The sequence below is a fragment of the Pseudomonas sp. GM18 genome (genome assembly GCF_000282195.1).
Classification (GTDB): Bacteria; Pseudomonadota; Gammaproteobacteria; order Pseudomonadales; family Pseudomonadaceae; genus Aquipseudomonas.
In genome coordinates this window covers 1-112,338 of the sequence record NZ_AKJT01000028.1, presented here as the reverse complement: position 1 = coordinate 112,338, position 112,338 = coordinate 1, and the positions used below count along the sequence as shown (strand labels likewise).

Below are 112,338 nucleotides of genomic sequence, written 5' to 3'. Positions count from 1 at the left end.
AGCGGTCTGCAGCGTGATCGCCTGATGCTGCGCGGCATGGGCGGTGAGGCACCGCGTGCCGCCAACGACAGTGCTGAAGGTCGTGCCTTGAACCGTCGCGTCGAGCTGTTGTTGACGCCGCAAAACACCATGGCCGCATTGCTGAGCAAGTACAATATGCCGGCTCCGGCACCGGTAACCAAAGTCGTCGCGCAAGACGTCAAGCCAGTGGCCAAGCCTGTGACCACGGAACCGGCTGCGAAAAAAACGGCTGCCTCGTCGAAGAAAAAGGCACCGGCCAAGAAGGTGGCAGCCAAGGCTCCAGCCAAAAAGGCACCCGCGAAAAAGACCGCGCCAGCCAAAGCCGCTGTCGATTCGAAGAGCGCCACCGCCACCGATGCCACAAAGAAGTGATTCGTTAACCAAAAGGAATGCGCCATGACCCGGCCCTTGGCAGATATGCGTCGCGACTACACCCGAGATGGCCTGACCGAGGCGCAAGCCCCGGCCGAGCCGTTTGCGCTGTTTCATCAGTGGTTCGCCGATGCGGTGAAAACCGAGCAGGTGCCGGTGGAGGCGAATGCCATGACGCTGGCCACCGTCGACCAGGACGGTCGGCCGCATTGCCGCATTCTGCTGCTCAAGGGCCTGGACGAGCAGGGCTTTACGTTCTTCACCAACTACGAGAGCGACAAGGGTCAGCAATTGGCAGCCAATCCATTTGCGGCCATGACGTTCTTCTGGCCGGCCCTGGAGCGCCAGGTGCGCATCGAGGGGCGGGTGGTGAAGGTCACGCCTGAAGAGTCCGACGCCTACTATCAGGTTCGTCCTCTGGGCAGTCGTCTCGGTGCCTGGGCGTCGCCCCAGAGCCGGGTGATCGCCGATCGCGCCGAACTGGAAGCGCTGCTCAAGGACACCGAGCAGCGTTTCAGCGACACTCAGCCTCACTGTCCTGAACACTGGGGCGGTTATCGCTTGCTACCGGAGCGCATCGAATTCTGGCAGGGCCGTCCGAGCCGTCTGCACGATCGCCTCAACTACCGATTGCAGGGCGCCGACTGGGTTCGTGAACGCTTGGCGCCGTAAACGGTCTACCGATTGGAATAGCCCGCCGCAGCGGCCTCAAGCCACTGCGGCAGGTCCCGACGCTTGATCTTCTGCGCTTGAGCGTTCGCCAGTTGCTGGAGCATGAAGGCTCTTTTTTGTTCGTCTTTACCCGCCAGTGACAACGCCAGATCGCGGTCCATCCAGCGTTTGATCCGCACGTACAACCACCAATGGAAGTACAAACCGGCGGCGGTCGTGACGACAATGATGAAGTAATCCATGATAATCCTTGGGTCAGCGGCGCAGATTTCGTAATGTGACGCTACTGTGTGGTGAGTTCGAAAAGTGCCTGTACCAGGCCTGAATGAAACCAATTTTATCCGGGCGATGCCGTGACAGGCGTCAAGCTGCGGAGTTTAATGGATACCTGTCCTATGGAGTTTGATGCTATGCGTAAGTCTGTTTTGCTGGTTGCTTCCTTTTCCACGATGGCGATGTTGCTCTCCGGTTGCCAATCGAGCCTGACCGGTGACTCCTACTCCCGTGACGAAGCGCGTCGCGTGCAGACGATTCGCATGGGCACCATCGAAGCCCTGCGTCCGGTGAAAATCGAAGGCACCAAAACGCCTATTGGCGGCCTCGCGGGTGCAGCCGTGGGTGGCGTGGGCGGTAGCGCCGTCGGCGGCGGTCGCGGCAGCATCGTTGCAGCGGTCATCGGCGCTGTAGCGGGTGGCCTGGTGGGCTCGGCTGCCGAAGAAGGCCTGACCCGTACTCAAGGCGTTGAAATCACCGTGCGCGAAGACGATGGCAGCATGCGCGCCTACGTGCAGGAAGTTCAGCCAAACGAAGTGTTCCGCGTGGGTGAGCGTGTGCGGATTTCCACTGTGGGTGGGACCAGTCGCGTTTCGCACTAAGCGGGAACGAAAGGTAAAAGAAAACCCCGATCAGGTGACTGGTCGGGGTTTTTTGTGTCTGCTGTTTTCAGTTATGTCTGATCGTTCCCACGCTCCGCGTGGGAATGCATCTCGTGACGCTCCGCGTCACCAGTGCGCAGGACTCAAGCCTGGCGTCGCCAGCGGAACGCAGAGCGTCCCCGGCGGCATTCCCACGCGGAGCGTGGGGACGATCAAATGCGGCTGTATCTAGACGTTGCAGCTGAGTTGAAAGAGATATGCAGGGTCATAAATTTTCTTCCCCAGTATTCCTTCCAGGGCATCGAGCTGTTCGTTCGTGAGGTTATATCCCTCCCATCCTTGTTGTTCTGCCGTCCATCCCATTATTACTTTTATCTCCTGGTCGTATCCGCTCGGTAACTCTTCTTCGAATACGAGGAGCTCGGTTTCTTTGTCGAAGACCTCTATGACATAAATCATGGTTCCACATTCCTAGTGTTGTCCGCGGGTTTGGTTTGTTCGCCAGTAGCAGGATCATATTCACCGAGATGACGACCACGCTTGTTGTACATCTCGACAGTTCCATGCTGCGAGTCCCATTCAAAAATTATCCCTTTTGGGGTTTTCCATCGTCTTCTAAGGCCCCCGCCGCCTTTAACTGAAGTCTTACGGTTTGCTTTCGTCGCATCAGGAAAAGCGGTAAGCCCGTTTGGCGCCGGATGATATTTGTGGTCCGCAACACTCACCACAATATAAACCGGCAACACCCCCGAATCCGCCGGAAACACAAGAATGAAATCCTTGTACTCAGGCGGATAAACTGGATTGACGATGATGCTGTCAGCTGCCTTCGTCGGCGGGTAAACCCAGATGTGCGGCGCTTGTGGCGCAGATTCCAAAGCGGGGATGCCGAGAATTTCTGAACCGTCCTCGGCTGGTGTCCATATCAGCTCAACGCCGTCCCCAAGGTCAGCCATTTGCTGACCGCCGCGCAAGGTGAACTGCACGACATCAACCATTTCCCAGTCACGGTTTTTGCCGGTGTAGAAGCCGTATCCCTTGAGGCTGCCGTCAGCCTGTTGCTCGACTCTGAGGCGTACGCGGGTGCGGGCCTGTTTAAGGGAACGCAGTTGTTCTTCGGTGTAAAGCGAGCTGTCACCAAGGCTCGACGGTATGACCAGGGCCACCAGGCCTGCCAAGGTTGCCGCAGCGGTGCTGACGGCGACGGCGGGTAATGCGGCGAACGCTGAGCCACCTAGGGCGAAGCTGCCAAAACCCGCCGGAATGGCCGTGCCGCTGATTTTCTTAAGGGGTACAACACCGGCTTCATCGGCCTCACGAGCGCCGAGTAGAACCAGTTCGCCGTAATCCTTCAGGCTGTCGGTGGGCACCATCCCTGAGGGATTCGTGTAGTCGATGATTGCATCAGGCAGTTTGCAGGACTTGGCGAACACGCATCCCGCGCGGACAACGTCGTCCTTTTTCGTCGGGACCAGAACGCTGTCTTCGAAGGCCTGCTGCCGCGTGAGCATGGCGTCGTAGGCGTTTTGTCTGGCATCACGCTCGGCCAATTCGGTGGCCGTCATGAATCGGTGAGTGACGTGATGCCCGTCACCTGACGGTGGGTTTTGCACCCGGGGGATGTCCTTGTGGCCAGCCACTGATTGTCCTTTCGCTCGTCCATCGGCAACCCCTGATAAAGGGGTTGCACGACGTTAACGAACGCGACTAATCGTGGCTGTAGGACGAATCCTGAAGATTACAGGGATTGTTCTCTGGGTTTCAGGGCCGGCAGCGCAGCGCTCTTGCGACTTGCCGCCGCCGTCACTGCATAACCGATCAATGCCGCCAGGATCGAGCCGGTCAAAATCCCCATGCGGTCCATCCCGGCGTACTCACTGGCGCCGGGCACGAAGGCCAGGGAACCGACAAACAAACTCATGGTGAAACCGATACCGCAGAGGATCGCCACCCCCATGATCTGGCCCCAGTTGGCGCCTTGGGGCAGGGCGGCGATGCCGATTTTTACCGCCAGCCAGGTCAGGCCGAAAACACCGACGGTCTTGCCCAGCAGCAGGCCCACAGCAATGCCCATCGGCACGTCGTGGGTAAAGCTTTCGACGGTCACGCCGCTCAGGGACAGGCCGGCGTTGGCGAAGGCAAACAGCGGCAGGATGCCGTAGGCCACCCACGGATGCAGGGCATGTTCCAGGGTCAGCAACGGCGAAGGCTCTGCGTTTTTCGTGCGCAGTGGAATGCAGAAGGCCAGGGTCACACCTGCCAGCGTCGCATGCACGCCACTCTTGAGTACGCAGACCCAAAGGATCAGCCCGATGATCATGTACGGCCCGAGCTTGACCACACCGAGTCGGTTCATCCCGATCAAGGCCGCGATGCAGGCTGCGGCCAATGCCAGGGACAAGGTCGACAGCGCGCCGGAATAGAAGATCGCAATGATGATGATTGCGCCCAGGTCATCGATGATCGCCAGGGTCATCAGGAACAGTTTCAGCGACACCGGCACGCGTTTACCCAGCAGGGCCAGTACGCCGAGGGCGAAGGCAATGTCGGTGGCCGTCGGGATGGCCCAGCCACTCAGTGCGGTCGGGTTGTCACGGTTCAAAAACCAGTAGATCAGCGCTGGCACCACCATGCCGCCAATCGCCGCCGCGCCGGGCAGGACGATTTGCGAGGGTTTCGACAGTTGGCCGTCGAGGACTTCGCGCTTCACTTCCAGGCCGATCAACAGGAAGAACAGGGCCATCAGACCGTCGTTGATCCACAGCAGCAGCGGCTTGGCGATCTTCAGCGCGCCGATCTGCGCCACCACGGGGGTGTCCAGCAGACCGCTATAGAGCCACGACAACGATGAGTTGTTGATGACCAAGGCGAGGACAGCCGCGGCGATCAATAACAGACCGCTGGCAGCTTCCAACTGAAAGAAACGCGTGAACGTGCTACGCAGAGGCAAGGTCGCTCTCCATCGATGAATTCAAAAGGTGACACACCCTAACCCGTACCGTTAGTTGTTAAAACAAAAGTTATATTCTTTTTTGTTATATGTCGTTACAACGTGGACGGTCAGCAAAGGCCTGAGCCTAGCAGTTGCCGGACGTATTGGACCTCAGCTGTATCTGTGCGTGATGTAGGTTTTTTCCTAAGCTTGTGGGCTGAGCCTTGCGACAAGGCCGACTCTTGCCCGATTCAACGAGAAAACCACCATGAGCGACAACCGACAGTGGTCCCGCGAAGCCATCCGGATCATCGAAGCCGACTTCCAGCGTAGCGCCGACACCCACCTGATCCCTTTGCCGCTGCCGGGGTTGCCGGGCATCGAGTTGTACTTCAAGGATGAATCGAGCCATCCCACCGGCAGCCTGAAACATCGGTTGGCCCGTTCGTTGTTCCTCTATGCGCTGTGTAACGGCTGGCTCAAACCCGGTGCGCCGGTGATTGAAGCATCCAGCGGTTCGACGGCGATTTCCGAGGCGTACTTCGCCAGTATGCTGGGTTTGCCGTTCATTGCCGTGATGCCCGCGAGCACGTCCAAGGAAAAGATCGCGCAAATCGCTTTCTACGGTGGCAAGAGCCATCTGGTGGAGGATCCGACGCAGATTTACGCTGAGTCCGAACGCCTGGCTCATGAACACGACGGGCATTTCATCGACCAGTTCACCTACGCTGAGCGCGCCACCGACTGGCGGGCGAACAACAACATCGCCGAATCGATCTTCCATCAGATGCGCTTCGAGCAGCACCCGGAACCGAGCTGGCTGATTTCCAGCCCTGGCACCGGCGGCACCACCGCGACACTGGGCCGTTACGTGCGCTATCGCCAGCATTGCACCCGCGTGCTGTGTGCCGATGCCGAGCGTTCGGTGTTTTTCGATTACTACAAGACCGGCGACGCCAGTCTGCGCCTCGATCACGGTTCACGGATTGAAGGCATTGGACGGCCGCGAGTGGAAGCTTCGTTCCTGCCCAAGGTCATCGATGCAATGGTCAAGGTGCCGGACGCGTTGTCGCTGGCGGCCATGCATTATCTGGCGCAACGTTTGGGGCGACGGGTTGGCGGATCGAGCGGGACCAACCTGATCGGCGCCTTGATGGCGGCCCAGCAGATGGTGGCGGCGGGGGAATCGGGGTCGATCGTGGCGATTCTGTGCGATGGCGGCGAGCGCTATGCCGATACCTATTATGATCAGGCCTGGCTCAAGGCCCAGGGGTATGAGTTGAGTGGTTTGATGGATGCCGTGGCGGCCAGCGTCGAACGCGGCGAGCCGCTGCCAGCGACGGTGTTGCGCGCCAATATCTGACCCGATGATCGTTCCCACGCTCTGCGTGGGAATGCCTCACCGGACGCTCTGCGTCCGCTTTTGGGACGCGGAGCGTCCCTGGCTGCATTCCCACGCGGAGCGTGGGAACGATCATGTCAGGCCTCCAGGCCTAGGATGTCTCGGGCCACCGCTTCGGCGATGCGGATCCCGTCGACGCCCGCCGACAGAATCCCGCCCGCATAACCCGCGCCTTCACCGGCCGGGAACAAGCCCTTCACGTTCAGGCTCTGCATCGACTCGTTACGGGTAATCCGCAGCGGCGAGGAGGTGCGAGTCTCGATCCCGGTCAACACGGCGTCGTGCAGCGAGTAGCCACGAATCTGCTTCTCGAACGCCGGCAAGGCTTCGCGAATCGCTTCAATGGCGAACGCCGGCAGGGCCAGGGCCAAATCACCCAAGGCAACGCCCGGTTTGTAGGACGGCTCGACGCTGCCCAATTCGGTGGACGGCTTGCCGGCAATGAAGTCGCCGACCAGTTGCGCCGGTGCTTCGTAGTTGCTGCCGCCCAGCACAAAGGCGTGGGATTCAAGGCGTTCCTGCAACTCGATGCCGGCCAGCGGGCCGCCCGGATAATCGACTTCCGGGGTGATGCCGACGACGATCCCGGAGTTGGCGTTGCGTTCGTTACGTGAGTACTGGCTCATGCCGTTGGTGACCACGCGGTTCGGCTCGGAAGTCGCCGCTACTACGGTGCCACCCGGGCACATGCAGAAGCTGTAGACCGAACGACCGTTTTTGGCGTGGTGCACCAGTTTGTAGTCGGCAGCGCCGAGTTTCGGGTGGCCGGCGTATTTGCCCAGGCGCGCGCGGTCGATCAGCGACTGCGGGTGCTCGATGCGGAAACCCACCGAGAACGGCTTGGCTTCCATGTACACGCCACGGCCGTGAAGCATGCGGAAGGTGTCCCGGGCGCTGTGGCCGAGGGCCAGAATCACGTGCTTCGAATGGATCTGTTCGCCGCCATGGAGTTCGACGCCCACCAGTTGGCCGCCGTCGATCAGCACATCGGTAACCCGCTGCTGGAAGCGCACTTCGCCGCCCAGAGCGCGAATCTGCTCACGCATGTTTTCCACCACACCGGTCAGACGGAACGTCCCGATGTGCGGCTTGCTGACGTAGAGGATTTCTTCCGGCGCGCCGGCCTTGACGAACTCGTGCAGCACCTTGCGACCGAGGAATTTCGGGTCTTTGATCTGACTGTAGAGTTTGCCGTCGGAGAACGTCCCCGCGCCACCTTCACCGAACTGCACGTTGGATTCGGGGTTGAGCACACTTTTACGCCACAGGCCCCAGGTGTCCTTGGTGCGCTGGCGTACTTCGGTGCCGCGTTCGAGGATGATCGGCTTGAAGCCCATCTGCGCCAGCACCAGGCCGGCGAAGATCCCGCACGGGCCGAAGCCGACCACGATCGGACGCTGGCTCAGGTCCGCCGGCGCCTGGCCGACCACTTTGTAGCTGACATCCGGTGCCACGTTGACGTTACGGTCATCGGCGAATGTGCGCAGCACCGCCGCCTCATCGCGAACGTTGAGGTCGATGGTGTAGATGAAGCACAGTTCGGAGGACTTTTTGCGCGCATCGTAGCTGCGCTTGAACAAGGTGAAATCGAGCAGGTCATCACTGGCGATGCCCAGGCGCTGCACGATGGCAGGGCGCAGGTCTTCTTCGGGATGGTCGATTGGCAGCTTGAGTTCGGTGATTCGTAACATGACGGGATCCGGTTCGCGGGGCGCACAACTGCGCCAGGGCGTTTGAAGCCCGCGATTATAAGCCTCAAAGGATGATTCCAGTGAGGCTAAAACGATCAGTCGTTACGCGATCCGCCGAAATACCCGCAGCCGCGTTGCACTTGGCCGTCGATACGCAACTCCGCGCTCATGTGCTGCACGCTGCCGGTGCTGCTGTCGACACAACGTTGCGGCGCGACCCAGAGCTCGATGCGCTGATTATTGGCTTCGGTGCTGAGGTTGAAGCGGCCATCGCCCAGTTGTTCTTCAACGTACGGCAGGGCCAGGGGCGGCTGACCGGCGCGGTCGATGATCATGCCTTTGCCGCTGACCTTGACGTTCCACTCTGGGCCATGGCCGGCGGCGCGCAGGATCAGCTGTTTGAAATTGGGATCGTCGCACGCCGTGCCTGAGCGCTCGACGCGGTACAACTGCGCAAGATCGAGCTGGCTGTCTGCACCACCGGCAACGATCCGGCCGCGCACATCGGCAAACAGCTTGCCCTGATCATCGGCCAGGGTCGCGGCCTCTTGCAGGATGCTGGTGCCACCGGTGTCATTGACCACAAAACTGCGCTGCTCATTACATGGCTGGAACAGCAGCTTGCCGTCGGCCGCCGTCAATTGGCCCTGCATGCGGGTCTGGCCTACATGAGAGGCGCTTTGCCGCGGGCCGTCGAGCAACTGGCAAGCGGCGAACAGCGGAAGCAGGGCAACAAGTACCAGGGAACGGGCAACACGCATCTTTGAGTCTCCAGACAAGTGTCGCCACGTTACTCAGCCTGACCGTTCATCACAACCCTGCAATGTTCTCGGCAGCCTCTACGGGGGGCGGTTAGCCGACGCGGTAGGTCTGGCCGGTCTGCAGGCCTTCCACGCTTTTGGCGTAGGCCAGCGCCACGTCGGCGGCGGGAACCGGTTTGAAACCACGGAAGTACGGCGCATAGCTGCCCATGGCTTCGACCAGCACGTTCGGGCTGACCGAGTTGATGCGCAGGCCGCGTGGCAGTTCGATCGCCGCTGCACGGACAAAGGCGTCGAGGGCGCCGTTGACCAGGGACGCGGAGCTGCCGGTACGAATCGGATCGTGGCTGAGGATGCCGGTGGTGAAGGTGAATGACGCACCGTCATTGGCGAATTCCCGGCCGATCAGCAGCAGGTTGACCTGGCCCATCAGTTTGTCGCGCAAGCCGAGTTCGAAATCTTGTGCGGTCATGGTGGCCAGCGGCACGAAGTTGACACTGCCGGCGGCGCAGATCAACGCATCGAAGTTGCCGGTCTGTTCGAACAGTTTGCGGATTGAGGCGCTGTCACTGATGTCGACCTGGAAATCACCGCTTTTACGGCCGATACGAATGATTTTGTGGCGTTGGGACAGTTCATGGTCAATGGCCGAACCGACAGTGCCGGAGGCGCCAATCAAAAGAATTTTCATCGTGCTGTTCCTTAAACGGGTTGGATTTAAATTTAAGTCTAGTGTGGTTTTTTTTATTAATAAGCGTGCTAATGGGCAACCTTTGATTTTAAAAAGGAAACAATCCATGAGCGAAATGGATGATCTGGCGGCGTTCGCGGTATTGATCGAGGCGGGCAGTTTCACCTTGGCCGCCCAGCAACTGGGTTGCAGCAAAGGGCAACTCTCCAAGCGCATCAGCCTGCTGGAAACGCGCTTTGGCGTGGTGTTGCTGCAACGCACCACTCGCCGCTTGAGCCTGACGGCAGCGGGTGCGGCGCTGTTGCCGCAAGCACAGGCGCTGGTGGTGCAAGTGGAACGTGCGCGTCAGGCCTTGGCGCGGCTGAAAGACGAGATGGCCGGCCCGGTGCGGATGACGGTGCCGGTTTCATTGGGGGAAACGTTCTTTGATGGCGCACTGCTGGAGTTTTCCCGGCAGTATCCCGAGGTACAGATCGAGCTGGAACTCGACAACCACTACCGCGACTTGTCCCGGGACGGTTTCGACCTGGCGATCCGCTCGGAAGTGGCCAACGACGAACGCCTGGTCGCCCGACCGCTGCTGGCCTGGCACGAGATGACCTGCGCCAGCCCTGCGTATCTTGAGCGATTCGGGGAGCCGCTGACGCCTCAGGCCTTGGCCGAACACCGCTGCCTGCTCAACAGCCATTACAGCGGTCGCGAAGAATGGCTCTATCACCAACAGCACGAGTTAACGCGGGTGCGAGTGTCGGGTCCGTTCGCCAGCAACCATTACAACCTCTTGAAGAAAGCTGCACTGACCGGTGCGGGCATTGCGCGTTTGCCGTCCTATCTGTTGCAAGAGGAATTGGCTGATGGACGTTTACGCTGGCTCCTGCGTGATTATCAAACCCGCAGCATGCCGATGTATTTGGTGCATCCGTATCAGGGCGGTTTGCCTAAGCGTACTCAAGTACTGGCGGATTATTTGATCGGTTGGTTCAAGCGCAGTGGCGAGGCGTTGGATCGTCTTCAACGATAACGTCTCACCACACAATCTTTATGGGAGTTCTGAGGTCGGTATCAGCGGGCGTAACGCCGGGCAATCAGGCGATCGATCGACAACTTGCCAGGTCCAGTTGCCATCAAGTACAGCAACACCGCTGCCCAGGTGCCGTGGGTTGGATACGCATCGGGGTACACGAACAGTTGAATGGTCAGGGTCATGCCCAGCAGCGCCAGGGACGAAAAGCGCGTGGCGAAGCCGATCAGGATCAGTATCGGAAAGAAATGCTCGGCGAAGGCCGCCAGATGCGCCGCCAGTTCCGGGGAGAGCAACGGCAGGTGATATTCGCTCTGGAATAACGGAATGGTCGAGTCAGCCAGCCTTGGCACGCCGAGTTCAAAGGTGCCGTCGATCAAGTCGATGGCCAGGCCTTCCACCTTGGTCTGCCCGGACTTCCAGAACACCGCGGCAATGGAAAAACGCGCGATAAAGGCGATCAGGCTGTGGGGAATTTTTTCCAGCAGCGCGATGGCGCGGGCGATGGGGTTGTGGGTGTTCATGGCGATACCTGGTTGTGGTGTAAATGGGTGATGGCGTTGTGGCTGATCAGCAGGGCCAGGGTTTGGCTGAGGTCGAAGGCCGGTACGCTTTCCAATGCTTGGCTCAGGGGCTGGCCGAGTCGCAGGTTCCGAATGAACGTGCTGGCGCCATGGTCGATGGCGAAAACCTCAACCTCCAGTCCATTGCGCAACACCAGCGCGTTTTGCCCGTGGTCGAGGTCGATTCCGACCAGCGTCGCGTCCTGTTGATGCGCCGCCCAGATTGCGACCACAGCGAAGGCTGAAGTCAGAAGATTCAAGGAGGGGTGAAGCCCGACAGTCAGTTCGCTCAGCGCCTGTGGGTCCGACAGCACGGCGGCGATCTGCTCATGGCCCAAAGGCTGCGCATCAGCGGCGTGATAGGCCTGAACGCGCAAGCGCTCCAGCCGCGCCACGTCGGCCAGATAAGGCACGCTGGCTGCCGGTTCAAAACTGTCGATGAACTCGGCGAAGTCCTTGCCATAGTCGTTGATGAGAGGGCTTTGCGGCGGGCAACTCTGCACATACAGCCGCGCCATCGCCCGGAAAAACTCATCACCGACCAACTGCACAATCACCGGATAACTGTCGGCCAAGGCGTCGATCAGCGAGCTCTGCACATTGTTGCGATACACCGCAAAACGGCTGGCCGGATCGGCGCCGTTGGTACTGAACACACCCTCGGGGCAGGGCCGTTGCGGATCGAGCAGGGCGGCGGCAAAAGCGGCTTGAGTGCTCATGGCCGGCTCCCGGCGCGGTGCAGCAACTCATCGGCATGACGGGCTTCGGCGTGCAACACGTTGAAGGCCGGTAACCGGTTGTCGCGTTCGATCAACGTGGCGATCGGGCCGACCCGCTCCAGCACCCGCGAGTACAGCGCCCACACCGCGTTATCGACGGGCGCACCGTGATCGTCGATCAGCAGACGATCACCGAGGCTGTCGGTGTCTTCGGCAAACCCCGCCAGATGAATCTCTCCCACCGCGTGCAGCGGCAGGGCGTCGATGTAGGCCAGCGGATCTTTTTGGTGATTGATGCAGGAAACGTAGACGTTGTTGACGTCCAGCAGCAGGCCGCAGCCGGTGCGGTGAATGACTTCACTGATGAAGTCGGCTTCATCGATTGTCGAGTGCCGGAACGCCAGGTATGTCGCCGGGTTTTCCAGCAACATCGGGCGTTTGAGGGTGTTCTGCACCTGATCGATGTGCTCGCAGACGCGGTTCAGCGTCGGTGCATCGTAGGCCAGGGGCAGCAGGTCGTTGAGAAACACCGGGCCATGGCTGGACCAGGCCAGGTGTTCGGAAAAGGAGTGGGGTTGATAGCGCTCGATCAGCGCGGCCAGCCTTTGCAGGTGCTGACCATCGAGCGGACCTTCGGCACCGATGGACAGGCCAACGCCGTGCAGCGACAGTGGATACTGCTCGCGGATCAACCCCAGAAAATGATGAAACGGGCCGCCGGCCACCATGTAGTTTTCGGCGTGGACTTCGAAGAAACCGATGTCCGGCTGTGCACCGAGCACTTCACGAAAGTGCTCGGTCTTGAGCCCCAGCCCGGAGCGGGGCGGGAGCCCGGAGAATGAATGGTTCATGGTCGACACTCAGGCTGGGGGGCTGATTACGACTTGGCTTTGTAGGCTTCCATCTGGCCGAAACCGGTGGGTGATGTTTTGCTCATTGTGGTGGCGCAGGTGCCTTCAGGTACCAGTTTGAAAGCATTCGGCTGGTAGTCGATTTTTGCCGTGCCGGCGCAGGTGGTGCCAGCGCCTGCAGCGCAATCGTTATGACCTTTCATGGCCACGCCGAAGCATTTTTCCATGTTGGCGTCAGCGGCGTGGGCAGTGGAGACCGCGGCGATACTCAGGGCAGAACCAAGGGCCAGAACCAGGGCGGTGGCGGACAGGGTGCGGGTGGTAGCAGTCATGATGTTTCTCCGAAATTGAGCTTGGTATGGCAAGCGTTTGTGCTTGCTTACCGCTCTAGAGAAACGACAGGGCGAGGCGTTACAGCCCCAACGAAAAAAACTCAAAAAAATACGTGAACCCCTGTAGGAGCTGCCGAAGGCTGCGATCTTTTGACTTTGATTTTTTCTGAATCACTGGAGATCAAGATCAAAAGATCGCAGCCTTCGGCAGCTCCTACAGGGATCTTCATTGTTGTGGGGATGGTGCCAGGCACAAAAAACGGCCCGAAGGCCGTTTTTTGATTACCGCAAAGGCTTAACCACCGAGGTACGCTTCGCGCACTTTCGGGTCGGTCAGCAGTGCTTCACCGGTCCCGCTCATCACCACCCGGCCGTTTTCCAGCACGTAGGCACGGTCAGCAATTTTCAGGGCCTGGTTAGCGTTCTGCTCCACCAGGAACACCGTCACACCGTCCTTACGCAGTTGTTCGATGATGTCGAAGATCTGCTGGATGATGATCGGTGCCAGGCCCAGCGATGGCTCGTCGAGCAGCAACAGCTTGGGCTTGCTCATCAGCGCGCGACCGATGGCGAGCATTTGCTGTTCGCCGCCGGACATGGTGCCGCCGCGTTGGGCAAAGCGTTCTTTCAGGCGTGGGAAAAGTCCCAGAACCTTGTCCATCTGTTCCTGATAGTCGCCCTTGTCGGTGAAGAACCCGCCCATGGCGAGGTTTTCTTCCACGGTCAGACGGGCAAACACCCGACGGCCTTCCGGAACCACGGCGATGCTTTTACGCATGATGTGCGACGAGTCCTGGCCGACGAGCTCTTCGCCCATGTAGCGGATGCTGCCGCTGTGGGCTTGCGGCGAACCGCAGAGGGTCATCAGCAGGGTCGACTTGCCGGCACCGTTGGCGCCGATCAGGGTCACGATCTCGCCCTGGCGGACTTCGACGTTGACGCTGTGCAGCGCCTGGATCTTGCCGTAGAAGGTGGAAACGTTTTCGAACTGCAGCATTTACGCTTCCCCCAGGTAGGCTTTGATCACTTCAGGATTGTCGCGGATCTGATCCGGCGTGCCGTTGGCCAGCGGTGTGCCCTGGTTGATCACGAAGATATGGTCGGAAATGCTCATGACCAGTTTCATGTCGTGTTCGATCAACAGCACCGTCACATTATGCTCTTCACGCAGGGTGCCGATCAGCGCCTTGAGGTCGTCGGTTTCCCGCGGGTTGAGGCCGGCGGCCGGTTCGTCGAGCATGAGGATGCTTGGACGGGTCATCATGCAGCGGGCGATTTCCAGGCGGCGCTGCTGACCATAGGCCAGGGTGCCGGCCGGACGGTTGGCGAACTCCTTGAGGTTGACCTTTTCCAGCCAGAACTCGGCGTATTCCATGGCCTCGCGTTCGCTGCGGCGAAACGCCGGGGTCTTGAACAGGCCTGCCAGGAAGTTGGTGTTCAGGTGGCGGTGCTGGGCGATCAGCAGGTTTTCCACGGCGGTCATGTCTTTGAACAGCCGCACGTTCTGGAAGGTCCGCACCACGCCTTTGCCGGCGATCTTGTGGCCGGGCAGGCCTTCGATCGCTTCACCGTTGAGCTGGATAGTGCCCGCGGTGGGTTTGTAGAACCCGGTCAGGCAGTTGAACACGGTGGTCTTGCCGGCGCCGTTGGGGCCGATCATCGATACCACTTGTTTCTCTTTGACGCTCAAGGCTACGCCATTGACCGCCAACAGGCCGCCGAAGCGCATGCTCAGGCCGTTTACATTCAGGATCTCACGGCTCATTTGCGCAGCTCCATGTGAGGGCGTTGCATCGGCAGCAGACCTTGAGGACGCCAGATCATCATCAGCACCATCAAGGCGCCAAACATCAACATGCGGTATTCGCTGAAGTCACGCATCAGTTCGGGCAACAGGATCATCACGACAGCCGCGAGAACCACGCCCAACTGCGAGCCCATGCCGCCCAACACCACAATGGCGAGGATGGTGGCCGACTCGATGAAGGTGAACGACTCCGGCGTGACCAGCCCTTGACGCGCGGCGAAGAAGCTACCGGCGAAACCGGCGAAGCAGGCACCCAGGGTAAAGGCCGACAGCTTGATTACGGTCGGGTTCAGGCCCAGGGCACGGCAGGCGATTTCGTCTTCGCGCAAGGCTTCCCAGGCACGGCCGATCGGCATGCGCAGCAGGCGGTTGATCACGAACAGCGCGAACAGTGCCAGCAACAGCGCCACCAGGTAGAGGAAAACCACCTTGCTGACCGGGTTGTACGTCAGGCCGAAGAACTCGTGGAAGGTCTGCATGCCTTCGGCGGCCGTTCTTTCGAAGGTCAGGCCGAACAGCGACGGTTTGGGAATGTTGCTGATGCCGTTCGGTCCACCGGTGAGGCCCGTCAGGTTGCGCAGGAACAGACGGATGATCTCACCGAAGCCCAGGGTCACGATCGCCAGATAGTCACCGCGCAGACGCAGCACCGGGAAGCCCAGCAGGAAGCCGAACGTCGCCGACATCAAACCGGCGATCGGCAGGCAGATCCAGAAGCTCAGGCCGTAGTAATGCGACAGCAGCGCATAGCTGTAGGCGCCCACGGCGTAGAAGCCGACGTAACCGAGGTCGAGCAGGCCGGCCAGACCGACCACGATGTTCAGGCCCAGGCCGAGCAGCACGTAGATCAGGATCAGCGTGGCGATGTCCACTGCACCGCGTGAACCGAAGAACGGCCACACCAGTGCCACGACGATCATCGCCATGATGATCCAGCGCTGGGTGGTCGGCAGGGTCAGGAAGTGGCTCGCGCTGGCCGGGATCAGTTTGCCCTTGGGCACGGAGCGCATGGCCGCCGAGTATTCGCGGTCGAACAGCACACGCAGGAACATCAGCACCGAGCAGGTGGCGATGATGATCAGCGTGGAGGTGCTGGCGCCTTCCACTTCGAGGTTGATCCCGGCGATGGACAGTTTCAGGCCGAGTACCGGATAGGCCACGGCCCATACCAGCAGGGCGCTGAACAGCGCCTGTTTGAGATTCCTAGTCATACTTTCTCAACCTCCGGACGACCCAGCAGGCCGGTTGGCCGGAATAACAGCACCAGGACCAGAAGGCCGAAAGCCACCACGTCCTTGTACTGGTCACCGAATATATCGGCGCCGAATGCTTCGGCTACCCCCAGCACCAGACCACCGAGCATGGCGCCCGGAATGCTGCCGATGCCACCCAGCACCGCCGCGGTAAAGGCTTTGAGGCCTACCAGGAATCCGGCGTTGGGGTTGATCACGCCGTACTGCATGCTCAGCAGTACAGCCGCCACGGCCGCCAGGGCGGCACCGATGACGAAGGTCAGGGCGATGATGTTGTTGGTGTTGATGCCCAGCAGGTTGGCCATCTTGATGTCTTCGGCACAGGCCCGACAGGCGCGTCCCAGACGTGAACGCGAGATGAACTGGGTGAGGCAGAGCATCACGACCAGGGTCACCACGAACACCAGGATCTGCATGTAGGAAATCAGCACTTCCTCTGCACCGCCCGGACCGAAGCTGAAGCTGCCCGGAATCAGGTTGGGGATCGATTTGTCCTTGGAGTCCTGCGAGAGCAGTACGCTGTTTTGCAGGAATATCGACATGCCGATGGCCGAGATCAGCGGGATCAGACGGTTACTGCCGCGCAGAGGGCGGTAGGCGATCCGTTCGATACTGTAGCCGTAGGCACTGGTAACAACGATGGTCGCCAGGAATGCAGCGGTCATCAATAGCGGCAGAGAATGGATACCCAGCATGGCCAGTCCGGCAAGGACGATGAAGGCCACGTAGGAACCGATCATGTAGACCTCGCCATGGGCGAAGTTAATCATTCCAATAATGCCGTAAACCATTGTGTAGCCAATGGCTATAAGGGCATAGGTGCTGCCAATGGTCATCCCATTAACCAGCTGTTGGAAGAAGTGATAGATCTCAGGCATTACAGCGCTCCTAAAAACCTGATACGCATTTCACTGGTGGAGTCATGTTCCGGCCCGGGCTGTGTGGTCTGTGGCCACCTTCGCACGAGCGTTTGCCAGCGAACCGCTGGTGACGGTTTTAAGATTTTCAGGTAAGCCAGCTCCCGGATCGCGGGACTCTGACTCATTAATCTCGTAAAACAAAGCCCACTGCTCGCGCAGTGGGCTTTATTAATCATGGAGCCAGCTTACTGAGGGGAAACTTCGGTCTTTGGTTTACCGAAGTGCCACTGATAGACCACGAATTTGAAGTCTTTCAGGTCGCCCTTGCTGTCGAACGACAGATCACCGGTCGGGGTCTTGAAGGTGCCTTTGTGAATGGCTTCAGCCACCTTGGCGGTGTCTTCGCTCTTGGCGGCCTTGATACCTTCGGCGATCACTTCGACAGCCGAGTAGGCCGGGAACACGAACGGACCGCTTGGGTCCTGCTTCTTGTCGGCAAAGGCTTGTACCAGTGCTTTGTTGGCTGGGTCCTGGTCGAAGGATTTCGGCAGGGTGACCAACAGGCCTTCGGAAGCATTCTGGGCAATTTGCGAGATGGAGTCGTTGCCGACGCCTTCAGGCCCCATGAACTTGGCTTTCAGGCCTTTTTCCTGGGACTGGCGCAGGATCAGGCCCAGTTCCGGGTGGTAGCCGCCGTAGTAGACGAAGTCGACGTTGGCTTGCTTGAGCTTCTGGATGATCGAGGAGAAGTCCTTGTCACCGGCGTTGAGGCCTTCGAACACGGCAACCTTGACGCCTTTCTTCTCAAGGGTCTGTTTCACGGCGGTGGCGATGCCTTCACCGTATTGCTGTTTGTCGTGCAGCACGGCAACGATCTTCGGTTTCACGTGATCGGCGATGTAGTTGCCGGCAGCAGGACCCTGGGCGCTGTCCAGGCCGATGGTGCGGAACACCAGCTTGTAACCACGGGTGGTGATGTCCGGGTTGGTGGCGGCCGGGGTGATCATGATCACGCCTTCGTCTTCGTAGATGTCCGAAGCTGGCTGGGTGGAGCTGGAGCACAGGTGGCCGACAACGAATTTCACACCATCGTTGACCACTTTGTTGGCGACGGCCACGGCTTGTTTAGGGTCGCACGCGTCGTCGTATTCCTTGGCTTCGAGCATCTTGCCGTCGACGCCGCCTTTCGCGTTGATCTGCTCGATGGCCATCTTGGCGCCGATGAACTGCATGTCGCCGTATTGAGTGACCGGGCCGGTTTTAGGGCCGGCGATGCCGATCTTGATGGTGTCGGCGGCGAACGAATGGCTGGCAACCCCGGCCAGAACCATAGCGGCAAACAGTTTTGAAATCTGCTTAGTAGCCTTAGTCATAGTGCTCCACTCTTACTGTTGTAGTTTTTATAGTCCTGGCGGCCGTAGCAGCAGAACCGGGTCAGATATCGTCGATATCCTCCGGAAAATGCCCCCGGCAACTGTACCGGTACAGTGTAGAGCGCCGATTGTTGGCCTGGGAAGCTGGCGCCAGGGGGCAAAACCTGAGGGTGTCGCTTTGTTGAAAGAAAAAGACAGAATCGCGGCAGGATGTTAGCTGGCTAATACTTGAAGCGACAGCATTCCCTGGCTTTCCCGGGTTTTTCAATCGGTGACGCAATTGCATCCGGGTTTTTCTGGCGCAACACCGACGTTATCATTCACATCGATTTCTTTTGCGGACAGCAACCCATGACTCAAGAACCTAGCACCCTCTATGCCAAGCTGCTTGGTGAAACCGCATCTATTACCTGGAAAGAGTTGGAGCCGTTCTTCGCCAGGGGTGCCCTATTGTGGGTCGACCCAGGCCTGGATTTGATCGCTGCGGCGGAAGCGGTAGCGACCGATGAAGGCGAGAAAGTCGCTGCCTGGCTGGCCGCCGACAAGGTCGCCAAGCTGTCTGAAACGCGGGCGCTGGATATTTTTGAGCGTGATCCGGAGCTGTGGGCCGTGGTTGTTTCGCCCTGGATTATGATCCAGGAAAGGGCGAAGGCTTGAAGGCTTGCACCGATTTGGTGCTTGGCTTTGTCGGGCAAAAGTGTGTAGCCGAGTAGCGTGATGGCACGTTGCCGTGGAGAAAGGCCACAGAAAGGCCGGTATAACGGTGACGTAAACGTAACGGGAACAGTTTATTGAGCAGCCGATGGGCTGCTTAATTGTGATCGTTCCCACGCGGAGCGTGGGAACGATCATCACAGAAGGCCCGACTCAATAAGCCGTCTTACCCGTATGGTTATTCAAAGAAATAACCTTGGTCTTGCCAATCCGGTGACGGTAGATCTCGCGCAGGTACTTGATCGCCTTCTTCACGCAGTCCCGCGACAAACGAATGTCATTGATCGAGACGAACTTGTCCTTGTCGTTGATCAGCTCGCGGTACTTCTTCTCGTACATCGGTTTGATCGCGTACCAGTTGGTGTCGAGGATCTTCGCCGGGTTTTCGAATTCGTTGAGCAGGTCGTCGATCCGGTCTTCGTCGAAGTCTTCATGGATGATGAAGTCCAGGATCGAGTTATCCAGCGTTTCGTCGAAGCGATACGGATTTTTTGCGAAGCAACGCTTGATGAACGCCACGATCAGCGTCAGGAAGTCGTCCGACAGGCACGGGCTCTTGGCGATCAGGGTGGTCAGCGACAGGTTGGCCGAGGCGCCGATTACCAGTGCATAACGCTTGAGCGTGGTGTTGGGGAACAGGCTGTTGAGGTGGGTCTTCAACCGGTTCAGGTCCATGTAGGACAGCTTGTAGTCTTTGGGCAAGGAGACGATCGACACCACCGACGAGCAATTCTTGAAGAAGTGCAGGTCGTGCAATGCGGCCGCGTCATAGCCCGAATTCTTGTACTGCTCAAGCGAGGCGCGGTAGCGCTTGGACTCGATCGGCAACAGGCTGATGCCTTCGATCGCCTGGGTGACTTTGTTGAAGTGCGGCAGGTCGATGGAGCGGAAGAACAGATCGTCGATGTTCAGGCGCTGTGGCTCTTTGTCGAACACCTTGAACTTGTCGCTGCTCGGCGGCGGGGTTTCCGGCACCACGGACTCGGCGTAGGCAATGGCCACCGGGCCGGCCAGGCTCATGAACAGGTCGTTGGCGTCCAGGCGAATGGTTTCGCCGATGTCGATGCCAGCGCGACGGAAATAGTTCTGGTCATAGTCGGTGGTGACCGCCTGCGCCGTCAGAATGTTGAAGATCTGCTGTGAGATGTACTGGTTGGCGTGCTTTTCCATCGCGTTGACGTCGATGTTCTGGATGTTGCCGTCATCGCTTTCTTCGGCATAACGCATGATGTCGTTGGAGATCAGCATCATCGCGTTCCATGGGCGGATACGGCCCATGACGCTGGCTTCGCTGCTGTCTTCGTTGGCGAAGTTGTAGGAGAAGTCCCACTCTTCCGACAGATATTTGCACAGCAGGCGACCGGCGTTGATGTGCAGCGCTTCGGACATTTCACTGCGGTGATCGGAAATGTTCGGCAGTACGCAGATGCCGCTGGTGAAGATCGGCTCGAAGACGAAGGAATGGCCGCTCTTGCCGTCGTGTTCGTCCATTGGCTTTGTGTCGAACGTCTTGTTCATGTACGAGTGCTGCTGGGCCAGGCCGAATTCCGAGGCCATGCCCGAACCGGTACCGCCGCCGGCACTGAAGATCGAGAAGTACAGGCGCGACTGGTTGGCCTTGATCCCGCAGCTGTCGATCAGGTACGAGTGAATCATCTTCCAGTCGGGGCTGGAGAAGCGCTGGGTGTCCTTGTTCAGGATGATCTTGGCCAGGTACTGACCGAGGATCGGCGCGTTACCGGCGCCACCGGCGTGGACTTCCGACAAGTCCATGATTTTCATTTTGCTGTAGTCGCGCAAAAAGCCGCTTTTTTCGCCCTTGCGCGAGAAACGGATGCGACCTGCGATGTCCTTGTCCAGGTCGCCGAGCATCACCAGCGGCTCCACCAGGAATACCGGTTTGGTGGCCTTGTTCGGCCCCAGGCGCAGGTTGTTGCGAATCCACTGCGCCGGGCTGTAGCCCTTTTCGGCGTAGCGTTTGTCCGGCGACAGACGGTCTTCGTTGTTGAATTCGTTGAGGTAGAACTTGCGGGCGTTGTACACCAGCTCCGCCACGTCCAGCGCGATGTTCGAACCGCAGCGGCCCAGGCCGATCAGGCACACCGAGGGGAATTCCTGGTCGTTGTGCTGTTCGTTGTCGCCCTCCAGATGAGGCGGGCGCGGGAACACCAGGTCGCGCAGGCCGTCGAGGTTGTCGAGGATGCGGTCGGTATTGGTTTCGGTGAAATATAGATATTGCTGAGTCGACAGCGGACGCGACGGGGTCAATGGCTTCGACGATGAGGGGCTGTTCGCCGCGGGGCTCAGGGTCAGGTCGGATACCGCGGTGGCCGGATTGTTTTTAGAAGTCATTGTGCGCCATATACCTGGACTGGTCGGCTCGGCGACAAGTGTCATCGAGTCATCACGGAATGGGATCTCGCGTCTTTTTTTAGCGCGAATGTGGCCCAAGCGTCAGGGCCTTGGCCTGAACATCGCTCGGGGGAATCCTTTCCTTAACCATGATGAATCGGCCAATATTCGATGATCTTTAATCAAAGGGAGGCTAAATGATGGCAACGTTGCCTGCGCTGGGGTTCGCCGGAATCGGCCTGATGGGTTTGCCGATGTGCCGACGCCTGTTGGCGGCCGGTTATCCGCTGACGGTGTGGAACCGCAACCCGGCCAAGTGTGCAGCGCTGGTCGAGGCCGGCGCACAGCAAGTGGCGACACCGGCCGAGCTGTGTCAGCACGCCGATGTGGTGATGCTGTGCCTGGCCGATACCGCCGTTGTACGTGAGGTGGTGTTTGGCGCGGCTGGCGTTGCCGAGGGGGCGAAAAGCGGCCAGTTGCTGGTGGATCTTTCCAGCCTGGAGCCCACCGCGACGCGGGAAATGGCCACAGCACTGATCAATAAAACCGGGATGGGGTGGCTCGATGCGCCGGTGTCCGGCGGGGTGGTCGGCGCCGAGGCCGGCAGCCTGGCGATCATGGTCGGTGGCGAGGCGGCAGACCTGGCGCGCGTGCGGTCGGTGTTGCTGACCCTTGGCCAGCGCGTGACCCACATGGGCGCGGTCGGCGCGGGGCAGGTGACCAAGGCCTGCAATCAGATGATCGTCGCCTGCAACGCCTTGGTCATTGCCGAAGTGGTGGCCCTGGCCGAGCGTTCCGGGGTCGATGCCCGCCTGATCGCCGAGGCGCTGGCCGGTGGTTTCGCCGATTCAAAACCGTTGCAGATTCTCGCGCCGCAAATGGCCGAAAGCCGTTTCGAACCCGTGAAATGGCACGTACGCACGCTGCTCAAGGATCTCGATACCGCCGTGAAGTTTTCCCGCGAACAGGGTTCGGCCACGCCGATCAGCGGATTGGCCGCACAACTGATGCGACTCCATGGGGGGCAGGGGTTCCTGGAAAAGGATCCGTCGACGTTAGTGCAGTTGTACCGTGAGCCAGACTCAACGGATTGACGGCATGCATGTGCTTACGCTGGTTGATTTCGGCCAGCACTGGTCGCAACTCAGTCAGCGGCACCGGACGGCTGAGCAGGTAGCCCTGGACGAAATCGCAGCCGTGGCGTTGGAGAAAGTCGTATTGCTCGATGGTCTCGACGCCTTCGGTGACGACCTGCAAATGCAGGGTGTGGGCCATGACGATAATGGCCTGGACGATTTCCATGTCCTGGGTGGCCTTGGGGATGTCCTGAATGAACGAGCGGTCGATCTTCAGCGTGTTTAACGGCAGGCGCCTGAGGTAGGCCAGGGATGAATAGCCGGTGCCGAAGTCGTCGATCGACAGCGAAACGCCAAGGGCGCGAATCTGCCGCAGCAACACCAGGGTATTGGAAATATTGCCCATCAATGCATTCTCGGTCACCTCCAGCTCCAGTCGCTGGGGCGTTACCCCGTAGACGCGCAGGGCGTGTTCGATTTCCTCGGCCAGTTCTTCTCGCGCCAGGTTCAGGGGCGAGCAATTCACTGCAATCCTGAGGTCTTCGCAATCGTGGCGGGACAGTTCGCCCAGGTCTTCGCAGGCCTTGCGCAATACCCAATTGTCCAGTTCGGCGATCAGGCCGTTGGCCTCGGCGATGGCGATGAACCGGTCCGGCGTCAGTAATCCGTGAACCGGGTGTTGCCAGCGGACCAGCGCTTCAAGTTTGGTGACTCTGCCGATTCTCAGGTCATAGATCGGTTGGTAATACAGCATCAACCCGGAGTCTTCGCGTAGGGCGTGACGCAGTTCTTCTTCGAGTTGCAGCTCCAGCGTGGCGCGGGCTTTCAGGTTTGAACTGAAAAAGTGCAACCCGTTACGACCGCTGCCCTTGGATTGATACAGCGCCAGGTCGGCGTGCTTCAGCAGTTCTTCGCAGGTTTTGCCGTCTTCCGGAAACAGGCTGATGCCGATGCTGGTGGTCATGACCATGCGCCGTCCGGACAACTCGATGGGGTCTTTCATTTTCAGCATGATGCGCTGGGCCATATGCCGCGCTTCTTCGCGGTCGTACAGGTTGATGAGGAGGCAGAATTCGTCGCCTCCGAAGCGCGCCACCACATCTTCGTGGCTGCGTACCGAGGCCTTGATGTGACTGGCCAGGACTTTGAGCAGTTCGTCGCCGGCGTCATGGCCAAGGCTGTCGTTGATCCGTTTGAAGTGGTCGATGTCGAGGAATATCACCGCGAGCATGCCGCCTTCGTTGGTTTTTTCGATGAGTTTTTCGGCGAAAAGCTGGTTGAAGCCCCGGCGGTTGAGCAGGTTGGTCAAGGGGTCGTAGTGCGCCACCTGTTGCAGCGACATGCGTGCTTGATCCAGTTGACCGAGCAGGGCGTTGACTCGCTGCAGGTCGGAATCCTTGTGTTGCAGCTTCTTGTCCGCCAGGGCGGCACTGATGCTGCTGCCGATGATCAGCAGCGCCATCACCGCCACCGTCAGCCCCAGTTGCAGATGATTGTTGTCGCCGGGCAGCGGTTGAAGGCTGTCATCGGGCAGCACCAGGTTGAGCGATGCCATGCCGGTGAAATGCATGCTGACAATGCCGGCCCCGAGCACCAGGCTGGCGGTGTATTTGAGCAGTAGATGATACGCACCGGTGTCATCGCGCAAGTGACTGGAAATCAACAGGGCAGCCAGGCTGGCACCGATGGCGATCACGACGGAGAGCACGAACAGGGCGGGTTGGTAATAGACCAGCGCATTCGATCGCAGTGCGGCCATGCCCACGTAGTGCATGGTCGCGATGCCCAGGCCGATCCACACTGCGGCCCGCAGGTATTGCCAGAAATTCAGTTGGGGGTGGCTGAGGGTGTACATGGCCAGCCACGAGGCGGTCAGGGCGAACAACAGCGAGATCAGGGTGGTGGGCAGGTGGTAATGGATTTCGATCGGCACCTGGAATGCCAGCATGCTGATGAAGTGCATGGACCAGATACCGCCCGCCAGACACCCGGCGCCGACCCAGCGCCAGAGTCGTTGAGAGGCGGATTTTTCCACATGACCCACCCGCTCGGTCATGTCCAGCGTGGCGAAACCGGCCGTGCAGGCGACCAGATAGGCCAGCAACACCAGAAACGGGTTATGGGTGCAATTGAGTATGACCTGCCCGCTTTCCGGCAGCCCGGTCATGAAATGCAAACCAAGCCACTCCATAGCATGTCCCGTCTGTGAGTCATCTTGGCCTGCGTCATGCGCGCTGGCGAATGCTGGCAGTATAGAGGGCTTATACGGAGCGCAAGGGGTGATGGCACATTGATGTCTAAATTTTTTTTAATTGGCTCAATGGCGGTCGGTGCGGCGCCTCAGGCGATCTGCTCAAAAGGCGTTTCGAATTCAGGTTGCAGGGCGGGCAGCCCGAACGCGGCCCGTGCCGCATCGCAATCCACGTTCGCCTCGCCATTGGCCCAAGAGGCGTCGAACTCCCGACAAGTGCTGGAGCGCTGATCGTAAATCGAGCACTGCACGGTACTGCCCACTTCACCCACCAGACCGACACAGCGAACAGGTTTGCAGTCTGTGCCCAGCATGGCCACCCGGCTGGGGCTGATGGACGCGACCAGTTCGTCAGGCACCGTCCCCCCGGCCGAGGTGCATTCACCCCAGAAAAAAGACACGCGAAAATGAGAACAGCAGGCACCGCAATTCAGACACGGACTGGCTTCGGACATGGGCAATGATCAAAGGAGGGATAGGGACGTGATGGGCAGACAAGGCCGCTATTCTAGGCTTCGCCATGGCGTTGGGAAGGGGGGCGCAGAGGTATTTTTCTGTCCTCCAACTGATGGTGAAAAAACTGACTCCCTGACAGCACTAATCCCACAAGTTATGCGTGGCGCCATGAGCTGATATCAACCTTGCGAATAATGACAGACAGCCCTGACGGGCCTGACTAGATTGGAGATTCCGGGGACAGTGAACGCCCCAACAACAATAAAAAGAGACGGACCCCATGCAGAGCTCGACCCAAGCGGCGAATGCCTGGCGCATTCTGTTCCTGTTGTTCCTGGCCAACCTCTTCAACTTCTTCGACCGCACCATTCCGGCGATCATCATCGAGCCGATCCGCATGGAATGGCACCTCAGCGACTTTCAGCTGGGGATCATCGGGACCGCATTCACCATCGTTTACGCCATTGCCGGCCTGCCTCTGGGGCGATTGGCCGATACTGGCTCGCGCAGCAAACTGATGGGCTGGGGCCTGGCGGTATGGAGTGGGCTGACCGCGATCAACGGGTTGGTGGGCAGTTTCTGGAGTTTCCTGATCGTACGCATGGGCATCGGCATCGGTGAAGCCAGTTACGCGCCGGCTGCCAATTCGCTGATCGGCGATTTGTTCCCGGCGCATCGTCGGGCCCGGGCCATGGGCATTTTCATGCTCGGCTTGCCGCTGGGCCTGCTGTTGGCGTTTTTCACCATTGGCGCGATGGTCAAGGCGTTCGACAGCTGGCGTGCACCATTCTTCATCGCGGCGGTGCCGGGGTTGATCCTGGCGGTCTTCATGTTCTTTATCAAAGAGCCGAAGCGTGGAGCGGCGGAAAGCGTGCAAGTGTCTCAGGAACGCGTGGACCGGCCGATCCGTCGAGTGCTGGCGGTGCCGACTTTCCTGTGGCTGGTGATGGCGGGGCTGTGCTTCAACTTCGCCACGTATGCCTGCAACTCGTTTCTGGTGCCGATGCTGCAGCGTTATTTCCTGATGCCGTTGCAGGACGCGGCGGTGGCGACCGGGGTGATCGTCGGGGTGACGGGGTTGTTCGGCCTGACACTCGGCGGCTGGATTGCCGACAAGATTCACCAGCGGGTGGCCAATGGGCGTCTGCTGTTCGCCGCATTCAGCCTGATCATTTCGACTTTGTGCACAGCTTGGGCGCTGCATGCCGGGCGGATCGAAATCGGGGTATTTGTCGCGGTGTTCAGCCTGGGGTGGTTGTTCGCCTACAACTTCTACACCTGCGTGTACACGGCGATTCAGGACGTGGTCGAGCCGCGCCTGCGGGCGACGGCGATGGCGTTGTTCTTTGCCGGGTTGTATCTGTTGGGCGGTGGTTTGGGGCCGGTAGTGGTGGGCGGTCTGTCCGATCACTTCGCCCATACCGCAATGCTCTCGGCGGGTGCCGAGCAAATGACCGAGGCGTTCAAGGCTGTCGGCCTGCATGACGCGATGTACCTGATCCCGGTGGCGTTGTTTTTCACCATGGTGTTTCTGTTTTTGGCGTCGCGGTGTTTTGTGCGGGATACCAAGCGGATGAAAGAAGGGTTGGTGGCAGTGGTTGAGCCTGGGATTGCAGCGGCGCCCGCGGTTTAAGATCTTGGCGGCGGTTGTTTCACCAAAGATCTTCAGAAAGCAAAAAGGCCCGCATCGCTGCGGGCCTTCTTTTTAGCGGTGGAGCAGAGGGATTAACCCGCCACCAACACCCGAATCGCTTCCAGTCGCAGCGCCGCTTTGTCGAGCATGGCCAGGCCTTGCTCGCGTTGCTTGCGCAGGGCAACCAGTTCGCTGTCGCGCACGGTCGGGTTGACCGCTTGCAAGGCGGTCAGGCGCGCCAGTTCTTCGTCTGTATCGGCCGCCAGGCGACGTTGTGCCTCGGCCACGCGCTCGGCGTGACGCGGGGTGATCTTCTCTTCGCCGGCGTTGATCCGTGGCGTCAGCTGGTCGCGCTGGGCCTGGATGAACTTGTTGGCGCTGGCGCGGGGCACGCTTTCCAGTTGATCGTTCAGGGTTTCGAACGACACCCGGGCCGACAGGTCATTGCCATTGGCGTCGAGCAGGCAGCGCAGGGCGGCCGGCGGCAGGTAACGGCCCAGTTGCAGCGAACGCGGGGCAACCACTTCGCTGACATAGAGCAGTTCCAGCAACACGGTGCCCGGTTTCAGCGCCTTGTTCTTGATCAGCGCCACGGCGGTGTTGCCCATCGAGCCGGACAGCACCAGGTCCATGCCACCCTGAACCATCGGGTGTTCCCAGGTGATGAACTGCATGTCTTCACGAGACAACGCCTGGTTGCGGTCGTAGGTGATGGTCACGCCTTCGTCGTCGCCCAGCGGGAAGCTGGCGTCGAGCATTTTTTCGCTGGGCTTGAGGATCAGCGCGTTTTCCGAATGGTCTTCGCTGTCGATGCCGAAGGCGTCGAACAGGGTTTCCATGTAGATCGGCAGGGCGAACTGATCGTCCTGTTCGAGGATCGCTTCGACCAGCGCATCGCCTTCGCCTGCACCGCCGGAGTTGAGTTCCAGCAAGCGGTCGCGACCGGTGTGCAGCTCGTCTTCCAGACGCTCACGCTCGGTGCGGGCCTCGTCGATCAGCGCTTGCCACTCGCCATCGTCGGCCTCTTCCAGCAGCGGCAGCAGGCGTGGGCCGAACTGATGCTGCAAGGCGTTGCCGGTCGGGCAGGTGTTGAGGAACGCGTTCAGCGCTTCGTGGTACCACTGGAACAGCCGCTCTTGCGGGCTGGTTTCCAGGTACGGCACGTGCAGTTCGATGACGTGCTTCTGGCCGATCCGGTCGAGACGACCGATACGCTGCTCCAGCAGATCCGGGTGCGACGGCAGGTCGAACAGCACCAGATGGTGCGAGAACTGGAAGTTACGACCTTCACTGCCGATTTCCGAGCAGATCAGCACCTGGGCGCCGAATTCTTCGTCGGCGAAGTAGGCGGCGGCGCGGTCACGCTCGAGGATGTTCATGCCTTCGTGGAAGACCGTGGCCGGAATGCCGGAACGCACGCGCAGGGCGTCTTCCAGGTCCATGGCGGTTTCGGCGTGGGCGCAGATCACCAGCACTTTGGTGCGCTTGAGCATTTTCAGGGTGTCGATCAGCCACTCGACGCGCGGGTCGAATTTCCACCAGCGTTCTTCTTCGTTGGCGTCCGGCTGGGACTGGAAGCTGACTTCCGGGTACAGCTCGATGTGATCGCCCAACGGCAGTTCGAGGTATTCGGCCGGGCACGGCAGCGGGTACGGGTGCAGCTTGCGCTCCGGGAAACCCTGCACGGCGGCACGGGTATTACGGAACAGCACGCGGCCAGTGCCGTGACGGTCCAGCAGTTCGCGGACCAGACGGGCGCTGGCTTCGGAATCGCCATCGTTGACTGCGCTCAGCAGGGCTTCGCCTTCATTACCGAGGAAGCCGTGAATGGTCTTGTGCGCTTCAGGCGACAGGCGCCCTTTGTCCAGCAGCTCCTGAACGGCTTCGGCCACCGGGCGATAGTTTTCGCTCTCGGCACGGAAGGCGTGCAGGTCATGGAAACGGTTCGGGTCAAGCAGGCGCAGACGGGCGAAGTGGCTGTCCTGGCCCAGTTGTTCCGGGGTTGCGGTCAGCAGCAATACGCCCGGGATCGTTTCAGCAAGCTGCTCCACCAGGGAGTACTCAGGGCTGACCTGATCTTCGTGCCACACCAGGTGGTGCGCTTCGTCGACCACCAACAAATCCCAGCCGGCGGCGAACAGCGCGTCCTGGGCTTTCTCGTCTTCCACCAGCCATTCGAGCGCCACCAGGGCGAGCTGGGTGTCTTCGAACGGGTTGGTCGCATCGCTTTCGATGAAGCGTTCTTCGTCGAACAGCGCAACTTGCAGGTTGAAGCGGCGGCGCATCTCCACCAGCCACTGGTGCTGGAGGTTTTCCGGCACCAGGATCAGCACGCGGTTGGCGCGGCCCGAGAGCAGTTGGCGATGGATAACCAGGCCGGCTTCGATGGTCTTGCCCAGGCCCACTTCGTCGGCCAGCAGAACCCGCGGTGCGATACGGTCGGCGACTTCACGGGCGATGTGCAACTGGTGCGCGATCGGTTGCGCCCGCACGCCGCCCAGGCCCCAGAGCGATGACTGCAACTGGCGGCTGGTGTGTTCCAGGGTGTGATAACGCAGGGAGAACCAGGCCAGCGGATCGATCTGGCCGGCGAACAGACGGTCGCTCGCCAGTCGGAACTGAATGAAGTTCGACAGTTGGGTTTCCGGCAGGGTGACCACTTCGTTCTGCCCGTTGAGGCCGTGGTAGACCAGCAGGCCGTCGACGTCGTCGACTTCCTGTACGGTCAGTTTCCAGCCTTCGAAGTGAGTAATCGAGTCACCCGGCGAAAACCGCACGCGGGTGAGGGGCGCATTCCGTAGCGCGTACTGGCGAGTGTCGCCAGTGGCCGGGTAGAGCACGGTCAACAAGCGGCCGTCCTGTGCCAGAACGGTGCCTAAACCCAGCTCGGCTTCGCTGTCACTGATCCAGCGTTGCCCCGGTTGATACTGCTGCGCCATGCTGCCTGACTCCCACCTTGAAAAAGCGGGCTATCTTAACGGAATGAGCCTTCAGGGCCAAAGGATTACTCAGTAGGAGCTACCGAAGGCTGCGATCTTTTCAGGACCTGAGATCAAAAGATCGCAGGCTGCGCCAACTCCTACGGTGCCAAGCGGGTCACAAGTTTTCGACCGATGGCTCAAGTCGCCATCCCCGCAGCCGACAGCCTGCTGACAGGAGACTAATAATATGCTGCCACCGATGCTCCCCTTGAGCGCCGTGCCGATCACTTCACAGCAGGATCCGATCCGCCAGCGCCCGGATATTCCGCCCGTGGTGCCGGTGCAGGAAGGCTCCAATGAAAGCACCATCGACCTACAGAAGCGCGACCCGGAAGAAGCGGGCCTGCAGCTGCGCGAGGAGCAGCGTCGGCAACAGGAACGGGATCGGCGCCGTCGTGAGGCCGATGAGGATCCTGAAGAGCATCTGGCGATCCCCGGTAATGAGCTCAACGCCGACAATACCGTGCCGGTGGTGCCGTTGATGGAGAACCAGCCACGTCAGGGGTTGTGGGTCGATATTGAGATCTGAAGTGTCGGAGACTGGTCAGCGCCCGCGCCAGACCGCATTATTGGCGCAATCCTGTCGCCTTTAGCCGGCAGCTGAATTCATTTCCAAGCGATGCACTGAACGCCATGAGCCAAGATGACAAGCTGATCGACCTCAACTCTGAACGTGCCAAGCGGGTTCATGACCTTAATGAAAAGCGTCTGAACGAAGTGCGCCAGGCATTTGAGCAGGCCATGCCGTTGGGTAAAGCGAAGAAAAAGCCGAAGAACAAACCGAAAAAGCGTTGAAACACCCTGCATCGGTTGATGCAGGTCAGTTATTTCCCTTCCTTTACGCCCAGTCTCGGGCGGCATTGATCCCGGTCAATTTTCTCTCCTGCCCGATTGGTTAACTTAGCCCCATCGCAACAGGGCATGTGCAGGAGGCCAGTCATGTTTTTCGATAACGTGGTGATCGCCGGAGTGCTGACAGTCGGCCTCATGGTTCTGTTTTTTGCAGGGTTTGGATTTTTTATCTGGAAGGATTCGCATAAGCGGAAAAAACCGTAGTTCTTTCTGGAGCAATGAGCACGCAAGGCATTTTGGGCGACTTCGGTCGCCCTTTTTTTTGTCCGATCGTTCCCACGCAGAGCGTGGGAACGATCTAACTACCGAAATGCGGGCAATAAAAAAGGCGCGAACCTCACGGAACGCGCCTTTTTCAGTAGCGATGTATCAGCTACCCAGTGCCTTGGAGGCCAGCCAGAACAGGCCGGCTGACAGGGCTACGGTGGCTGGCAGGGTCAGGATCCAGGCCAGCAGGATGGTTCTGACAGTACCGCCTTGCAGGCCGCTTTTGTTCGCGACCATGGTGCCGGCCACGCCTGACGACAGGACGTGAGTGGTGGAGACGGGCAGGCTGAAGATGTTGGCCATGCCGATCATGCTCGCCGTGGTGATCTGCGCCGACATGCCTTGGGCATAGGTCATGCCTTGCTTGCCGATTTTCTCGCCGATGGTCAGTACCACGCGTTTCCAGCCGACCATGGTACCCAGGCCGAGGGCCAGTGCGACCGCCAGAATCACCCAGAACGGGGCGTATTCGGTGGTGGTGGTCAGGTCCTTGCGCAATTTGTCCAGGTCAGCCTTTTCACGGGCAGCGAGGCCGGGCAGCTTGCTGACTTTCTTCGCCGTGTCGTCCAGGCAGAGCAGGTAACGACGCACTTCGATGCGGCTTTCCGCCGGCAGCGAGTGGTAGTCGGCTACACCCTTGAGGGTGTCGAGCAGGGCGGCGATGGTCGGTTCGGTCTGTTGCGGGTTGCAACGGAATTTCTCCGGCAGATCACCTTCCACGCTTTTGCCCAGGGCCAGGAAATCACCCAGCGTATCGGCATTGCGTTTGTAGAACTGACTCAGGTGCAGGGTTGCATCGCGCGTCCGTTCGATCTGGTAAGTAGTGCTGCCCAGGTCGAGTACGAACTGCGCCGGCACAATACCGATCAGCACCAGCATGATCAGACCGATACCTTTCTGGCCATCGTTCGAGCCGTGCACGAAGCTGACCGCCATCGCCGAAATCACCAGGACCAGGCGGTTCCAGAACGGCGGGTGTTTCTTGTCGTCGATCTTGCGGCGCTGCTCCGGAGTCTTGTGCATCTTGGACAGCGGACGCCACCATTTAAGGCCGATCAGCACCAGGGCCGCGATCAGGAAGCCGGCCATTGGCGAGAACACCAGGGACGCGCCGATGTCGATCGCTTTCTGCCAGTTGACGCCGTCGGCCAACGGAATGTCGTTGATCAGGGCGTTGGCCAGGCCGACACCGAGGATCGAACCGATCAGCGTATGGGAGCTGGAGGCCGGGATACCGAAGTACCAGGTGCCCAGGTTCCAGGTGATGGCGGCGGCGAGTAACGAGAACACCATGGCCAGCCCGTGACCGGTGTTTACATTGATCAACAGTTCTACCGGCAGCAGATGGACGATGGCATACGCCACTCCCACACCGCCCAGCAGCACGCCGAGGAAGTTGAACACACCGGAAAAGAACACCGCCAGATGAGGCGGCATGGCTTTGGTGTAGATAACAGTGGCCACCGCGTTTGCGGTGTCATGAAAGCCGTTGATGAACTCGAAGGCGAGGACAAAGGCCAGGGCGAGCAAGAGGCTCACAAGCACCCAAGCATCCAGTCCGCTGAATAAATCGATCATGAAGGTTTTCTGACCCGTTCGTAAGGGGGCGCGATTATGCCAGAAAAGACTGCTAATCGATGCACTTGCTGCTCATCGGTTACATTCTTCAATGAAATAGTGGACGGCAACCCGCTGAACCCCAGGGTTTTTCAGCGGTTTACAAGTCATTGAATTCGCTTGGAAAGGCAGCAGCCACAAGGGTTTCTCTCGTTGGGACGAGAGGATTGAACGCTTGTGTGAAATATCCGAGAAGACGGTCAGGCAAGAGCCGTTTGCCTGATCGAATGGATGAGGGAACCGCTGCCCGCTTGTAGCGGGCGCGAAAAGCATCATCGATACAACCCGCTTTTAACGGGTGCAGACGCAGGCTCTTGAAAGGATACAAGCCGAGGCGGTCATGGCTCTTCGGCTTTGAGTTCCTTTTCCATCTTCTGCAATTCCTGGGTGAAGGCCTGATCCTGAACGGTGGCGCGTTTACGCCAGGGTTTGCGTTCGGGTTCGGGCTGAGCGGCGTAGGTGGTGACTTCCCCGCCGTAAACTTCCTTGTAACGTTGTTCCTGGCGCTCAAGTTCCGCGCGCAGTTCGTCTTTCGTCACAGTGCTACCTGATTGAGTTGAGATTAATTCTGGTGAAACGCGCTGCATCGATCTATTGACCATGCTCGTCGAAAGGACAATGCCTGATACGACATCGTTCCCACGGCGCAATCAATACTTCAATGTTGCAGGCGGCCACGGCACCAGAGAAAAACAGCTGACGCAGCATCAGTCTCCTGTTTCAGCGAGCGCGTTGGCGGAACATATTAAATGAGCGTCAAGCGCTTGCTGCGGACAGCGGCGATGGATATCGCGCTGCCGGCGGGCGGAATCGGCACAAAAAAACCGGTCGCCTCTGACATGCATTATAGCGGTCGATCCGAAGAACACTATCTCTGGGCAGTTAAAAGTAGTTCCTCATGTGTGATTGTTTTGTTACTCGCAACTTGCCGGTAACTACGGTGGGCTGATGCCAGTTGCAGTGGTGACTTTCTGGCGCCATTAAGCCGGACAAATTATTACATCGTCCTCCTTTAAGCCAGTGACCGAAAATAACAACCGTGTTGTGTAGCGAGTGAAAGCAGGATGGCTGAATGTACGCACCAGGATTGCGATTATCGGCCTATGGTTCGATAATCGCCCAATCCTGGCAGCCGCTGGCTTGTGTGTCAGACCGGGGCCGCTTGTAATAGTCGCTGATCCGTGTGGGGAACAACCTGATATGAACGATCAAATGCGCAATTCCTTCGCTTCAGTGGCGCCGCCGATCGTCGCCTCGCCCGCCAAGCGAATCCAGGCCCTGACCGGTGACCCGGATTTCATGACCTCCCTGGCCCGTGGCCTGGCGGTGGTGCAAGCGTTCCAGGAGCGCAAGCGGCACCTGACCATTGCACAGATCAGCCACCGCACGGAAATTCCCCGCGCCGCTGTGCGACGTTGCCTGCATACCCTGATCAAGCTCGGCTACGCCACCACCGACGGACGCACCTATTCGCTGCTGCCCAAAGTACTGACCCTGGGCCATGCCTATCTGTCGTCGACGCCGCTGGCGGTGTCTGCCCAGCCGTACCTGGACCGCATGAGCGAGCAATTGCACGAGGCCTGCAACATGGCCACGCTGGAGGGCGATGACATTTTGTACATCGCGCGCTCGGCGACTACCCAACGGCTGATTTCCGTCGACCTCTCGGTGGGTGGGCGCTTGCCGGCCTATTGCACCTCCATGGGCCGGATTCTGCTCGCCGCACTGGACGACACGTCGCTGCGCGAGTACCTCGACCATGCAGACCTGCAAGCCAAGACCAGTCGCACCCTGCATACCCCCGAAGCCTTGCTCGAATGCCTGCAAGAGGTACGGCGACAAGGCTGGTGCATCGTCGATCAGGAACTGGAGCAGGGCCTGCGCTCGATTGCCGTTCCGGTGTACGACGCTTCCGGCCAAGTGGTAGCGGCGCTGAACGTCAGCACCCACGCCGGCCGGGTCAGCCGCAGCGAGCTGGAGCAACGTTTCCTGCCCGGTTTGTTGAGTGCCAGCCGCGACCTTAGCGCGCAGCTGTTCGCCTAAGCTGTTCGATAAACGCACAGAGTCGCGTTTATCGAATTGACGCTCTTTCCTTCGGATCATTAATGTCGCGGCAGCGTCATCCGGCGCTGCTGGCCCTCAGCGAGCTGCTGGACGACGACCCAATAATAATGAGAAGAGGCATCGTCATGCGCACGTTCCCCCACTGTCGCTGTTCCCACCGGTTTAACTGCCGAAACCGGATCGCCTGATCCCGACCTCCTTTCCTTGTGACAACGTCAGCTCCGGCTGGCATCTGTTCGACTGCGTTCTTTACGTGGAATAAAAATAATGAACCAGCCTCAGTCTGCTGTAGGAAACTGCCTCGACGTGCAGTCTTTTATCAACGCTCAACCCATTTCGCGCTACCAATGGCGGGTGGTGATCCTGTGTTTCCTGATCGTCTTCCTCGATGGCCTCGACACCGCGGCCATGGGTTTTATCGCACCGGCACTGTCCCAGGACTGGGGCATCGATCGCGCCAGCCTCGGCCCGGTGATGAGTGCGGCGTTGATCGGCATGGTCTTCGGCGCCTTGGGTTCCGGGCCGTTGGCTGACCGCTTCGGGCGAAAAGTCGTACTGGTGGGCGCGGTGCTGTTGTTCGGTGCTTTCAGCCTGGCGTCGGCTTACAGCACCAACGTCGATCAACTGCTGGTACTGCGTTTCCTCACAGGTCTGGGCCTGGGCGCCGGCATGCCGAACGCTACCACGCTGCTGTCTGAGTACACCCCGGAACGCAAGAAATCCCTGCTGGTGACCAGCATGTTCTGCGGCTTCAACCTTGGCATGGCCGGGGGCGGGTTCATCTCGGCCAAACTGATCCCGGCCTTCGGCTGGCACAGTCTGTTGATGATCGGCGGGATTCTGCCGCTGATCCTCGCCGTCGTATTGCTGTTGTGGTTGCCGGAATCGGCGCGCTATCTGGTGGTGCGCAATCGCGGCACCGACAAAGTGCGCAAGGCCCTGGCGCCGATCGACCCAGCGGTGGTGGCCCAGGCTTCGAGCTTCAGCGTGCCGGAACAGAAAACCGTGAAGGCGCGCAATGTGTTCGCGGTGATCTTCTCCGGCACTTACAGCACCGGCACGTTGTTGCTATGGCTGACGTACTTCATGGGGCTGGTGATTGTTTATCTGCTGACCAGTTGGTTGCCGACGCTGATGCGTGACAGCGGCGCAAGCATGGAACAGGCCGCATTCATTGGTGCGCTGTTCCAGCTTGGCGGGGTGTTGAGCGCAGTGGGCGTGGGTTGGGCGATGGACCGGTTCAATCCGCACAAGGTCATCGGCACTTTCTATCTGTTGGCCGGGGTGTTTGCCTACGCGGTAGGGCAGAGCCTGGGCAACATCGCCGTGCTGGCGACCCTGGTGCTGGTGGCCGGGATGTGTGTCAACGGCGCGCAATCGGCAATGCCGTCGCTGGCGGCGCGGTTTTATCCGACTCAAGGGCGGGCTACCGGTGTGTCGTGGATGCTCGGGATTGGCCGCTTCGGCGCGATCCTCGGGGCGTGGATGGGCGCAACGTTGCTGGGCCTGGGCTGGAACTTCGAGCAGGTGCTGACGGCGCTGGTGATTCCGGCCGCGTTGGCGACCACGGCGGTGGTGATCAAGGGCATGGTCAGCCATGCGGATGCGACCTGAGGGCGATTTCCGAGATTGATCGTTCCCACGCTCTGCGTGGGAACGCCTCAATGGACGCTCTGCGTCCGCTTTTGGGGCGCGGAGCGTCCCTGGCTGCATTCCCACGCAGAGCATGGGAACGATCTGAGAGAGAACGATAGCGAGGTAACAATCTGTTCGATAAACGAACACTCAGTCGATTATCGGATTGTTTGGGTTTTTCCAGAGGCTTAATCTTCAGTCATTCCGGCGCTGCGCATCGGCGCCTTTTTCCCACACTGTCGGTTAATAATAAACGGGAGCCTGCCCCATGGCTGAAATCCTTTCGCTGCATGACGCGGTGAAGCAGTTCGTCAACGACGGCGATACCGTCGCGCTCGAAGGCTTCACTCACCTGATTCCTACGGCGGCTGGTCACGAAATCATTCGCCAGGGCAAGAAAGACCTGACCCTGGTGCGGATGACGCCTGACTTGATCTACGACCAGTTGATCGGTGCCGGTTGTGCTCGCAAACTGATTTTCTCCTGGGGTGGCAACCCCGGCGTCGGTTCGCTGCACCGTCTGCGTGACGCAGTCGAGCGGCAGTGGCCGCATGCGCTGGAAATCGAAGAACACAGCCATGCCGACCTGGCCAATGCCTACGTTGCGGGCGCTTCGGGCTTACCGTTCGCGGTACTGCGTGCCTACGCCGGTTCCGACCTGCCGAAGGTTAACCCGCTGATTAAAACCGTCACCTGTCCATTTACCGGCGAAGTGCTGGCGGCGGTGCCGTCGGTACGTCCGGACATCACCGTGATTCACGCGCAGAAAGCCGACCGTCAAGGCAACGTGCTGCTCTGGGGCATTCTCGGCGTGCAGAAAGAAGCGGCACTGGCGGCCAAACGCTGCATCGTCACCGTCGAAGAGATCGTCGACGACCTCAATGCGCCGATGAACGCTTGCGTGTTGCCGACCTGGGCCTTGAGCGCAGTCTGCCACGTACCGGGTGGCGCGCATCCGTCCTACGCCCACGGTTACACCGAGCGCGACAACCGCTTCTACCAGGCCTGGGATCTGATTGCCCGCGACCGTGAAACCTTCACCGCCTGGATCAACGAGTACATCCACGGCTGCGCTGACTTTAGCGAGTTCCAGGCCAAACTGGCCGCTGCTTCGGAGGCCAAGTAATGACTTACACCACCAATGAAATGATGACCGTCGCCGCTGCCCGCCGTTTGAAGAATGGTTCGGTGTGCTTCGTTGGTATCGGCCTGCCGTCGAAAGCTGCCAACCTGGCGCGGCTGACGTCCTCGCCTGATGTAGTCCTGATCTACGAATCGGGTCCGATCGGTGCCAAGCCGAGCGTACTGCCGTTGTCGATTGGTGACGGTGAGCTGGCGGAAACCGCCGACACCGTCGTCCCGACCGGTGAGATTTTTCGCTACTGGCTGCAGGGCGGGCGCATCGACGTCGGTTTCCTCGGCGCCGCGCAAGTCGATCGCTTCGGCAACATCAACACCACGGTTGTCGGTGACTACCATCAACCGAAAGTTCGCCTGCCGGGTGCCGGTGGCGCGCCGGAGATCGCCGGTTCCGCCAAGAGCGTGCTGATCATCCTCAAGCAGTCGGCGCGTTCGTTCGTCGACAAGCTCGACTTCATTACCTCGGTCGGCCACGGTGAGGGCGGTGATTCGCGCAAACGTCTTGGCCTGCCGGGCGCCGGTCCCGTCGGCATTATTACCGACCTGTGCATCATGGAACCGGAAGCCGGCACCCATGAGTTCGTGGTCACCGCGCTGCACCCAGGCGTGACCCGCGAGCAAGTAGTCGCGGCCACCGGTTGGGCGATTCGTTTTGCCGACACGGTTGAAAACACCGCCGAGCCAACCGAGGTCGAGCTGACCGCACTGCGTGATCTGGAAGCCCGCACCGCCGCGGCCCACGGCCAAGCACCCGGAGAAGCCTGATGCGTGACGTTTATATCTGCGATGCGATTCGTACCCCCATCGGCCGTTTCGGCGGTGGCCTGTCAGCGGTCCGCGCCGATGACCTGGCCGCCGTGCCGATCAAGGCGCTGATGGCGCGCAACCCGTCGGTGGACTGGAACGCGGTGGACGAGGTGTTCCTCGGCTGCGCCAACCAGGCCGGCGAAGACAACCGCAACGTGGCGCGCATGGCGTTGCTGCTGGCGGGGCTGCCGGAAACCATTCCCGGCGTCACCCTCAATCGCCTCTGCGCTTCGGGCATGGATGCGATTGGCACTGCGTTCCGGGCCATTGCCAGTGGCGAGATGGAGCTGGCGATTGCCGGCGGCGTCGAATCGATGTCCCGCGCACCGTTCGTGATGGGCAAGGCCGATGCGGCGTTCTCGCGCAACATGAAGCTGGAAGACACCACCATCGGCTGGCGTTTCATCAACCCGTTGATGAAAGCCCAATACGGTGTCGATGCGATGCCGCAAACCGCCGACAATGTGGCCGACGATTACCAGGTTTCCCGCGAGGATCAAGACGCTTTCGCACTGCGCAGTCAGCAACGGACAGCCGCCGCACAAGCCGCAGGATTTTTTGCCGAAGAAATCGTCGAAGTGCGCATTGCCCACAAGAAGGGTGAAACAGTGGTCAGCCAGGACGAACATCCTCGCGTCGACACCACGCTCGAAACCTTGGCCAAACTCAAACCGGTCAACGGCCCCGACAAAACCGTCACCGCCGGCAATGCCTCCGGCGTGAACGACGGTGCTGCAGCGCTGATTCTGGCCTCGGCCGAAGCCGTAAAGAAACACGGCCTGACCGCCCGCGCCAAAGTGCTCGGCATGGCCAGCGCCGGTGTCGCGCCACGGGTGATGGGCATCGGCCCGGTGCCGGCGGTGCGCAAATTGACTGAGCGCCTGGGCGTGGCGGTCAGCGATTTCGACGTGATCGAACTCAACGAAGCCTTCGCCAGCCAGGGCCTGGCGGTGCTGCGTGAACTGGGACTGGCGGATGACGCGGCCCAGGTCAACCCGAACGGTGGCGCCATTGCCTTGGGCCATCCGTTGGGCATGAGCGGTGCGCGTTTGGTGCTGACCGCACTGCATCAACTGGAAAAGACGGGCGGCAAGAAAGGTCTGGCGACCATGTGTGTCGGTGTCGGCCAGGGCCTGGCCCTGGCGATCGAACGGGTCTGACACACGGCTGTGAATAAGCAGTGTCGACTAATAAGAATTGAGGAAAGCGCAATGACTGACAAACCAGGTTACCGTCGCCCGCAGGCGGGCACTCAGCCGGAATACCTGCACCCTCCTTATCAATCCACCAACCTTCGTTCGCCGTCCAGGCCGTTGGTGTTTTTGCCTCATTCGCTGTCGGAAATCACCGGCCCGACCATCGGCGCCGAGCGTATTCAGGAGCGGGACAACGACCTGACCGCCCAGCACTCGGGCGAGCCATTGGGTGAGCGGATCATCATCCACGGCCGTGTGCTGGATGAAGACGGTCTGCCGGTGCCGGGCATTCTGGTGGAGATCTGGCAGGCCAACGCCGCCGGTCGTTACAACCATGCCCGCGACCTGCACGACGCGCCGCTGGATCCGAACTTCACCGGCACCGGCCGCACCGTGACCGATGCCGATGGCTGGTACCAGTTCCAGACCGTCAAGCCGGGCGCCTATCCGTGGGGTAACCACCACAATGCCTGGCGTCCGGCGCACATCCATTTCTCCCTGTTTGGGCCGAGTATTCTGACGCGCCTGGTGACCCAGATGTATTTCCCGGGTGACCCGTTGCTGGCTTACGACCCGATCTACAACTGCGTGCCCGATACCAGCGCCAAAGAGCGTTTGATCGCCAGTTTCGATCTGGAAAAAACCATCCCTTCCTATGCCCTCGCTTATCGTTGGGACATCGTTTTGCGCGGCCGCGACGCCACGCCGATGGAGAAATAAGATGACGCTGAACGCGACCACATCCCACACCGTCGGACCGTACTATCACATCGGCCTGACCTGGCTGAACCGTGAAGACCTGACCGTTGAACAGACCCTCGGCGAGCGTGTAGCGATCACCGGGCAAGTCGTCGATGGCAATGGCGACTTCGTCAACGACGCCATGCTCGAAGTCTGGCAGGCCAACGCCGCCGGCAAGTACGATCACCCCGAAGACGATCAGGACAAACCCCTGGACCCGAACTTCGAAGGGTTTGGCCGGGTGCCCGTGGATGCGCAAGGGCGCTTTCGCTTTACCACGATCAAGCCGGGCACCGTGGAAGGCCTGAAGGGCACGACCCAGGCGCCGCACCTGGTGGTACTGGTGTTTGCTCGCGGGTTGGTGAAGCACTTGCTGACGCGGATTTATTTCGACGGCGAGCCGGCCAACGTGGCGGATCCGCTGCTCGAATGCGTGCCTGCCGAACGCCGCGGTACTTTGCTGGCGAAGAAGGATGCTGCGGGTGTTTACCAGTGGAATGTGATTCTGCAGGGGACGGATGCGGAGACGGTGTTCTTCGATTATTGAGTGACGAGGTCTCTGCTGGCCAGGGAGCTTTTTGTGGTGAGGGGTCTAGGGCTTGCTTCGCAAGCCAACGGGGCGGTGCGGCGATCCGACAAGCCCCCTCGCCACAGCTGTTGCCAAGTATGTCTAGACTCTCACCGTCCCCACAGAGTGAAAAAACAATGACAACTCTCACAACGCTCTACACCGGTGAAGAACGCAGCAAAAGAATCTTTGCGATTGTCGGCGCCTCGTCCGGCAACCTGGTCGAGTGGTTCGACTTCTATGTCTACGCCTTCTGTGCGATCTACTTTGCCCCCGCTTTTTTCCCGTCCGACAACCCCACGGTACAGCTGGTAAACACGGCGGGCGTGTTCGCTGCCGGGTTTCTGATGCGCCCCATTGGCGGCTGGATCTTCGGCCGGCTGGCGGACAAACACGGGCGCAAGAATTCGATGCTGATCTCGATTCTGATGATGTGCTTCGGTTCGTTGCTCATCGCCTGCCTGCCGACCTACAACAGTATCGGTGTCTGGGCGCCGATCCTGCTGCTGTTTGCGCGCTTGCTGCAGGGCTTGTCGGTGGGCGGCGAATACGGCACCACCGCGACCTACATGAGTGAAGTCGCCCTCAAGGGCCAGCGTGGGTTCTTCGCGTCGTTCCAGTACGTGACGCTGATTGGCGGACAGTTGCTGGCTGTGTCGCTGGTGGTGATCCTGCAGCAGTTCCTCAACGAGGATGAATTGCGTGCCTACGGCTGGCGGATTCCGTTCGTGGTCGGTGCGGCGGCGGCGTTGATTTCGTTGTTCCTGCGTCGTGCGCTCAAGGAAACCAGCAGTAAGGAAATGCGCGAAAACAAGGACGCCGGCAGCATCGGTGCGTTGTTCCGCGATCACAAGGCTGCCTTCATCACCGTGCTGGGTTACACCGCCGGCGGTTCGCTGATTTTCTACACCTTCACCACGTACATGCAGAAGTACCTGGTGAACACCGCGGGCATGCACGCCAAGACCGCCAGCTACATCATGACCGGCGCGCTGTTCCTTTATATGTGCATGCAGCCGTTCTTCGGCATGCTCGCCGACAAGATCGGCCGGCGCAATTCGATGCTCTGGTTCGGCGCCCTCGGCACGCTGTGCACCGTACCGATCCTGTTGAGCCTGAAAAGTGTCAGCAGTCCGTTCCTGGCCTTTGTGTTGATTACCGTGGCGCTGGCGATCGTCAGTTTCTACACCTCGATCAGCGGTCTGGTGAAAGCCGAAATGTTCCCGCCAGAGGTGCGCGCCTTGGGCGTCGGCCTGGCGTATGCGGTGGCCAATGCCATCTTCGGCGGTTCGGCGGAATATGTAGCGCTGAGCCTTAAAGCCGGGGGCATGGAAAACTCGTTCTACTGGTACGTGACGGCGATGATGGCGGTGGCGTTCCTGTTCAGCCTGCGTCTGCCGAAACAGCCGAAGTATTTGGAAAACGACCTTTGATCTTTACGCGAGGGCCTCACCGGCCCTCGCCTGCAAGGACTGTTTATGAATCAGCGACCGGGCAATCAATTGTTCGATGCCTACTTCACGGCACGCGACATGCGTGGGGTGTTCTGCGATCAGGGCCGGGTTCAGGCCATGCTGGATTTCGAAGCCGCACTGGCCCGGGCCGAGGCGCGGGTGGGCTTGATTCCGCAAGCGGCTGTCGTCTCTATCGAAGCGGCCTGTAAGGCCGAGCATTACGACTTTGCCGCCCTCGGCGAGGCGATTGCCACGGCGGGCAATTCGGCGATCCCGTTGGTCAAGGCGCTGGGCAAGCAGATCGCCAAAAGCGATGCCGAAGCCGAGCGCTACGTGCATCTGGGCGCGACCAGCCAGGACGTGATGGACACCGGCCTGGTGTTGCAATTGCGCCGCGCGCTGCAACTGATCGAAACTGATCTGGCGCAGCTGGGGGATACCCTCGCGACCCAGGCCAAGCGGTACGTTGCCACGCCGCTGGCCGGGCGCACCTGGTTGCAACACGCGACACCCGTCACCCTCGGTATGAAAATCGCCGGTTGGCTGGGCGCGGTGACCCGCAGCCGTCAGCGCCTGCTGGAACTCAAGCCGCGCCTGCTGGTGCTGCAATTCGGTGGCGCCTCCGGCACCCTCGCGGCGCTCGGCGATCAGGCGATGCCGATTGCTGAAGCCTTGGCCGCGGAACTGCAACTGACCTTACCGGAACAACCCTGGCATACCCAGCGCGATCGTCTGGTGGAGTTCGGCGCGGTGCTTGGCTTGATCGCCGGCAGCCTCGGCAAACTCGGCCGCGACATCAGCCTGTTGATGCAGACCGAAGCCGGCGAAGTGTTCGAACCGTCGGCGCCGGGCAAGGGCGGTTCCTCGACCATGCCGCACAAACGCAACCCGGTGGGCGCTGCGGTGTTGATTGGTACGGCGACGCGGGTGCCGGGTTTGCTTTCGACCTTGTTCAGCGCGATGCCCCAGGAACACGAGCGCAGCCTGGGCCTGTGGCATGCCGAATGGGAAACCCTGCCGGAGATCTGCTGTTTGGTGTCGGGCAGCCTGCAGCAAGCGCTGTTGGTGGCCGACGGACTGGAAGTGGACGCGACGCGCATGACCCGCAACCTCGACCTGACCCAGGGCCTGGTGCTCGCCGAAGCGGTGAGCATCGTCCTGGCGCAACGGGTCGGTCGCGACACCGCGCACCATCTGCTGGAGCAATGCTGCAAGCGCGCGGTGGCCGAGCAACGTCATCTGCGCGCGGTACTCGGCGACGAGCCGCAAGTGACCGCCGAACTGTCGGACACTGAACTCGATCACCTGCTGGACCCCGCCCATTACCTCGGTCAGGCCCATACCTGGGTCGAGCGAGCGGTGGCTGAATATTTTGCGTTGACTGCCTGAAGGAGACTGCTGTGGCATTCGTACAACTCGCCGAGGGCGAACTGCACTACCAAATTCAAGGGCCGCAACTCGATGGACCGGCGGATGCGCCGGTACTGGTGCTGTCCAACTCACTGGGCACCGACCTGCACATGTGGGATGCGCAGATCCCGGCGTTCACCGAGCATTTCCGGGTGCTGCGTTTTGACACCCGTGGTCACGGCCAGTCATTGGTAACGCCGGGGCCGTACAGCATCGAGCAACTGGGCCACGACGTGCTGGCGCTGCTGGATGCCTTGCACATCGAGCGCGCGCATTTCTGCGGTCTGTCCATGGGCGGGCTGATCGGCCAATGGCTGGGGATCAATGCCGGTCAGCGCTTGAACAAACTGATCGTGTGCAACACCGCGGCGAAAATCGGCGATCCATCGGTGTGGAACCCGCGTATCGAAACCGTGTTGCGCGACGGCGCGGCGGCGATGGTCGCCCTGCGCGATGCGTCGATTGCACGCTGGTTCACCCCGGATTTTTCCTCGGCCAATCCGGCAGCGGCGAAGCAGATTACCGACATGCTCGCGGCCACCTCGCCTGAAGGTTACGCGGCCAATTGCGCGGCGGTGCGCGATGCCGATTTCCGTGATCAGTTGTCCTCGATCAAGGCGCCGCTGCTGGTGATCGCCGGCACCGAAGACGCGGTCACACCGCCGTCCGGCGGGCATTTCATTCAGGAACATGTGCGTGGCGCCGAGTACGCCGAGTTCTACGCCGCGCACTTGTCCAACGTTCAGGCCGGCGCTGCATTCAGCGACCGGGTGCTGGCGTTTCTTTCAGGTCATTGAGGGATTTTTTGTGGACGAGAAACAACGTTACGACGAGGGCATGAAAGTCCGCCGCGCAGTGCTCGGTGACGCCCACGTCGACCGCAGCCTGAACGCGCTGACCGAGTTCAACTCGGAGTTCCAGGAGATGATCACCCGCCACGCCTGGGGCGACATCTGGACCCGCCCGGGCCTGCCGCGCCACACCCGCAGCCTGATCACCATCGCCATGCTGATCGGCATGAACCGCAACGAAGAACTCAAACTGCACCTGCGCGCCGCCGCCAACAACGGCGTGACCCGCAGCGAGATCAAGGAAGTGATCATGCAGAGCGCGATTTATTGCGGTATTCCGGCGGCCAACGCGACGTTCCACCTGGCCGAGTCGGTGTGGGATGAGTTGGGGGTTGAATCGCGGGAGTAACTGTCCAGCACAATCCTCGTGGGAGCGGGCTTGCCCGCGATGAGGCCATAACATCCAACATATGAGTTGACTGTCAGGCCGCTATCGCGGGCAAGCCCGCTCCCACAGTTTTGTGTGTTTACAGCAGGCTGATCGGATAGCTGACGATCAACCGGTTCTCGTCGAACTCGTTGTTGCTGAAGTCGCGGCGGATGGTGGAGTTGCGCCATTTGACGTTGAGGTTTTTCAGCGTACCGCTCTGTACCGTGTAGCCCAGTTCACTTTCGCGGCCCCATTCCTTGCCGTCGCTGGTGGTGGCGGTGTGTACGTTGTCGCCGCTGATGTAGCGGTTCATCAGGGTCAGGCCCGGCACGCCCAGAGCGGCGAAGTTGTAGTCGTGGCGCACTTGCCAGGATCTTTCCTGGGCGTTGTCATAGCTGGCGTTGTAACTGTCGTTGGCCAGGGTGCCGCCACTGGTGCCGTTGACCCGCATCCAGGCGCTGTCGCCGGTGAGTTTTTGCAGGCCGACGTAGAAGGTGTTGCCACCGTATTTGGCCGAGAACAGGCCCGACCAGGTCTTGTTGTCCAGCTCGCCCGCCCGGGCGCTGCCGTCATCCTTGCCGTAGAAGAACCCGAGATTGGCGCCCAGTGTCCAGTCGCCCAGCGGTTGGGTGTGGATCAGGTTGACGTATTGCTGGCTGTAGATGTCTTTGAGTTCAGCATTCCACAGGCCGATCTGAGTGCGCTTGTCGTTGAAGACGTATTCGCCGCCCTGGAAGTTGAAGCGGTCTGACTTGAAGGCCGCTTTGCCGGTCATCGACATGTCGCTCATGCTGCTGTCGTCGCGCGGGCTGTTGGCGCGGAACTGGCCGCCGTAGAGCGTCAGGCCATCGATCTCCTTCGAGGTGATCTGGCCGCCACGGAAGGTTTGCGGCAGCGAGCGACCGTCGTCCGAACGCAGGATCGGCAGCACCGGCATCCATTCGCCGACTTTCACTTCGGTCTGGGACAGCTTTGCCTTGAACGCCACATTGGTGCGACCGAAGTTGTCCGCCGGGCGGCCATCGTGATCCAGCGGCAGCAACTGCGTCCCACCGGTGCCTTTACCGCCGTCGAGCTTGACCGAATACAACCCCAGCACGTCCATGCCGAACCCGACGGTGCCCTGGGTGAACCCGGATTTGGCGTCGAGGATAAAGCTTTGCGTCCACTCTTCAGCCTTGCCCTGGCTCTTGGTCGGATTGGTGAAGTTACGGTTGATGTAGAAGTTGCGCAGGTTCAGGTTGACCTTGGCACCTTCGACAAAGCCTGCTTCCTCGGCCAAGGCGGGCAGGGCCGCGCCGGCCAGTGCGATGGCGATCAGACTGGGAAACAAATACTGCGGGGTGGAGGAAGTCATGGACTCGGGTCTCTCTAATTGTCAGGGATAAGGCAGTACACAGCCGCAACCAAGGGGTCGCAGACAAAAAATCGAATTCGGATAAGGGGGCGGGCGGGATCAGCCGGAGCGCAGAGGGCGCGTAGTCATGGTGTCGGACCTTGTTGTTATTTATTTTTGCAGGTGCGGACAATGGTGCGAGGGATGGGCGGGGGGATTCAATTGGGGTGGATGGGGTTTTGTGCGATTAACGAACACTAATCGACGCCAGCCCGGGTGCGGACGGTATGAGGCATTCTTAATGAAATCCCATAGTTATTTGGGTTGATAAGGTGCATCCGCAGGTGTGTTCTATTAATGGCGCCTTGTTGTTTTGTTGATGTTAGATGGAAGTGTTTATTGCTTTAGTTGTAAGACGTTTCCTACAGTACTGGCTGTCATTAAAGGTATATCAATAATCGCCGGTTAAACTTAAGAATTGGTGTTGTCGGTTATCGTAAAAAGATTTAAAGAGAGCCATGGGCTTGGCTGGAAAAGAAAAGAGGCCTTGCTATATTCAAAGTCCTCAGGCGGGCAAAAGACACTCTCATGCTTCGTCAGGGGATATTTTTCGTCATGCCGAAATAACAAGGAGAAGTACCATGGGTAATAAAGTCAATCAGGAACGTTTGGCCTCGGTTCTGGGACGGGCCGTGCTGGACGAAAAATTTGCCAGCGCCTTACACAGTGATCCGGCAGGGGCGGCTAAAAATATTGGCGTGCACTTAAGTACCGACGAGGTCGCAGCGGTTAAAGGTATTGATGCTGCAAAACTGACGGCAGCTTCCTCCAGCATTCGGAACAACCTGGGGATACGCGCGGTATTTGATACACAGAACCAGCAGCAACAAGCGCGCATGGATTAACGGTGGGTGATGCCATTTGGCGTGCCACGAAAGGTGGGCTTTTACGGTGGTACGCCGAATGGCCTTATCAGACTCATGACCTGAAGCGCTCGGGCACGGAGTGAATGATTCATGTCTGTCACCTTGGCTCCAATGAATGACGCGGACTTTGTGACGTTCGCCGAAAGAGCCCTTGCTGAATATGGCGACGGGATGGTCGCCGCCGGCGAGTGGGGCCAGGAGGAGGCGCCGCAAAGGGCACGAAGCGTCTTCGAGCAATTGTTGCCGCAAGGGCGATTGACTGAAAAGAATCAACTTTGGGTGATCCAGGATCAAGCGCGGCGTATCGGTGAATTATGGGTTGCCGAACGACACGCTGGCGCCGGTCGGATCGCCTTCATTCTGGATATTTACATTGACCCCGGCGAGCGCCGCCAGGGTTATGCAAAACAGTCGCTGCTGGCCCTGGAGTCATGGGCGAGCCAGGCGGGATGCAGGGAAGTGCGGTTGCATGTCTTTGGTCGCAACGATGCGGCGCGTCGTCTTTATGAACAACTGGGTTATGGCATTGCCAGTCTGACAATGGCGAAGCCGTTGCCGCCAACCTAAGGGAAGGTTGAGAAATGGACATCGGTAACAGTGGTCAACGTGAGCTATCGGTCGAGGATTTATTTCAGGGCACGACCTTCCTTGCGGATTCGGAGCCTTCGCGATTTGAAGTCTTGCTGGAGCGTGTCAGTCGAAATCGATACACCAGCTTTGTTGCGCTGTACACCGAACTTTTTCAGTTGTTTCCCAACGCTCCGCATCTGGCAGAGTTTTTCGAGCAGGCATTTAATCTTATCGTTCCGCCGACCCGTGAACAGCGCTTGATTATTAATGATCCGGTGTTTCAAGTGTGGAATGTGCTGACGGCTCATTATGCCAATCTGGTCATTACGAAAAAGACAGAGGACAGGAGTGAGCTGGAAAAAATGCTATTCGAATTTCCACAGATGTTAGTGCGCGTTAAAGCATCCGACAGTTCCCGCGTGAATCATTATTGCCCCCCAGTGCATCGGTTCGATGTCGATCCGTTGGTAGCGATAGTGATGCCGCCCAGCTATGAGTTTCCGGAAGATGAAGCCGTTCGTAAACAGTTGGAGCGTAGCGGTTACTCCGTACGGTTTTTTTGCGATGTGGTGAACATTGCCCTGTTGCGCATAGAGCACACTTGGCCCGCCTGCCGCGAACAAATCAAAAAACTGGTCAAGTCGATTTTTTATTTACCCGATGGTTCATTTCGAAGCTGTTCGGCGTCCCGCTTCACCGGAATCATTCTGTTGTCGAGCCGGGATGATTCGATACTCGATCTGGAAGAGTCGCTGGTGCATGAGGCCACTCATCAGTTGCTCTATCACATTGTCGAGGCGTGCCCGGTCGTTAAGGAAGAAACCTCGCGGGAGCCGCTGTACACCTTGCCGTGGTCGGGACAGAAGCGTGACTTTTATGGCTACTTCCACGCGTTTTACGTGTACATCGCGTTGGTCAAATACCTGGGGCGGGTTCGTTCGCGTTCGACCGATGAGCTGCAACGGGCGCAAAACCGTCTGTTGTACATTCTGCGAGGCTTGATCAAGGCATTGCCGGACTTCGAGGCCAGCACTGAATTCACCCCCCAAGGACGTCAACTTCTGGAAAACCTCGCCAAAGAGGTCAGAACACTGGAAAACCAATATGCCGGGCTGTTGGCGATATCGGGGACTGATACTGAGCAACAACGCTTGCTGGGTCTGACCGCCTGAAGCCGGGGAGGCTCACATGGGGATGTTTGATGCCTCGTCCTATCCCGAGGCCGGAGTAGGGCTGGAATACCATTTGCCACGGCACAGGGCGCAGGCTGACCGGTCGGAGGAAGGACTCGACCCGACTGTCGAGCGAATTCTCGCGGAGGGCCTGCCGCATTTCGATTACGTCGAGTTTCAGCCGACCCACTGCATTCTTCAGCCTCGTTTACTTGACGTCAGCGCTAACGTACCGAGCCTGCTGCATTCGTCCAGTTTGTCACTGGGCAGCGTGGGCATCGCGATGGATCGCGAGTTTCTGCACATGACGCGGCGACTGTGCGACAAAACCCGCTCGCCATGGCTGGCCGAGCATATTTCCTGGTCGCGTTTCCACGGTGGCGACACGCAGCACTTCATTTTGCCGACCCTGGCCCAAGAGGTGGCGGACACGGTGGTGGCCAATGCCATCGAATTGCGCGAGCTCACGGCAACGCTGCTGGTGCTGGAAAACGCACCGCGGTTGTTTTCATTGCCGGGCGCACAAGAGCAGTCCGAAGGCGAGTTCATTTCCAGTGTGGTGGAGCGCAGCGGTTCGGGCTTTCTGCTGGACCTCGACAGTGCGATGGCGACCGCCAGAACCCAGGGTTACGACCTGAACGACTATTTGCGTTCGTTGCCGCTGGACCGGCTGATTGAAATTCACACCGGCCATCCGCGGCGGGATTGGGACATTTTACGTGAATTGTTTAGGTCATCCCCGGTGAAAGCGATCACCCTGGAGTGGGATATTTCGCGCAAAACCGATGACGCGGAACTGTTGACCTTGATCAAGGCCATCAAGTCCTTGAGGCCCAAGGCTCTGTTCTGGCAGGGGCTTGATCAACAGGGTGATCAACAGACGCCGTCGGAAGGTGCGCAGACCCTGCTGAAACTCCGGGAAAGCACTTGGCTCAGCGTTGGTTCGGCATCGTTTTTTATCCGGGACCGGCAGCAGGACCTGAGCCTGGAGTTTGACGTGTCGTTGCTGCCGTTACTGCGCCACTTCCTGAGCCCGCAGACGCTGGAGAGCGCCTTGTTGCTGCCGGGGGTTTTGCAGAGTCCTGCGCAGGACGACAACCTGGCGTTCCTGAGAACGCTGGTCAGCCACGGTGTTTTGCTGCCCGTCGCCAATCAATCGGACAGCGCCCCGACCGAGGAGAATAAACATCCGCTCAACCTGTGGACCCGCTGGGACGCGGCGCTGGAGTTTTACCTGAGTACCCGGACCGGCTCGCACACGCCCTACATCAGCGTTGCCGAGCTGGAAACGGAGCTGGAGCAAAAGGCCTCGACGCGACGCCAGCCGTCGGCGTTCAAGGACTATTGGTCGCATCCGTTCATTGCCCTGGAAAACCCGCTGCTGCCTGCCTGCGCGATCGCTCAGCCGACGCTGCTGGACTCACTGTGCAATCGCCGCACGTCGCGAACCTTCAGTGATCAGCCGTTGAGTTCGGCGCAGCTGTCTTTGTTGCTCTATTACACCTGGGGCGCGACGGTCATGGAGCACAACCGCATGGGCGACTACTTCCTGAAGAAGACCTCGCCGGCCGGCGGTTCGCTGCAGGGCACCGAGGTGTATGCGGTGCTGATGAATGTGCAAGGTTTCGAGCGGGGTCTTTACCACTATTCGGTACGTCGCCACGGGCTGGAGCTGCTTTCCCTGGAAGATCCGCGGGCCTGGATCAGCGAGGCCTGTGGCGGTCAGACATGGATCAAGGATGCGGCAGCGGTGTTCGTTTCCACGGCGCGGGTCGAGCGAATGGCCTGGAAATACGAATTCAGCCGCGCATTGCGGGTAGCGCTGATGGATGCCGGGCATCTGAGTCAGACCTTTTCACTGCTGGCCACCGCTCTGGGCCTGGGCAGCTTCACCACTGCGGCGTTACGCGACGAAATGTTCGAAAACCGCTTGGGGCTCGATTATCTGGAGGAGCCGGTGTTTCTGGTCAATGGAGTCGGGGGCTGATACGTAAACACTGCCTTTTTCACGGCCAACAAAAAGCCCACCAAAAGGTGGGCTTCGTGTTTACGGCGCTATCAGAATAACTTCATCTTCGGCGCTTCTTCTTTCAACGGCTCGTTCTTCGCCGTCTGTTCATTCCAGCCACCGCCCAATGCCTTGTACAGATTGACCGCGCTGGTCAGCTGCGCCAGACGGTCGGTGATCAGTGCCTGTTGGGCACTGAACAGCTGACGCTGGGCATCGAGGAAGGTCAGGTTGCTGTCGACACCGATGCGATAACGACGCTCGGCCAGACGGTAGTAGTCCTGGTTGGCGCTGACGAAATCACGCTGAGCCTGCAACTGCTCGGTGTAGGTCTGGCGTGCGGCCAGGCCATCGGCGACTTCCTGGAAGGCCGTTTGAATGGACTTCTCGTAGTTCGCCACGCTGATGTCTTTCTGGATCTTGGAGTAATCCAGGCTGGCGCGCAGACTGCCGGCGTTGAAGATCGGCAGGTTGATTTGCGGCTGGAACAACCAGGTGCCCGAACCACCCTTGAACAGACCGGACAGGTCCGGGCTCAGGGAGCCGGCATTGGCGGTCAGGCTGATGCTCGGGAAGAACGCCGCCCGTGCCGCGCCGATGTTGGCGTTGGCAGCCTTGAGGTTGTATTCGGCCTGGAGGATGTCCGGACGGCGTTGCAGCAAGTCCGACGGCAGGCCGGCCGGCACTTCGCTCAGCAGATCGTCCGACAGAGGCTTGGCCGCTTGCAGATTGCCCGGGATACCGGTGCCGAGCAGCAGCACCAGGCTGTTTTCATCCTGGGCGACCTGACGGGTGTATCTGGCCAGTTGCGCACGGGCGTTCTCCACCGAGGTACGCGACTGGGCCAGATCCAGCGCCGAGGCTACACCCACTTCGTTGCTGCGCGAGGTGAGCTTGTAGCTTTCCTCGAAGGCACCGAGGGTTTCCTGGGTCAGCTTCAGCAGTTCCTTGTCGGCCTGCCAGGTCAGGTAGGCATTGGCCACGCTGGCCACCAGACTGATCTGCGTGCTGCGGCGCGCTTCTTCAGTGGCGAAGTACTTCTGCAGGGCTGCTTCGCTCAGGCTGCGCACCCGACCGAACAGGTCGAGTTCATAGGCGCTGATACCGACGGTGGCCGAGTAGGAGCTGCTGATGGCCGCGTTACCGGATTGTGAGGAGCGTGCCGGAACCCGCTGACGACTGCCGCTGCCGGTGGCCGAAACCGCCGGGAACAGGTCGGCGCGCTGGATGCGGTATTGAGCCGCATAAGCGTCGATGTTCAGCGCCGCGACGCGCAGGTCACGGTTGTTCTCCAGCGCGGTCTGAATCACCTGTTGCAGCGCAGGGTCGTGGAAAAACTGCTTCCAGCCCTGTTCGGCGGCGGCCTGGTTGGGCGCCTGGGCCGGCGAATATGCCGGGCCTTGCGGGTATTGGCCCGCCACCGGAGCTTCAGGCCGCTGATAATCGGGTATCAGTGAGCAGCCACTTAGCACGATAGCCGTGACTGCCAGGGAGAGTAGCGACTTGCTCATTAGCCAGCCTCTTGAGAAGTTTCAATGGCGTCATCCTGGTCGGCGACTTTGCGCTGGCCCATGGACGACACGGTGACGAAGAACAACGGAACCCAGAAGATCGCCAGGATTGTGGCCGTTAGCATACCGCCAATCACCCCGGTACCGATCGCATGTTGGCTACCCGAACCTGCGCCCGTGGAAATGGCCAGCGGTACCACGCCGAGCACGAATGCGAGCGAGGTCATGATGATCGGTCGCAGACGCATCCGGCAGGCTTCGATCGCTGCATCGCGCAGGCTACGCCCTTGCTCATGCAGTTCCTTGGCGAACTCGACGATCAGAATGGCGTTTTTCGCCGCCAGGCCGATGGTGGTCAACAGTCCCACCTGGAAGTACACGTCGTTGGACAGGCCGCGCAGGCTGGTTGCCATCAGCGCACCGATGATCCCCAGCGGCACGACCAGCATGACCGCGATCGGGATCGACCAGCTTTCATACAACGCGGCCAGACACAGGAACACCATCAGCAGCGACAAGGCGTACAGCGCTGGCGCTTGCGAGCCGGACAGACGTTCCTCGTACGACAGGCCGGTCCAGGAAATACCGACACCAGCCGGCAGTTTCTTGGCCAGGGCTTCGACTTCGGCCATGGCTTCACCGGTGGAATAGCCGGGCGCCGGGGCACCGAGGATTTCCATCGCTTCCACGCCGTTGTAACGGGCCAGTTTCGGCGAACCGTAGATCCATTCACCCCTGGCGAACGCCGAGAACGGAACCATGGTGCCGGCGCTGTTGCGCACGTACCACTTCTTCAGGTCTTCAGGGCTCATGCGAGCGCCGGGCAGGCCTTGCACGTAAACCTTCTTCACACGACCGCGGTCGATGAAGTCGTTCACATAGCTACTGCCCAGGGCAATCGACAGAGTGTTGTTGATGTCGGTGAGGGTCACGCCCAGGGCGCTGGCTTTCTCATCGTCGATTTCCAGCTGGTATTGCGGCTCGTCATTCAGGCCGTTCGGACGGACTTGCGACAGGACCTTGCTTTGCGCCGCCATGCCGAGGAACTGGTTGCGGGCTTCCATCAGCTTGTTGTGACCGATACCGGCGCGGTCCTGAAGGAACACATCGAAACCGGTGGCGTTACCCAGTTCCAGTACCGCTGGTGGCGCGAAGGCAAACACCATGGCATCGCGGAAGGTAAAGAAGTGCTGTTGGGCACGGGCCGCCAGTTTGAACACGCTGTTGTCGGCGTTACGTTCGTCCCACGGTTTGAGCATGATGAACGCCATGCCCGAACTCTGGCCACGGCCGGCGAAGTTGAAGCCGGTCACGGTGAACACCGAGGCCACCGCATCGCCTTCACCGCCATCCTTGCTCGGACGCAGCAGGAACTCGCGCATTTCATCCACGACCACTTGCGTGCGCTGGGAGGTGGAACCGGCCGGGGTTTGCACCTGAGCAAACAGTACACCCTGGTCTTCTTCCGGCAGGAACGCCGTTGGAATGCGGGTGAACAGCCAGATCATGCCGACCAGGATGATCAGGTACGCCAGCAGGTACGGAGCCTTGTACGCGAGCATATTGCCGACGCCGCGCTCGTAGCTTTTGACGCCACGGTCGAAGTTGCGGTTGAACCAGCCGAAGAAGCCGCGTTTCGGTGTGCCGTGCTCGCCTTTCGGAATCGCCTTGAGCATGGTGGCGCAGAGCGCCGGGGTGAAGATCAACGCAACCATCACCGACAAGGCCATGGCCGAAACGATGGTGATCGAGAACTGCTTGTAGATCACACCGGTGGAGCCACTGAAGAACGCCATCGGCAGCAGTACCGCCGACAGCACCAGGGCAATACCGACCAGTGCACCCTGGATCTGCCCCATGGATTTCTTGGTGGCCTCCTTGGGCGACAGGCCTTCTTCGCTCATGACCCGTTCGACGTTTTCCACCACGACGATGGCATCGTCCACCAGCAAGCCGATGGCCAGCACCATACCGAACATGGTCAGGGTGTTGATGCTGAAGCCGAACGCCGCGAGGATCCCGAACGTACCCAGCAATACCACCGGCACGGTCATCGTGGTGATGACGGTGGCGCGGAAGTTTTGCAGGAACAGGAACATCACCAGGAACACCAGCACGATCGCTTCGACCAGGGTTTCAACCACACCCTTGATCGACTCGGTCACCACCGGAGTGGTGTCGTACGGGAACACCACTTCCATCCCTTGCGGGAAGAACGGTTTCAGGTCGTTGATGGTTTTGCGCAGGGCCTTGGCGGTATCGAGGGCGTTGGCACCGTTGGCCAGTTTCACCGCCAGACCGGAAGCCGGGCTGCCGTTGAACTGGGCGCTGACGCTGTAGTTCTCGCCGCCCAGGCCTACTTCGGCGACGTCTTTGAGGCGGACCTGCGAGCCGTCCTTGTTGACCTTAAGCAGGATTTCCTTGAACTGCTCGGCGGTCTGCAGGCGGGTCTTGCCGATGATCGTAGCGTTCAGTTGCTGGCCGGGCAGGGCAGGCAAGCCACCAAGTTGACCGGACGAGACCTGGACGTTCTGCGCCGCGATGGCGGTTTTCACGTCCACCGGGGTCAGGTTGAAGTTGTTCAACCTGGCCGGGTCGAGCCAGATCCGCATCGCGTACTGGGCACCGAAGACCTGGAAGTCACCGACACCGGCGGTCCGCGAGATCGGGTCCTGCATGTTCGACACGATGTAGTTGGACAGGTCGTCCTTGGTCATGCTGCCGTCGCGCGACACCACGCCGATGACCATCAGGAAGTTTTTCACCGACTTGGTCACGCGGATACCCTGCTGCTGCACTTCTTGCGGCAGCAGCGGGGTGGCCAGGTTCAGTTTGTTCTGGACCTGAACCTGGGCGGTATCGGAGCTGGTGCCCTGCTCGAAGGTCGCGGTAATGGTCATGCTGCCGTCGGAGTTACTTTCCGAGGAGACATAACGCAGGTTGTCGATACCGTTGAGCTGTTGCTCGATCACCTGCACCACGGTGTCTTGCACGGTTTGTGCAGACGCGCCCGGGTAAGTCACAGAGATCGCAATGGCCGGAGGCGCAATGCTCGGGTATTGGTTGATCGGCAGTTTGAGGATCGATAAAGCCCCGACCAGCATGATCACCAGGGCAATTACCCAGGCGAAAATCGGACGGTCGATAAAAAATTTCGACATGGTTTACTCCCCTTTGCCGCCGACAGCGGTATTAGCGGCCTGTGCGGGGATCGGGCTCTTTTTGGCGCCAACGTTGGTGGCTTCAGTGGCCTTGACTTCAACGCCAGGTCTGACGAATTGCAGCCCTTCGGTGATCAGGCGATCGCCTGCCTTCAGACCGTCTTCAACCAGCCATTGGTTGCCGACAGTACGGCTGGCCTTGAGCTGACGCAGTTCAACTTTGTTGTCTGGGCCGACGACCAGCGCGGTCGGGGTGCCTTTGAGGTCGCGGGTCACGCCTTGTTGCGGCGCCAGAATCGCCGCGCTGTTCACGCCGGATTGCAACTGAGCGTGAACGAACATGCCCGGCAGCAGGGTGTGATCAGGGTTCGGGAACACCGCGCGCAAAGTCACGGAACCGGTGGTCTGGTCAACCGAGACTTCGGAAAACTCGAGCTTGCCGTCCACGGCGTACTGGCTGCCGTCTTCCAGAGTCAGCTTGACCGCAGCGGCGTTGTCGCCCGCCTTTTGCAGGCGACCGCTTTCCAGTTCGCGGCGCAGCTCAAGCAGCTCCACCGAGGACTGGGTCACGTCGACGTAGATCGGGTCCAGCTGCTGGATGACGGCCATGGCGTCAGTCTGGCCGCTGCTGACCAGCGCGCCTTCCGTCACCGACGAACGACCGATGCGACCGGAGATCGGTGCGTAAACCTTGGTGTAGCGCACGTTGATCTGGGCGGTCTGCAGGGACGCTTCCGATTGCAGGCGGTTGGCCAGCGCCGTGTCGTATTCCTGACGGCTGACGGCCTGTTCGTCGACCAGTTGCTTGTAGCGGTCGGAGATCGACTTGGTCGAACGCAGGTTGGCTTCGGCGCTTTTCAGGGTCGCGTCATAGACCGACGGGTCGATCTGATACAGCTGCTGACCGGCCTTGACGTCGCCGCCTTCCTTGAACAGTCGTTTGAGAATGATGCCGTTGACCTGTGGGCGAACTTCGGCAATGCGGAACGCACTGGTGCGCCCCGGAAGTTCGGACGTCAGGGTGAAGGCTTGTGGTTGCAGGGTTACGACGCCGACCTGAGGGGCTGGTGCGGCAGGTGCCGCCTCTTCCTTTTTACATCCGCTGAGCAGCGATGCCAGGGCGACGGCAGTAACCAGAGCGGTAACAGCTGGCTTGAGTTGCATGAAGATCCTCGGGTCAGGCGCGCAAATTGCGCACAAGAAATGTGGAAGGGTAAAAAAATTCTACCGGGTGGATAAGTAGCTTGCTAAGGAATATACTTACGTTCATGGTTGTTTGTAAATACCTTGGCGGTGTACCCACACCGTTACAAAAGCCGTCCAAAGATTTGAATTGTAGGCCTGAGACGAAGCCCGAAAACGCTCGCCCCACTTTTATTCAGCGGATGTTCAGACATCGCTGAGGCACCCTGATTGAGGTTTTACTGCCATGGTCCGTCGCACCAAAGAGGAAGCTCAAGAAACCCGAAGCCAGATACTCGAAGCGGCAGAAAAAGCCTTTTTCGAACGGGGCGTGGCACGCACGACGCTGGCGGATATCGCTACCCTGGCCGGGGTGACTCGCGGGGCCATCTACTGGCATTTCAGTAACAAGGCGGATCTGCTGCAGGCGATGCTCGATACCTTGCATGAGCCGCTGAATGAAATGGCCAAGGCCAGTGAAAGCGAAGATGAACTCGACCCGCTGGGCTGCATGCGCAAGTTGCTGATTCATTTGTTTCATCAAGTTGCACTGGACCCGAAAACCCGACGCATCAACGAGATTCTGTTTCATAAGTGCGAATTCACCGATGAAATGTGCGATCTGCGCCAGCAGCGCCAAACGGCCAGTCTCGATTGCAATGTGCGAATCGCGCTGGCCCTGAGTAATGCGGTGAATCGCGGGCAATTGCCGGAAGACCTCGACACTGCCCGCGCAGCCATCAGCCTGCATGCGTACATCGATGGCATCCTGTATCAGTGGCTGCTGGCTCCCGACAGTTTTCAACTGCACACCGAAGCCGAGCGTTGGGTCGATACAGGATTGGATATGCTGCGCTTGAGTCCCAGTCTGCGCAATTGAAACAAAATGCGTAACTGGATCCGTTTGTGTCAATTCTCGAAGCGGGGGAATGTCCCTGCTTCGCTCACCTTTGTGTAATGGGGTGCTTTTATATACGTACGCTCATCAGGTTGATAGGTAGCGAGCTACGTATTTTGTAGGGATTTTGTGTCGCGTGTGTGAATGAATGTGAAGACCCCGGGTTACAAGGGGGCAATAGCGCAAATACTGACTAGATCTTCCATACGCAAAAGCCCCGGCTCTTTCGAGTCGGGGCTTTTGCATTTCAACGGTTGAGGCTTACAGCGCCGGATAGTCGATATAACCAACCGGGCCCTTGCCGTAGAACAGTTCCGGACGCGGCTCGTTCAACGGCGCATCGGCCTTCAAGCGCGCCGGCAGGTCCGGGTTGGCGATAAACGGTACGCCGAAAGCCACCGCGTCGGCCTTGCCGCTGGCCAGCCACTCGTTGGCGCTGTCCTTGGTGAAGCGTTCGTTGGCGATGTACGGACCGCCGAAGGCTTCTTTCAGTTGTGGGCCGAGGCTGTCGGCGCCTTCTTTTTCGCGCGAGCAGATGAACGCGATACCGCGTTTGCCCAGTTCGCGGGCGACATAGGTGAAGGTTTCGGCCAGGTTGTCGTCGCCCATGTCATGGGAATCGGCGCGCGGTGCCAGGTGCACGCCGACGCGGCCAGCGCCCCAGACTTCGATCGCGGCGTCAGTCACTTCCAGCAACAGGCGCGCACGGTTTTCCAGGGAGCCGCCATAGTTGTCGGTGCGCTGGTTGGTGCTGCTTTGCAGGAACTGGTCGAGCAGGTAACCGTTGGCGCCGTGGATTTCCACGCCGTCGAAACCGGCGGCCTTGGCATTCTCGGCACCCACGCGGTAAGCGTCGACGATGTCGGCGATTTCAGCGGTTTCCAGGGCGCGCGGGGTTGGGTAGTCGGCCAATGGACGAACCAGGCTGACATGGCCTTTAGGCTGGATGGCACTTGGTGCGACCGGCGCTTCGCCGTTCAGGTACAAAGGGTGGGAAACCCGACCCACGTGCCACAGTTGCAGGAAGATTTTGCCGCCCGCGCCGTGGATCGCTTTGGTCACGTTGCTCCAGCCGCGCACCTGGTCGTTGGACCAGATACCGGGCGTGTCCGGGTAACCGACGCCCATCGGCGTGACCGACGTGGCCTCGCTGAGAATCAGGCCGGCAGAAGCGCGCTGCACGTAGTACTCGGCCATCAGCGCGTTCGGCACACGACCTTCGTCGGCGCGGCAGCGGGTCAGCGGTGCCATGATGATGCGGTTGGCCAACTCGAGGTCGCCCAGTTTGATCGGATCGAAAATAGTCGTCATTGAATAGCTCTCTTTTAGCGATCAGTTAGTAGCGGGGCCAGTTCGGCATCGCCGCTCTGACGGAAAGTAATCAGGGTCACCAGCAGGGCGAGCACCGCCAGTGCGGCGGCCGCGAGTGGCACGCGGGTCAGGCCGAAGCCGTGGGCGATGACGCTGCCGCCGACCCAGGCACCGAGTGCGTTGCCGACGTTGAAGGCGCCGATGTTCAGGGTCGACACCAGGTTCGGAGCAGCCTTGCCGAAGGTCACCACGTTGACTTGCAGTGCCGGCACGGCGGCAAAGCACGCGGTGGCCCAGAGGAACAAGGTGATTTCGGTCGGGATCACAGCGACGCTGGTCCAGGTCAGCACGGTGGAGACCAACGCCATGGTGATGAACACGCCGATCAGCGTCGCAGCCATGCCTTTGTCAGCCAGCTTGCCGCCGATGATGTTGCCGACCGTCAGGCCCAGGCCAATGAGCACCAGGGTCCAGGTCACGCCGCGTGGCGAGACACCGGTGACTTCGCCCAGCAGCGGCGCGACATAGGTGAACAAGGTGAAGACCGACGCGGCGAACAGGGCGGTCATGCTCAACGACAACCAGATACCGGCACCCTTGAGGGCGCGCAGTTCGGCGCGCATGTCGAGTTTTTCTTCATCGCGCTTGGCTGGCAGGAAGCGGATCAGGCCGATCAGCGCAATCACACCAATCACGGTCACCGCCCAGAAGGTCGAACGCCAGCCAGCTTCCTGACCGAGCGCGGTGCCCAGTGGTACGCCGAGGACGTTGGCCAAGGTCAGGCCGGTGAACATCAGGGCTACGGCCGACGCACGTTTGTTGGCCGGTACCAGACCTGCCGCCACTACCGAACCGATGCCGAAGAAAGCGCCGTGGCACAGGGCCGTGACCACTCGGGCAAACATCAGGACGTTGTAGTCACTGGCCAGGGCGCAGAGCAGGTTGCCGATGATGAAAATCCCCATCAACGCTACCAATGCGGCCTTGCGCGGCAGCCTGGCGGTGGCCAGTGCCATGAACGGCGCGCCGATGGCCACGCCCAGGGCGTAACCGGTCACCAGCCAGCCGGCGCCGGGGATCGACACGCCGAGGTCCGCCGCCACATCGGGCAGCAAGCCCATGATGACGAACTCGGTGGTGCCGATGGCGAAGGCGCTCAAGGCCAGAATGAGTAGTGAGAGGGGCATTATCAGTTCCTTGTCGGAGCGCTGAGCTCTTTGACGATGGCGTCGAGGAACGCCTGAATCACGTCCTCGTTGCGTTTGAAGAAGTGCCATTGGCCGGCTTTCTGGCTGCTGATCAGTCCCGCCCGTTGCAAGGTCGCCAGGTGAGCGGACACGGTCGACTGCGACAGGCCGCAGCGTTGATCTATCTGTCCGGCGCAAATGCCGTATTCATGGTTGTGGATCTGTTCCGGGAACTGGACCTTGGGGTCTTTCAGCCAGATGAGGATGTCTCGGCGTACTGGGTGTGCCAGGGCTTTTATTATTTCGTCGAGGTCGATGGTCATGGGTTTGGGCTCGTGATGAGTAAAACGCTATATCGCGATGAGGCGAACTTTAAATCGGTATTTCGCGATATACCAATATGATTTTGCTCTGATGAACGCACAAATCGGTATATCGGGTTATAACGATATGATGTTTGTAACGACAAGTATGGGCGGTGCTAAGCTGCGCCCATGAACTATCTCGCACATCTGCACCTCGGTGGCCAGCGCCCCGGTCAAATGCTCGGCAGTCTGTATGGCGATTTCGTCAAGGGACGGCTGCAAGGGCAGTTCGATCCGGAGATCGAAGCGGCCATCCAGTTGCATCGCAGCATTGACGTGTTTACCGATCGCCATCCGTTGGTGGACATCGCCTTGTCGCGCTTTTCCATCACGCGCAGGCGTTACGCCGGAATCGTGCTCGATGTGTTTTTCGACCACTGCCTGGCGCGGGACTGGGTACTGTACGCCGACCGTCCGCTGGGGCAATTCACCTCGGATGTTTACCGGGTGCTGCTGGCCGAGCCGCAGCTGCCGGAGCGCCTGGCGAAGATTGCGCCGCACATGGTGGCCAATGACTGGTTGGGGGCTTATCAGGAATTCGAAGTGCTTGAGCAGGTGCTGCGGGGGATTTCACGGCGACTGACGCGGCCCGAGGAACTGGCTGCAGCGATGCAGGAGTTGCGGCGGTTGTATGAGCCGTTGAGCGAAGATTTCCGGTTGTTCTATCCGCAGCTTCAGGATTTTGTGGCGCGTCGAGCGTAGAAAAGATCGCAGCCTTCGGCAGCTCCTACAGACGTACGCCATTCCAGTGTAGGAGCTGCCGAAGGCTGCGATCTTTTTCTATCAGGCAGCGATCAACTCGCCGACACGCCGTGGCTCGGCAGGTTTCGCGACTTCACCAAACAACGCCTTCTGCACCGCCTGCTGTGCCTCGAATGCCAGCGCCGCACGTTCCCGGTCCTGGCACTCGATCGGTTTAAGCAGGTGAATCTCCACCTCACCCCGATCGTTGGCGAACAAGCGCATCAGGTGCGACAGCAAATCATCATCGCCAATGAACGGTGCCAGGGTGTCCAGCTCGCCATTGCGCAGATAACGAATCGCCACCGGTTGCAGCGCCACTTCGGAATCGATCGCCGCGGACAGCAAACGACCGTGGAAGGTACGCAGCGAACGGCCATCGGTGGTGGTGCCTTCCGGGAACATCAGCAACGGGTGTTCCTGTTCAAGATGGCGAGTCATCTGTTTGCGGATCAACTGACTGTCGCCTGAACCTCGGCGAATGAACAGGCTGCCTGCCTTGGCCGCCAGCCAGCCCGCCACCGGCCAGGTGCGCACTTCGGCCTTGGACAGGAACGACAGCGGCGTGAGCATGCCCAGCAGTGGAATGTCGGTCCAGGACACGTGATTGCTGACCCAGAGCATCGGCGCCTTCGGCAATTGACCATGGACGGTCACGCGAAAGGGCAGGGCATTGCTCAGCCGCGCCATGAAAAACCGCGACCAGCGCTGGCGACGGACCATCGAATGGGCAAGCCCCAGTCGTTCGAACACACCGAACACACTGGCCATGCTCAAGCCCAGCGCCACCACCATCAGCACCCGCGCAATTCGCGCGTACACCCGCAAGCGGCTCATTACACAGCCGCCTTGAAGTGCTTGGCGTAACGCGGGCAGAGCTCGTCGCGCTTGAGCAGGATGAACACGTCGGCCACCTGGAAGTCTTCGTCCCAGCACGGCTCGCCGCATATTTTTGCGCCCAGGCGCATGTAGGCCTTGAGCAGCGGCGGCATTTCGGCGATGACGTTCGATGGAATATCCAGCGTCGGCAATGGCTTCTTCGGCTCGGCGCGCAGGTGTTCGGTGCACAGGTAGCGTTCGCGCAGGCGTTGCATGATTGCATGGGCCTGGATGCCGCCGTCCTGCATTGGAATGCTCGCGCACCCCATCAAATAGCTGTAGCCGCCCTGGTTCAGCACTTCGGCCAGTTCACCCCAAAGCACGGCGATGGTGCCGCCGTTGCGGTAGGCCGGGTCGACGCAGGTGCGACCGATTTCCAGGATCGGGCCTTTCAGATGGATCAGGCCATGCAGGCTGAATTCTTCTTCGCTGTAGAACTTGCCCAGGCTGCTGGCGGCCGTGTGGTCGAGCAAACGGGTGGTCGCCACCAGACGCCCGGTGTTCAAGTCACGCACGCCGATGTGGGCGCAGTGAACATCATAGTCATCCATGTCCAGACCCAATTCCGCGCCTTTCAGCCTGGCGTTGAATTCGCCGCTGAACACGTTGAAGCGCAAGGCCTGGGCTTCCTGCAGCGCCTCGGCGCCCACCAGGCGTTCGGCTTGCAGGCGGCGTTCATTGCCGGTGTCGCTGATGCGGGCGATCTGAGTCATTGCGAATCTCCGTACGGGCTGGCCACCCGTCTTGGGTTGCAGCCGATCGACTTTCTTTATGCAGCCGTGTTGTGCAAAGTCAGGCTATGTAGCCCCGGTGTCATCGCCATGAAGCTTTGGTGATGCTTATATGACAGCCTTCGAGGAGCCTCTTATGCCCTGGCAAACCCTGTTGAACCGCAGCGATCGCCTGCCCGCCGACCCAGACCTTGGCGAAGGCTTTGCGACCTTGCTGCACCGGTTGGGCACGGTCACGCCGTTCGAACTGGCGGTGGCCGGCGGACGGCTGATGGCAACGCCGGGGCTGGCGTTTCTGGTGGGTTATCAGGCGGCATTGCGCATGCTCTGGCCGAGCGCGCCGCTGAGCCTCGGTGCGTTGTGCGCGACCGAACAGCGCAGCTTGCGGGTGGCGGACATGCAGACCCGGCTGCGCGATCTGCGCTTGAACGGGCGCAAGGATTTCGTCACCGCCGGCGATGCCGCCGATTGGCTGCTGGTCGCCGCACGCAGTGAAGAGCCAGGCAGCGACCCGCGCCTGAGTCTGGCGGTGGTTTACCCCGGCGAACCGGGCGTGCGTCTGGAAAAACTCGCGCCGATGCCGCTGATGCCGGACATCGGCCACGGCCGGTTGTTTCTCGACAACGCACTGTGCGAATTGCTGGCGGGGGATGGCTGGGACGCTTACGTCAAACCGTTCCGCACCCTGGAAGACATTTATGTGCTGAGCGCGATGACCGCGTGGCTGTTCGGCATTGGCCAGGACAACGACTGGCCGCACACTTTGCAACTTCGTTTGCTGGCGCTGCTGGCCGGGTGCGCGGAAGTCAGCCGCCAGGCGCCGAACAATCCGGCCGGGCATGTGTTGCTGGGCGGGTTATTTGCGCAATTCGACGGGCTCAAGGCTGAAGTGAATCAGGCCATGACCGATGGCCCGCCGCAATGGGCGGCGATGTGGCAGCGCGATCAGGCCGTGATGGATCTGGCGGCAGGAGCGCGGGGCAAGCGGTTGGCCAAGGCGTTGGCGGGATCTTCACTGGGTTGACGGGCCTCGCCGGATTCTGACTTTCACCCGTAGGAGCTGCCGAAGGCTGCGATCTTTTGATCTTCAGCGGTTTCGAAAAGATCAAGATCAAAAGATCGCAGCCTTCGGCAGCTCCTACAGTGACCGCATATAGCGTGAGACTGTCATGTATTTCGACTAGCGTGAGCAAATCTGTCTCCCGAGCCCCCTCCATGTTCAAAGGCTTGTCCCTGATTTTCATCCTGCTGCTCAGCCTCACAGCCCAGGCCGAAAACTGGCCGGCCGAGCAATGGACTCCCGGCCCGACAGTCACCGGCCCAGCCCTTCAAGCCCTGGAGAACTACGCTTTCCCACCCCGCAACGACACCACCCGCGAGGGCATCCGCACCAATGCCTTGCTGGTGATCCGTGACGGCCAACTGGTCTACGAGCGCTACGCCGGCCCGACCCGCGCCGACACCCCGCACCTGACCTGGTCGATCAGCAAAAGCCTGATGGCCACGGTGCTCGGTGTGGCCTATGGCGAAGGCCTGTTCAACTTGCAGGACCCGGCGGTGCAGTTCTATCCACCGCTGGAAAAACACCCCGCCATGACCATGGCCGACTTGCTGCACTGGGCCTCGGGCCTGGATTGGCAGGAAGACTATGAGTACGCACCGTTGAAGTCCTCGGTGGTGGCCATGCTCTACACCCGAGGTCATCGCGACATGGCCGCGTTTACCGCCGACCACGACGCGTACGCCAGGCCCGGTCAGGCCTTCCGCTACTCCAGTGGCGACAGCAACCTGCTTTCCGCTGCGTTGAAAAACATCGTCGGCCCCGCCCGTTATCCGGATTATCCGTGGACCGCGTTGTTCGAGCCCTTGGGCATTCGCGGCGCGGTTTGGGAAGCGGATGCCACGGGGACGTTTGTCGCATCGTCCTATGCCTACCTCACCGCCCGGGACCTGGCACGCGTCGGCCTGTTGATGGCGCGCGACGGTCGCTGGCGCGAACGGCAACTGCTGCCCAAGGACTGGGTCGACTTCAGTCGTGAGCCGTTCGCCCACTACCGAGCCAACCAGGATGAAGCGGTGCCCGGCGGCCATTGGTGGCTCAATCGCGCGGTGGACGGTGCGGCACAACCCTGGCCCGATGCGCCCGCCGACACCTTCGCCGCGCTGGGTCATTGGGGCCAGGCGATGTACGTGATTCCCAGCGAAAAGCTGGTGATCGTCCGCTACGGTGATGATCGCGACGGACGTTATCGGCACAACGAACTGCTCAAACTCGCGCTCAAGGCGTTTGCCATGAAGGTGCAGCCATGAGCCGTCGCAGTTTTATTCGCCGTCGGCCATTCAGCACGTTGTTGCTGGTGCTGCTGATCGCTTTGCTCGGTTGGGGCTGGCAGGAACGCGTGGCGTTGTGGGCTTTTCCCGACATCATCAGCGCTTACACCGCCAAGGAATATTGCTCGTGCCGCTATGTGATGAATAATCCGGCGGAGTATTGCCAGGGTTATGTGAAGCAGTATTTGCCTACCAGCGGTTTCGTCGATGACGCCGCCAGCAAGCGGGTGACGGTCGGCGGTATGGGGCGCAGCAACCGCGCCGCTTGGGTTGGTGAACGCCAGGGATGTCGGTTGATCCCTTGAAAAGATCGCAGCCCATGTAGCAGCTGCCGAAGGCTGCGTTCGGCGGCGCAGCCGTCGCCAGGACCGGTCACCGCTATCTATTTGAAACACCACAATGCATGGTTTTACGACGGCTTCGCCGCCGAACGCAGCCTTCGGCAGCTGCTACAGGTTTGCAACTGACTCGCGGACAGTTAAGGTTCGCTCAGGTTTATCTGCCCCCGAGTTTCTATGTTCAAGCGGTCCATCTTCAACCCCTTGGCTTTCCTGCTACTGGCCGGTGCCACTATGTCGGCCCAGGCCAATTGGTATCTGGACGGCGAGTCCTCGCGGCTATCGTTCATCAGCACCAAAAACGCCAACATCTCCGAAGTGCAGCGCTTTCTGGTGCTGCATGGCAAGGTCGACCCCAAGGGGCTGGCCGAGGTGGAAGTCGAGCTGGAGTCGGTCAACAGCGGCATTCCGCTGCGTGACGAGCGCATGCGCAAGGAGCTGTTCGAGATCCAGACGTTTCCCGAAGCACTGATTACTACGCAGATCGACCTGCGGCCAATCAACGATCTGGCGCCCGGTGCGCAACTGGAGTTGCGCTTGCCGGTGACCGTCAACCTGCATGGCAAACAACACCAATACAACGCCGAACTGCTGGCGACCCGTCTCGATGACCGGCGCTTTCAAGTGGTGACCCTCGAGCCTTTGGTGATCAACGCCGAGGATTTCGACCTGGCCCCGGGCCTGGAAAGCTTGCGCAAGCTCGCCGGTTTGTCGGCCATCAGTCTGTCGGTGCCGGTGGGTGCGGTGCTGATTTTTACGGCGCGCTGAAATGCGTGGCGCAATTTTTCCGTGGCGCGAAGGCAATCGCTTTGAACTGCTGATCGACGGCCCGCAGTTTTTCCCGCGCATGCTGGTGGCGATTGCCCGCGCCGAAGAACAAGTCGAACTGGAGCTGTACCTGGTGGAGGCGGGGGCCTGCGCCGAGGCCATGGTTCAGGCGCTGGTCCAGGCGGCCGAACGCGGCGTGCGGGTGCGCTGCCTGTTCGATGACTATGGCAGCCTGGCCTTCACCCTGACCTTGCGTCAGCGCCTGATGGCCGCCGGTGTCGAGTTGCGTTTCTACAATCGCCTGAGCTGGCGGCGCTGGGTGGGCAACTTCTATCGCGATCACCGCAAGTTGCTGCTGGTGGATCAGTCCCTGGCGGTCGTCGGCGGCACCGGGGTCACTGATGAGTTCTGGTTACCGGGCGAAGACACCTGCGAATGGCACGAAGTGATGGTGGAAATCACCGGTCCCTTGGTCATTGACTGGCAATTGCTGTTCGACCGCCAATGGATCGCCAACCGCTATCGGCGCGCCTGGAAACCCGTTTCGCACTTCGGTTTACCGCGCCTGCCGCGAGTGCCGGTCATGGGCGAGGGCATGGGCCGGGTTGCTTATGCCGACGCCCGTCAGCATCGGGACATTCTGCAATCGCTGGTTCGCGCACTGAACAGCGGCAAGCGGCGAATCTGGCTGGCCACGCCGTATTTCCTGCCGACCTGGAAAGTCCGCCGCTCGCTGCGTCGGGCGGCGAGTCGTGGCGTCGACGTGCGTCTGCTGCTGACCGGGCCACGCACCGATCACCCGTCGGTGCGCTACGCCGGGCATCGCTACTACCCGCGACTGCTCAGGGCCGGGGTGAAAATCTTCGAATACCAGCCGTGTTTCCTGCACCTGAAAATGGTGTTGATCGACGATTGGGTGAGCATCGGCTCGTGCAACTTCGATCACTGGAATCTGCGCTTCAATCTGGAGGCCAACCTCGAAGCCCTGGACCCTGGGCTGACCCGAGCGGTGGCGGCGAGTTTCGAGAATGACTTTGGCTTGAGCCAGGAAGTCAGCCTCGAAGCGTGGAAGCGCCGACCGTTGTGGCGGCGGGTCAAGCAGAGGGTTTGGGGATGGGTGGATCGGGTGGTGGTGAATCTGCTGGATCGGCGGGGCTGATCGTTCAGATCGTTCCCACGCTCTGCGTGGGAATGCAGCCCGTGACGCTCCGCGTCACTGGACGCTCCGCGTCCCTTGAGGCATTCCCACGCAGAGCGTGGGAACGATCAATTAAGCGGGTTACAGCAACTCAAAGCTCTGCTGCGTCACGTCCTGGGAATCCAGGCCGATCTCCACGTTGAACTTGCCCGGTTCCGCGGCGTACTTGAGCTGGGCGTTGTAGAACTTCAGGTCATCTTCGGTGATGGTGAAGTGCACGACTTTCTGTTCGCCGGCCTTGAGCAGCACTTTCTGGAAGTTCTTCAGTTCCTTGACCGGGCGGATCATCGAACCGGTCACGTCCTGGATGTACAACTGCACCACGGTTTCGCCGTCACGCTTGCCGGTGTTCTTCACCACGACGCTGGCGTCGAGCTTGCCAGTCTTGTTCAGCGTGGTCGACGACAGCGCCATGTCGGTCAGGCTGAACTGGGTGTAGCTCAGGCCGTAGCCGAACGGGAACAGTGGCCCGGTGGTGTCTTCGAAATACTGCGAGGTGTAGTTGCCCGGTTTGCCCGGGGTGAACGGCCGGCCAATGCTCAGGTGGTTGTAGTAGGTCGGAATCTGACCCACCGAACGCGGAACGGTGATCGGCAGCTTGCCCGACGGGTTGTAGTCGCCGAACAGCACGTCAGCGATGGCGTTACCGCCTTCGGTGCCGCTGAACCAGGTTTCCAGTATCGCGTCAGCCTGCTCTTTCTCTTCGAGAATCGACAGCGGACGGCCGTTCATCAATACAAGCACCAGCGGTTTGCCGGTGGCTTTCAACGCCCTGATCAGCTCGCGTTGGTTGCCCGGGATGTTCAGGTCGGTGCGGCTCGACGATTCGTGGGACATGCCACGGGATTCGCCCACCGCAGCCACTACCACATCAGCATCCTTGGCGGCTTTTACCGCTTCATCGATCAACACATTGGCCGGGCGCGGATCATCCACCACTTCCGGTGCATCGAAGTTGAGGAAGTTCAGGTAATCGAGGATTTTCTTGTCGTCGGTGATGTTCGCGCCACGGGCATAGATCAGTGTCGATTGCGCGCCGAGTGCGTGGGTCATGCCGTCGAACAGGGTGACCGATTGCGCGGGACGGCCAGCGGCGGCCCAACTGCCCATCATGTCGATCGGCGCCTTGGCCAGTGGGCCGACCAGGGCGATTTTCGCGGTTTTCTTCAGGGGCAGGGTGTCGCCCTGGTTCTTCAGCAGCACCAGGCTGCGGCGCGCGACATCACGGGCCTCGGCGCGGTGCAGGCGGCTTTCGGCGTAGGTGTCGGCCGGGTCATCCTCGGCCTTGCCGATGCGCAGGTACGGGTCCTTGAACAGGCCCATGTCGTACTTGGCGGCGAGCACTTCGCGCACGGCGTTGTCGATGTCTTTCTGTTCGATTTCACCGGCCTTGAGCAGCCCCGGCAGTTCTTTGCCGTAGAGGGTGTCGTTCATGCTCATGTCGATGCCGGCCTTGATTGCCAGCTTCGCCGCTTCACGACCGTCGCGGGCGACGCCGTGCTTGATCAGCTCGAAAATCGCCCCGTGGTCGCTGACTGCCAGGCCCTTGAAGCCCCATTCCTTGCGCAGCAGGTCGTTCATCAGCCAGGTGTTGGCGGTGGCCGGCACGCCGTTGATCGAGTTCAGCGCAACCATCACCCCGCCGGCACCGGCGTCGATGGCGGCACGGTAGGGCGGCAGGTAGTCCTGGTACATCTTGACCGGGCTCATGTCGACGACGTTGTAGTCGCGACCACCCTCGACCGCGCCGTACAAGGCAAAATGCTTGACGCTGGCCATGATGCTGTCGGCCGCGTTCGCACCAGTGCCCTGGAAGGCCTTGACCATCACACCGGCGATTCGCGAAACCAGGTAAGTGTCTTCACCGAAGCCTTCGGACGTACGGCCCCAGCGTGGGTCGCGGGAGATGTCGACCATCGGCGCGAAAGTGATGTCGAGGCTGTCAGCCGCGGCTTCCTGGGCGGCGATGCGCCCGGACCGGCCAATGGCGTCCATGTCCCAGCTCGAGGCCAGGGCCAGGGGAATCGGGAAAATGGTCCGGTGACCGTGGATCACGTCATAGGCGAAGAACATCGGGATCTTCAACCGGCTGCGCATGGCCGCGTCCTGCATCGGACGGTTTTCCGAGCGGGTGATCGAGTTGAAGGTGCCGCCGATATTGCCGGCCGCGATTTCCTTGCGGATCATTTCCCGAGGCATTTCCGGGCCGATGCTGATCAGGCGCAACTGGCCGATCTTTTCATCGAGGGTCATCTGCTTCATCAGGTTGCTGATGAAGGCGTCCTTGTTCTCTATCGGTGCGGGCGTCGTGGCGGCCAATACGGTATGACTGGCCAGGCTGACGAACAGGCCCAGCAAACACAGCTTCTTCATGGATGTTTTTTCTCAAAAGGCCCAAGCGGCAGTGAATACGCGCCGGTCAGCCAAAATGTTGGGAGCGACTATTGTTGTTCGGGCGTTGCTCAGAAAAATGCAGCACACTTCTTACTGTTTTTTCGCTGGGCATCTTTTAGCCCATTGGCTCGCTGCAATCCAGTAGCGGCGCAGATTATGCCCCAAGAGCCGGGGTCAAAGTTCGCCGGTTGTTTTATCAATGTAGTGTGCAAGGGAGCATCAACCAGATGAATGTACGACACCCCTATCGGTCGAGCCTGCTGGTTGCAGCCTTGATGTTGCTGACCACACTGCTGGCCGGTTGCGGCATCAACACGATCCCGACCCTCGACGAACAGGCCAAGGCTGCCTGGGGTCAGGTGCAGAACCAGTATCAGCGCCGCGCCGACTTGATCCCCAATCTGGTGGAAACCGTCAAGGGCTATGCCCAGCACGAACAGGAAACCCTGACGGCGGTGGTCGAGGCCCGGGCCAAGGCGACCTCGATTCAGGTGGATGCCAGCACGCTGGACAATCCGGAAAAACTCAAACAGTTCCAGCAGGCGCAGGATCAGCTGACCGGCGCGCTGAGCCGGTTGATGGTGGTGTCCGAGCGTTATCCGGACCTCAAGGCCAACCAGAACTTCCTGGCGCTGCAATCGCAACTCGAAGGCACCGAGAACCGCATCGCCGTGGCGCGTCGCGACTTCATCCTCGCGGTGCAGAAATACAATACCGAGCTTCGCACCTTCCCCGGTCGCTTGTGGCACACCGTGATGTACAGCGATTTGCCGATCCGCGAAACTTTCGAAGCCACCAGCCCCGGTGCCGAGAAAGCGCCTGAAGTGAAGTTCAAGTAAGCGCCGGACCGGGTTTGAAGTGCCACCAAGGATGAGGTTGCCAATGCGTGTGTTGAAAGTGGGCCTGGTGCTGTTGATCTGGGTGTTTGCCCTGACGGCCCAGGCCGAATTGAAGTTCCCGGAATTGACCGGGCGGGTGGTGGACAACGCCCAAATGATCGAGCCAGCGGTGCGCGAGCAGCTTGTTCAGCAGCTTAATGCCCACGAGAAATCCACCGGCGAGCAGTTGGTGGTGGTCACGTTGCCGGACCTGCAGGGCACCGACATCGCGGATTACGGTTATCAGCTGGGACGCTACTGGGGCATTGGCCAGAAGAACAAGAACAACGGCGCGCTGCTGATTGTCGCGCGTGCCGAGCGAAAATTGCGGATCGAAGTCGGTTATGGCCTGGAAGATCGTCTGACCGATGCGCAGAGTTCGGTGATCATCAATCAGGTGATCACGCCTGCGTTCAAGGCCGGCAACTTCAGCAAGGGCATCAGCGATGGCGTTTCGGCGATGCTGGTGGTGCTGGGGGGCAATCCGCTGGATGAGCCGTCGACGGTGTATGGGGCACGCGGTGATCAGGAAGGAGACTTTGTCTCGCGGCATCCGGGGATTTTCGTGTTCCTGGTGCTGCTGTTCATCCTGACGATCTTCGTCGGCCAGATGTTCGGTATTCTGCCGAGCGGGGGAGGCCGGGGCCGTTCGGGAGGTTTTGGCGGTGGCGGTTTTGGCGGCGGTGGAGGCGGGGGCTTCAGTGGCGGCGGGGGCAGTTTCGGGGGCGGCGGTTCGTCGGGCGGCTGGTGATCACACTGCGGGTAACACAACAACAATAGCGAGCAGGCATTCATAAACATGGCATTACTGACTGAACACGAACAACGCAAAGTCGCCGAGGCGATTGCCCGGGTCGAGCGCGACACTGACGCCGAACTGGTGACGGTGCTGGCGGCCCGCGCCGACGACTATGCGTACATCCCGCTGCTCTGGGCCAGCCTGCTGGCGCTGGTGGTGCCGGGTATCGTGCATTACCTGACCGGTTGGCTGACCATGCACAGTTTGTTGCTGGTGCAATGGCTCAGCTTCATCGTGTTGTGCCTGGTGTTCCGTATTCCGAAAGTCACCACGCGCCTGATCCCGCGCTCGGTCCGTCACTGGCGCGCATCGAACCTGGCGCGTCGGCAGTTCCTGGAGCAAAACCTGCACCACACCGTGGGCAGCACCGGCATGCTGATTTTCGTCTCCGAGGCGGAGCGTTATGTAGAGATCCTGGTGGATGAGGGTATTTCCAAACGGCTGGATAACAAGAACTGGGACGCGATTGTCGCGGCGTTTACGCAGCAGGTGAAACAGGGGCAGACGTTGCAGGGCTTTGTGACGTGCATCGAGGCATGCGGCGAGTTGCTCAAGGTGCATGTGCCGGTGACCCATGTGCGCAATGAATTGCCGAATCGGTTGGTGGTGTTGAACTAAAAACCAGATCCCGGCAATGACGCGTTCTTTGTAGCAGCTGGCGCAGCCTGCGTTCGGCTCGGGCCGCGTTCGGACGAAGCAGTCGCTAATTCGCCTGGATACGGTCTATCTGATACACCGCGTATTTTGATTTTACGACTGCTGCGCAGCCGAACGCAGGCTGCGCCAGCTGCTACGGATCGCACCGTTTGGTAAATAACTGCGTGTCCCGAACGGCCATCCCCCCTAAAATACCCGCCATTCCCCGATTCGCACCGCCCGAGGCCGTTTTTTCCATGTCTGTCACCGCCACTCCCGCCAGCCTCGCGCCGGATCACCACGCCCAATTCATCGACCTGCTGCAAACCAGCCTCGACGCCAACGCCTTCATCAAACTGGTGCTGGCCAAGTACGTCGGTGGTGAAGCGGACTTGCAGCGACTGATCATCAAGCAGCTGACGGTCAAGGATCAGTCGTGCCTGTCCTTCGTCTATCGCTACAAGACCCGCGACATCACCAAGAACCTGCCGATTGCCGAAGGCGTGGCGACCATTGCCGCGCTGTTGCCGGCGTCGTTCAAAAATGCGCATTTACTGTCACTGACCGACGAAGCCCAGCTCGAATACAGCAAAAAGGGCAAATCTTCGCTGTTCAAGAGCAAGCCTCAGCAATTGCGTGAAGTGCCGTCTGCCGAGCACAACCGCGAGAAGAACCGCTTCCTCGACCTGAGCCGGCCGTTCCTCAAAGACCTCGGCGTGACCAACGCGCAGCATGAGCTGATCCCGGCGATGTCGCGCAAGTGGAAGCAGATCAACAAGTTCATCGAAGTCTTCAGCCATGCGCTGACCTCCTCGCCGCTGGCGCTGGACAAACCGGTGCGGGTGGCGGATTTCGGCTCGGGCAAGGGTTACCTGACGTTCGCGATCCATGACTACCTGCGCAACACCCTGAAAGCCGAGGGTGAGGTGACCGGCGTCGAGCTGCGCGAAGACATGGTCACACTGTGCAACAGCGCGGCGGCGAAGCTGGAGCATCCAGGGCTGGTGTTCAAATGCGGTGACGTGCGCAGCGTGGCGCCGAGCGAGCTGGACGTGATGATCGCGTTGCATGCCTGCGACATCGCCACCGACTATGCGATTCACACCGGCATTCGTTCCGGCGCTGCGATCATCATGTGCTCGCCGTGCTGCCACAAGCAGATCCGCCTGCAGATCCAGAGCCCTGCGTTGCTCAAGCCGATGCTGCAATACGGCCTGCACCTGGGCCAGCAGGCGGAAATGGTCACCGACAGTTTGCGTGCATTGTTCCTGGAAGCTTGCGGCTACGAGACCAAGGTGTTCGAGTTCATCTCACTGGACCACACCAACAAGAACAAGATGATTCTGGCGGTCAAACGCGCCGAGCCGGTGGACCCGGCTCAGTTGTTGGTGAAGATTCAGGAACTGAAGGATTTCTACCACATCAGCGAACATTGCCTGGAAACCCTGCTGCGGGCTGACGGGTTCCTGGTCGCTAAGGCTTGAGCTGAACCCCCGCCGGTAACGTGCCCGGTTGCGCCGGGCGCACTGCGGTCTTGCGCCCGAGCATCACCGTCACGATCACCCCGGCTGCAAACAGCCAGGTGATCGGTTCGACGTGCTCACCGAAGAACAACGCCGAAAACGCGATGGTGAAGAAGATCTGCAGCAGCTGGATCTGACTGACCCGGGCAATGCCGCCCATCGCCAGCCCGGCGTACCAGGCAAAGAACCCGATGAACTGCGAAAACAGCGAGACATAACCGAAGGCCCACCAGGTCCTGGCCGAAATCTCGCCTTGATGTTGCAGCGCCAGGTACAACACCGGTCCGATCAACAGCGGCGTCGACAGCACCAGCGCCCAGCAGATCACCTGCCAGCCGCCCATCTCCCTGGCCAACCGGCCGCCTTCGGCATAACCCAACCCGCCCACGGCAATCGCCCCGAGCATCAGCAAGTCCCCGGCCTGAATACTGCCGGCGCCGCTGATCAGCGCATAACCGAGCACCAGCGCACTGCCCAGCGCGGCGCAGGCCCAGAAGGCTTTCGATGGACGCTCATGGGACAGCCACGCGGCATACAGCGCCACGCACAACGGTTGCAAGCCGTTGACCAGTGCGCCGTGGGAGGCAGGCAACGTCTGCATGGCCCAGGCCGACAGCACCGGGAAGCCGAGGATGACGCCCGCTATCACCAGTGTCAGGCCTTTGACCTGTTTCCAGGTAGGCCATTGTTCCCGGCGCCACAGCAATAACAGCGCTGCCGGAATCGCCGCGAACAGCGCCCGGCCAAGGCCGTTGAGCAGCGGATGGAGTTCCTGCACGACGATCCGTGTGAAGGGCAGGGTCAGGCTGAAGATAACCACGCCGAGCAGGCCGAGGGCCATGCCGGTGTTTTCGCGCGAGGACATGATGGCAACCAGAATCGAGGGTGGCGGGAAGAGTCATCATCTAGCCATAAACCGGGGGCGTTGCTCTGTTACAGCTAGACGCAGAGTTATCCGTACAGTTTGAGGCCGCCATCGCGGTCCATCAGGTAGTAACTGGTTATTACCCGATCCGCCGGATAAGGACTACTTTGAATACTCCTGCAGGCCCACGCATTTTCCAGAGGAGTCCTCCCCATGGCTGCTAAAAAAATTCTGATGCTGGTCGGCGATTACGTCGAAGACTACGAAGTAATGGTGCCGTTCCAGGCGCTGCTGATGGTCGGCCACACGGTGCATGCCGTTTGCCCGGACAAAACCGCCGGCCAGACCGTGCGCACCGCAATCCATGACTTCGAAGGCGACCAGACCTACAGCGAAAAGCCCGGTCATCTGTTTGCCCTGAACTTCGATTTCGCCAAGGTCGATGCGGCGGACTACGACGCGCTGCTGATCCCGGGCGGTCGTGCGCCGGAATACCTGCGCCTGAACGAAAAAGTCCTGGCGCTGGTGCAAGCGTTCGACAAGGCCGGCAAACCGATCGCCGCCGTGTGTCACGGCGCGCAATTGCTGGCCGCCGCCGGGATCCTTGAAGGTCGCGAGTGCAGCGCCTACCCGGCCTGTGCCCCGGAAGTGCGCCTGGCTGGCGGCACCTACATCGATATCCCGGTGACGGAAGGCCATGTTCAAGGCAATCTGGCCACAGCCCCGGCCTGGCCGGCGCATCCGAGCTGGCTGGCCGGTTTCCTCGGGTTGCTGGGCACCAAAATCACGCTGTAACGAGGGACCTGTCCATGTGTGAGCTCTACGTCAAGGCCGACCCGATTCTCTACGAGTCGCGCTCCCGCTCGCTGCGCATCTGCGGGGTGGTCACCACCCTGCGGCTGGAGAATCAGTTCTGGGACATCCTCAGCGAAATCGCCGAGGTCGACGGCATGACCACCAATCAGTTGATCGCCAAATTGTATGAAGAGGTGATGGACTACCGCGGCGAGGTGGTGAATTTCGCCTCGTTCTTGCGGGTCAGCTGCATGCGCTATTTGAGCCAGCGCCGGGTGCAGGCGCCTGAGTTGTCGGTGGTGCGGGCGGTGGTGAAGTAGGGCGGTTTTTGTATCGATCCGACTTGCCCGCGAAGAGGCCGGTACAGGCGACAGAAATCCTGGGGTGGTCTTTACTCTGAAGCGCGAAACCTCTCAATCGCCAAGGAGAACAAGCATGTCTGGATGGTACGAAGTGAGCAAAACCAGCAATGGTCAGTTCAAGTTTGTGTTGAAAGCGGCCAACGCCGAAACCATTCTGGTCAGTGAGCTGTACACCACGCGTGGTGCGGTCGAAAGCGGTATCGCCTCGGTTCAGGCCAACAGCCCGCTGGACGAACGCTACGAGAAAAAAAACACCAAGGATGGCCATCCTTACTTCAACCTCAAGGCTGCCAACCATCAAATCATCGGCAGCAGCGAATCTTACTCATCCGATGCCGCGAGGGAAAAAGGCATCGCCAGTGTCAAGGCCAACGGCCCGACCATGGTGATCAAGGACAAGACCTTGCCGGTGTTCTAAGCACACCGCATACCCACTGTGGGGGCGAGCCTGCAGGCTCGCTCCCACAGTGGTTTTGTGTGTTCCCGACGATCAGCGCAACGCGCTCAACAAACCCAGCAGCTGACTGCGGCCAGTCTCGCCGAGTGCAAACACCGGCAACCGCGGGTCGCCCGCTTCCAGCCCGGTCAGGCGCAAACCGGCCTTGATGGTCGCCGGCAGACCGCCCTTGAGGATGAAGTCCAACAGCGGCAACTGGCGGTAGAACAGTTCGCGAGCCTTGCTCAGATCATTGGCCAATACAGCTTCGTATAAGTCGAGATTGAGCTGTGGGATCAGGTTCGGCGCCGCCGTGCACCAGCCTTTGGCGCCGGCCGCAAAGGCTTCCAGCGCCAAGGGATTGCAGCCGTTATAGAACGGCACCCGGCCTTCGCCCAGCAGTTGCAGTTTGTGCATGCGCTGAATGTCGCCGGTGCTTTCCTTGACCATGGTGACGTTGTCGACCGCGTTGAAAATCCGCAGGATCAACTCCACCGACATGTCGGTGCCGCTGGTGGCCGGATTGTTGTAGAGCATGATTGGCACGCCGATGCTCTCGCCGATGGCGCGGTAGTGGGCGAGGATTTCCGCCTCGCTGAGTTTCCAGTACGACGCCGGCAGCACCATCACCACGTCGGCGCCGTGGGCTTCGGCGAAACGCGCGCGGCGTACGGCTTTGGCGGTGGTCAGGTCGGACACGCTGACGATGGTCGGGACGCGTTTGGCCACGTGGCGGATGCTGAATTCGCTGACTTGATCCCATTCCGCGTCGCTCAGGTAAGCGCCTTCGCCGGTGCTGCCCAATGGGGCGATGGCGTGGACGCCGCTGTCGATCAGGCGGTCGATGGAACGCCCGAGCGCGTCGAGATCAACGCCTTCGCCCTGGGCGGTGAACGGGGTGATGGTGTAGCCGATGATGCCGTGAATGTTTACGGTCGACATAGCGTCTCTCCTGTCAGGAATGTGTGGGGTCAGTTCAGGCAATCGGCGTGTTGGCGCAGGTTCTGCCGGGCGTAGTAGTTGAACGCGGCGGCGTGGCGCCTGGGCTTGGATATCCAGTCGTGGGCTTCACGGCCCAGCTCGGGAAGAATCGGTTTGATCGAACCCGCGGCCATGGCCAGCAACTGCAACTTCGCTGCTCGTTCGATCAATTGCGCAATGACACAGGCTTCTTCAATGCTCGCGCCGGTGGACAACTGGCCGTGGTGGGAAAGCAGGATCGCCCGCTTGTCGCCCAAGGCCCCGGCAATCAGTTCGCCTTCTTCATTGCCCACGGGCACCCCCGGCCAGCCTTCGAGAAACGCGCAGTCGTCGTAGAGCGGGCAGAGGTCCATGTGGGAAATCTGCAGCGGTACTTCCAGCATCGACAGCGCCGCGACGTGAGTCGGGTGCGTGTGAATGATGCAGTTCACGTCCGGCCGGGCGCGGTACACCCAGCTGTGGAAGCGGTTGGCCGGGTTGGGCATGCCGTGGCCTTCAAGCACTTCCAGGTCTTCGTTGACCAGCAACAGATTGCCTGCGGTGATCTCGTCGAAACCCAGGCCCAGTTGCTGCGTGTAATAAGTACCCGGCTGCGGGCCGCGAGCGGTAATTTGCCCAGCCAGGCCGGAGTCGTGACCGTTTTCGAACAGAATGCGGCAGGTCAGGGCCAGCTTTTGCCGGTCGGTCCACGTATTATCCGCCAGGGTGTTTTGCATCTGTGTCAGCGCTTGTTTGACCAGTTGCTCTTTGGGTAGTGCTAATGTCTTGGCCATATCGGTGTCCTTTGGGTGGGGCATGCAAATGACACTAAAGAGGCTATATGACACTTTGTGTCATTGGCAAGGACAAATCGTTGCCTCCTTGATGGATTAATTGCTCTACATGTCTATCCGTTTGAAATTACTGAGAAAAAAACTTGGCGTGACGCTGGAGGCCCTGGCCGAAAAATCCGGCATGACCAAGAGCTATCTGTCGAAAGTCGAGCGCGGGTTGAATACCCCCTCGATCGCCGCTGCGCTGAAACTGGCCAAGGCGCTGAACGTGAAGGTCGAGGAATTGTTTTCCGAAGACAACGTCAGCCTCGACAGCTATAGCCTGGTGCGCAGCGACGAACGCCAGTCCCTGGCCGCCAACGACCAGAGCCCGGGTTATGCGGTGCTGGCCCATCAGGTCAGTGAACGCAGCCTGTTGCCGTTCATCATTTACCCGCCGACCGAGTTCACCGACAAAACCTTCAAGGAGCACCTGGGGGAAGAGTTTCTGTTCGTCCACGAAGGGCAGGTGGAAGTGGACTTCATGAACGAGCGGGTGCTGCTCAACCGTGGGGATGCGCTGCACTTCAATGCGCAGAAACCGCATCGCCTCAGGTCAGTGGGCGAGGTGCAGGCGCAGTTGTTGGTGGTGGTGCATAGCGCCGAAGAATAAGACGAATGGATAAACGCCATCGCGAGCCTGCTCGCGATGACATAAGTTCCGTCGCCGCTAAACCTCGACTGGAACTGTGAGCTTAGGGTTACCGAGCGCATGCGTCTTCGAATCAAAAAACCGCAACTCCACACCCGTCCCCTCGAACACCTTCGCGTAATGCCGCTTCTGATGCTGGATGAATGCCTTGCTGCGCGGGTAAATCGAGATCGCTACCACCTTCGGCTTCGCCTGGCGCAACGCATGAACGATGTGACTGTCCTGCTCGCCAAGGGCATGCCCGAAGATGCACAACCCGTCGCCATGGCCGAGTAACTGGTCATAGCAGAACGACAGGTAATCCGAACTGCGAATCGTCTTGAGCTTGTCTTGCGCCGGGCCTTCATTGACGAACAGCGGCACATCGTCGAGGGTCTTGATCGTATTGTTGATCGCGAAATTGCCGAGCAACGTCCCTTCGGTCGACATCAGTTTGCGTGCCGTGCCGTCCTGATTACGCACCAGATGCAAGCCGCCGTGCAGGTACAGCAACCGCGGCTTGTCGGTGGCGCTGGCGCTCAGATCGAAGCTCAGATCGAAGCCTGGCTCGGCACCCTGGAACAGATCGGTAACGACGTCCGGCCGATGCTGGATCGCCCAATAGCTGAGCAAGTCGTAGTTGGTGGTGAACACCGTCCGATAGCTGCCCAGTTCCTGATTGATCGTCGCCAGCGTCGAAGGCTTCACCAGCCGCCACGGAATGTGCACCGCGTGCACACTGTTGATCAGCGCTTCCTTGATCGCGTAGTAGCGATTGCGCGGTGCCGCGGAGCTGACGGCCAGGGCCTTGTTGACCCGGCTGGTGGTTTTCAGCGCGCCGAGAACCTGCTCGAAACTGCGCGTCTGCATCGCGTCGAACACGCTCAACTCGGACTGGCTCAGCGGCTTTTCTTCGACGGTGCGGGCATTTTCGAACAGCGAGTCGTAGCCGAAGTCATCCCACACGGCGCGGCTGGCGCCGTTACCCACCAGCAGGCCGCCGAACGAGGCGGTGGTGCGCAAGGCGTTCCAGTCTTCAAGTTGGGCATCGACATCCTGGAAATCGGTCATTGCGTTTGTCGTCTCGAAGCAAAAGGTCTGATGGACGGCGACTTTATCACGCCCGGGCGTTGAGCCAGATCAACATACCGCGTGACTGATCGGTCGACCCTGTGCGCACCCGCCGAATCGGCATTGCCGATTCGGTTTCAGCCAGGAGACTCGCGCATGAGCAGTACGTTTTTCATCCCCGCCGTGAACATCATGGGCACCGGTTGCCTCGACGAAGCCATGGACGCCATTGGCAAGTATGGTTTTCGCAAGGCGCTGATTGTCACTGACGCCGGGCTGGCCAAGGCTGGCGTGGCATCGAAGATTGCCGAGAAACTGGCGTTGCAGGACATCGACTCGGTGATTTTCGACGGCGCAAAGCCGAATCCGAGCATCGCCAATGTCGAATGTGGCTTGGGCTTGCTCAAGGAAAGTCGCTGTGATTTCGTGGTGTCTCTGGGCGGCGGTTCGCCTCACGACTGCGCCAAGGGCATCGCCTTGTGCGCCACCAACGGTGGGACGATTCGTGATTACGAAGGTGTCGATCGGTCGGCCAAACCCCAGCTACCGCTGATCGCGATCAACACCACCGCCGGCACTGCCAGCGAGATGACCCGTTTTTGCATCATCACGGATGAATCGCGCCACGTAAAAATGGCCATCGTCGACCGCAACGTTACGCCGCTGCTGTCAGTCAACGACCCGGAGCTGATGGTCGCCATGCCCAAGGGCCTGACCGCCGCCACCGGCATGGACGCATTGACCCATGCCATCGAAGCCTACGTCTCCACGGCAGCCAACCCGATTACCGATGCCTGTGCGCTGAAAGCCATCACGTTGATCAGCTATAACCTGCGCCTGGCCGTGCGTGACGGCAATGACATGATCGCGCGGGAAAACATGGCTTACGCGCAATTCCTCGCGGGTATGGCGTTCAACAATGCGTCCCTTGGCTACGTTCATGCCATGGCGCATCAGTTAGGCGGCTTCTACGACTTGCCCCATGGCGTGTGCAACGCGGTACTGCTGCCCCATGTGCAAAGTTTCAATGCGCTGGTTTGCGCCGACCGTCTGACCGATGTGGCCCGTGCAATGGGCGCTGACATTCGCGGGTTCAGCGCGGAAGAAGGGGCGCAAGCGGCGATTGTGGCGATCCGCAACCTGGCCAGGGACGTGGACATTCCCGCCGGTTTGCGTGAGCTTGGTGCCAGGCTCAATGACATTCCGGTTCTGGCCAGCAATGCGCTGAAAGACGCCTGCGGACTGACCAATCCACGGGCGGCGGATCAGCGGCAGATCGAGGAGATTTTCCGCAGCGCGTTCTAAGCGGTTCGACGGCCGGGCGCGAGCACTACGCAAAGCAACGCGCCAAGGCCAGCAAAGTGCATAACAGCGACAACGGCCATGCCCGCTGGCTGGTTTGATCTTCCCTGGATTTCAGCTGCCGATGTTCCGGCCGTGCGTGCGTAAAAGCTCGGTGATGAGTTCACAGAAATGGCGGATCAGCATCGTCTCCATGTCGGCGCGCAGGGTGATTCTGATGGCTGCCTTGCCTTGTGCAACCAATGGGAAAAAGACTGCCGAGGTGAAGAATCCGTGATTGGCCAGTTCAATGGCGATGTTGTTGGCCAGCGATGCCTCACCGCAATTGACCAGTCGAATCGCCATGTTGCTGTTGTGTTGTCCGGTTCGTATGAGGCTGTCAAAGAGGCGGATATTAATCTGAAGCTTTTCCTGCAGCGCGGCGAACTCCAGGGTGTGGTGTAGCTGGATGGATGCCCGGCCCGCGCCAATGGCTGCACTGTTGAGGCTTTGCGACCAGTTGCTGGGGCCGCCGTAACGCGCAATGAGCTTCTTCTGCCGTTCACTGCCCAGCATCACCAGACCGCCGCTGGCGCCGAACGACTTGGCCAGCGAGGCGACGATGAGGCAGTCATCATCCAGGGTATGCAACCTGGGACGCACAAGACCGGCGCCGAATGTTCCTACAGAGGAAAGTGCGTGGGAATCGTCCAGATAGAGAAACAGCCCATAACGGTCCTTCAGATACAAAAGGCTGTCCATGTCCGCAACCCCACCCATGCTGTAGGCGCCGTCGGCGACATACGCGACCCTGGTGTGCTGTTGACACAGCGTCTCGAGGAAGTCCATGTCGTTATGCGGGCACGTCACGACCATGGTTTCATCGGCACAGGCGGCTTTGAGGTGATTCATCGAGTCATGCGCCAACCGGTCGAAAGCCATCACGGGAGGGCGATTTTCCGTGAATACGCCGCTGGCCAGCAGTGGCAGGATCCCGGCACTCGCCGCGCTGCACGACAGAGTGCTCAGGCAACTGGCGCCGAACAACTCGGACAGTTCGGTTTCGTATTGGTCCAGAATCGCCAGCTTGCAGCGGCTCCTGGAATTGGCGATGCGAAGTGTGCCGGTTTCCCACAGCGTGGTCATGGCACCGTCGAGAATATCGGGATGGTGATCCAGACCCAGGTATGACGTCGTACAGAAATGATGAAACGCTCTCCCGTACTGATCGAGCATGCGGTTGGCACTTTTTATCTCAACGTTGAGCCCCGCGATTTTTCCGGTTTCGGCGGTCTCCCAATCATGGTCAGCCAATGAAACGAGTTTGCGGTAGTTGGTGAAGGTGTGCGCCGTGTACGGTATCTGGCTCATGTGTGAGTGACATTCCTTGAGTGAATCTATCCGTGGGTTTGTTGCAGTTTGTGTGTGTTGCCAGACTTTACAGAGAGTCCCGATGGGCTTTGAATCGGCTGTTTCCGGTAGTACTGAGAGTTGTACGAGAATTAGTTGTAGGGCGATGTCCCGGGGTGCTGTGCGTAATTGGATGGCGGACACGAATCTAATCCGGGCTATCCTGCCGACTCAGTCGAACCGAAATCATCGAGCCCTGCCATGCTGCAAAAAAGCCTGATCCGCCGCCTCGACCTGATCACTCTCCAGCTGTTTGTGGCCGTCCACGAAGAGGGCACCTTGACCCGCGCCGCCGCCCGCGAAGCGATCGCGGTGTCGGCGGCCAGCAAGCGTTTGATGGAGCTGGAGGAGGCGCTGGGCATCAGCCTGTTCGTGCGCCAGGCCAAGGGCATGACCCTGACGCCGGCCGGTGAAACCCTGCTGCACCATGCCCGGCAGATGCTGTTCAACGTCGAGAAAATGGGCCTCGAACTGGGCGAACACAGCCACGGTGTACGCGGTTATGTGCGGATGCTCGCCAACCTGTCGGCGATCATTCAATTCTTGCCCGAAGACCTGCGGGACTTTTCCGCGCGTCATCCGCAGGTCAAGACCGACCTCGAAGAGCGCCCCAGCAGCGGGGTGATTCAAGGCGTGCTCGATGGCGTGGCGGACCTCGGGATCTGCTCCAGCGACAGCGACGTCAAGGGGCTGCACAGCGTTGTTTATCGCCAGGACAAACTGGTCGTACTGATGCCGGCCGATCATCCGCTGGCGAGTCGTTCGGCCCTGGCTTTTGCCGACACGCTGGACAGCGATTACGTCGGTCTGCATGCGGCCAGTTCCATCAACATGCGCACCCATGCGGCCGCGCGCAAGGCCGGCAAGGTGCTGAGGCTGCGGATTCATGTGCCGGGGTTCGACGCCATGTGCCGGATGGTTCAGGCCAACATGGGCATTGGCATCCTGCCGCTGAAGGCCTACGAACTGTTTGGCCGGGCGCTGGGGTTGCACGCGGTGCCGCTGACGGATGACTGGTCGGATCGTGCGTTGATTCTGGTGGTGCGCGATGAAGCGGCGCTGTCGCCGGTGAGCCGGATGCTGTTTGAGCAGTTGCGTGGGCAGGTCTGACGGTTCTCGATTGCATGGGCGGGCCCCATCGCGATCCGACTTGCCCGCGATGGCTGACCTGAGATCACCATGATCCTCCAGCCAGGCATTCGCGTTTCGCGAACGGTCGTTGCCAACAGAAGGTTGGATTCCATGCCGCTCGGTCCTCTAGCCTTGGCGCATATTCCAAGAACAAGAGGTACCCCCGCGATGACTGCCCCCTTGAGTGCAATCAAAGTGATCGAGATCGGCACGCTGATCGCCGCGCCGTTTGCCGCGCGCATGCTGGCCGAGTTTGGCGCCGAAGTGATCAAGATCGAAGCCATGGGCCAGGGTGATCCCCTGCGCAAATGGCGCAAGCTGCACGAAGGCACTTCGTTGTGGTGGTACCTGCAATCGCGAAACAAGAAGTCCCTGGCGCTGAATCTGAAATCCCCCGAAGGTATCGAACTGGTCAAGCAACTGGCGACCGACGCCGATGTGCTGATCGAAAACCTGCGCCCCGGCGCCCTGGAGAAACTCGGCTTGGGCTGGGACGTGTTGCATGCCCTCAACCCCAACCTGACGCTGGTGCGCATTTCCGGTTACGGCCAGACCGGCCCTTACCGTGATCGTCCGGGTTTCGGGGCGATCGGCGAGGCCATGGGCGGGATTCGCTACACCACTGGCACCCCCGGTTCACCACCCGCCCGGGTGGGGGTGAGTCTGGGTGATTCCCTGGCTTCGCTGCACGCGGTCATCGGTGCCTTGATGTCGCTGTTGCGGGTCAAGACCGGGCAGGGTGGTGGGCAAGTGGTCGATGTGTCGCTGGCCGAAAGCGTGTTCAACGTGATGGAAAGCCTGGTGCCGGAATACGACATGCTCGGTCATGTGCGTGAGCGCAGCGGCGGGGCGTTACCGGGTATCGCGCCGTCCAATACTTATCTGACCGCCGACGGTGCCTACGTGGTGATCGCTGGCAACAGCGACCCGATCTACAAGCGCCTGATGGCGGTGATTGGCCGGGCCGACCTGGCCGAAGCGCCGGAATTTGCGCATAACGATGGCCGCGCCGCCAAAAGTAACGTGCTCGACGCAGCCATTACTCACTGGACCAGCAGCCTGCCGATCGATGAGGTGTTGGCGGCTCTGGAAGCTGCCGAAGTCCCGGCCGGGCGCATCTATTCGGTGGCCGACATCGTCGCCGATCCTCACTATCAGGCGCGGGGCATGCTGCTCAACGCCGAACTGCCCGGCGGCGCCACGGTGAAGATGCCGGGCATCGTTCCGAAAATGTCCGAGACCCCTGGCGGCGTGAACTGGTCGGGGCCGAGCCTGGGTCAGCACACCGACGGCATTCTCGCGGGGCTGGGCCTGACTGACCAGGACATCGAACGACTGAAAGCTGAAGGAGTGGTGCAATGATCACTGATTATTCCCAGGCGCTGATCGTTCAGGAAGTCTCCCCGCGTGACGGCTTGCAGATCGAGCCGACCTGGGTCGAAACCGTCGACAAGATTGCGCTGATCGATCAGTTGTCGCTGGCGGGGTTCAGCCGTATCGAAGCCGGTTCGTTCGTGTCACCCAAGGCGATTCCGGCGTTGCGCGATGGCGAGCAAGTGTTCAAGGGCATCGCCCGACAGCCGGGCGTGATCTATGTCGCGTTGATCCCCAACCTCAAAGGCGCACAACGAGCGCTGGACTCGGGGGCCGACGAGCTGAACCTGGTGATGTCCGCCAGCCAGACCCACAACCTGGCGAACATGCGGATGCGCTGCGAGGCTTCATTGGCTGCGTTCGGCGAGATCGTCGAGTTCGTTCGCGGCACACCGGTGCGGCTCAACGGCAGCATCGCCACGACCTTCGGATGCCCGTTCGAAGGCAAGATCGATGAGGACCGCGTGCTGCAGATTGTCGAGGCTTATCAGGCGCTCGGCATGACGGGCATTACCCTGGCCGACACCACCGGCATGGCCAATCCACGCCAGGTCGATCGCTTGGTGCGACGGGTGTTGCAACGGGTTTCACCGGCTGATCTGACCCTGCATTTCCACAACACGCGCGGCCTCGGTTTGTGCAATGTACTGGCCGCCTACGAGGCCGGTGCCCGGCGCTTCGACGCAGCCCTTGGTGGTCTTGGCGGTTGCCCGTTTGCACCGGGTGCCTCGGGCAATATCTGCACTGAAGATTTGGTCAACCTGTGCGACGAAATTGGTGTTCACACCGGCATCGACTTGCCGTTGTTGCTGAAGTTGTCCCGAGGCTTGCCCGCGTTGCTGGGCCATGAAGTGCCCGGGCAGCTCGCCAAGGCCGGACGTAATTGCGACCTGCATCCGACACCCTCCTGAACTCACCGAACAAACACCTACAAAAGCCACAACGAACCAGACAACAAAAACAATCGGACGCCTGCGGGAAGTCTGCCTGGAGAAACACGATGAGCCTCAATGTTCTGGAGGCGGGCGTGAGCCCGTCCGTTAGCCACGACGCCGAAAAAAACCTGGTCCGCAAAGTCGCCTGGCGACTGATGCCGCTGATCATGGTCTGCTACCTGTTCGCGTTTTTCGACCGCATCAACATCAGCTTCGCCAAGTTCCAGTTGCAGGCCGACCTGAGCCTGAGCGACACCGCTTACGGCCTCGGTGCCGGGCTGTTTGTAGTCGGTTATGTGATCTTCGAAGTGCCGAGCAACATGATGCTCTACAAGGTTGGCGCCCGGCGCTGGATCGCCCGGATCATGATGTCGTGGGGGCTCGCGACGGCGGCCATGGTCTTCGTCAATAGCGAATGGCAGTTCTACGCCCTGCGTTTCGTGATCGGTGCGATGGAGGCGGGTTTTGCGCCGGGCGTGTTGTATTACCTGACGCTGTGGTTCCCGCAGCACTATCGCGGGCGCATCACCTCGATGCTGTTTCTCGCGTCGGCGTTTGCCGGGCTGGTTGGCGCACCGTTCTCCGGGTTGGTGCTGCAACACCTTGATGGCTTCCTCGATATGCGCGGCTGGCATTGGCTGTTTCTGCTCGGTGGCGTGCCTTGCATCGGCCTCGGTCTGCTGGTGCTGACCTTACTCAAGGACCGCATCGAAGACGCCCATTGGTTGAGCCCGTCGGAGAAGACACTACTCGCCAGCCGTATCGCTCACCACGAACCCCACAAGAGCGGCGGCTCCTTGCTGGCCGCGCTGCGGATTCCGGGTTTCCTGACGTTGGGGCTGATCTACTTTCTGATTCAGGTGGCGTCCTACGGCTTGAATTTCTGGGCGCCGCAACTGATCCGTAGTGCCGGTACCGAGAGCCCGGTGATGATCGGCTTGCTGACCGCCATCCCCTACATCTGCGGCGCCATCAGCATGGTGGTGATCGGGCGGTTATCCGATGCTACCGGCGAGCGGCGCAAGTTTGTCGCAGGCCTGGTGGCAGTAGGGGCGGTGGGGTTCTTCTGCGCAGGAATCTTCGCCAACCACACGACTTTCCTGATTGTCGCCCTGGGCTTGCTCGGTGCCGGAATCATCGCGTCCATCCCGAGCTTCTGGACCCTGCCACCGAAACTGCTGGCCGGTGCCGGGGCAGGCGCCGCTGGCGGGATCGCGGTGATCAATACCCTTGGCCAGTTCGGTGGGATCGTCAGCCCGGTCATGGTCGGGCGGATCAAAGACCTGACCGGCAGCACCACCCCGGCGTTGTACGTCATCGGCGTCGCCGCGCTGATTGCCGCTGCGTTGTTGCTGTGGGGGTTGCCACAGAAGCTGCGCACGCTCGACAAATATTAAGTCGATTGTGGGGGCTTCGCGAGCAAACGAACGGGTGGGAATCAGGTGTGAACGGCTCGATCAGGGGATAGGGCTCGGTTGATGTTCCACCCAGTGCTACCACGTAGTGGGTGGAAGACGCCGTGTATGGAAGACTCGTAGTACCTGTAAACGCCCTTGGCGAACCCGATAGGGAATCAGATAGGGCCGGTCTGGCAAGACCCATTCCCGAGTGCCCGGTAGTCGACCTTCGCGGCCTGTAGCCGGGAAACGAGCAAGGTGATCGACGGAGGTGAGAATGGCCCTGACGAAGTCTGCTGCAGCCTGTGGATTTTCCATCGCCATGTAGGCGGCTTCGTCATCCAGATTCTTTAAAGCGGTACGCAACCACTCAACGCGCATTGGCTGTCCACTTGTCGGCGATTGCTTTCACTTCCTCGGGCGTTGCGAAGTCACCCGCGTCGGCTTCTTTCAGGGCTTTCTGAATCTCTTCGATTTGCCAGGCTTCCCGTGCCAGATATTCGCGCAGCGCATCCACGGCAAGAAATGACTTGCTGCGGCCTGTCGCTTTGGAAAGATGGGCGAGGGTATCGGCGATTTCGTCTGGCAGACGCAGCGACATGACGGACATGACAATCTCGATGTAGTGGTTTGTAATACAACATACTACAGCGTAATAAGGGGGTGGAGACCAGCCCCATTCGTCTGTCGTAACAATGGTCAGAAGCTGTGTCAGGCTCACTCTGAGCCAGACGTAAGCCAGGCATTGTTGCAGCAGCACTTATCGAGTACCAAACCCATGCTGACCGGCCTCAACCACCTGACCCTCGCCATCACTGACTTGAACCGCAGCGTGGCGTTCTATCGCGATCTGCTACAACTTCAGCTCGAAGCCACTTGGGACACCGGCGCCTATCTCTCGCTACCCGGTCTGTGGCTGTGCCTTTCTCTTGATCCACTGCGCGAGTCCGCACCGGCCGCCGACTACACCCATTACGCCTTCAGCCTCGAAGCTGTGGACTTCCTGCCGTTCGTCGAACGCCTGCGATCCGCTAACGTGCAGGAATGGCGGGATAACCGCAGCGAAGGTGCGTCGTTCTATTTCCTCGATCCGGACGGGCACAAGCTGGAGGCGCATGTCGGGGATCTGGCGTCGCGGCTGGCGGCTTGTCGGCAGCGGCCCTATGCGGGGATGAAGTTCTTCGACGATCAGTGAGTCGATGTTCGGGGGCCTGGGATAGAATTGCGCCCCTTCACCCGGCGTCCACAGGAATTCCCATGACTCCATCGCTGCTAATGGCCGTTCTCGCCTCGGGCTTCATTTATGGCATCACGCCGGGTCCTGGTGTGCTGGCGGTGTTCGGCATCGGCGCGGCGCGCGGACGGCGGGCCGGGGCGGGGTTTCTGTGCGGGCATTTGCTGGGCGACGTGGTCTGGTGCAGCACTGCACTGATCGCGATTGTCGGTGCGCGGGAAATCGGCAGCACCGCGTTCGATGTGCTGGGTGTGCTCAGCGGGCTTTATTTGTTCTGGCTGGGCCTGCGCGCGGTTCGCGCTCGTCGCGCCAGTGCCGAGGCGCCTCAGGGCCCGGCGCGGCAGCCGTTCTGGCACGGTATTCTGTTCGGCCTGACCAACCCCAAGGCATACCCGGTGGCGGTGGCGACGTTTACAGCGCTGTTGTCCAGCCGTGCAGAGTTGCTGCATTGGTCAATGTTGCCCTGGTTGATCATCTTGAGCTTCATTGGTGGCCTTTTGGCCTACGCTATTCTCATTGGCATCGTCGGTGCACGTCAGGTGCGCACGTTGTATCAGCGTCATGAACTGGCGATCACCCGCTTGTGCGGGGTCATGTTCATCGGTTTCGCCATCAATGCCCTGGTGCATGCGCTGCCGGGGCTGGTGACGAACAAGGCTTGAGGCTGAACGCAGGGAAGCGTCGGCTGCACAGTCATCGCTCGGGCGTATGACCGGTCAGGGAGGGTTGTTCAATGTTGCATTGTCCGGACATGCTCTCGGCATCATGGAAACCAGAAATTCCGCGCCACTGGCGAGCTACATCGACCTCTTGCTGGACGCCGTTTGTGCGGTGGACAAACAAGGTCGCTTCGTATTTGTCAGCGCGGCCTGCGAGCGTATTTTCGGGTACACCCCCGACGAACTGATCGGCCAGTCGATGATCGACCTGGTACATCCCGCCGACCGACAGCGTACCCTCGACGCCGCGCGGGAGATCATGGGGGGCGAGCCCAAGCTCAACTTTGAAAATCGTTACCTGCGCAAGGACGGTCGGGTGGCGCACATTCTCTGGTCGGCACGCTGGTCGGAGGTCGATCAGTTGCGTATCGCCGTGGCTCGCGATATCACCGAGCGCAAACAGGCCGAGTCCCGACAAGCGGCGCTGTATGCGATCTCCGAAGCGGCCCATGCGGCGGAAGATTTGCTGGCGCTGTTCAAACGCGTCCATTCGATCATTGGTGAATGGCTGCCGGCGTTGAATTTCTCCGTAGCGTTGTATGACGAGCACTGTGCGCAGCTGAATTTCCCCTATCACGTCGACGATCATGAGCCGCAGCCCGAACAGCCCGGGACTATTACCGGGCGTTTGTGCGCCGAAGTAATTCGCAGTGGCTTGCCGATCCTGCTGACCCCGGATCAGGACAATCCGCCTGAGGGGTTTGCAGCGCTGGTCGAGGGCCAGGATTCGCCCTGCTGGCTGGGCGTGCCATTGAATTCGCAGAACGGCACCATTGGCGCGCTGATCGTCAAAAGCATGCCGGGCGGCGAGCGTTACACCGAGCAAGACAAGGAGTTGCTGCAGTATGTTTGCGCCCAGGTCGCGACCGCGATCGAGCGCAAGCAATTGCATACCCGGCTCCAGCGCATGGCCCAGTACGACCAACTGACTCAGTTGCCCAATCGCGAGTTGCTGCGCGAACGCCTGAAAGCCTCGCTGGCGCTGGCCCGGGCAGACTCCGGTCGAATGGCGTTGCTCTATGTCGACCTTGACCGCTTCAAGCAAGTCAATGACACCTTCGGTCATGCGGTCGGCGACATGCTGCTGCAAGCGGTCGCCAATCGGCTCAAGGGCTGCGTGCGCGAAACAGACACGGTGGCGCGCATTGGCGGCGATGAGTTTGTCGTGTTGTTGCACAGCATTCACGCCGCCGAAGACGCCGAAAATGTGGCGGGGAAAATCCGCCAGGTGCTGGTTCAGTCCCTGCGTCTGGACGGGCACAACCTGACGATCCAGCCGAGCATCGGCGTGGCGCGATACCCCGAACATGGCACCGAAGAAAAGCAGCTGTTCAGGCATGCCGATGAGGCGATGTACGCCGCCAAGCGCCAGCACCATTCACGTCTCGGGGTCTGAAAATCCGTCACCGTTCGTCGCGGCGTTGCCAGGTTTTCTAAACCTTTTTGGGCATGGAAATTCATATCCTATGCGGGCGATTGCTCGCTGTGATCATCACCAAGAGGATGAGAACCATGCCTACTTCAAAAAATCCGAACCCGGGAGGCTTCGCCAACGATCGAACCAAGGCGTCTGAAGCGGGTCGCAAAGGTGGGAAAACCACCACGACGACCGTTGATAAAGACCCTTCGAAAGGAAGCATGGGCCGCAAAGGCGGTCAGAAGTCTCGGTAATAGGTGAAGGTGGTTTTGTTTAATGGACGGGGGCGCAAGCTCCCGTTTGAATTTCAAGAAGGAGGGCGCGACCATGAGCCGGATGGCCACCCGTTTACGCACTGCCGGTTTTGCCACGTTACTGGGCCTGTGCGCCAGCAGTGCCTTTGCCCAGTCTCCCGCCGAATTCGTCAATGAGGCGTCGGCCCAAGGCATGGCCGACATCGAAGCCAGCCGCCTGGCGCACCAGAAAACCGAATCCAAAGAGGTCAAGGATTACACCATCGTGGTGATCAACGATCGCACCACCGCCAACCAGCATCTGGCGAAAATTGCCAAGCAACTCGATTTACCGGTCGCGCCACGCGAAGAGGTGGTCGACAAGGCCAAAGCCTTGATGCCGGAGATTAAGGACGATACCTCTTTCGATCAGGCGTACGTCGACAGTCAGGTAAAAACCACCCAGGAAGCCATCGAGCAACTTCAACAACAAGCGCAGACCACGGACGTGCCGCAAATCAAAGCGTTCGCCGAAGAAACCCTGCCCAAGCTGCAAAACCACCTGCAAATGGCCAGGGCGCTGCAAGCCAGTCGTTAGTCAGCCTGTTGCGCGGGTGATCGGCGTCACCCGCGACATGGTTCAGCAGTGAACACGTACCATAAAAAAACCGGCCCCTGAGGCCGGTTTTTTGTGCAAATCCGTTCACGCCGACATCGTCACCTCAGTCTTCCAGCTGAAATACCCGAGCGCTTCGCAGCGCTGGTTGATCAGCATGAAGCTCAGTTCACAGGTTGCCGTGCCCGCGCTCAGTTGTGAGCACTCCCAATAATGATCATCGGCGCTATGGCTGCCTGGTTGGGTAGGGTTGGCGGGGTCGGGTGCGGGGACGGTCTGGTCGCCGTGGACGATCAGTTTGGGCGGCGAAAGGATTCCGGCATCGTCCACCGTCATGTTGTGGAATACCACGGTGTGTTCGGCCAGCAAACTGACGGTCCTGCCGCGAATATGAAAGGCTTTTCCGTTGTTGGTGGCTAACGTAATTTTACTGTCATTTATAACATTTTCTGCTGCCGTCATAGCACTGACGGCGAAGATGAAGCCATCTTCAATCACCGTCGGCTTTTGCGGTTCAAGGCTGGGTTGCGGATAGCGGGAAAGCAGCGATTCGGCATCGACGATCAGCAGTACGCTATTGGCTGTCACAGTACTCGCCGAAGGGGAGGTAATCGGTTCGGAAGTCATCATGGATTCCTTTCATGATGTTGACGCAACACGGTAGCCGCTTCGGTTTCAAGCAAGACATCCTGTTCCAGCCGAGGCGGCAACGAACTGGGGTGACCCCTCGTTGCCAAGGGGTCGATTCCATCATCAGTTATGGATGGAAATGAACGGGTCCCACGAGCAGCAGGCGATAGTCTGGCAGTTACGGTCGACGATCAGGAAGTTGAAGTGATAGGTCACACGACCACACGCCAGGGTTTCCGAAGACCAGTAATGGTTGGCGACTTTCTGACAGCTAGGCACCGATGGATTGCTGGGGTTGGGTACCGCAACGCTAGCGGTAGCCGTGCGTGGCGAAGGCGGGGAGATCAGATCGTTGCCTTGGTTGCCGATGAATTTGTAGAAAATCACGGCCTGTTCGAAGCTCTGGGACAGGCTGGTTTCACGCCAGCGGATCAGATCGCCGACCTGGGCCTTGAGGTCCAGCTCACCACCGGCCTGGCCGCTGACCACGTTATCCTGATTGGTGACCATGTAGACGTGCTTCCAGTCGATCAGCGTCGGTGCAGCAGGGTTTTTGCTGATGTTCGGGTAGTTTTTCAGAATGGTTTCAGTGTCGATGGAAACAAGTACATCCGTGATACGAGACATAGTGAAGCTCCTTTTAACAGAGTGATTGTCTGGCTACTTATCAGGCACGACAACGCTTGTTTGCCTTGTGGCCGTTGCGAACACACTACTGGGGAACCCACTCGATCACGGGTACGAGCTGGCCTTGCTCCTTGCCTTGAAATGACGGGTTGGGTTCCTTCCAACAGGCCGCGATAGGACTATAGATGTCATTTTTATACTGTCAAAACTGCTTTGATGGTCGATCGACGAACGGTCATTTTTGTTATGGTTTCCAACGATTTGGCGATAAAAAAAGGCTCATCCAGATCCCCTGTGTTTTTCACTCGTCAAGTGATCCAGGTTCAGGCAATAGACAGACAAGACCTGTTAAAAAAGCAGTGAACCAGGCAGGAGCATGGTGGAAAAGGGGGCGTTTTTTTTGCTGGTTCACTCGACTTGGCTTTCAGCCAGAGGAGGCGGCATGTTTTTACGTTACATGGTGTTGCTGGCGGTGGTGGTGGCCGCTGCGGGATGTGTGCAGGAGCGGGTCGTTCATGACCGGCGTCCGGTGCAGCGTGAATACGTTGAGGTCATTGCACCGCAGCCGCCACCGGAACGCGTTATTGAGGTGGAGCCCGAGGGGCGACCGGGTTACCTCTGGTCCAGGGGGTACTGGCGTTGGGAAGGTGGGCGTTATGTCGCGGTTCATGGCCATTGGGTCCCGGAACGACCGGGGTATCGTTATGTGCATCCGCACTGGGAGCAACGTAACGATGGCTGGCACTGGCGGGTGGGGGCGTGGGTTAACTGACACGGACGATGTATCGTAGCCAACCGGTTGTCTGCCCCTGGCTACAACAATGCACCCGACAGGAGAGCGATATGAGTTGGTCCGCCAAACAATACGTAGCTTTTGAAGATGAGCGCACGCGCCCGGCGCGTGACTTGCTGGCCGCCATTCCCGCAGTGGACGTCCGTTCGGCCATCGACATCGGTTGTGGCCCCGGTAATTCGACCGAGTTGCTGGTGCAGCGCTTTCCCAATGCAGCGGTGCGTGGGCTGGACAGTTCGACCGATATGATCGAGGCCGCCCGCAAGCGTTTGCCTCAAGTACGTTTCGATACCGCTGACATTGATACCTGGAACGAGACCGGCCCGTTCGATGTGATTTTCGCCAATGCGGTGCTGCAGTGGGTGCCGGATCACGCCCGGCTGCTGCCATCTCTGGTGTCCCGGCTCGCGCCCGGCGGCAGCCTGGCGATCCAGATGCCCGATAACCTCAACGAACCGTCGCACCGGTTGATGCGCGAGGTTGCAGCGAACGGCCCTTGGGCTGACAAACTGGCACGTGCCGCTGGCCAGCGAACGGAGATGGAGGGTGCAAGCGGCTACTACTCAATGCTGCGTGCTCACTGTACCCGCGTCGATGTATGGCGCACCACTTACTATCATCCGCTCGCGGACGGCGCGTCGGGCGTGGTCGAGTGGTTCAAGGGCTCCGGTTTGCGGCCTTTTCTCGAACCACTGGATGACGTGGAGCGGGCGCACTATCTCAAGCAGTATCAGGCGGCAATCGAGCAGGCCTATCCGGCGCTGAGCGATGGTTCGGTGCTGTTGCCGTTTCCGCGGTTGTTCATGGTGGCGACGCGCTGACGAACAAAGGGACACGCTTGATCGATTGTCCCATTGGTGGGGTTCGTAAAAGCATTCAAATGCGAATACGTATCAAAGGCTAACAATACGGTATATCATGCGCCGCAAATTATTGGCACGTATGCCGTCTCATTTGGCCTCTCCACCAAGGTTCTTCATCAATGCGTCGTACTTTGTTTTCTATCTGTGTGCTCCAGGCGTTTTCTCCGTCTACATGGGCAGAGCAAGCCGCTACGGAAAAGACCAGTCTGGAGTTGCAAGCGACCGACATCATCGGTACGACGGACTATGAAACAGCACAAGGGCCGGTGAAGGGGTATCACGCAACGCGGTCGGCCAGTGCGACACGAACCGACACTGCGATTCACGAAACGCCACAGTCCATTAGCGTGGTGTCCAAGGATGTTGTAGAGGACATCGGTGCAACTCGCCTTCAGGACGCACTCGATTATGCCGGCGGAGTGGGGCGGGCCAACAACTTCGGTGGTCAGGGGCTGACTACTTTTACGGTGCGTGGATTTACCACCGGAGAGTTTTATCGCAACGGTTTTCCAATCAATCGTGGTTATCCGAACATGCCTGACGCAAACACCATCGAGCGGCTGGAGGTGCTGCGCGGCCCAGCGACCATGCTCTATGGCCGGGGCGATCCTGGTGGCACATTCAACGTTGTCTCCAAACAACCGCTGGCAGAGCGCACGGTCACGCTGGGCAGCCAACTGGATGACCAGGGTATGAAGCGCGGCACGCTGGATGCCTCCGGCCCGCTCGACGAAGAAGGCCGTCTGGCGTATCGCCTGAATGTGGTGGGCGAGGGCGGGGAAACCTTCCGCGATCATGTCGAAACCGAACGTTATGGGGTGACGCCGGTCCTTTCCTGGCAGGCCAGCGACGACACCAAGGTGATTTTCGAGGGCGACTTCATGCGCAACAATCACCCTCTGGACCGCGGTCTGACGCGCTATCCGAATCAAATTGGCACAGCGTCTCGTGACACCTTCTTCGGTGAAAAAGACGCGGGCAAATTACACAACGACAACAACATGGCACAGCTGCGGTTCGAGCACCTGCTAAGCGATAACTGGACATTGGGTGGTGGTTTTCAATGGCTCGATGGCACCTTGCAGGGCAACGCAATTGAAGCCAATGGTGTTGCCGCTGACGGGCGCACGTTGGGTCGTAATTTCAGCTACCGCAAGCTGGAGTGGACGGACAAAGACACTCAACTGAACCTCACCGGGCATTTCTCCACGGGCGGCTTCGAGCACACGCTGTTGACCGGTGTCGAGTACGAGGATTATGACTACAAGTCCATCATCCAGCGCTCCAGCGGAGCGGTCGGCGCCTATTCGATCGACCTCTTCAATCCGGTGTACGGCCAGCCTCGTCCAGCCTTGACCCGTACCCCGACCAACGACAAGGAAAACCTCAAGACATACGCAGCCTTCGTTCAGGATCAGGTGGCGTTGACCGAGCGTTTAAAAGTCCTGGCGGGCGCCCGCTTCGAGCGCTTTGAGCACGACTACGAGACTTTTGTGCCGGGTGGCAGGAGCTGGACTGCGAGCGACAACGCGGTGACGCCGCGTCTTGGGGTGATTTACGATCTCACCGATACTGTAGCGGTGTATGCCGATGCAGCGCGCTCCTTCAAGCCCAATACGGGGGCCAGCCGTCAGGGCGGAGGTTTTGAGCCGGAAAAGGGCAAGTCTTATGAGATGGGTATCAAATGGGAAGCCCTGGATCGCCAGTTGAGTGTTGACGCGGCGATCTACCAGATTGAAAAACGCAACGTCCTCACCACCGATCCTGTGGACTCTACATTCAGCGTAGCGGCCGGAGAGGTGCGCAGCCGTGGCTTTGATCTGAACGTGGCCGGCAATCTGACTCCGGAATGGCGAGTGATTGGCGGCTATGCCTATGTCGATGCCGAGGTCACCAAGGACAATGTGATCCAGTCGGGAACCCGGCTGATGAACATTCCGCAGAACAGCTTCAGCCTGCTCAACGTCTACGAGTTCCAGGATGGCACGTTCAAAGGGCTTGGCTTGGGTGTGGGGGGCAAGTACGTCGATGAGCGTGCAGGCCAGACCGCTAATACGGCGTTTTCGATGGGCAGTTACACCGTTGTCGATCTGCTCGGTTTCTACAAGGTCAATGACAAGGTCAGGCTCAATCTCGATGTGAAGAACCTGTTCGACCGTGACTATGAAGAAGGCGCCTTCGGCAATGTCTATGCCTACCCTGGTGAGCCGAGAACCATTCAGGTCGGTATTTCTTACACGCTCTAGACGATCTTCAAGGCAGCTTTCCGAGCGCGAGAGTCAGAAGCGAGCGCTCCCCTTCAAGGGGAATGCCAGTCAGTCAGGCTGACTGGCATTTTTATTTTCAGGTGGATACTTCGGGGTGCTGCTAAAGCAACTGATCAATCAAAACCGCGTTGCTATAGATCAAGCTGCCATCGCTCGCTCGATGCCCGACCAAATGGAACTGACCACGCTCGTCATGCAAATAGACGCGCATCTGGCAGTCGGACAAGGGAGCGTATCCCTCCGGCAAGATCAATTCCATTGAGCTCATGTCGACGTCGACCATGGCTTCACGCTCATGGGTATTCTGCAGACGTTCTTCAGCTTCCTCCAGACGCAGATGGAGGGGGCCGTCGACGTAAAAATGGATCTCGCCGATCGGAATGGACTTCTGCTCGGGTCTGGGCTTGCACCAGCCTTCGATCGTCAGGGTACTCATGACGAAACCTCCGTCGTGGACTGCTGGACTCTATGGCTCTTGTCTCCCCTCAATGCCATCACTTTTCTGACTACTACGCATGGGCAGGGTCGGTCTTTTGGGCCGCTTCTGGCCGATCTCTGCCGTTCGTAATCTGAAATTGAGTATAGCTGGCAACCGGGCCTCGCTTGCCCGCCTCACGGTACAGCCCGATCGCTCTATACTGCTTACTGACTTTGCCACCGGGATGGGTGGCAGTTGTCTGCCCTGCTTGGACGTCAGTGGCGATGCTTTGGCATAACCAATGAGCAACGGGAACAGGATGAAGAGAACATGGCAATAGCAATTATCCTGATACTAATCGTTATTGCATCAGTACTCTTCCATATACTCGCGCCTTGGCATGCAACACCGGCAGCTTCCAACTGGGGATCCATAGACACCACCCTGTTTATCACCCTGATCATTAGCGGAATATTCTTCATCGCCATTACGGTATTCATGGCGGTAGCCGTGATGCGTTATCGTCACAAGGCGGGTTCCAGGGCGCACTACCAGCCAGAAAGTAAAAAGCTGGAACTATGGTTAATTATCGTTACCTCGGTAGGTATTGCCGCCATGCTGGCGCCAGGCCTGGTTGTTTACGATGATTTTATCCGGGTACCGAAAAATGCCTATGAACTTGAAGTGATCGCCCAGCAGTGGCAGTGGGCCTTTCGCTTCCCTGGCCAAGACGGGAAGTTGGGTAAGTCGGATATCAAGTTTGTTGATTCCACCAACCCCCTTGGCATCGACCCCAATGATCCTGCCGGGCAGGACGATGTCCTGATAAAAAGCAATGAAGTTCGCCTTCCACTTGATAAGCCGGTAAAAGTTTTACTGCGATCCAAAGATGTACTGCACGATTTCTATGTACCGCAGATGCGTAGCAAGATGGACATGGTGCCAGGGATGGTGTCGTACTTTTGGTTTACGCCGACCAAAACCGGGAACTATGAAATTCTGTGTGCTGAGTATTGTGGCGTCGGTCATTACAACATGCGCGGCCATATGATCGTGGAAGAACAGGACGTCTTCGATCAATGGCTGAACAGCCAACCGACGTTCGCGCAGACATTAGCGACAGCTGCCAAGCCCAGTCGGGACAGCGTGCTGGAAAAGGGCCGCCTGTTGGTCGAAAAATACGGCTGCGGGGCCTGCCATAGCCAGGATGGCAGTGCCAGTCTCGGCCCGGGATGGAAGGGGTTGTATGGTCGCACGGAACAGCTTGTCGATGGCACCCGTGTGCAGGTCGATGAGGCTTACCTGAAAGAGTCGATCCTCGATCCGAAGGCCCGCCTGGTACAAGGCTACCCGCCGGTCATGGTGACCTATACTCTCAATGACGATGAACTGGGTGCGCTCGTCGCCCTGATCAAATCGCTGGGTGTCGCGCCCCAGGACGAGGAACGTTCTGCCGGCGAAGCGTCGGCCCCAGGTGATGACTTGGCGGCGCAGGGACAGCGGCTGGCCGAGTCGCTCGGCTGTCTGGCCTGCCACAGTGTCGATGGCAGCAAGGGCATCGGCCCCAGCTGGCAGGGCCTGTATGGCAAGACCGAAACCCTTGCCGACGGTACGAACATAAAGGTCGATGAGGGTTATATAAAAGATTCGGTTCTTAATCCCGCTGCCAAAATCGTCAAGGGCTATGCGCCCGTCATGCCGGTCTTTGCTCCGAGCGATAAGGAGTTGAATGCACTGATCGCTTTTATCAAATCCAAAGCGAATGCCGACGCTGATGCGAGCAAGGCGCAGCCAGGGAAATAGCCGTAAGCAGCCAGCAATACACTGAAACTTCGACAGGAGGATGACGTGATGGCCTATGCGGAGCAAGCCGAAACAGAAGCACTGCACGAGCCTAAAAGCTTCCTGACCAAATATGTCTGGAGTCAGGACCACAAGGTCATAGCCATTCAATATTCGTTGACGGCTCTGTTCGTGGGGCTTATCGCCGTGGTGTTGTCCGGCTTGATGCGCATACAGATAGGTTTTCCCGGCAGTTTGGCGTTCATGGACGCCAATACTTACTATCAGGCGATGACCATGCACGGCATGATCATGGTCATTTATTTGCTGACGGCCCTGTTTCTGGGAGGCTTCGGTAACTATCTGATCCCACTGATGGTGGGTGCCCGCGACATGGTCTTCCCCTACGTCAACATGCTGAGCTACTGGTTCTACCTGGTGGCGGTACTGGTATTGCTCGCCGGTTTCTTTGTTCCTGGCGGTCCCACCGGGTCGGGCTGGACGCTCTATCCGCCACAGTCGATTACTCAGGGGACACCGGGGGTCGAGTGGGGCATCGTCCTGATGCTCGTCTCACTGGCGATTTTTATTGTCGCCGCCACCATGGGCGGGCTGAACTACGTCACCACGGTGTTGCAGGCGCGCACGCACGGCATGACATTGTTTCGCATGCCGCTCTCCGTATGGGGAATCTTCATGGCCTCGATCATGGCCTTGCTGGCCTTCCCGGCGTTGTTTGTCAGTGCGGTCATGATGCTGTTTGACAAGCTGTTGGGCACCAGCTTCTTTATGCCGGCGATCATCTCGCTGGGGCAGCAGCTCAATCATCAGGGCGGTAGCCCAATATTATTCCAGCACCTGTTCTGGTTCTTCGGCCACCCGGAGGTCTACATCGTTGCTCTCCCTGCGTTTGGTCTGGTCTCCGACTTGATCAGCACCCATGCGCGTAAAAATATCTTCGGCTACCGAATGATGGTGTGGGCGATTATTGCGATTGGCGTGCTCAGCTTTGTGGTCTGGGCGCACCATATGTATGTCAGCGGGATGAACCCGTACTTTGGCTTTTTCTTCGCCGTCACTACGTTGATCATCGCGGTGCCGACTGCACTGAAAGTCTATAACTGGGTGCTGACCCTGTGGCGGGGCGACATTCATCTGACCGTGCCGATGCTGTTTGCCCTGGCCTTTATCGTCACCTTCCTGGTGGGCGGTCTGACCGGGTTGTTTCTCGGCAATGTGATCGTGGACATTCCGCTCTCGGACACCTATTTCGTCGTCGCCCATTTCCATATGGTCATGGGAGTCGCACCGGTACTGGTGGTGTTCGGCGGCATCTATCATTGGTTCCCGAAAGTCACCGGGCGCATGTTTAACGACACCCTGGGCAAGTTGCATTTCTGGATCACCTTTCTGGGCACCTACGCCATCTTCTTCCCCATGCACTACCTGGGTTTCCAGGGCATGCCGCGCCGTTACTACGCCTATGAAAACTACGCGTTCATCCCGCAGTCGGCGCAAGAGTTGAATGCTTTCATTACGGTGGTTGCATTGACCGTCGGCGTTTCCCAGTTGCTGTTCGTGTTCAACCTGGCCTGGAGTGTATTTAAAGGTAAACCCGCAGGCAGTAACCCCTGGGGCGCGGCCAGTCTGGAATGGCAAACGCCGAACACCCCGCCGATACACGGTAACTGGGGAGCGAAGCTGCCGGTGGTGCATCGCTGGGCCTATGACTACAGCGTGCCGGGGATAGAGCAGGATTTCGTTCCGCAAACGGTCTCCGCCGAGGAACTGGAGCAAATGCGCCAACTCAGTGCCGGAACCAGGATAGCGGACGTTAAAACATGAACAGACTGCTATTGAGAAACGCCGACGACGCTGATCCCGGCGGCAGTTGGAATCGCGATCCTGAAGGTGTTCAGGCCGCCGCCGATAGAAGCCAAACGGCAAGAATAGGCCTGCGCTTGTTTCTGGCCGTGGTGAGTTCGTTATTCTTTCTCTTCCTGCTTGCCTTCATCGCCCGCTCACAAATGGCCGACTGGCTACCTCTGACAGACCCCTTGGCGCCGTTAGCCAATCCATGGCCGTTGTGGGTGAATTCGGCTTTTCTGGTATTGAGTTGCATCGCACTGCAATGGTCGCGCATAGCCGCCCGACAGGCTCGACTGGACGCAACGGTCATGGGTTTTGTAGTGGGGGGCGTATTTGCAATTGCCTTTCTGACGGGACAAGTCTGGGTCTGGCAGCAGTTTGTCGCCTGGGGCTACTTTGTCGCCAGTAATCCGGCCAACAGTTTCTTCTACCTGTTGACCGGTGTGCACGGTCTCCACCTGCTGGGTGGGTTGATTGCCTGGGGCATAACCGTCGCTAAATTCCTGCGTCACGTGCCGTTGCCGCAACTCAGCGCCAGCGTAGAACTCTGTACCATCTATTGGCATTACTTATTGGGTCTTTGGTTTGTGCTCTTCGCGCTGCTGACCAGCACGCCGCAAACCTATGAAGCCATCGCCAGATTCTGCGGCCTGAGGTGAAAAGCCATGGCATCGCATCCACAAGAAGCCCCAAGCGAGTCAAGTTCATCCAATCCACCAGGTTTGCCGCCTGCACCCGGATGGCAGGGCATTGCCAGCGACTGGGCCTCGGATAGGGAGGCTTTCAGGCAGGTCCCCTGGGGCAAGGCGATGATGTGGATATTCCTGCTCAGCGATACGTTTATATTCACCTGTTTTTTAACCGGCTACATGTCGGTCCGTATGACCATCACCGCCCCTTGGCCGAACCCCAGTGAAGTGTTCGCATTGACGATCGGCGGCAGAGAAATCCCGCTTATTCTGATCGCCATCATGACCTTTGTGCTGATCAGCAGCAGCGGCACCATGGCCATGGCCGTTAACTTCGCCTATCGCCGTGATCGCGCGAAAACCACGGCTCTGATGCTGGCGACCGCTGCCTTGGGTGTGACCTTCGTCAGCATGCAGGCATTTGAATGGAGCAAGCTCATCGCCGAAGGGGTGCGTCCCTGGGGGAATCCCATGGGCGCGGCGCAATTTGGTGCGAGTTTTTTCATGATTACCGGTTTCCACGGGCTGCATGTGTCAATCGGCGCCATCTACCTCAGCATTGTGGCGATGAAAGTCATGCGAGGAGATTATGAGCGCTCCGGAAACTATCAGAACGTCGAGATAGCCGGGCTTTACTGGCACTTCGTGGATTTGGTGTGGGTGTTTATTTTTGCTTTCTTCTATTTATGGTAGAGGAGCACGGGTGATGGCGCATGCTCAGGGTCAGCAACATCCGATCAGTTTGTATCTCAAAATCTGGGGGCTGTTATTCGTCCTCAGCACGATGTCGTATCTCGTCGACTATTTTCACTTCCATGGCTACCTTCGGTGGGCCCTGATTATCACTTTCATGTTGTTGAAGGCAGGGTTAATTGTCTCCATCTTCATGCACATGGCCTGGGAACGGTTGGCCATGGTCTACGCCATATTGGTGCCACCGTTGTGTTTGCTGGTGCTCGTCGGGCTGATGGCCACCGAGGCGGATTATGTTTTCCTCAGCCGGGTCATTTTCTTCGGTCAATAAGCAGCTTACGGATGGCCTCGAGCCTCCGGGGTCAACCCGCAGTAAATGGCGTTATATCGTTCGCTTGAACTGATGCCATTTGTGCAGCCAGGCGACTGTCCAGTGAGGGGATGCCGTACCCGTGCCGGCGATCTTCAGCTTTGGATGATGTTCAATGACCCGATCCAATACCGGCTCCTGATTCGGTTCAACATCCACGAAGAAGATATGTTTGCCGTCTTCTACCATCTGTTTAAAGTTGCGGAAGTGCGCGTTCGGCACCTGGATACCAAAAAAGCCGCCTTCCCAGATGCAGAAGCCAAATATAACAATGGCAAGGAAGATAAAAGGCACCCAGCCTGCAGCGGATTCGGTCCAGCCCATCCAATAAGCGCCGCCAAGGACCAGTGCCGCGAGAGGCACACCAACCACCGCACCAATCTCGCCAGAGTGAACAACATCCTGCTTCATCAACGAGTTGACCTCGTGGAGGTGATGTTCTTCAACATCAGCCACTTGTTCACTGAGCACATGAATTTGTTCGGTATTGATGCCGTTGGCTTCCAGTTCATTTTCAACGGATTCGAGATCGTCGAGATTGTCACTGATGTAATAGTGTCGGTTCATGCCACACCTCCCATCTCGTGCTGGCTGCAGGCCTCCTCTGTCTTGCAGCCGTTAACTGAGATTTGCAGTCGGTATCTGCGCCCGTGGGGAACGTTGCACACTTCATGCAATTCGTAGGAAGTATAGCATTCGCTAGTATGCGGGTCGGGAGGCGTCAAGGTCTGGAAGCCGCTAAACCCCAGGCACAAAAAAACCGGCCATCGAGGCCGGTTTTTTCTTTACCTGCATCCCCCGTCAAAAACGACGTGAGACTGAAATCTGATTGGAGCGGGTGAAGGGAATCGAACCCTCGTTATCAGCTTGGGAAGCTGGAGTAATGCCATTATACGACACCCGCTCAGAGCGGCTGACTTTGTACCAGATGTGAGCGCGGATTTGAAGTTTTTCTTTATGCGCGATGGCTTTAGCGCCGGGTGAAGCACACGCAGAGACTGCGTTACGGTCATTCGCGGGCAAGCCTCGCGCCTATAGGAGTGCGTTCAACACTGCAGGGCGGGGCTTGCTCGCGATGACTCTGTTTCAGATTGCCAATGCATGGTGGTCCTGGACGTAGTGGTAACGCGGCCGGCTTTCGTGTTGCGCCGGTTTCAGGAAACCCAGCAGTGCGTTACGGCTGTCTTGGCAGGCAGTTTTATGTTCCATGTCGAGAAAGTGGCCGGTGGCCTGAAGGGTGGTGAAGGTGCTGTGTTGCACATGGCCGGCGAACAGCCTGGCATCGTCAGCGGCGGTGTACTCGTCCCATTCGCCGTTCATGAACAGTACCGGCACGTTGATTTTCTTTGCCGTGTTCAGATAGCAGTTGCGATCGCCGTTGAGCACGTCGCTGATGTGAAAGTGCATCTGCCCGTATTCATGCTCGGCCAACGAACTGACGTGACGGTGGTTGAAGCGCTTGAACAGCGAAGGCAGGTGTTTGCCGATGGTGCTGTTCACCAGATGGCCGACGCGGTCACCGTCCCGGCTGCCGAGGTAATCGACACCGCGCTGAAGGTAGTCGAGCATGTGCTCGTTGACCACCGGCGAGAACGAACTGATCACAGCCTTTTCGATGCGCCGTGGCCGGTGGGCGAGGGCGACGAGCGTGGCGGCGCCACCAAAGGAAAACGACAGCACGTGTTCGGCGGCGAAGTGGTCGATCAGCTCCAGGAGGATCTGCCCTTCGATTTCCTTGGTCAGCATTTTCTCATGCAGGTTATGGGCCTTGGACTTGCCCGCATAGGGCTGGTCGTAGCACACCACATTGAACTGCGGATAAAGGTTTTTCACGGTTTGGGCAAACGACGCAGTCGTGGACATCGAGCCGTTGACCAGAATGATGGTCTTTTCTGCGGCGTCTGCGCGATAGAACTCCGTGTAAACCCGATACTGACCCTGTATATCCAGCACAGCGATTTCTGGCCTCATGACATAAGACTCCTGGCAAGCGGGTATGCGCGCAAATCAGATTGCACGAGCTTTGTGACAGGTAGGCATACGCCTGGAATTTTTGAAGGCCCATGTCGATCCATTGCAGGCCGGTCGACGGGTATTGTTATAAGCGGGCAGTTTGCCGGGGGAAGGCGGAACCTGAGGGTTCTCTGCCGGCAAAAAGTTTCTTAGAGTAGTTTTGGTGACTCGTCGGTCACATTTCGCGCCGACGTCCTGATTCAAGCAGGGGTCACGTCATCGCGCAAGTATCTTTCGAAAAATGTTCGACAACTTCTGCTGAGCGGTCGTCTGCTTAGATCAATCGGATCTCTTCGTCGCTCAGCGGCCGGTATTCGCCGGGCTTCAACGCGTCGTCGAGCAGCAGCGGCCCCATGCGTTCACGGTGCAGGCGCAACACCTTGTTGTCGAAGTGGCCGAACATCCGTTTTACCTGATGATAACGGCCCTCGACGATGCTCAGGCGCGCCGACTTTGCCCCGAGCACGACCAGTTCGGCAGGTTGGGTAGTGAGGTCTTCGAAGGCGAAGTACAGGCCTTTGGCGAACGTGATCGCGTAGTCGGCAGTGATCTCCTGCTCTGTCTCGACGTAGTAGACCTTGGGCAGTTTGGTCTGTGGTTGGGTCAGGCGTCGCGACCAGGTGCCGTCGTTGGTGATCAGCATCAGGCCGGTGGTGTTGAAGTCCAGGCGACCGGCAATGTGCAGGTCATTTTTGTCCGCTTCATGGATCAGGTCGAGCACCGTCGGGTGTTGCGGGTCGCGGGTGGCACTGACGCAACCGGGGGGTTTGTGCAGCATGAAGTAGCGGGCCGGTTTGCCGACTTGCAGCACTTCGTCGTCGACCTCCACGCGGCTGAACTCAAGCACCTCGGCGTGAGGGTCGCTGACGATAGTTCCGTCGACCCTGACGCGCTTTTCCACCAGCAACAGGCGTACCTGCTTGCGGTTGAAGCGGGGCAGGTTGCTGAGGAAACGGTCAACGCGCATGGTCAGGGATCGGTGGGAGGATTCGGTGGGAGGATTCGGTGGGAGGATTCGGTGGGAGAGCGCCGCGCATCTTACGTGATCGGCCAGGCGGCTGCTTGCAACTGCGCCTCGACCCGGGCGCAGGCCGGGCACAGGCAGGACTTGTCGCGCAGCTCGGCCGGCAGAGTTTCGAACACCGCCGGGTCGATGCTGACGCCGTAGCACCAGCAGGCACGATCGACGGTTCGTGGGTCGGCCAGGCTGCAGTCGTTGGAAGCGCCGCAGGCCGGGCAGAGGTCTGGCTTATTCATGAAAGGGTCATTCGGTAATGGCCGGTTTGTTTGGCCCGAGCTGCGCATGATCGTCCCGCAAGCCGCCATGTGCAAGCTAACGCCCGCACATTCCTGAAGGAGTCTTGCCGGTGATCAGGCGATCAACCCAGGCTTTTCAAATACGCCCGCCAACCACCCAAATGACTGATATCCAGCGCTCCTTCCAACCCATACGGTTCGCAGATAAAACCGCTCTCCCAACGGCCATCCGCCAGTTGCACCTTGCCCAACCCCAGCGGTGCCGGAATCCCGGTGAGGAACGAGCCCAATTCACTGCTCGGCAATTCCCATACTTCCACCGCTATGGCCACGCCGCCCTCTTTAACGCGGACCATGCCGGGGCGATACGGTGGGCCACCGGCCAGGGCATACAGTTGATAGTCGGGAGAACTCTGAGTCGTTTCTACCAGCCGGGCTCCACGCTGTTTGAGTTGCCAGTTCAGCGCCAGTCCCTCCAGATGCGCGCCGCAGACCACCAGCCGTGCCCGGTCATTGCGCGCGATGGCCGCCGGTACGGGTGAGGCCAGGCCCTGCTGACGTTGCAGGGCATCCGCCACGCTCAACAGATACTGATCGGTAAACGCGCGACCAAACAAGGTCACGCCCCATGGCAAACCATTGCCCATCAATCCGCTGGGCACGGCGACGGCAGCGTAATCGAGCAGGTTCATGAAGTTGGTGTAGTAGCCCAGTTCCGAGTTGCGCAGTACCGGTTCAGCCGCCAGTTCCGCCAGCGTCACCGGACGGCCGATGGTTGGCGTCAGCACGCAGTCGAGGCCCTCCAATGCTCTGTCGCACAGCGCCTTCAAGGCTTGCAGCCGGTAGTGGGCACGGAAGGTTTGTACGCCGGTCACCGCCGGGGCCTTGGCCAGCACGGCACGAATCACCGGCAGCACGGCTTGAGGATTTTGCTCCATCAATTCGCCGGCCACGCTGTAACGCTCGGCCACCCACGGCCCTTCGTAGAGCAGCCGCGCCGCTTCCAGGAAGGGCGACAAATCCAGTTCGACCGCTTCACCGCCCATGGTTTTGAGCTGGTCGATGGCATCACCGAACAACAACGGGCCTTCAGGACAGCCGAAGAACGCCAGGTCCTGCGCACGGGGCACACCGAAACGAAACGCGCGCGGCGTGCCGAAGGCCGAGCCGTCATTCCACTGCGGGTTGCTGCGGCTGTATTCGTCCCGTGGATCGAGATGAGCGGTCAGTGCCAACAACTGACTGGCTTCCCGGGCCGTGGCCGTAAAGGTTGTGACGCAATCGAGCGTGCGACAGGCCGGAACCACCCCGGCCGTGGAGATCAGCCCTTTGGTGGCTTTCAAACCGACCAGACTGTTCAGCGCTGCCGGTACGCGCCCGGAACCTGCGGTGTCGGTGCCCAGGGAAAAACTCGCCACGCCAAGCGCCACCGCCAGTGAAGACCCGGCACTGGAACCGCCTGACGGATATTCCGGCAACACGCTGTTCGGGCAAGCGCCATACGGCGAGCGGCTGCCGTTGAGGCCGGTGGCAAACTGGTCGAGATTGGTCTTGCCCAGCGGGATCGCGCCCAGCGCCAGCAGTTGCTCGACGATGGTCGCCGAACGTTCCGGCACGTAGGCAAACGCCGGACACGCCGCCGTGGTCGGAATGCCCGCCAGATCGATATTGTCCTTGATCGCGAACGGCACGCCGTACAGCGGCAGGCTGCCTGGGTCACGACCATCGAGGGCGGCGAGGTACGGTTCCAGTTCCTCGACACTGAGTAAATGGATGAACAGGTGATAGTCCGGGTTCAGCGCCGCGGCTTTTTCCCGCAGGCTCGGCAGCAGTTGCCTGGGCGTGGTGTGGCCGTCACGGTATGCGTTGCGCAGGGCGTCGAGTTGCAGATTGATGTTCATGGTTCAGATCCTTGTTGAAATGGCTTCAGTCGAGTTCCAGCACCACGACGCGCTGTCCGGCGCGCACTGCCGAGCCGGGTTGCACACGAATCTCGCGCACCACACCGGCCATGGGCGCGAGCAGTGGGATTTCCATCTTCATCGACTCCAGAATCACCAGCACATCACCCGCGATCACTCGGCTGCCGACCTCCACCTGAACCTGCCAGAGGTTGCCGGCGATGTGGCTGTCGATGCTCTGCTGACCGTCGGCCAACAGCGCCTCTTCGGTCACTTGCGGCGCCGGCTCTTCACTGTCGAAATGCGCCTGACCGCTGGCGATCCAGCGCTCGCGCTCGGCGTTGAACGCACCTTTTTGCTGATCCCGAAACGCGGCAATGCTGTTGGCCTCCTTAGCCAGAAACGCCTGGTAATCCGCCAGGTTCAACTGACTGTGCTCGATGTTCAGAGCGAAGCGCCCGAGCGGGAAGTCCCGTCGAATGCGCAGCAGTTCATCGGCGCTTACCGGGTAGAAGCTGATCTGATCGAAGAACCGCAGCAGCCACGGTTTGCCATCGAACGCGGCGACCTCGCGGTAGCGATTCCACATCTGCAGGGTGCGGCCGACGAACTGATAACCACCGGGGCCTTCCATGCCGTACACGCACATATAGGCGCCACCGATGCCCACCGAGTTTTCGGCGGTCCAGGTGCGGGCCGGGTTGTATTTGGTGGTGACCAGACGATGCCGTGGGTCGAGCGGGGTGGCGACCGGTGCGCCGAGGTAGACATCGCCCAGCCCCATCACCAGATAGCTGGCGTCGAATACCGTGCGCTGCACTTCGTCGAGGTTCGGCAGGTCATTGATGCGCCGGATGAACTCCAGGTTGCTCGGGCACCATGGGGCGTCCTTGCGCACGGTGGTCATGTATTTTTCGATGGCCAACTGGCAGGCCGGGTCATCCCAGGACAGCGGCAGGTGCACGATGCGTGAGGGAACCTGCAAGTCTTTGGCGGCGCACACGGCGTCCCACTCACCGGCGACGATGCCCAGCAGATCGGCGAGCGGCAGTTGCTCCGGTTGGTAATGCACCTGCAGCGAGCGGATGCCTGGCGTCAGGTCGATCACGCCGTGCAGGTGTTTGCCTTCCAATGCCTGCATCAGCGCGTGGGCGCGGAAGCGCAGGACCAGGTCCAGCTCCGGTGCGCCGATTTCCAGTAACAGGTGAGTATCCCCTGACAACCGGGCGACCAACCGTGTATCTCCCTGACCGATATCCAACACCACAGGCGACACAATCCCCTGTGGGAGCTGGCTTGCCTGCGATGAAGTTGATGCGGTGTCTGATCGGGCCTTATCGCAGACAAGCCAGCTCCCACAGGAATCCCATTTCAGGGCGAGGTTACGGGCGGTCTTGAGATCGACCGGCAAAAACTGCACCTTGTCCCCAGCCTTCAGTTGCCCGATCTGCCAAAGATCCGCTTCGATCACCGTCACCGGGCAGACAAACCCACCAAGGCTCGGGCCATCGGGACCGAGGATCACCGGCATATCACCGGTGAAATCCACCGCGCCAATGGCATACGGATTGTCGTGAATGTTCGACGGATGCAACCCGGCTTCACCCCCATCGGCCCGCACCCATTCTGGCTTGGGCCCGATCAGCCGCACACCGGTGCGGCTGGAGTTGAAATGCACTTCCCATTGGGTGGCGAAGAAGGTGCCGATGTAGTGTTCGGTGAAGTATTCCGGCGCGCCATGCGGGCCGTAGATCACCCGGATTTGCCGCACGGCCGGTAACTCGGTGACCTGTTCTTCAGGCAATTGAATGCCCGCGCTACGGTCGATCAAGGCTGGCACATGCAACACGTCCCCGGCACGCAACGCACGACCGCCATGGCCACCGAATTGACCGAGGGTGAAGGTACTTTTGCTGCCCAGATAATCCGGTACTTGCAGGCCACCGCGCAGGCACAGATAGCTGCGAGCGCCTGCACCGGCGATCGTGCCGAGATGCAATGTGGCACCGGCCGGAACCCGCAGCGCGGTGTTCATCGGCGCCGCTTCACCGTTCAGCGTCAATGGAATCTGCGCACCGGTCACCGCCACAACCGCATCACAATTGAAGCGCAACATCGGCCCGCTCATGGTGATTTCCAGCGCCGCAGCACCCTCGTCGTTACCCAGCAAAAGGTTGCCCAAACGCAACGCTCGGTTGTCCATCGGCCCCGACGGCGGCACGCCGACTGCCCAGTAACCGAGACGCCCCGGATAATCCTGAACGCTGGTCTGGGTGCCGGCGCTGATCACCTCAAAGGTGTTGGCCCGATAGACCAGACCTTCCAGGCAACGAGTCCACGGCTGGCCGCTGGTAAAGGGCACATCGAGCAGAATCTGCCGCAGGTAATCGCGGTTGGTTTCCACCCCGTACAGCAGGCTGTCACCTAGAGTCTGAAGCAGCTCAGCGCGGGCTTCTTCGCGATTCGGCGCCCAGCGGATGACCTTGGCAATCATCGGGTCGAAGTACGGCGGAATCTCGCAACCGGCCTCGACCCACGTGTCGATGCGCAGGTGTTTGCCATCGGCAATGGGGAAACTTACTGCCGTCAGCAGGCCGGGACTCGGTTGAAAATCGCGCCCCGGATCTTCGGCGTAGAGCCTTGCCTGGATTGCGTGGCCGTCGGCTTTCAAGCCTTGGCTCAATGCGTTCAATGGCGGTAAATCTCCGGCCGCCAGTTCCACCATCCAGCGCACCAGATCCACGCCCCACACTTGCTCGGTGACACCGTGCTCCACCTGCAGACGGGTGTTCACTTCAAGAAAATAGAAACGCTGGGCGTCGCTGTCGAAGACGAATTCCACGGTTCCGGCGCTGCGGTAGTTCACTGCCTTGGCGAGTTTGATTGCAGCAAGGCAGAGCGCTTCGGCCATACCGTCGGGCAGGTTGGGGGCAGGGGTTTCTTCGAGGACTTTCTGGTTACGCCGTTGCACCGAGCAGTCGCGCACGCCGAGGGCAATCACCTCGCCCTGGCCGTCGCCGAACACTTGCACTTCCAGATGCCGGGCGCGCTGGATGTACTTCTCGATGAACACACCGGCGTCGCTGAAGTTGTTCTGACCGAGGCGTTTGACGGCGTCGAAGGATTCGCTCAATTCGGCGGCGCTGCGGCACACGCGCATACCGATGCCGCCACCGCCGGCGGTGCTTTTGAGCATCACCGGGTAGCCGACCTGTTCGCCGGCAATCAGGGCTGCGTCAAGGCTGTCGAGCAGCTCGGTGCCTTCGAGCATCGGCACGCCGTGTTGTTTGGCCAGGGCGCGGGCGGTGTGTTTGAGGCCAAACACGCGCAGTTGCTCGGGCGTGGGACCGATGAAGGCGATATCGGCTGCTTCGCAGGCCTCGGCGAACGCGGCGTTTTCCGAGAGGAATCCATAGCCGGGATGGATCGCCGTGGCGCCGGTGGATTTGGCGATGGCGAGGATTTTGTCCACGGCAAGGTAAGTGCCGGCCGCCGCGCCTTCGCCCAGGCTGTGGGCTTCATCGGCGTGCAGGATATGCAGGCTGGCGGCATCGGCTTCGGAGTAAACCCCGACGCCCTTGACCTGCAACTCTCGCAGGGTCCGCAGGATGCGGCAGGCAATGGCGCCACGGTTGGCGATGAGGACTTTTTCGAACATGGCATAACCCCTGGAGGCGATAGCGCATCAGCCTCGACCTGGGATGCGGGCCGTCCCGCAGTTTTTTGAGATGCACCCGGGCCGTCCCGGATGGCTGAGGTTCACTCGATCCCTGTAGGAGCAGCCTTCGGCAGCTCCTACAGGGTTGCTTACTTAATGCACTGGCCGGAACGGCTCTGACACAAGGCAAACAACCACTGCCGCAAACGCGCAAGTTTCAGTTCCATACCAAAAGCTCCGCAGGCGTGGGGTTGTAGGCGTTGCACGGGTTGTTCAGTTGCGGGCAGTTGGAGATCAGCACGATCACGTCCATCTCGGCGCGCAGGTCGACGTATTTGCCGGGCGCTGAAATCCCGTCTTCAAACGTCAGCCCGCCATCGGCCGTCACCGGCACATTCATGAAGAAATTGATGTTCGGCCCGATGTCGCCCTTGCCCAGGCGCCCGTCATGCACGCAGGCGCGCAGGTAGTTGTCGCGGCAGCTGTGCATGTAGCGTTTCTCCAGCGCGTAACGCACGGTGTTGCTTTCTTGTGCGCAGGCACCGCCGAGGGTGTCGTGACGCCCGCAGGTGTCTTCGACGATGGTCAGCATCGGCTTGCCGAGGTTGGAATAGAGCACGCTGCCGGTGCTCAGGTAGACGCTGTTCTGCCGACGCAACGTGCGCTGCACGTCATAGCGCTCCTTGGGATTGGCAAGGCTGTAGAACAGAGTGTCGATCGCCTGATTGCCTTCCAGGTCGAGGATACGCAGGGTCTGGCCGGCCTTGACCTCCATCAGCCAGGGTTCGCCGGCGGGGATGGTGGCGCGGTAGACCGCTGTTTCTGGTTGCTTGTGAACAGTAGCGATAGCGAGTGACATGGCAGCGATCCTCAGGCAAACAGACGGTCGGTGTTGATGAAACCGCGCTCGTTTTCCGGGCGTGAGGTGCGGCAATGTTCGGCGACGCTGGCGTCGGCGTTCATCCAGCTCAGCTTCAGCGGTTTCGGTGCGTATGCCGGCGACGGATCCATCGGGTGTTGCAGCGCGGTGAGCACCACCAGGGTGTCCATCGGCGCGTATAACTCGATGTAATCACCGGCCTTGGAGTTGCCTTCGACGAAGTGGAAACGGCCAGCCTCATCGACGTTCACCCGGCTGAACAGGTTGAGCGTCATCTGCAGATCGGACAGGCCCAAACCCCACTTGCCCAGTTCCACCAGCAAATTGTCGGTACCGTTGCGGAAGAAGCCGTTGCGCAGTTCCTGATAGCGGCCCTGGCCATATTTTTGTGCGACTTCTTCAGCGCAGAGCACGCCGCCGAGGCTGTCGCTCCAGCCACAGGTATCGGCGGGGG

At 59.7% G+C, this 112,338-nt stretch carries 109 protein-coding genes and 1 tRNA gene (1 of these 110 only partly in view); 59 read left to right on the top strand and 51 right to left on the bottom strand.

What is annotated here, in order from left to right; translation table 11 throughout:
* Together PMI21_RS20595 and pdxH are read left to right on the top strand one after the other, a co-directional pair.
* Positions 1-393: the 3' portion of an OmpA family protein gene (locus tag PMI21_RS20595; protein ID WP_007935907.1), read on the top strand. It extends 600 nt beyond the left edge of the window; the window shows 393 of its 993 coding nt (coding positions 601-993); the start codon falls outside the window, past its left edge; it ends in the stop codon at positions 391-393.
* Positions 394-417: 24 nt separating this feature from the next.
* Positions 418-1,065 carry a pyridoxamine 5'-phosphate oxidase gene (gene pdxH, locus PMI21_RS20600; RefSeq protein ID WP_007935906.1) on the top strand — a complete coding sequence of 216 codons (648 nt, stop codon included), beginning with the start codon at positions 418-420 and terminating at the stop codon, positions 1,063-1,065.
* Between the two features lie 5 nt (positions 1,066-1,070).
* On the opposite strand, the gene PMI21_RS20605 is transcribed toward pdxH, so the two are convergent.
* Positions 1,071-1,307, bottom strand: a complete 237-nt coding sequence (locus tag PMI21_RS20605) for a hypothetical protein (RefSeq protein ID WP_007935904.1) — start codon at positions 1,305-1,307, stop codon at positions 1,071-1,073.
* Between the two features lie 168 nt (positions 1,308-1,475).
* Between PMI21_RS20605 and PMI21_RS20610 the strand changes: the two genes are divergently transcribed.
* Complete coding sequence (locus PMI21_RS20610) at positions 1,476-1,940, top strand: glycine zipper 2TM domain-containing protein (RefSeq protein WP_007935903.1); 465 nt, start codon at positions 1,476-1,478, stop codon at positions 1,938-1,940.
* Positions 1,941-2,168: 228 nt separating this feature from the next.
* Here the strand turns inward: PMI21_RS20610 and PMI21_RS20615 are convergent, their stop codons facing one another.
* The 3 genes from PMI21_RS20615 to nhaA all read right to left on the bottom strand — a co-directional run bounded on the left by PMI21_RS20615 (position 2,169) and on the right by nhaA (position 4,890).
* Positions 2,169-2,399 carry a DUF7683 domain-containing protein gene (locus PMI21_RS20615; RefSeq protein ID WP_007935902.1) on the bottom strand — a complete coding sequence of 77 codons (231 nt, stop codon included), beginning with the start codon at positions 2,397-2,399 and terminating at the stop codon, positions 2,169-2,171.
* Positions 2,396-3,580, bottom strand: a complete 1,185-nt coding sequence (locus PMI21_RS20620; RefSeq protein ID WP_007935896.1) for a colicin E3/pyocin S6 family cytotoxin — start codon at positions 3,578-3,580, stop codon at positions 2,396-2,398. Before PMI21_RS20620 ends, PMI21_RS20615 begins: the two co-directional genes overlap by 4 nt.
* A gap of 98 nt (positions 3,581-3,678) precedes the next feature.
* Positions 3,679-4,890: a Na+/H+ antiporter NhaA gene (gene nhaA / locus PMI21_RS20625; RefSeq protein ID WP_007935894.1), complete on the bottom strand. Its 1,212-nt coding sequence runs from the start codon at positions 4,888-4,890 to the stop codon at positions 3,679-3,681.
* Between the two features lie 250 nt (positions 4,891-5,140).
* Between nhaA and PMI21_RS20630 the strand changes: the two genes are divergently transcribed.
* Positions 5,141-6,235, top strand: a complete 1,095-nt coding sequence (locus PMI21_RS20630; protein WP_007935887.1) for a PLP-dependent cysteine synthase family protein — start codon at positions 5,141-5,143, stop codon at positions 6,233-6,235.
* A gap of 116 nt (positions 6,236-6,351) precedes the next feature.
* On the opposite strand, the gene PMI21_RS20635 is transcribed toward PMI21_RS20630, so the two are convergent.
* The 3 genes from PMI21_RS20635 to PMI21_RS20645 form a co-directional block, all read right to left on the bottom strand.
* Positions 6,352-7,965, bottom strand: a complete 1,614-nt coding sequence (locus PMI21_RS20635) for an NAD(P)/FAD-dependent oxidoreductase (protein WP_007935879.1) — start codon at positions 7,963-7,965, stop codon at positions 6,352-6,354.
* A gap of 95 nt (positions 7,966-8,060) precedes the next feature.
* Positions 8,061-8,726 carry a COG3650 family protein gene (locus tag PMI21_RS20640; protein ID WP_007935869.1) on the bottom strand — a complete coding sequence of 222 codons (666 nt, stop codon included), beginning with the start codon at positions 8,724-8,726 and terminating at the stop codon, positions 8,061-8,063.
* Between the two features lie 91 nt (positions 8,727-8,817).
* The gene (locus tag PMI21_RS20645) at positions 8,818-9,417 is read right to left on the bottom strand and encodes a short chain dehydrogenase (RefSeq protein ID WP_007935868.1); all 600 of its coding nucleotides are present in this window, start codon (positions 9,415-9,417) and stop codon (positions 8,818-8,820) included.
* Positions 9,418-9,523: 106 nt separating this feature from the next.
* Between PMI21_RS20645 and PMI21_RS20650 the strand changes: the two genes are divergently transcribed.
* Entirely contained in the window at positions 9,524-10,438 is a 915-nt protein-coding gene (locus PMI21_RS20650; protein ID WP_007935867.1) for a LysR family transcriptional regulator, read from the top strand.
* Between the two features lie 41 nt (positions 10,439-10,479).
* Here the strand turns inward: PMI21_RS20650 and PMI21_RS20655 are convergent, their stop codons facing one another.
* From PMI21_RS20655 to PMI21_RS20695, 9 genes are all read right to left on the bottom strand, one after another.
* Complete coding sequence (locus tag PMI21_RS20655; RefSeq protein WP_007935866.1) at positions 10,480-10,962, bottom strand: DoxX family protein; 483 nt, start codon at positions 10,960-10,962, stop codon at positions 10,480-10,482.
* On the bottom strand, positions 10,959-11,720 hold the full coding sequence (locus tag PMI21_RS20660; protein ID WP_007935865.1) for an HvfC/BufC N-terminal domain-containing protein: 762 nt from the start codon (positions 11,718-11,720) through the stop codon (positions 10,959-10,961). The genes PMI21_RS20655 and PMI21_RS20660 overlap by 4 nt, the downstream gene beginning before the upstream one ends.
* Positions 11,717-12,571, bottom strand: a complete 855-nt coding sequence (bufB, locus tag PMI21_RS20665) for an MNIO family bufferin maturase (protein ID WP_007935863.1) — start codon at positions 12,569-12,571, stop codon at positions 11,717-11,719. The genes PMI21_RS20660 and bufB overlap by 4 nt, the downstream gene beginning before the upstream one ends.
* Before the next feature lie 26 nt (positions 12,572-12,597).
* Complete coding sequence (locus PMI21_RS20670) at positions 12,598-12,903, bottom strand: BufA1 family periplasmic bufferin-type metallophore (protein WP_007935862.1); 306 nt, start codon at positions 12,901-12,903, stop codon at positions 12,598-12,600.
* A 295-nt stretch (positions 12,904-13,198) separates the two neighbouring features.
* Positions 13,199-13,900, bottom strand: coding sequence for an ABC transporter ATP-binding protein (locus tag PMI21_RS20675; RefSeq protein ID WP_007935860.1), 702 nt, complete (start codon positions 13,898-13,900; stop codon positions 13,199-13,201).
* Positions 13,901-14,668, bottom strand: a complete 768-nt coding sequence (livG, locus tag PMI21_RS20680; protein ID WP_007935859.1) for a high-affinity branched-chain amino acid ABC transporter ATP-binding protein LivG — start codon at positions 14,666-14,668, stop codon at positions 13,901-13,903.
* The gene (locus PMI21_RS20685; RefSeq protein ID WP_007935858.1) at positions 14,665-15,921 is read right to left on the bottom strand and encodes a high-affinity branched-chain amino acid ABC transporter permease LivM; all 1,257 of its coding nucleotides are present in this window, start codon (positions 15,919-15,921) and stop codon (positions 14,665-14,667) included. The genes livG and PMI21_RS20685 overlap by 4 nt, the downstream gene beginning before the upstream one ends.
* Positions 15,918-16,841 (bottom strand): high-affinity branched-chain amino acid ABC transporter permease LivH, encoded by a 924-nt coding sequence (livH, locus tag PMI21_RS20690; protein WP_007935857.1) that lies wholly within the window; start codon positions 16,839-16,841, stop codon positions 15,918-15,920. Before livH ends, PMI21_RS20685 begins: the two co-directional genes overlap by 4 nt.
* Positions 16,842-17,068: 227 nt before the next feature.
* Positions 17,069-18,196, bottom strand: coding sequence for a branched-chain amino acid ABC transporter substrate-binding protein (locus PMI21_RS20695; RefSeq protein WP_007935855.1), 1,128 nt, complete (start codon positions 18,194-18,196; stop codon positions 17,069-17,071).
* Positions 18,197-18,547: 351 nt separating this feature from the next.
* Between PMI21_RS20695 and PMI21_RS20700 the strand changes: the two genes are divergently transcribed.
* Positions 18,548-18,853, top strand: coding sequence for a DUF2288 domain-containing protein (locus tag PMI21_RS20700; protein ID WP_007935853.1), 306 nt, complete (start codon positions 18,548-18,550; stop codon positions 18,851-18,853).
* Between the two features lie 210 nt (positions 18,854-19,063).
* On the opposite strand, the gene PMI21_RS20705 is transcribed toward PMI21_RS20700, so the two are convergent.
* Positions 19,064-21,262: a hypothetical protein gene (locus PMI21_RS20705; RefSeq protein WP_007935851.1), complete on the bottom strand. Its 2,199-nt coding sequence runs from the start codon at positions 21,260-21,262 to the stop codon at positions 19,064-19,066.
* Positions 21,263-21,459: 197 nt separating this feature from the next.
* Between PMI21_RS20705 and PMI21_RS28690 the strand changes: the two genes are divergently transcribed.
* Complete coding sequence (locus tag PMI21_RS28690; protein WP_162130329.1) at positions 21,460-22,356, top strand: NAD(P)-dependent oxidoreductase; 897 nt, start codon at positions 21,460-21,462, stop codon at positions 22,354-22,356.
* Here the strand turns inward: PMI21_RS28690 and PMI21_RS20710 are convergent.
* Positions 22,247-24,529 (bottom strand): putative bifunctional diguanylate cyclase/phosphodiesterase, encoded by a 2,283-nt coding sequence (locus PMI21_RS20710; protein ID WP_007935845.1) that lies wholly within the window; start codon positions 24,527-24,529, stop codon positions 22,247-22,249. The genes PMI21_RS28690 and PMI21_RS20710 overlap by 110 nt on opposite strands.
* 149 nt (positions 24,530-24,678) lie before the next feature.
* On the bottom strand, positions 24,679-25,044 hold the full coding sequence (locus PMI21_RS20715; RefSeq protein ID WP_007935843.1) for a YkgJ family cysteine cluster protein: 366 nt from the start codon (positions 25,042-25,044) through the stop codon (positions 24,679-24,681).
* A 281-nt stretch (positions 25,045-25,325) separates the two neighbouring features.
* Here PMI21_RS20715 and PMI21_RS20720 point away from each other — a divergent pair, with 281 nt between their 5' ends.
* The gene (locus PMI21_RS20720) at positions 25,326-26,678 is read left to right on the top strand and encodes a spinster family MFS transporter (RefSeq protein WP_007935842.1); all 1,353 of its coding nucleotides are present in this window, start codon (positions 25,326-25,328) and stop codon (positions 26,676-26,678) included.
* A gap of 92 nt (positions 26,679-26,770) precedes the next feature.
* Here PMI21_RS20720 and rapA read toward each other — a convergent pair whose 3' ends face one another.
* Positions 26,771-29,617 (bottom strand): RNA polymerase-associated protein RapA, encoded by a 2,847-nt coding sequence (gene rapA, locus PMI21_RS20725; protein ID WP_007935841.1) that lies wholly within the window; start codon positions 29,615-29,617, stop codon positions 26,771-26,773.
* A gap of 229 nt (positions 29,618-29,846) precedes the next feature.
* On the opposite strand from rapA, the gene PMI21_RS20730 reads away from it, so the two are divergent.
* From PMI21_RS20730 to ccoM, 3 genes are all read left to right on the top strand, one after another.
* Positions 29,847-30,188, top strand: a complete 342-nt coding sequence (locus PMI21_RS20730) for a hypothetical protein (protein WP_007935840.1) — start codon at positions 29,847-29,849, stop codon at positions 30,186-30,188.
* Between the two features lie 104 nt (positions 30,189-30,292).
* Positions 30,293-30,454 carry a hypothetical protein gene (locus PMI21_RS29685; protein ID WP_007935839.1) on the top strand — a complete coding sequence of 54 codons (162 nt, stop codon included), beginning with the start codon at positions 30,293-30,295 and terminating at the stop codon, positions 30,452-30,454.
* 144 nt (positions 30,455-30,598) lie between these two features.
* Positions 30,599-30,715 carry a cytochrome c oxidase subunit CcoM gene (gene ccoM / locus PMI21_RS30045; RefSeq protein ID WP_007906619.1) on the top strand — a complete coding sequence of 39 codons (117 nt, stop codon included), beginning with the start codon at positions 30,599-30,601 and terminating at the stop codon, positions 30,713-30,715.
* A gap of 165 nt (positions 30,716-30,880) precedes the next feature.
* Here the strand turns inward: ccoM and PMI21_RS20740 are convergent, their stop codons facing one another.
* On the bottom strand, positions 30,881-32,356 hold the full coding sequence (locus tag PMI21_RS20740) for an inorganic phosphate transporter (RefSeq protein ID WP_007935838.1): 1,476 nt from the start codon (positions 32,354-32,356) through the stop codon (positions 30,881-30,883).
* A gap of 377 nt (positions 32,357-32,733) precedes the next feature.
* On the bottom strand, positions 32,734-32,934 hold the full coding sequence (locus PMI21_RS20745) for a hypothetical protein (protein ID WP_007935837.1): 201 nt from the start codon (positions 32,932-32,934) through the stop codon (positions 32,734-32,736).
* A 661-nt stretch (positions 32,935-33,595) separates the two neighbouring features.
* Here PMI21_RS20745 and pcaR point away from each other — a divergent pair.
* The 11 genes from pcaR (at position 33,596) to pcaC (ending at position 44,610) form a co-directional block, all read left to right on the top strand.
* On the top strand, positions 33,596-34,438 hold the full coding sequence (gene pcaR, locus PMI21_RS20750) for a pca regulon transcriptional regulator PcaR (protein WP_007935836.1): 843 nt from the start codon (positions 33,596-33,598) through the stop codon (positions 34,436-34,438).
* 288 nt (positions 34,439-34,726) lie between these two features.
* Positions 34,727-36,073 (top strand): MFS transporter, encoded by a 1,347-nt coding sequence (locus tag PMI21_RS20755; RefSeq protein ID WP_007935834.1) that lies wholly within the window; start codon positions 34,727-34,729, stop codon positions 36,071-36,073.
* 289 nt (positions 36,074-36,362) lie between these two features.
* Positions 36,363-37,220: a CoA transferase subunit A gene (locus PMI21_RS20760; protein ID WP_007935829.1), complete on the top strand. Its 858-nt coding sequence runs from the start codon at positions 36,363-36,365 to the stop codon at positions 37,218-37,220.
* Complete coding sequence (locus PMI21_RS20765; protein WP_007935827.1) at positions 37,220-37,999, top strand: CoA-transferase subunit beta; 780 nt, start codon at positions 37,220-37,222, stop codon at positions 37,997-37,999. The genes PMI21_RS20760 and PMI21_RS20765 overlap by 1 nt, the downstream gene beginning before the upstream one ends.
* Positions 37,996-39,201, top strand: coding sequence for a 3-oxoadipyl-CoA thiolase (pcaF, locus tag PMI21_RS20770; protein WP_177318278.1), 1,206 nt, complete (start codon positions 37,996-37,998; stop codon positions 39,199-39,201). The genes PMI21_RS20765 and pcaF overlap by 4 nt, the downstream gene beginning before the upstream one ends.
* Positions 39,202-39,252: 51 nt before the next feature.
* Positions 39,253-39,957, top strand: coding sequence for a protocatechuate 3,4-dioxygenase subunit beta (gene pcaH, locus PMI21_RS20775; RefSeq protein ID WP_007935822.1), 705 nt, complete (start codon positions 39,253-39,255; stop codon positions 39,955-39,957).
* A gap of 1 nt (position 39,958) precedes the next feature.
* Positions 39,959-40,525, top strand: coding sequence for a protocatechuate 3,4-dioxygenase subunit alpha (gene pcaG / locus PMI21_RS20780; protein WP_007935821.1), 567 nt, complete (start codon positions 39,959-39,961; stop codon positions 40,523-40,525).
* A 158-nt stretch (positions 40,526-40,683) separates the two neighbouring features.
* On the top strand, positions 40,684-41,979 hold the full coding sequence (locus PMI21_RS20785; protein ID WP_007935819.1) for an MFS family transporter: 1,296 nt from the start codon (positions 40,684-40,686) through the stop codon (positions 41,977-41,979).
* A 45-nt stretch (positions 41,980-42,024) separates the two neighbouring features.
* Positions 42,025-43,389 carry a 3-carboxy-cis,cis-muconate cycloisomerase gene (locus PMI21_RS20790; RefSeq protein ID WP_007935813.1) on the top strand — a complete coding sequence of 455 codons (1,365 nt, stop codon included), beginning with the start codon at positions 42,025-42,027 and terminating at the stop codon, positions 43,387-43,389.
* An 11-nt stretch (positions 43,390-43,400) separates the two neighbouring features.
* Positions 43,401-44,207 (top strand): 3-oxoadipate enol-lactonase, encoded by an 807-nt coding sequence (gene pcaD / locus PMI21_RS20795; RefSeq protein WP_007935811.1) that lies wholly within the window; start codon positions 43,401-43,403, stop codon positions 44,205-44,207.
* Between the two features lie 10 nt (positions 44,208-44,217).
* Positions 44,218-44,610, top strand: coding sequence for a 4-carboxymuconolactone decarboxylase (gene pcaC / locus PMI21_RS20800; protein ID WP_007935810.1), 393 nt, complete (start codon positions 44,218-44,220; stop codon positions 44,608-44,610).
* A 118-nt stretch (positions 44,611-44,728) separates the two neighbouring features.
* On the opposite strand, the gene PMI21_RS20805 is transcribed toward pcaC, so the two are convergent.
* Positions 44,729-45,988: an OprD family porin gene (locus PMI21_RS20805; RefSeq protein ID WP_007935809.1), complete on the bottom strand. Its 1,260-nt coding sequence runs from the start codon at positions 45,986-45,988 to the stop codon at positions 44,729-44,731.
* A 620-nt stretch (positions 45,989-46,608) separates the two neighbouring features.
* Between PMI21_RS20805 and PMI21_RS20810 the strand changes: the two genes are divergently transcribed.
* From PMI21_RS20810 to PMI21_RS20825, 4 genes are all read left to right on the top strand, one after another.
* Entirely contained in the window at positions 46,609-46,872 is a 264-nt protein-coding gene (locus PMI21_RS20810) for an Os1348 family RiPP precursor (RefSeq protein WP_007935808.1), read from the top strand.
* Positions 46,873-46,983: 111 nt separating this feature from the next.
* Positions 46,984-47,460, top strand: a complete 477-nt coding sequence (locus PMI21_RS20815) for a GNAT family N-acetyltransferase (protein ID WP_007935807.1) — start codon at positions 46,984-46,986, stop codon at positions 47,458-47,460.
* A gap of 14 nt (positions 47,461-47,474) precedes the next feature.
* A complete protein-coding gene (locus PMI21_RS20820) occupies positions 47,475-48,635 on the top strand; it encodes an aKG-HExxH-type peptide beta-hydroxylase (RefSeq protein WP_007935806.1) in 1,161 nt (386 codons plus the stop codon).
* 16 nt (positions 48,636-48,651) lie between these two features.
* On the top strand, positions 48,652-50,622 hold the full coding sequence (locus tag PMI21_RS20825; protein ID WP_007935805.1) for a multinuclear nonheme iron-dependent oxidase: 1,971 nt from the start codon (positions 48,652-48,654) through the stop codon (positions 50,620-50,622).
* 71 nt (positions 50,623-50,693) lie between these two features.
* On the opposite strand, the gene emhC is transcribed toward PMI21_RS20825, so the two are convergent.
* Genes emhC through emhA form a run of 3 tightly spaced genes read right to left on the bottom strand, consistent with a single transcriptional unit; the run spans position 50,694 to position 56,479 of the window.
* Positions 50,694-52,154, bottom strand: a complete 1,461-nt coding sequence (gene emhC, locus PMI21_RS20830; protein ID WP_007935804.1) for an efflux RND transporter outer membrane subunit EmhC — start codon at positions 52,152-52,154, stop codon at positions 50,694-50,696.
* Positions 52,154-55,315, bottom strand: a complete 3,162-nt coding sequence (gene emhB, locus PMI21_RS20835) for an efflux RND transporter permease subunit EmhB (protein WP_007935803.1) — start codon at positions 55,313-55,315, stop codon at positions 52,154-52,156. The genes emhC and emhB overlap by 1 nt, the downstream gene beginning before the upstream one ends.
* Before the next feature lie 3 nt (positions 55,316-55,318).
* Positions 55,319-56,479 (bottom strand): efflux RND transporter periplasmic adaptor subunit EmhA, encoded by a 1,161-nt coding sequence (gene emhA, locus PMI21_RS20840; protein ID WP_007935802.1) that lies wholly within the window; start codon positions 56,477-56,479, stop codon positions 55,319-55,321.
* A gap of 265 nt (positions 56,480-56,744) precedes the next feature.
* On the opposite strand from emhA, the gene emhR reads away from it, so the two are divergent.
* A complete protein-coding gene (gene emhR, locus PMI21_RS20845) occupies positions 56,745-57,377 on the top strand; it encodes an efflux system transcriptional repressor EmhR (protein WP_007935798.1) in 633 nt (210 codons plus the stop codon).
* Positions 57,378-57,656: 279 nt separating this feature from the next.
* Here emhR and PMI21_RS20850 read toward each other — a convergent pair whose 3' ends face one another.
* Genes PMI21_RS20850 through PMI21_RS20860 form a run of 3 tightly spaced genes read right to left on the bottom strand, consistent with a single transcriptional unit; the run spans position 57,657 to position 60,216 of the window.
* Positions 57,657-58,706, bottom strand: coding sequence for an alkene reductase (locus PMI21_RS20850; RefSeq protein WP_007935796.1), 1,050 nt, complete (start codon positions 58,704-58,706; stop codon positions 57,657-57,659).
* Positions 58,707-58,720: 14 nt separating this feature from the next.
* Entirely contained in the window at positions 58,721-59,893 is a 1,173-nt protein-coding gene (locus PMI21_RS20855; RefSeq protein ID WP_007935794.1) for an MFS transporter, read from the bottom strand.
* 2 nt (positions 59,894-59,895) lie between these two features.
* Positions 59,896-60,216, bottom strand: coding sequence for an ArsR/SmtB family transcription factor (locus PMI21_RS20860; RefSeq protein ID WP_007935792.1), 321 nt, complete (start codon positions 60,214-60,216; stop codon positions 59,896-59,898).
* A 171-nt stretch (positions 60,217-60,387) separates the two neighbouring features.
* On the opposite strand from PMI21_RS20860, the gene PMI21_RS20865 reads away from it, so the two are divergent.
* Positions 60,388-60,960: an acyl carrier protein phosphodiesterase gene (locus PMI21_RS20865; RefSeq protein WP_007935790.1), complete on the top strand. Its 573-nt coding sequence runs from the start codon at positions 60,388-60,390 to the stop codon at positions 60,958-60,960.
* 81 nt (positions 60,961-61,041) lie between these two features.
* On the opposite strand, the gene PMI21_RS20870 is transcribed toward PMI21_RS20865, so the two are convergent.
* A complete protein-coding gene (locus PMI21_RS20870; RefSeq protein WP_007935783.1) occupies positions 61,042-61,836 on the bottom strand; it encodes a lysophospholipid acyltransferase family protein in 795 nt (264 codons plus the stop codon).
* Positions 61,836-62,591: an L-ornithine N(alpha)-acyltransferase gene (gene olsB / locus PMI21_RS20875; RefSeq protein ID WP_007935781.1), complete on the bottom strand. Its 756-nt coding sequence runs from the start codon at positions 62,589-62,591 to the stop codon at positions 61,836-61,838. Before olsB ends, PMI21_RS20870 begins: the two co-directional genes overlap by 1 nt.
* A gap of 154 nt (positions 62,592-62,745) precedes the next feature.
* Between olsB and PMI21_RS20880 the strand changes: the two genes are divergently transcribed.
* The 5 genes from PMI21_RS20880 to PMI21_RS20900 all read left to right on the top strand — a co-directional run bounded on the left by PMI21_RS20880 (position 62,746) and on the right by PMI21_RS20900 (position 67,205).
* Positions 62,746-63,633: an acyl-CoA dehydrogenase family protein gene (locus tag PMI21_RS20880; RefSeq protein WP_007935779.1), complete on the top strand. Its 888-nt coding sequence runs from the start codon at positions 62,746-62,748 to the stop codon at positions 63,631-63,633.
* A 191-nt stretch (positions 63,634-63,824) separates the two neighbouring features.
* Positions 63,825-64,919: a serine hydrolase domain-containing protein gene (locus PMI21_RS20885; RefSeq protein WP_007935773.1), complete on the top strand. Its 1,095-nt coding sequence runs from the start codon at positions 63,825-63,827 to the stop codon at positions 64,917-64,919.
* Entirely contained in the window at positions 64,916-65,245 is a 330-nt protein-coding gene (locus tag PMI21_RS20890) for a hypothetical protein (protein WP_007935771.1), read from the top strand. The genes PMI21_RS20885 and PMI21_RS20890 overlap by 4 nt, the downstream gene beginning before the upstream one ends.
* A gap of 210 nt (positions 65,246-65,455) precedes the next feature.
* A complete protein-coding gene (locus PMI21_RS20895; RefSeq protein WP_007935769.1) occupies positions 65,456-66,046 on the top strand; it encodes a YceI family protein in 591 nt (196 codons plus the stop codon).
* A gap of 1 nt (position 66,047) precedes the next feature.
* Positions 66,048-67,205, top strand: coding sequence for a phospholipase D-like domain-containing protein (locus PMI21_RS20900; RefSeq protein ID WP_007935768.1), 1,158 nt, complete (start codon positions 66,048-66,050; stop codon positions 67,203-67,205).
* A gap of 120 nt (positions 67,206-67,325) precedes the next feature.
* On the opposite strand, the gene bglX is transcribed toward PMI21_RS20900, so the two are convergent.
* Entirely contained in the window at positions 67,326-69,617 is a 2,292-nt protein-coding gene (bglX, locus tag PMI21_RS20905) for a beta-glucosidase BglX (protein ID WP_007935767.1), read from the bottom strand.
* A gap of 248 nt (positions 69,618-69,865) precedes the next feature.
* Between bglX and PMI21_RS20910 the strand changes: the two genes are divergently transcribed.
* The 4 genes from PMI21_RS20910 to PMI21_RS20925 all read left to right on the top strand — a co-directional run bounded on the left by PMI21_RS20910 (position 69,866) and on the right by PMI21_RS20925 (position 73,435).
* Positions 69,866-70,477 (top strand): LemA family protein, encoded by a 612-nt coding sequence (locus tag PMI21_RS20910; protein ID WP_007935766.1) that lies wholly within the window; start codon positions 69,866-69,868, stop codon positions 70,475-70,477.
* A 43-nt stretch (positions 70,478-70,520) separates the two neighbouring features.
* Positions 70,521-71,267 (top strand): TPM domain-containing protein, encoded by a 747-nt coding sequence (locus PMI21_RS20915; protein WP_007935764.1) that lies wholly within the window; start codon positions 70,521-70,523, stop codon positions 71,265-71,267.
* Positions 71,268-71,315: 48 nt separating this feature from the next.
* On the top strand, positions 71,316-71,933 hold the full coding sequence (locus PMI21_RS20920) for a TPM domain-containing protein (RefSeq protein WP_007935762.1): 618 nt from the start codon (positions 71,316-71,318) through the stop codon (positions 71,931-71,933).
* A gap of 275 nt (positions 71,934-72,208) precedes the next feature.
* Positions 72,209-73,435 (top strand): class I SAM-dependent methyltransferase, encoded by a 1,227-nt coding sequence (locus PMI21_RS20925; RefSeq protein ID WP_007935760.1) that lies wholly within the window; start codon positions 72,209-72,211, stop codon positions 73,433-73,435.
* On the opposite strand, the gene PMI21_RS20930 is transcribed toward PMI21_RS20925, so the two are convergent.
* The gene (locus PMI21_RS20930) at positions 73,425-74,339 is read right to left on the bottom strand and encodes a DMT family transporter (RefSeq protein WP_007935758.1); all 915 of its coding nucleotides are present in this window, start codon (positions 74,337-74,339) and stop codon (positions 73,425-73,427) included. The genes PMI21_RS20925 and PMI21_RS20930 overlap by 11 nt on opposite strands.
* A 213-nt stretch (positions 74,340-74,552) precedes the next feature.
* Between PMI21_RS20930 and PMI21_RS20935 the strand changes: the two genes are divergently transcribed.
* From PMI21_RS20935 to PMI21_RS20945, 3 genes are all read left to right on the top strand, one after another.
* Entirely contained in the window at positions 74,553-75,134 is a 582-nt protein-coding gene (locus PMI21_RS20935) for a DJ-1/PfpI family protein (RefSeq protein ID WP_007935757.1), read from the top strand.
* A gap of 14 nt (positions 75,135-75,148) precedes the next feature.
* Positions 75,149-75,454, top strand: a complete 306-nt coding sequence (locus PMI21_RS20940) for a ribbon-helix-helix domain-containing protein (RefSeq protein ID WP_007935755.1) — start codon at positions 75,149-75,151, stop codon at positions 75,452-75,454.
* A gap of 115 nt (positions 75,455-75,569) precedes the next feature.
* Positions 75,570-75,914, top strand: coding sequence for a YegP family protein (locus PMI21_RS20945; RefSeq protein ID WP_007935752.1), 345 nt, complete (start codon positions 75,570-75,572; stop codon positions 75,912-75,914).
* 72 nt (positions 75,915-75,986) lie between these two features.
* Here PMI21_RS20945 and PMI21_RS20950 read toward each other — a convergent pair whose 3' ends face one another.
* Positions 75,987-76,874 (bottom strand): dihydrodipicolinate synthase family protein, encoded by an 888-nt coding sequence (locus PMI21_RS20950; RefSeq protein ID WP_007935750.1) that lies wholly within the window; start codon positions 76,872-76,874, stop codon positions 75,987-75,989.
* A gap of 29 nt (positions 76,875-76,903) precedes the next feature.
* Positions 76,904-77,686 carry an aldolase gene (locus PMI21_RS20955; protein ID WP_007935748.1) on the bottom strand — a complete coding sequence of 261 codons (783 nt, stop codon included), beginning with the start codon at positions 77,684-77,686 and terminating at the stop codon, positions 76,904-76,906.
* A 109-nt stretch (positions 77,687-77,795) separates the two neighbouring features.
* Between PMI21_RS20955 and PMI21_RS20960 the strand changes: the two genes are divergently transcribed.
* Positions 77,796-78,338 (top strand): helix-turn-helix domain-containing protein, encoded by a 543-nt coding sequence (locus tag PMI21_RS20960; protein WP_007935746.1) that lies wholly within the window; start codon positions 77,796-77,798, stop codon positions 78,336-78,338.
* Between the two features lie 57 nt (positions 78,339-78,395).
* Here PMI21_RS20960 and PMI21_RS20965 read toward each other — a convergent pair whose 3' ends face one another.
* Entirely contained in the window at positions 78,396-79,427 is a 1,032-nt protein-coding gene (locus PMI21_RS20965) for a DUF4917 family protein (protein WP_007935743.1), read from the bottom strand.
* A 156-nt stretch (positions 79,428-79,583) separates the two neighbouring features.
* Here PMI21_RS20965 and yiaY point away from each other — a divergent pair, with 156 nt between their 5' ends.
* On the top strand, positions 79,584-80,732 hold the full coding sequence (gene yiaY, locus PMI21_RS20970) for an L-threonine dehydrogenase (protein ID WP_007935741.1): 1,149 nt from the start codon (positions 79,584-79,586) through the stop codon (positions 80,730-80,732).
* Between the two features lie 111 nt (positions 80,733-80,843).
* Here the strand turns inward: yiaY and PMI21_RS20975 are convergent, their stop codons facing one another.
* Positions 80,844-82,079, bottom strand: coding sequence for an aminotransferase class I/II-fold pyridoxal phosphate-dependent enzyme (locus PMI21_RS20975; RefSeq protein ID WP_007935739.1), 1,236 nt, complete (start codon positions 82,077-82,079; stop codon positions 80,844-80,846).
* 240 nt (positions 82,080-82,319) lie between these two features.
* Between PMI21_RS20975 and PMI21_RS20980 the strand changes: the two genes are divergently transcribed.
* The 4 genes from PMI21_RS20980 (at position 82,320) to PMI21_RS20995 (ending at position 86,955) form a co-directional block, all read left to right on the top strand.
* Entirely contained in the window at positions 82,320-83,228 is a 909-nt protein-coding gene (locus PMI21_RS20980; RefSeq protein ID WP_007935737.1) for a LysR family transcriptional regulator, read from the top strand.
* A gap of 189 nt (positions 83,229-83,417) precedes the next feature.
* Positions 83,418-84,611, top strand: a complete 1,194-nt coding sequence (locus PMI21_RS20985; RefSeq protein ID WP_007935736.1) for a CaiB/BaiF CoA transferase family protein — start codon at positions 83,418-83,420, stop codon at positions 84,609-84,611.
* Entirely contained in the window at positions 84,608-85,534 is a 927-nt protein-coding gene (locus PMI21_RS20990) for a hydroxymethylglutaryl-CoA lyase (protein WP_007935734.1), read from the top strand. Before PMI21_RS20985 ends, PMI21_RS20990 begins: the two co-directional genes overlap by 4 nt.
* Positions 85,535-85,623: 89 nt before the next feature.
* Positions 85,624-86,955 carry an MFS transporter gene (locus tag PMI21_RS20995; RefSeq protein ID WP_007935733.1) on the top strand — a complete coding sequence of 444 codons (1,332 nt, stop codon included), beginning with the start codon at positions 85,624-85,626 and terminating at the stop codon, positions 86,953-86,955.
* A gap of 96 nt (positions 86,956-87,051) precedes the next feature.
* On the opposite strand, the gene PMI21_RS28680 is transcribed toward PMI21_RS20995, so the two are convergent.
* Complete coding sequence (locus tag PMI21_RS28680) at positions 87,052-87,336, bottom strand: type II toxin-antitoxin system RelE/ParE family toxin (protein WP_081499462.1); 285 nt, start codon at positions 87,334-87,336, stop codon at positions 87,052-87,054.
* Entirely contained in the window at positions 87,326-87,565 is a 240-nt protein-coding gene (gene relB / locus PMI21_RS21000) for a type II toxin-antitoxin system RelB family antitoxin (protein WP_007935732.1), read from the bottom strand. The genes PMI21_RS28680 and relB overlap by 11 nt, the downstream gene beginning before the upstream one ends.
* A 168-nt stretch (positions 87,566-87,733) precedes the next feature.
* On the opposite strand from relB, the gene fos reads away from it, so the two are divergent.
* From fos to PMI21_RS21020, 5 genes are all read left to right on the top strand, one after another.
* Complete coding sequence (gene fos / locus PMI21_RS21005) at positions 87,734-88,150, top strand: fosfomycin resistance glutathione transferase (protein WP_007935731.1); 417 nt, start codon at positions 87,734-87,736, stop codon at positions 88,148-88,150.
* Positions 88,151-88,212: 62 nt separating this feature from the next.
* Positions 88,213-88,851: a LysE family translocator gene (locus PMI21_RS21010; protein WP_007935730.1), complete on the top strand. Its 639-nt coding sequence runs from the start codon at positions 88,213-88,215 to the stop codon at positions 88,849-88,851.
* A 103-nt stretch (positions 88,852-88,954) separates the two neighbouring features.
* Positions 88,955-90,304: a sensor domain-containing protein gene (locus PMI21_RS21015; RefSeq protein WP_007935729.1), complete on the top strand. Its 1,350-nt coding sequence runs from the start codon at positions 88,955-88,957 to the stop codon at positions 90,302-90,304.
* Positions 90,305-90,420: 116 nt separating this feature from the next.
* Complete coding sequence (locus tag PMI21_RS28675; RefSeq protein ID WP_081499461.1) at positions 90,421-90,579, top strand: KGG domain-containing protein; 159 nt, start codon at positions 90,421-90,423, stop codon at positions 90,577-90,579.
* 73 nt (positions 90,580-90,652) lie between these two features.
* Positions 90,653-91,156 (top strand): DUF4142 domain-containing protein, encoded by a 504-nt coding sequence (locus tag PMI21_RS21020; protein WP_033063870.1) that lies wholly within the window; start codon positions 90,653-90,655, stop codon positions 91,154-91,156.
* 105 nt (positions 91,157-91,261) lie between these two features.
* On the opposite strand, the gene PMI21_RS21025 is transcribed toward PMI21_RS21020, so the two are convergent.
* Together PMI21_RS21025 and PMI21_RS21030 are read right to left on the bottom strand one after the other, a co-directional pair.
* Complete coding sequence (locus tag PMI21_RS21025; RefSeq protein WP_007935727.1) at positions 91,262-91,801, bottom strand: AidA/PixA family protein; 540 nt, start codon at positions 91,799-91,801, stop codon at positions 91,262-91,264.
* A 126-nt stretch (positions 91,802-91,927) separates the two neighbouring features.
* Positions 91,928-92,431 (bottom strand): inclusion body family protein, encoded by a 504-nt coding sequence (locus PMI21_RS21030; RefSeq protein WP_007935725.1) that lies wholly within the window; start codon positions 92,429-92,431, stop codon positions 91,928-91,930.
* A gap of 442 nt (positions 92,432-92,873) precedes the next feature.
* Here PMI21_RS21030 and PMI21_RS21035 point away from each other — a divergent pair, with 442 nt between their 5' ends.
* The 3 genes from PMI21_RS21035 (at position 92,874) to PMI21_RS21045 (ending at position 96,333) form a co-directional block, all read left to right on the top strand.
* A complete protein-coding gene (locus tag PMI21_RS21035; protein ID WP_007935723.1) occupies positions 92,874-93,203 on the top strand; it encodes a YXWGXW repeat-containing protein in 330 nt (109 codons plus the stop codon).
* Positions 93,204-93,274: 71 nt separating this feature from the next.
* Positions 93,275-94,045, top strand: a complete 771-nt coding sequence (tam, locus tag PMI21_RS21040) for a trans-aconitate 2-methyltransferase (protein WP_007935722.1) — start codon at positions 93,275-93,277, stop codon at positions 94,043-94,045.
* Between the two features lie 161 nt (positions 94,046-94,206).
* A complete protein-coding gene (locus PMI21_RS21045; RefSeq protein WP_007935721.1) occupies positions 94,207-96,333 on the top strand; it encodes a TonB-dependent siderophore receptor in 2,127 nt (708 codons plus the stop codon).
* Positions 96,334-96,454: 121 nt separating this feature from the next.
* On the opposite strand, the gene PMI21_RS21050 is transcribed toward PMI21_RS21045, so the two are convergent.
* On the bottom strand, positions 96,455-96,790 hold the full coding sequence (locus PMI21_RS21050) for a hypothetical protein (protein ID WP_007935715.1): 336 nt from the start codon (positions 96,788-96,790) through the stop codon (positions 96,455-96,457).
* 312 nt (positions 96,791-97,102) lie between these two features.
* Here PMI21_RS21050 and PMI21_RS21055 point away from each other — a divergent pair, with 312 nt between their 5' ends.
* Genes PMI21_RS21055 through PMI21_RS21075 form a run of 5 tightly spaced genes read left to right on the top strand, consistent with a single transcriptional unit; the run spans position 97,103 to position 102,136 of the window.
* Positions 97,103-98,575 carry a cytochrome c oxidase subunit II gene (locus PMI21_RS21055; RefSeq protein ID WP_007935713.1) on the top strand — a complete coding sequence of 491 codons (1,473 nt, stop codon included), beginning with the start codon at positions 97,103-97,105 and terminating at the stop codon, positions 98,573-98,575.
* A 48-nt stretch (positions 98,576-98,623) separates the two neighbouring features.
* Positions 98,624-100,399 (top strand): cytochrome c oxidase subunit I, encoded by a 1,776-nt coding sequence (gene ctaD / locus PMI21_RS21060; protein WP_007935712.1) that lies wholly within the window; start codon positions 98,624-98,626, stop codon positions 100,397-100,399.
* Positions 100,396-101,082, top strand: a complete 687-nt coding sequence (locus tag PMI21_RS21065) for a cytochrome c oxidase subunit 3 (protein WP_007935711.1) — start codon at positions 100,396-100,398, stop codon at positions 101,080-101,082. The genes ctaD and PMI21_RS21065 overlap by 4 nt, the downstream gene beginning before the upstream one ends.
* 6 nt (positions 101,083-101,088) lie before the next feature.
* A complete protein-coding gene (locus PMI21_RS21070) occupies positions 101,089-101,805 on the top strand; it encodes a heme-copper oxidase subunit III family protein (protein ID WP_007935710.1) in 717 nt (238 codons plus the stop codon).
* A gap of 13 nt (positions 101,806-101,818) precedes the next feature.
* Positions 101,819-102,136, top strand: a complete 318-nt coding sequence (locus PMI21_RS21075) for a cytochrome C oxidase subunit IV family protein (protein WP_007935708.1) — start codon at positions 101,819-101,821, stop codon at positions 102,134-102,136.
* Positions 102,137-102,187: 51 nt separating this feature from the next.
* On the opposite strand, the gene PMI21_RS21080 is transcribed toward PMI21_RS21075, so the two are convergent.
* The 9 genes from PMI21_RS21080 to PMI21_RS21115 form a co-directional block, all read right to left on the bottom strand.
* Positions 102,188-102,742: a hypothetical protein gene (locus tag PMI21_RS21080; protein ID WP_007935706.1), complete on the bottom strand. Its 555-nt coding sequence runs from the start codon at positions 102,740-102,742 to the stop codon at positions 102,188-102,190.
* A 263-nt stretch (positions 102,743-103,005) separates the two neighbouring features.
* Positions 103,006-103,079 (bottom strand) — tRNA-Gly (locus PMI21_RS0127965).
* A 182-nt stretch (positions 103,080-103,261) separates the two neighbouring features.
* Positions 103,262-104,146, bottom strand: a complete 885-nt coding sequence (locus PMI21_RS21085) for an alpha/beta fold hydrolase (RefSeq protein WP_007935704.1) — start codon at positions 104,144-104,146, stop codon at positions 103,262-103,264.
* Positions 104,147-104,462: 316 nt separating this feature from the next.
* The gene (locus PMI21_RS21090; protein ID WP_007935703.1) at positions 104,463-105,155 is read right to left on the bottom strand and encodes a pseudouridine synthase; all 693 of its coding nucleotides are present in this window, start codon (positions 105,153-105,155) and stop codon (positions 104,463-104,465) included.
* Between the two features lie 71 nt (positions 105,156-105,226).
* Positions 105,227-105,445, bottom strand: coding sequence for a cysteine-rich CWC family protein (locus PMI21_RS21095; protein ID WP_019580865.1), 219 nt, complete (start codon positions 105,443-105,445; stop codon positions 105,227-105,229).
* 122 nt (positions 105,446-105,567) lie between these two features.
* A complete protein-coding gene (gene atzF / locus PMI21_RS21100; RefSeq protein ID WP_007935701.1) occupies positions 105,568-107,346 on the bottom strand; it encodes an allophanate hydrolase in 1,779 nt (592 codons plus the stop codon).
* Between the two features lie 25 nt (positions 107,347-107,371).
* On the bottom strand, positions 107,372-111,004 hold the full coding sequence (gene uca, locus PMI21_RS21105) for an urea carboxylase (protein WP_007935700.1): 3,633 nt from the start codon (positions 111,002-111,004) through the stop codon (positions 107,372-107,374).
* A gap of 217 nt (positions 111,005-111,221) precedes the next feature.
* Positions 111,222-111,863, bottom strand: a complete 642-nt coding sequence (locus PMI21_RS21110) for an urea amidolyase associated protein UAAP2 (RefSeq protein ID WP_007935698.1) — start codon at positions 111,861-111,863, stop codon at positions 111,222-111,224.
* A gap of 11 nt (positions 111,864-111,874) precedes the next feature.
* Positions 111,875-112,338: DUF1989 domain-containing protein (locus tag PMI21_RS21115; protein ID WP_007935696.1), on the bottom strand; the 464-nt coding region annotated here is incomplete at its 5' end.

What these genes read in the sequence shown, in the direction of transcription:
- bufB (WP_007935863.1), bottom strand. Translation starts at nt 12,571, where the DNA reads ATGAACCATTCATTCTCCGGGCTCCCGCCCCGCTCCGGGCTGGGGCTC.
- PMI21_RS28675 (WP_081499461.1), top strand. Translation starts at nt 90,421, where the DNA reads ATGCCTACTTCAAAAAATCCGAACCCGGGAGGCTTCGCCAACGATCGA.
- PMI21_RS20655 (WP_007935866.1), bottom strand. Translation starts at nt 10,962, where the DNA reads ATGAACACCCACAACCCCATCGCCCGCGCCATCGCGCTGCTGGAAAAA.
- PMI21_RS20700 (WP_007935853.1), top strand. Translation starts at nt 18,548, where the DNA reads ATGACTCAAGAACCTAGCACCCTCTATGCCAAGCTGCTTGGTGAAACC.
- ccoM (WP_007906619.1), top strand. Translation starts at nt 30,599, where the DNA reads ATGTTTTTCGATAACGTGGTGATCGCCGGAGTGCTGACAGTCGGCCTC.
- pdxH (WP_007935906.1), top strand. Translation starts at nt 418, where the DNA reads ATGACCCGGCCCTTGGCAGATATGCGTCGCGACTACACCCGAGATGGC.
- PMI21_RS20670 (WP_007935862.1), bottom strand. Translation starts at nt 12,903, where the DNA reads ATGACTGCTACCACCCGCACCCTGTCCGCCACCGCCCTGGTTCTGGCC.
- PMI21_RS20890 (WP_007935771.1), top strand. Translation starts at nt 64,916, where the DNA reads ATGAGCCGTCGCAGTTTTATTCGCCGTCGGCCATTCAGCACGTTGTTG.
- PMI21_RS20915 (WP_007935764.1), top strand. Translation starts at nt 70,521, where the DNA reads ATGCGTGTGTTGAAAGTGGGCCTGGTGCTGTTGATCTGGGTGTTTGCC.
- PMI21_RS21080 (WP_007935706.1), bottom strand. Translation starts at nt 102,742, where the DNA reads ATGAACCGACACTATTACATCAGTGACAATCTCGACGATCTCGAATCC.
- PMI21_RS20995 (WP_007935733.1), top strand. Translation starts at nt 85,624, where the DNA reads ATGAGCCTCAATGTTCTGGAGGCGGGCGTGAGCCCGTCCGTTAGCCAC.
- PMI21_RS20955 (WP_007935748.1), bottom strand. Translation starts at nt 77,686, where the DNA reads ATGGCCAAGACATTAGCACTACCCAAAGAGCAACTGGTCAAACAAGCG.
- fos (WP_007935731.1), top strand. Translation starts at nt 87,734, where the DNA reads ATGCTGACCGGCCTCAACCACCTGACCCTCGCCATCACTGACTTGAAC.
- PMI21_RS20695 (WP_007935855.1), bottom strand. Translation starts at nt 18,196, where the DNA reads ATGACTAAGGCTACTAAGCAGATTTCAAAACTGTTTGCCGCTATGGTT.
- PMI21_RS21090 (WP_007935703.1), bottom strand. Translation starts at nt 105,155, where the DNA reads ATGCGCGTTGACCGTTTCCTCAGCAACCTGCCCCGCTTCAACCGCAAG.
- PMI21_RS20980 (WP_007935737.1), top strand. Translation starts at nt 82,320, where the DNA reads ATGCTGCAAAAAAGCCTGATCCGCCGCCTCGACCTGATCACTCTCCAG.
- PMI21_RS28680 (WP_081499462.1), bottom strand. Translation starts at nt 87,336, where the DNA reads ATGCGCGTTGAGTGGTTGCGTACCGCTTTAAAGAATCTGGATGACGAA.
- PMI21_RS29685 (WP_007935839.1), top strand. Translation starts at nt 30,293, where the DNA reads ATGAGCCAAGATGACAAGCTGATCGACCTCAACTCTGAACGTGCCAAG.
- PMI21_RS20705 (WP_007935851.1), bottom strand. Translation starts at nt 21,262, where the DNA reads ATGACTTCTAAAAACAATCCGGCCACCGCGGTATCCGACCTGACCCTG.
- PMI21_RS21085 (WP_007935704.1), bottom strand. Translation starts at nt 104,146, where the DNA reads ATGAGGCCAGAAATCGCTGTGCTGGATATACAGGGTCAGTATCGGGTT.
- PMI21_RS20960 (WP_007935746.1), top strand. Translation starts at nt 77,796, where the DNA reads ATGTCTATCCGTTTGAAATTACTGAGAAAAAAACTTGGCGTGACGCTG.
- PMI21_RS21015 (WP_007935729.1), top strand. Translation starts at nt 88,955, where the DNA reads ATGGAAACCAGAAATTCCGCGCCACTGGCGAGCTACATCGACCTCTTG.
- bglX (WP_007935767.1), bottom strand. Translation starts at nt 69,617, where the DNA reads ATGAAGAAGCTGTGTTTGCTGGGCCTGTTCGTCAGCCTGGCCAGTCAT.
- PMI21_RS20740 (WP_007935838.1), bottom strand. Translation starts at nt 32,356, where the DNA reads ATGATCGATTTATTCAGCGGACTGGATGCTTGGGTGCTTGTGAGCCTC.
- PMI21_RS21075 (WP_007935708.1), top strand. Translation starts at nt 101,819, where the DNA reads ATGGCGCATGCTCAGGGTCAGCAACATCCGATCAGTTTGTATCTCAAA.
- PMI21_RS20990 (WP_007935734.1), top strand. Translation starts at nt 84,608, where the DNA reads ATGATCACTGATTATTCCCAGGCGCTGATCGTTCAGGAAGTCTCCCCG.
- PMI21_RS28690 (WP_162130329.1), top strand. Translation starts at nt 21,460, where the DNA reads ATGATGGCAACGTTGCCTGCGCTGGGGTTCGCCGGAATCGGCCTGATG.
- PMI21_RS20940 (WP_007935755.1), top strand. Translation starts at nt 75,149, where the DNA reads ATGTGTGAGCTCTACGTCAAGGCCGACCCGATTCTCTACGAGTCGCGC.
- PMI21_RS20815 (WP_007935807.1), top strand. Translation starts at nt 46,984, where the DNA reads ATGTCTGTCACCTTGGCTCCAATGAATGACGCGGACTTTGTGACGTTC.
- PMI21_RS20630 (WP_007935887.1), top strand. Translation starts at nt 5,141, where the DNA reads ATGAGCGACAACCGACAGTGGTCCCGCGAAGCCATCCGGATCATCGAA.
- livG (WP_007935859.1), bottom strand. Translation starts at nt 14,668, where the DNA reads ATGAGCCGTGAGATCCTGAATGTAAACGGCCTGAGCATGCGCTTCGGC.
- emhR (WP_007935798.1), top strand. Translation starts at nt 56,745, where the DNA reads ATGGTCCGTCGCACCAAAGAGGAAGCTCAAGAAACCCGAAGCCAGATA.
- PMI21_RS20785 (WP_007935819.1), top strand. Translation starts at nt 40,684, where the DNA reads ATGACAACTCTCACAACGCTCTACACCGGTGAAGAACGCAGCAAAAGA.
- PMI21_RS20950 (WP_007935750.1), bottom strand. Translation starts at nt 76,874, where the DNA reads ATGTCGACCGTAAACATTCACGGCATCATCGGCTACACCATCACCCCG.
- PMI21_RS21095 (WP_019580865.1), bottom strand. Translation starts at nt 105,445, where the DNA reads ATGAATAAGCCAGACCTCTGCCCGGCCTGCGGCGCTTCCAACGACTGC.
- PMI21_RS20790 (WP_007935813.1), top strand. Translation starts at nt 42,025, where the DNA reads ATGAATCAGCGACCGGGCAATCAATTGTTCGATGCCTACTTCACGGCA.
- PMI21_RS20930 (WP_007935758.1), bottom strand. Translation starts at nt 74,339, where the DNA reads ATGTCCTCGCGCGAAAACACCGGCATGGCCCTCGGCCTGCTCGGCGTG.
- PMI21_RS20660 (WP_007935865.1), bottom strand. Translation starts at nt 11,720, where the DNA reads ATGAGCACTCAAGCCGCTTTTGCCGCCGCCCTGCTCGATCCGCAACGG.
- PMI21_RS20720 (WP_007935842.1), top strand. Translation starts at nt 25,326, where the DNA reads ATGCAGAGCTCGACCCAAGCGGCGAATGCCTGGCGCATTCTGTTCCTG.
- relB (WP_007935732.1), bottom strand. Translation starts at nt 87,565, where the DNA reads ATGTCCGTCATGTCGCTGCGTCTGCCAGACGAAATCGCCGATACCCTC.
- atzF (WP_007935701.1), bottom strand. Translation starts at nt 107,346, where the DNA reads ATGAACATCAATCTGCAACTCGACGCCCTGCGCAACGCATACCGTGAC.
- PMI21_RS21045 (WP_007935721.1), top strand. Translation starts at nt 94,207, where the DNA reads ATGCGTCGTACTTTGTTTTCTATCTGTGTGCTCCAGGCGTTTTCTCCG.
- PMI21_RS20635 (WP_007935879.1), bottom strand. Translation starts at nt 7,965, where the DNA reads ATGTTACGAATCACCGAACTCAAGCTGCCAATCGACCATCCCGAAGAA.
- PMI21_RS20945 (WP_007935752.1), top strand. Translation starts at nt 75,570, where the DNA reads ATGTCTGGATGGTACGAAGTGAGCAAAACCAGCAATGGTCAGTTCAAG.
- PMI21_RS20925 (WP_007935760.1), top strand. Translation starts at nt 72,209, where the DNA reads ATGTCTGTCACCGCCACTCCCGCCAGCCTCGCGCCGGATCACCACGCC.
- ctaD (WP_007935712.1), top strand. Translation starts at nt 98,624, where the DNA reads ATGGCCTATGCGGAGCAAGCCGAAACAGAAGCACTGCACGAGCCTAAA.
- PMI21_RS20895 (WP_007935769.1), top strand. Translation starts at nt 65,456, where the DNA reads ATGTTCAAGCGGTCCATCTTCAACCCCTTGGCTTTCCTGCTACTGGCC.
- PMI21_RS20865 (WP_007935790.1), top strand. Translation starts at nt 60,388, where the DNA reads ATGAACTATCTCGCACATCTGCACCTCGGTGGCCAGCGCCCCGGTCAA.
- PMI21_RS20610 (WP_007935903.1), top strand. Translation starts at nt 1,476, where the DNA reads ATGCGTAAGTCTGTTTTGCTGGTTGCTTCCTTTTCCACGATGGCGATG.
- PMI21_RS21050 (WP_007935715.1), bottom strand. Translation starts at nt 96,790, where the DNA reads ATGAGTACCCTGACGATCGAAGGCTGGTGCAAGCCCAGACCCGAGCAG.
- PMI21_RS20920 (WP_007935762.1), top strand. Translation starts at nt 71,316, where the DNA reads ATGGCATTACTGACTGAACACGAACAACGCAAAGTCGCCGAGGCGATT.
- pcaG (WP_007935821.1), top strand. Translation starts at nt 39,959, where the DNA reads ATGACGCTGAACGCGACCACATCCCACACCGTCGGACCGTACTATCAC.
- PMI21_RS20645 (WP_007935868.1), bottom strand. Translation starts at nt 9,417, where the DNA reads ATGAAAATTCTTTTGATTGGCGCCTCCGGCACTGTCGGTTCGGCCATT.
- PMI21_RS20965 (WP_007935743.1), bottom strand. Translation starts at nt 79,427, where the DNA reads ATGACCGATTTCCAGGATGTCGATGCCCAACTTGAAGACTGGAACGCC.
- PMI21_RS20870 (WP_007935783.1), bottom strand. Translation starts at nt 61,836, where the DNA reads ATGAGCCGCTTGCGGGTGTACGCGCGAATTGCGCGGGTGCTGATGGTG.
- PMI21_RS21035 (WP_007935723.1), top strand. Translation starts at nt 92,874, where the DNA reads ATGTTTTTACGTTACATGGTGTTGCTGGCGGTGGTGGTGGCCGCTGCG.
- emhA (WP_007935802.1), bottom strand. Translation starts at nt 56,479, where the DNA reads ATGCAACTCAAGCCAGCTGTTACCGCTCTGGTTACTGCCGTCGCCCTG.
- PMI21_RS20605 (WP_007935904.1), bottom strand. Translation starts at nt 1,307, where the DNA reads ATGGATTACTTCATCATTGTCGTCACGACCGCCGCCGGTTTGTACTTC.
- PMI21_RS20935 (WP_007935757.1), top strand. Translation starts at nt 74,553, where the DNA reads ATGGCTGCTAAAAAAATTCTGATGCTGGTCGGCGATTACGTCGAAGAC.
- PMI21_RS20880 (WP_007935779.1), top strand. Translation starts at nt 62,746, where the DNA reads ATGCCCTGGCAAACCCTGTTGAACCGCAGCGATCGCCTGCCCGCCGAC.
- PMI21_RS20805 (WP_007935809.1), bottom strand. Translation starts at nt 45,988, where the DNA reads ATGACTTCCTCCACCCCGCAGTATTTGTTTCCCAGTCTGATCGCCATC.
- livH (WP_007935857.1), bottom strand. Translation starts at nt 16,841, where the DNA reads ATGCCTGAGATCTATCACTTCTTCCAACAGCTGGTTAATGGGATGACC.
- PMI21_RS21070 (WP_007935710.1), top strand. Translation starts at nt 101,089, where the DNA reads ATGGCATCGCATCCACAAGAAGCCCCAAGCGAGTCAAGTTCATCCAAT.
- PMI21_RS20860 (WP_007935792.1), bottom strand. Translation starts at nt 60,216, where the DNA reads ATGACCATCGACCTCGACGAAATAATAAAAGCCCTGGCACACCCAGTA.
- PMI21_RS21025 (WP_007935727.1), bottom strand. Translation starts at nt 91,801, where the DNA reads ATGACTTCCGAACCGATTACCTCCCCTTCGGCGAGTACTGTGACAGCC.
- yiaY (WP_007935741.1), top strand. Translation starts at nt 79,584, where the DNA reads ATGAGCAGTACGTTTTTCATCCCCGCCGTGAACATCATGGGCACCGGT.
- PMI21_RS20760 (WP_007935829.1), top strand. Translation starts at nt 36,363, where the DNA reads ATGGCTGAAATCCTTTCGCTGCATGACGCGGTGAAGCAGTTCGTCAAC.
- PMI21_RS20615 (WP_007935902.1), bottom strand. Translation starts at nt 2,399, where the DNA reads ATGATTTATGTCATAGAGGTCTTCGACAAAGAAACCGAGCTCCTCGTA.
- pcaH (WP_007935822.1), top strand. Translation starts at nt 39,253, where the DNA reads ATGACTGACAAACCAGGTTACCGTCGCCCGCAGGCGGGCACTCAGCCG.
- PMI21_RS21055 (WP_007935713.1), top strand. Translation starts at nt 97,103, where the DNA reads ATGGCAATAGCAATTATCCTGATACTAATCGTTATTGCATCAGTACTC.
- pcaR (WP_007935836.1), top strand. Translation starts at nt 33,596, where the DNA reads ATGAACGATCAAATGCGCAATTCCTTCGCTTCAGTGGCGCCGCCGATC.
- rapA (WP_007935841.1), bottom strand. Translation starts at nt 29,617, where the DNA reads ATGGCGCAGCAGTATCAACCGGGGCAACGCTGGATCAGTGACAGCGAA.
- olsB (WP_007935781.1), bottom strand. Translation starts at nt 62,591, where the DNA reads ATGACTCAGATCGCCCGCATCAGCGACACCGGCAATGAACGCCGCCTG.
- tam (WP_007935722.1), top strand. Translation starts at nt 93,275, where the DNA reads ATGAGTTGGTCCGCCAAACAATACGTAGCTTTTGAAGATGAGCGCACG.
- PMI21_RS20650 (WP_007935867.1), top strand. Translation starts at nt 9,524, where the DNA reads ATGAGCGAAATGGATGATCTGGCGGCGTTCGCGGTATTGATCGAGGCG.
- PMI21_RS21110 (WP_007935698.1), bottom strand. Translation starts at nt 111,863, where the DNA reads ATGTCACTCGCTATCGCTACTGTTCACAAGCAACCAGAAACAGCGGTC.
- PMI21_RS20755 (WP_007935834.1), top strand. Translation starts at nt 34,727, where the DNA reads ATGAACCAGCCTCAGTCTGCTGTAGGAAACTGCCTCGACGTGCAGTCT.
- PMI21_RS20825 (WP_007935805.1), top strand. Translation starts at nt 48,652, where the DNA reads ATGGGGATGTTTGATGCCTCGTCCTATCCCGAGGCCGGAGTAGGGCTG.
- PMI21_RS20640 (WP_007935869.1), bottom strand. Translation starts at nt 8,726, where the DNA reads ATGCGTGTTGCCCGTTCCCTGGTACTTGTTGCCCTGCTTCCGCTGTTC.
- PMI21_RS21030 (WP_007935725.1), bottom strand. Translation starts at nt 92,431, where the DNA reads ATGTCTCGTATCACGGATGTACTTGTTTCCATCGACACTGAAACCATT.
- PMI21_RS20715 (WP_007935843.1), bottom strand. Translation starts at nt 25,044, where the DNA reads ATGTCCGAAGCCAGTCCGTGTCTGAATTGCGGTGCCTGCTGTTCTCAT.
- PMI21_RS21020 (WP_033063870.1), top strand. Translation starts at nt 90,653, where the DNA reads ATGAGCCGGATGGCCACCCGTTTACGCACTGCCGGTTTTGCCACGTTA.
- PMI21_RS20975 (WP_007935739.1), bottom strand. Translation starts at nt 82,079, where the DNA reads ATGAGCCAGATACCGTACACGGCGCACACCTTCACCAACTACCGCAAA.
- PMI21_RS20710 (WP_007935845.1), bottom strand. Translation starts at nt 24,529, where the DNA reads ATGGAGTGGCTTGGTTTGCATTTCATGACCGGGCTGCCGGAAAGCGGG.
- PMI21_RS20885 (WP_007935773.1), top strand. Translation starts at nt 63,825, where the DNA reads ATGTTCAAAGGCTTGTCCCTGATTTTCATCCTGCTGCTCAGCCTCACA.
- PMI21_RS20850 (WP_007935796.1), bottom strand. Translation starts at nt 58,706, where the DNA reads ATGACGACTATTTTCGATCCGATCAAACTGGGCGACCTCGAGTTGGCC.
- emhC (WP_007935804.1), bottom strand. Translation starts at nt 52,154, where the DNA reads ATGAGCAAGTCGCTACTCTCCCTGGCAGTCACGGCTATCGTGCTAAGT.
- PMI21_RS20765 (WP_007935827.1), top strand. Translation starts at nt 37,220, where the DNA reads ATGACTTACACCACCAATGAAATGATGACCGTCGCCGCTGCCCGCCGT.
- PMI21_RS20900 (WP_007935768.1), top strand. Translation starts at nt 66,048, where the DNA reads ATGCGTGGCGCAATTTTTCCGTGGCGCGAAGGCAATCGCTTTGAACTG.
- emhB (WP_007935803.1), bottom strand. Translation starts at nt 55,315, where the DNA reads ATGTCGAAATTTTTTATCGACCGTCCGATTTTCGCCTGGGTAATTGCC.
- PMI21_RS20675 (WP_007935860.1), bottom strand. Translation starts at nt 13,900, where the DNA reads ATGCTGCAGTTCGAAAACGTTTCCACCTTCTACGGCAAGATCCAGGCG.
- PMI21_RS20685 (WP_007935858.1), bottom strand. Translation starts at nt 15,921, where the DNA reads ATGACTAGGAATCTCAAACAGGCGCTGTTCAGCGCCCTGCTGGTATGG.
- PMI21_RS21010 (WP_007935730.1), top strand. Translation starts at nt 88,213, where the DNA reads ATGACTCCATCGCTGCTAATGGCCGTTCTCGCCTCGGGCTTCATTTAT.
- PMI21_RS20910 (WP_007935766.1), top strand. Translation starts at nt 69,866, where the DNA reads ATGAATGTACGACACCCCTATCGGTCGAGCCTGCTGGTTGCAGCCTTG.
- PMI21_RS20855 (WP_007935794.1), bottom strand. Translation starts at nt 59,893, where the DNA reads ATGCCCCTCTCACTACTCATTCTGGCCTTGAGCGCCTTCGCCATCGGC.
- uca (WP_007935700.1), bottom strand. Translation starts at nt 111,004, where the DNA reads ATGTTCGAAAAAGTCCTCATCGCCAACCGTGGCGCCATTGCCTGCCGC.
- PMI21_RS20985 (WP_007935736.1), top strand. Translation starts at nt 83,418, where the DNA reads ATGACTGCCCCCTTGAGTGCAATCAAAGTGATCGAGATCGGCACGCTG.
- PMI21_RS21065 (WP_007935711.1), top strand. Translation starts at nt 100,396, where the DNA reads ATGAACAGACTGCTATTGAGAAACGCCGACGACGCTGATCCCGGCGGC.
- PMI21_RS20820 (WP_007935806.1), top strand. Translation starts at nt 47,475, where the DNA reads ATGGACATCGGTAACAGTGGTCAACGTGAGCTATCGGTCGAGGATTTA.
- PMI21_RS20810 (WP_007935808.1), top strand. Translation starts at nt 46,609, where the DNA reads ATGGGTAATAAAGTCAATCAGGAACGTTTGGCCTCGGTTCTGGGACGG.
- PMI21_RS20730 (WP_007935840.1), top strand. Translation starts at nt 29,847, where the DNA reads ATGCTGCCACCGATGCTCCCCTTGAGCGCCGTGCCGATCACTTCACAG.